At 59.7% G+C, this 115,343-nt stretch carries 99 protein-coding genes and 4 pseudogenes (1 of these 103 running past the window's edge); 40 read left to right on the top strand and 63 right to left on the bottom strand.

Features of this window, described 5'->3' with window-relative positions; genetic code table 11:
• Both IPM54_08770 and IPM54_08765 read right to left on the bottom strand, forming a co-directional pair.
• Window positions 1-77: the beginning of a hypothetical protein gene (locus tag IPM54_08770; GenBank protein ID MBK9259914.1), read on the bottom strand. The gene continues 1,147 nt to the left of window position 1, outside the view; only the first 77 of its 1,224 coding nucleotides appear in the window; the start codon lies at window positions 75-77; the stop codon falls past the left edge of the window.
• Between the two features lie 26 nt (window positions 78-103).
• Window positions 104-1,210, bottom strand: coding sequence for a hypothetical protein (locus IPM54_08765; protein ID MBK9259913.1), 1,107 nt, complete (start codon window positions 1,208-1,210; stop codon window positions 104-106).
• Window positions 1,211-1,977: 767 nt separating this feature from the next.
• On the opposite strand from IPM54_08765, the gene IPM54_08760 reads away from it, so the two are divergent.
• Together IPM54_08760 and IPM54_08755 are read left to right on the top strand one after the other, a co-directional pair.
• Window positions 1,978-4,743 (top strand): hypothetical protein, encoded by a 2,766-nt coding sequence (locus IPM54_08760; GenBank protein ID MBK9259912.1) that lies wholly within the window; start codon window positions 1,978-1,980, stop codon window positions 4,741-4,743.
• 220 nt (window positions 4,744-4,963) lie between these two features.
• Entirely contained in the window at window positions 4,964-6,634 is a 1,671-nt protein-coding gene (locus tag IPM54_08755) for an AAA family ATPase (protein MBK9259911.1), read from the top strand.
• An 8-nt stretch (window positions 6,635-6,642) separates the two neighbouring features.
• Here the strand turns inward: IPM54_08755 and IPM54_08750 are convergent, their stop codons facing one another.
• The 12 genes from IPM54_08750 to IPM54_08695 all read right to left on the bottom strand — a co-directional run bounded on the left by IPM54_08750 (window position 6,643) and on the right by IPM54_08695 (window position 19,019).
• Window positions 6,643-9,084 carry a response regulator gene (locus IPM54_08750; GenBank protein ID MBK9259910.1) on the bottom strand — a complete coding sequence of 814 codons (2,442 nt, stop codon included), beginning with the start codon at window positions 9,082-9,084 and terminating at the stop codon, window positions 6,643-6,645.
• A 179-nt stretch (window positions 9,085-9,263) separates the two neighbouring features.
• The gene (locus IPM54_08745; protein MBK9259909.1) at window positions 9,264-9,824 is read right to left on the bottom strand and encodes an HPF/RaiA family ribosome-associated protein; all 561 of its coding nucleotides are present in this window, start codon (window positions 9,822-9,824) and stop codon (window positions 9,264-9,266) included.
• A gap of 253 nt (window positions 9,825-10,077) precedes the next feature.
• Window positions 10,078-10,770 carry a dienelactone hydrolase family protein gene (locus IPM54_08740; GenBank protein MBK9259908.1) on the bottom strand — a complete coding sequence of 231 codons (693 nt, stop codon included), beginning with the start codon at window positions 10,768-10,770 and terminating at the stop codon, window positions 10,078-10,080.
• 48 nt (window positions 10,771-10,818) lie between these two features.
• Window positions 10,819-11,370, bottom strand: coding sequence for a hypothetical protein (locus IPM54_08735; protein ID MBK9259907.1), 552 nt, complete (start codon window positions 11,368-11,370; stop codon window positions 10,819-10,821).
• The gene (locus IPM54_08730) at window positions 11,367-12,308 is read right to left on the bottom strand and encodes a RimK domain-containing protein ATP-grasp (GenBank protein ID MBK9259906.1); all 942 of its coding nucleotides are present in this window, start codon (window positions 12,306-12,308) and stop codon (window positions 11,367-11,369) included. Before IPM54_08730 ends, IPM54_08735 begins: the two co-directional genes overlap by 4 nt.
• Window positions 12,305-13,012 (bottom strand): hypothetical protein, encoded by a 708-nt coding sequence (locus IPM54_08725; GenBank protein MBK9259905.1) that lies wholly within the window; start codon window positions 13,010-13,012, stop codon window positions 12,305-12,307. The genes IPM54_08730 and IPM54_08725 overlap by 4 nt, the downstream gene beginning before the upstream one ends.
• A 26-nt stretch (window positions 13,013-13,038) precedes the next feature.
• Complete coding sequence (locus IPM54_08720) at window positions 13,039-13,500, bottom strand: hypothetical protein (protein MBK9259904.1); 462 nt, start codon at window positions 13,498-13,500, stop codon at window positions 13,039-13,041.
• A gap of 187 nt (window positions 13,501-13,687) precedes the next feature.
• A complete protein-coding gene (locus IPM54_08715; GenBank protein MBK9259903.1) occupies window positions 13,688-15,418 on the bottom strand; it encodes a hypothetical protein in 1,731 nt (576 codons plus the stop codon).
• A gap of 244 nt (window positions 15,419-15,662) precedes the next feature.
• Window positions 15,663-16,106, bottom strand: a complete 444-nt coding sequence (locus IPM54_08710; GenBank protein MBK9259902.1) for a hypothetical protein — start codon at window positions 16,104-16,106, stop codon at window positions 15,663-15,665.
• Between the two features lie 23 nt (window positions 16,107-16,129).
• A complete protein-coding gene (locus tag IPM54_08705; GenBank protein MBK9259901.1) occupies window positions 16,130-16,855 on the bottom strand; it encodes a hypothetical protein in 726 nt (241 codons plus the stop codon).
• 455 nt (window positions 16,856-17,310) lie between these two features.
• Window positions 17,311-18,210 (bottom strand): transposase, encoded by a 900-nt coding sequence (locus IPM54_08700; GenBank protein MBK9259900.1) that lies wholly within the window; start codon window positions 18,208-18,210, stop codon window positions 17,311-17,313.
• 383 nt (window positions 18,211-18,593) lie between these two features.
• Window positions 18,594-19,019 (bottom strand): hypothetical protein, encoded by a 426-nt coding sequence (locus IPM54_08695; GenBank protein ID MBK9259899.1) that lies wholly within the window; start codon window positions 19,017-19,019, stop codon window positions 18,594-18,596.
• 274 nt (window positions 19,020-19,293) lie between these two features.
• Between IPM54_08695 and IPM54_08690 the strand changes: the two genes are divergently transcribed.
• From IPM54_08690 to IPM54_08680, 3 genes are read left to right on the top strand one after another with little or no spacing between them, the layout of a single operon-like run.
• Window positions 19,294-19,974, top strand: a complete 681-nt coding sequence (locus IPM54_08690) for a metalloregulator ArsR/SmtB family transcription factor (GenBank protein MBK9259898.1) — start codon at window positions 19,294-19,296, stop codon at window positions 19,972-19,974.
• A complete protein-coding gene (locus IPM54_08685) occupies window positions 19,971-20,183 on the top strand; it encodes a hypothetical protein (GenBank protein MBK9259897.1) in 213 nt (70 codons plus the stop codon). The genes IPM54_08690 and IPM54_08685 overlap by 4 nt, the downstream gene beginning before the upstream one ends.
• Complete coding sequence (locus IPM54_08680) at window positions 20,180-20,896, top strand: MFS transporter (GenBank protein MBK9259896.1); 717 nt, start codon at window positions 20,180-20,182, stop codon at window positions 20,894-20,896. Before IPM54_08685 ends, IPM54_08680 begins: the two co-directional genes overlap by 4 nt.
• Before the next feature lie 105 nt (window positions 20,897-21,001).
• On the opposite strand, the gene chrA is transcribed toward IPM54_08680, so the two are convergent.
• From chrA to IPM54_08665, 3 genes are all read right to left on the bottom strand, one after another.
• The gene (gene chrA, locus IPM54_08675; GenBank protein MBK9259895.1) at window positions 21,002-22,195 is read right to left on the bottom strand and encodes a chromate efflux transporter; all 1,194 of its coding nucleotides are present in this window, start codon (window positions 22,193-22,195) and stop codon (window positions 21,002-21,004) included.
• Window positions 22,195-22,818, bottom strand: coding sequence for a hypothetical protein (locus IPM54_08670; protein ID MBK9259894.1), 624 nt, complete (start codon window positions 22,816-22,818; stop codon window positions 22,195-22,197). The genes chrA and IPM54_08670 overlap by 1 nt, the downstream gene beginning before the upstream one ends.
• Before the next feature lie 130 nt (window positions 22,819-22,948).
• On the bottom strand, window positions 22,949-23,149 hold the full coding sequence (locus IPM54_08665) for a hypothetical protein (protein MBK9259893.1): 201 nt from the start codon (window positions 23,147-23,149) through the stop codon (window positions 22,949-22,951).
• A 768-nt stretch (window positions 23,150-23,917) separates the two neighbouring features.
• Here IPM54_08665 and IPM54_08660 point away from each other — a divergent pair.
• Together IPM54_08660 and IPM54_08655 are read left to right on the top strand one after the other, a co-directional pair.
• The gene (locus IPM54_08660) at window positions 23,918-24,160 is read left to right on the top strand and encodes a cytochrome c (GenBank protein MBK9259892.1); all 243 of its coding nucleotides are present in this window, start codon (window positions 23,918-23,920) and stop codon (window positions 24,158-24,160) included.
• A gap of 60 nt (window positions 24,161-24,220) precedes the next feature.
• Window positions 24,221-24,952: a hypothetical protein gene (locus tag IPM54_08655; GenBank protein ID MBK9259891.1), complete on the top strand. Its 732-nt coding sequence runs from the start codon at window positions 24,221-24,223 to the stop codon at window positions 24,950-24,952.
• 16 nt (window positions 24,953-24,968) lie between these two features.
• Here IPM54_08655 and IPM54_08650 read toward each other — a convergent pair whose 3' ends face one another.
• Window positions 24,969-25,595 (bottom strand): DsrE family protein, encoded by a 627-nt coding sequence (locus IPM54_08650; GenBank protein MBK9259890.1) that lies wholly within the window; start codon window positions 25,593-25,595, stop codon window positions 24,969-24,971.
• A 69-nt stretch (window positions 25,596-25,664) separates the two neighbouring features.
• Between IPM54_08650 and IPM54_08645 the strand changes: the two genes are divergently transcribed.
• The gene (locus IPM54_08645) at window positions 25,665-26,729 is read left to right on the top strand and encodes a hypothetical protein (GenBank protein MBK9259889.1); all 1,065 of its coding nucleotides are present in this window, start codon (window positions 25,665-25,667) and stop codon (window positions 26,727-26,729) included.
• 34 nt (window positions 26,730-26,763) lie between these two features.
• Here IPM54_08645 and IPM54_08640 read toward each other — a convergent pair whose 3' ends face one another.
• Complete coding sequence (locus IPM54_08640; protein ID MBK9259888.1) at window positions 26,764-27,444, bottom strand: thioredoxin family protein; 681 nt, start codon at window positions 27,442-27,444, stop codon at window positions 26,764-26,766.
• Window positions 27,445-27,608: 164 nt separating this feature from the next.
• Here IPM54_08640 and IPM54_08635 point away from each other — a divergent pair, with 164 nt between their 5' ends.
• On the top strand, window positions 27,609-27,995 hold the full coding sequence (locus IPM54_08635; GenBank protein MBK9259887.1) for a zf-TFIIB domain-containing protein: 387 nt from the start codon (window positions 27,609-27,611) through the stop codon (window positions 27,993-27,995).
• Between the two features lie 613 nt (window positions 27,996-28,608).
• Here the strand turns inward: IPM54_08635 and dinB are convergent.
• Window positions 28,609-29,718 (bottom strand): DNA polymerase IV, encoded by a 1,110-nt coding sequence (gene dinB, locus IPM54_08630; protein MBK9259886.1) that lies wholly within the window; start codon window positions 29,716-29,718, stop codon window positions 28,609-28,611.
• Window positions 29,719-29,910: 192 nt separating this feature from the next.
• On the opposite strand from dinB, the gene IPM54_08625 reads away from it, so the two are divergent.
• A complete protein-coding gene (locus IPM54_08625; GenBank protein ID MBK9259885.1) occupies window positions 29,911-30,291 on the top strand; it encodes a hypothetical protein in 381 nt (126 codons plus the stop codon).
• Between the two features lie 75 nt (window positions 30,292-30,366).
• Here IPM54_08625 and IPM54_08620 read toward each other — a convergent pair whose 3' ends face one another.
• Window positions 30,367-30,759, bottom strand: coding sequence for a hemerythrin family protein (locus IPM54_08620; GenBank protein MBK9259884.1), 393 nt, complete (start codon window positions 30,757-30,759; stop codon window positions 30,367-30,369).
• A 290-nt stretch (window positions 30,760-31,049) separates the two neighbouring features.
• Between IPM54_08620 and IPM54_08615 the strand changes: the two genes are divergently transcribed.
• Both IPM54_08615 and IPM54_08610 read left to right on the top strand, forming a co-directional pair.
• The gene (locus tag IPM54_08615; GenBank protein MBK9259883.1) at window positions 31,050-31,571 is read left to right on the top strand and encodes a hemerythrin domain-containing protein; all 522 of its coding nucleotides are present in this window, start codon (window positions 31,050-31,052) and stop codon (window positions 31,569-31,571) included.
• 25 nt (window positions 31,572-31,596) lie between these two features.
• Window positions 31,597-32,817 (top strand): hypothetical protein, encoded by a 1,221-nt coding sequence (locus IPM54_08610; protein MBK9259882.1) that lies wholly within the window; start codon window positions 31,597-31,599, stop codon window positions 32,815-32,817.
• A gap of 178 nt (window positions 32,818-32,995) precedes the next feature.
• Here the strand turns inward: IPM54_08610 and IPM54_08605 are convergent, their stop codons facing one another.
• The 6 genes from IPM54_08605 to IPM54_08580 all read right to left on the bottom strand — a co-directional run bounded on the left by IPM54_08605 (window position 32,996) and on the right by IPM54_08580 (window position 40,920).
• On the bottom strand, window positions 32,996-33,379 hold the full coding sequence (locus IPM54_08605; protein MBK9259881.1) for a c-type cytochrome: 384 nt from the start codon (window positions 33,377-33,379) through the stop codon (window positions 32,996-32,998).
• 276 nt (window positions 33,380-33,655) lie between these two features.
• On the bottom strand, window positions 33,656-34,333 hold the full coding sequence (locus IPM54_08600) for a molecular chaperone TorD family protein (protein MBK9259880.1): 678 nt from the start codon (window positions 34,331-34,333) through the stop codon (window positions 33,656-33,658).
• Window positions 34,330-35,202, bottom strand: coding sequence for a hypothetical protein (locus IPM54_08595; protein ID MBK9259879.1), 873 nt, complete (start codon window positions 35,200-35,202; stop codon window positions 34,330-34,332). The genes IPM54_08600 and IPM54_08595 overlap by 4 nt, the downstream gene beginning before the upstream one ends.
• A 12-nt stretch (window positions 35,203-35,214) precedes the next feature.
• Window positions 35,215-36,345 carry a dehydrogenase gene (locus IPM54_08590; protein ID MBK9259878.1) on the bottom strand — a complete coding sequence of 377 codons (1,131 nt, stop codon included), beginning with the start codon at window positions 36,343-36,345 and terminating at the stop codon, window positions 35,215-35,217.
• A 9-nt stretch (window positions 36,346-36,354) separates the two neighbouring features.
• On the bottom strand, window positions 36,355-39,825 hold the full coding sequence (locus IPM54_08585) for a molybdopterin-dependent oxidoreductase (GenBank protein MBK9259877.1): 3,471 nt from the start codon (window positions 39,823-39,825) through the stop codon (window positions 36,355-36,357).
• A 102-nt stretch (window positions 39,826-39,927) separates the two neighbouring features.
• A complete protein-coding gene (locus IPM54_08580) occupies window positions 39,928-40,920 on the bottom strand; it encodes a radical SAM protein (protein MBK9259876.1) in 993 nt (330 codons plus the stop codon).
• Window positions 40,921-41,164: 244 nt separating this feature from the next.
• Here IPM54_08580 and IPM54_08575 point away from each other — a divergent pair, with 244 nt between their 5' ends.
• The gene (locus tag IPM54_08575; GenBank protein MBK9259875.1) at window positions 41,165-42,364 is read left to right on the top strand and encodes a molybdopterin molybdotransferase MoeA; all 1,200 of its coding nucleotides are present in this window, start codon (window positions 41,165-41,167) and stop codon (window positions 42,362-42,364) included.
• Window positions 42,365-42,420: 56 nt separating this feature from the next.
• On the opposite strand, the gene IPM54_08570 is transcribed toward IPM54_08575, so the two are convergent.
• The 10 genes from IPM54_08570 to IPM54_08525 all read right to left on the bottom strand — a co-directional run bounded on the left by IPM54_08570 (window position 42,421) and on the right by IPM54_08525 (window position 57,303).
• Window positions 42,421-43,641: an NnrS family protein gene (locus tag IPM54_08570; GenBank protein MBK9259874.1), complete on the bottom strand. Its 1,221-nt coding sequence runs from the start codon at window positions 43,639-43,641 to the stop codon at window positions 42,421-42,423.
• A gap of 168 nt (window positions 43,642-43,809) precedes the next feature.
• On the bottom strand, window positions 43,810-44,898 hold the full coding sequence (locus tag IPM54_08565; GenBank protein MBK9259873.1) for a TIGR04053 family radical SAM/SPASM domain-containing protein: 1,089 nt from the start codon (window positions 44,896-44,898) through the stop codon (window positions 43,810-43,812).
• A 132-nt stretch (window positions 44,899-45,030) separates the two neighbouring features.
• Window positions 45,031-47,106 (bottom strand): sulfatase, encoded by a 2,076-nt coding sequence (locus IPM54_08560; GenBank protein ID MBK9259872.1) that lies wholly within the window; start codon window positions 47,104-47,106, stop codon window positions 45,031-45,033.
• A gap of 27 nt (window positions 47,107-47,133) precedes the next feature.
• Complete coding sequence (locus tag IPM54_08555) at window positions 47,134-49,263, bottom strand: response regulator (protein MBK9259871.1); 2,130 nt, start codon at window positions 49,261-49,263, stop codon at window positions 47,134-47,136.
• On the bottom strand, window positions 49,260-49,811 hold the full coding sequence (locus IPM54_08550) for a chemotaxis protein CheW (protein ID MBK9259870.1): 552 nt from the start codon (window positions 49,809-49,811) through the stop codon (window positions 49,260-49,262). Before IPM54_08550 ends, IPM54_08555 begins: the two co-directional genes overlap by 4 nt.
• On the bottom strand, window positions 49,808-51,097 hold the full coding sequence (locus IPM54_08545) for a hypothetical protein (GenBank protein MBK9259869.1): 1,290 nt from the start codon (window positions 51,095-51,097) through the stop codon (window positions 49,808-49,810). Before IPM54_08545 ends, IPM54_08550 begins: the two co-directional genes overlap by 4 nt.
• Window positions 51,098-51,652, bottom strand: coding sequence for a chemotaxis protein CheW (locus IPM54_08540; GenBank protein MBK9259868.1), 555 nt, complete (start codon window positions 51,650-51,652; stop codon window positions 51,098-51,100).
• Window position 51,653: 1 nt separating this feature from the next.
• On the bottom strand, window positions 51,654-53,606 hold the full coding sequence (locus IPM54_08535) for a methyl-accepting chemotaxis protein (GenBank protein ID MBK9259867.1): 1,953 nt from the start codon (window positions 53,604-53,606) through the stop codon (window positions 51,654-51,656).
• Window positions 53,607-53,853: 247 nt separating this feature from the next.
• Complete coding sequence (locus IPM54_08530) at window positions 53,854-56,157, bottom strand: nitric-oxide reductase large subunit (GenBank protein ID MBK9259866.1); 2,304 nt, start codon at window positions 56,155-56,157, stop codon at window positions 53,854-53,856.
• 225 nt (window positions 56,158-56,382) lie between these two features.
• Window positions 56,383-57,303, bottom strand: a complete 921-nt coding sequence (locus IPM54_08525) for a DUF4377 domain-containing protein (GenBank protein MBK9259865.1) — start codon at window positions 57,301-57,303, stop codon at window positions 56,383-56,385.
• Between IPM54_08525 and IPM54_08520 the strand changes: the two are divergent.
• The 4 genes and pseudogenes from IPM54_08520 (at window position 57,283) to IPM54_08505 (ending at window position 61,373) form a co-directional block, all read left to right on the top strand.
• Window positions 57,283-58,131, top strand: a pseudogene (locus IPM54_08520) (hypothetical protein). The gene IPM54_08525 and the pseudogene IPM54_08520 sit on opposite strands and share 21 nt — an antisense overlap.
• Window positions 58,132-58,175: 44 nt before the next feature.
• Complete coding sequence (locus tag IPM54_08515; GenBank protein ID MBK9259864.1) at window positions 58,176-58,775, top strand: hypothetical protein; 600 nt, start codon at window positions 58,176-58,178, stop codon at window positions 58,773-58,775.
• Window positions 58,776-59,019: 244 nt separating this feature from the next.
• Window positions 59,020-60,762, top strand: a complete 1,743-nt coding sequence (locus IPM54_08510) for a hypothetical protein (GenBank protein ID MBK9259863.1) — start codon at window positions 59,020-59,022, stop codon at window positions 60,760-60,762.
• Entirely contained in the window at window positions 60,687-61,373 is a 687-nt protein-coding gene (locus IPM54_08505) for a hypothetical protein (GenBank protein ID MBK9259862.1), read from the top strand. Before IPM54_08510 ends, IPM54_08505 begins: the two co-directional genes overlap by 76 nt.
• Window positions 61,374-61,776: 403 nt before the next feature.
• Here the strand turns inward: IPM54_08505 and IPM54_08500 are convergent.
• A pseudogene (locus IPM54_08500) lies at window positions 61,777-62,670 on the bottom strand (transposase).
• A gap of 173 nt (window positions 62,671-62,843) precedes the next feature.
• Between IPM54_08500 and IPM54_08495 the strand changes: the two are divergent.
• Window positions 62,844-62,996: a hypothetical protein gene (locus IPM54_08495; protein MBK9259861.1), complete on the top strand. Its 153-nt coding sequence runs from the start codon at window positions 62,844-62,846 to the stop codon at window positions 62,994-62,996.
• A gap of 218 nt (window positions 62,997-63,214) precedes the next feature.
• On the opposite strand, the gene IPM54_08490 is transcribed toward IPM54_08495, so the two are convergent.
• A complete protein-coding gene (locus IPM54_08490; protein ID MBK9259860.1) occupies window positions 63,215-63,502 on the bottom strand; it encodes a hypothetical protein in 288 nt (95 codons plus the stop codon).
• An 86-nt stretch (window positions 63,503-63,588) separates the two neighbouring features.
• Here IPM54_08490 and IPM54_08485 point away from each other — a divergent pair, with 86 nt between their 5' ends.
• Window positions 63,589-64,647 (top strand): hypothetical protein, encoded by a 1,059-nt coding sequence (locus tag IPM54_08485; protein MBK9259859.1) that lies wholly within the window; start codon window positions 63,589-63,591, stop codon window positions 64,645-64,647.
• 54 nt (window positions 64,648-64,701) lie between these two features.
• On the opposite strand, the gene IPM54_08480 is transcribed toward IPM54_08485, so the two are convergent.
• Window positions 64,702-64,929, bottom strand: coding sequence for a hypothetical protein (locus IPM54_08480; protein MBK9259858.1), 228 nt, complete (start codon window positions 64,927-64,929; stop codon window positions 64,702-64,704).
• 348 nt (window positions 64,930-65,277) lie between these two features.
• On the opposite strand from IPM54_08480, the gene IPM54_08475 reads away from it, so the two are divergent.
• The gene (locus IPM54_08475) at window positions 65,278-66,012 is read left to right on the top strand and encodes a hypothetical protein (GenBank protein MBK9259857.1); all 735 of its coding nucleotides are present in this window, start codon (window positions 65,278-65,280) and stop codon (window positions 66,010-66,012) included.
• Window positions 66,013-66,098: 86 nt separating this feature from the next.
• Here IPM54_08475 and IPM54_08470 read toward each other — a convergent pair.
• Window positions 66,099-67,309: pseudogene (locus tag IPM54_08470) on the bottom strand (MBL fold metallo-hydrolase).
• Window positions 67,310-67,563: 254 nt separating this feature from the next.
• Here IPM54_08470 and IPM54_08465 point away from each other — a divergent pair.
• Window positions 67,564-68,262 (top strand): DUF2238 domain-containing protein, encoded by a 699-nt coding sequence (locus IPM54_08465; GenBank protein MBK9259856.1) that lies wholly within the window; start codon window positions 67,564-67,566, stop codon window positions 68,260-68,262.
• Here the strand turns inward: IPM54_08465 and IPM54_08460 are convergent.
• Together IPM54_08460 and IPM54_08455 are read right to left on the bottom strand one after the other, a co-directional pair.
• Entirely contained in the window at window positions 68,225-69,355 is a 1,131-nt protein-coding gene (locus IPM54_08460; protein ID MBK9259855.1) for a trypsin-like peptidase domain-containing protein, read from the bottom strand. The genes IPM54_08465 and IPM54_08460 overlap by 38 nt on opposite strands.
• Window positions 69,294-69,728 carry a hypothetical protein gene (locus tag IPM54_08455; protein MBK9259854.1) on the bottom strand — a complete coding sequence of 145 codons (435 nt, stop codon included), beginning with the start codon at window positions 69,726-69,728 and terminating at the stop codon, window positions 69,294-69,296. The genes IPM54_08460 and IPM54_08455 overlap by 62 nt, the downstream gene beginning before the upstream one ends.
• 217 nt (window positions 69,729-69,945) lie before the next feature.
• Between IPM54_08455 and IPM54_08450 the strand changes: the two genes are divergently transcribed.
• Window positions 69,946-70,536, top strand: a complete 591-nt coding sequence (locus tag IPM54_08450) for a DUF308 domain-containing protein (GenBank protein MBK9259853.1) — start codon at window positions 69,946-69,948, stop codon at window positions 70,534-70,536.
• Between the two features lie 59 nt (window positions 70,537-70,595).
• Here IPM54_08450 and IPM54_08445 read toward each other — a convergent pair whose 3' ends face one another.
• The 8 genes and pseudogenes from IPM54_08445 to IPM54_08410 form a co-directional block, all read right to left on the bottom strand.
• Window positions 70,596-70,811, bottom strand: coding sequence for an amphi-Trp domain-containing protein (locus tag IPM54_08445; GenBank protein MBK9259852.1), 216 nt, complete (start codon window positions 70,809-70,811; stop codon window positions 70,596-70,598).
• 71 nt (window positions 70,812-70,882) lie between these two features.
• Window positions 70,883-72,124: a thioredoxin family protein gene (locus IPM54_08440; GenBank protein MBK9259851.1), complete on the bottom strand. Its 1,242-nt coding sequence runs from the start codon at window positions 72,122-72,124 to the stop codon at window positions 70,883-70,885.
• Window positions 72,125-72,247: 123 nt separating this feature from the next.
• Window positions 72,248-72,790: a mismatch-specific DNA-glycosylase gene (locus tag IPM54_08435; GenBank protein ID MBK9259850.1), complete on the bottom strand. Its 543-nt coding sequence runs from the start codon at window positions 72,788-72,790 to the stop codon at window positions 72,248-72,250.
• Between the two features lie 92 nt (window positions 72,791-72,882).
• Window positions 72,883-73,653: a hypothetical protein gene (locus IPM54_08430; GenBank protein ID MBK9259849.1), complete on the bottom strand. Its 771-nt coding sequence runs from the start codon at window positions 73,651-73,653 to the stop codon at window positions 72,883-72,885.
• A 292-nt stretch (window positions 73,654-73,945) separates the two neighbouring features.
• Window positions 73,946-74,365: a hypothetical protein gene (locus IPM54_08425; protein MBK9259848.1), complete on the bottom strand. Its 420-nt coding sequence runs from the start codon at window positions 74,363-74,365 to the stop codon at window positions 73,946-73,948.
• A 79-nt stretch (window positions 74,366-74,444) separates the two neighbouring features.
• Window positions 74,445-75,589 (bottom strand): annotated as a pseudogene (locus IPM54_08420) (acyl-CoA dehydrogenase family protein).
• A gap of 72 nt (window positions 75,590-75,661) precedes the next feature.
• The gene (locus IPM54_08415; GenBank protein MBK9259847.1) at window positions 75,662-76,717 is read right to left on the bottom strand and encodes a DUF1016 family protein; all 1,056 of its coding nucleotides are present in this window, start codon (window positions 76,715-76,717) and stop codon (window positions 75,662-75,664) included.
• A gap of 324 nt (window positions 76,718-77,041) precedes the next feature.
• Window positions 77,042-77,401, bottom strand: coding sequence for a glutaredoxin (locus tag IPM54_08410; GenBank protein MBK9259846.1), 360 nt, complete (start codon window positions 77,399-77,401; stop codon window positions 77,042-77,044).
• A 36-nt stretch (window positions 77,402-77,437) separates the two neighbouring features.
• On the opposite strand from IPM54_08410, the gene IPM54_08405 reads away from it, so the two are divergent.
• A complete protein-coding gene (locus IPM54_08405) occupies window positions 77,438-78,754 on the top strand; it encodes a hypothetical protein (protein ID MBK9259845.1) in 1,317 nt (438 codons plus the stop codon).
• 127 nt (window positions 78,755-78,881) lie between these two features.
• Window positions 78,882-79,565, top strand: a complete 684-nt coding sequence (locus IPM54_08400) for a hypothetical protein (protein MBK9259844.1) — start codon at window positions 78,882-78,884, stop codon at window positions 79,563-79,565.
• An 11-nt stretch (window positions 79,566-79,576) separates the two neighbouring features.
• Here the strand turns inward: IPM54_08400 and IPM54_08395 are convergent, their stop codons facing one another.
• Window positions 79,577-81,742, bottom strand: a complete 2,166-nt coding sequence (locus IPM54_08395) for an MASE1 domain-containing protein (protein MBK9259843.1) — start codon at window positions 81,740-81,742, stop codon at window positions 79,577-79,579.
• Window positions 81,743-81,791: 49 nt separating this feature from the next.
• Between IPM54_08395 and IPM54_08390 the strand changes: the two genes are divergently transcribed.
• The gene (locus tag IPM54_08390) at window positions 81,792-82,424 is read left to right on the top strand and encodes a hypothetical protein (GenBank protein ID MBK9259842.1); all 633 of its coding nucleotides are present in this window, start codon (window positions 81,792-81,794) and stop codon (window positions 82,422-82,424) included.
• Between the two features lie 50 nt (window positions 82,425-82,474).
• On the opposite strand, the gene IPM54_08385 is transcribed toward IPM54_08390, so the two are convergent.
• The gene (locus tag IPM54_08385) at window positions 82,475-82,897 is read right to left on the bottom strand and encodes a CBS domain-containing protein (protein ID MBK9259841.1); all 423 of its coding nucleotides are present in this window, start codon (window positions 82,895-82,897) and stop codon (window positions 82,475-82,477) included.
• Between the two features lie 423 nt (window positions 82,898-83,320).
• Between IPM54_08385 and IPM54_08380 the strand changes: the two genes are divergently transcribed.
• The gene (locus tag IPM54_08380) at window positions 83,321-83,692 is read left to right on the top strand and encodes a helix-turn-helix transcriptional regulator (GenBank protein ID MBK9259840.1); all 372 of its coding nucleotides are present in this window, start codon (window positions 83,321-83,323) and stop codon (window positions 83,690-83,692) included.
• 501 nt (window positions 83,693-84,193) lie between these two features.
• Window positions 84,194-84,736, top strand: a complete 543-nt coding sequence (locus tag IPM54_08375) for a chalcone isomerase family protein (GenBank protein ID MBK9259839.1) — start codon at window positions 84,194-84,196, stop codon at window positions 84,734-84,736.
• A gap of 325 nt (window positions 84,737-85,061) precedes the next feature.
• Here the strand turns inward: IPM54_08375 and IPM54_08370 are convergent, their stop codons facing one another.
• Together IPM54_08370 and IPM54_08365 are read right to left on the bottom strand one after the other, a co-directional pair.
• Complete coding sequence (locus IPM54_08370; GenBank protein ID MBK9259838.1) at window positions 85,062-86,237, bottom strand: glutathione-dependent formaldehyde dehydrogenase; 1,176 nt, start codon at window positions 86,235-86,237, stop codon at window positions 85,062-85,064.
• A 21-nt stretch (window positions 86,238-86,258) separates the two neighbouring features.
• Complete coding sequence (locus IPM54_08365) at window positions 86,259-87,044, bottom strand: DUF2892 domain-containing protein (GenBank protein ID MBK9259837.1); 786 nt, start codon at window positions 87,042-87,044, stop codon at window positions 86,259-86,261.
• A 238-nt stretch (window positions 87,045-87,282) separates the two neighbouring features.
• Between IPM54_08365 and IPM54_08360 the strand changes: the two genes are divergently transcribed.
• Window positions 87,283-88,293 carry a hypothetical protein gene (locus IPM54_08360; GenBank protein MBK9259836.1) on the top strand — a complete coding sequence of 337 codons (1,011 nt, stop codon included), beginning with the start codon at window positions 87,283-87,285 and terminating at the stop codon, window positions 88,291-88,293.
• 205 nt (window positions 88,294-88,498) lie between these two features.
• On the opposite strand, the gene IPM54_08355 is transcribed toward IPM54_08360, so the two are convergent.
• Window positions 88,499-89,350, bottom strand: a complete 852-nt coding sequence (locus tag IPM54_08355; GenBank protein MBK9259835.1) for a hypothetical protein — start codon at window positions 89,348-89,350, stop codon at window positions 88,499-88,501.
• A 174-nt stretch (window positions 89,351-89,524) separates the two neighbouring features.
• Here IPM54_08355 and IPM54_08350 point away from each other — a divergent pair, with 174 nt between their 5' ends.
• Complete coding sequence (locus IPM54_08350; protein MBK9259834.1) at window positions 89,525-90,229, top strand: dienelactone hydrolase family protein; 705 nt, start codon at window positions 89,525-89,527, stop codon at window positions 90,227-90,229.
• 40 nt (window positions 90,230-90,269) lie between these two features.
• On the opposite strand, the gene IPM54_08345 is transcribed toward IPM54_08350, so the two are convergent.
• The 4 genes from IPM54_08345 to IPM54_08330 form a co-directional block, all read right to left on the bottom strand.
• Window positions 90,270-91,181: a hypothetical protein gene (locus IPM54_08345; protein ID MBK9259833.1), complete on the bottom strand. Its 912-nt coding sequence runs from the start codon at window positions 91,179-91,181 to the stop codon at window positions 90,270-90,272.
• A complete protein-coding gene (locus tag IPM54_08340) occupies window positions 91,181-93,469 on the bottom strand; it encodes a TonB-dependent receptor (GenBank protein MBK9259832.1) in 2,289 nt (762 codons plus the stop codon). Before IPM54_08340 ends, IPM54_08345 begins: the two co-directional genes overlap by 1 nt.
• A 138-nt stretch (window positions 93,470-93,607) precedes the next feature.
• The gene (locus IPM54_08335; protein ID MBK9259831.1) at window positions 93,608-93,928 is read right to left on the bottom strand and encodes a hypothetical protein; all 321 of its coding nucleotides are present in this window, start codon (window positions 93,926-93,928) and stop codon (window positions 93,608-93,610) included.
• A 66-nt stretch (window positions 93,929-93,994) separates the two neighbouring features.
• On the bottom strand, window positions 93,995-95,770 hold the full coding sequence (locus IPM54_08330) for an AAA family ATPase (protein ID MBK9259830.1): 1,776 nt from the start codon (window positions 95,768-95,770) through the stop codon (window positions 93,995-93,997).
• 415 nt (window positions 95,771-96,185) lie between these two features.
• Between IPM54_08330 and IPM54_08325 the strand changes: the two genes are divergently transcribed.
• Window positions 96,186-97,754 (top strand): protein kinase, encoded by a 1,569-nt coding sequence (locus tag IPM54_08325; GenBank protein ID MBK9259829.1) that lies wholly within the window; start codon window positions 96,186-96,188, stop codon window positions 97,752-97,754.
• Between the two features lie 156 nt (window positions 97,755-97,910).
• Window positions 97,911-99,959: a hypothetical protein gene (locus tag IPM54_08320; protein MBK9259828.1), complete on the top strand. Its 2,049-nt coding sequence runs from the start codon at window positions 97,911-97,913 to the stop codon at window positions 99,957-99,959.
• Between the two features lie 259 nt (window positions 99,960-100,218).
• On the opposite strand, the gene IPM54_08315 is transcribed toward IPM54_08320, so the two are convergent.
• Window positions 100,219-101,049: a hypothetical protein gene (locus IPM54_08315; protein ID MBK9259827.1), complete on the bottom strand. Its 831-nt coding sequence runs from the start codon at window positions 101,047-101,049 to the stop codon at window positions 100,219-100,221.
• Window positions 101,050-101,443: 394 nt separating this feature from the next.
• On the opposite strand from IPM54_08315, the gene IPM54_08310 reads away from it, so the two are divergent.
• The 3 genes from IPM54_08310 to IPM54_08300 all read left to right on the top strand — a co-directional run bounded on the left by IPM54_08310 (window position 101,444) and on the right by IPM54_08300 (window position 107,154).
• Complete coding sequence (locus tag IPM54_08310) at window positions 101,444-105,091, top strand: thrombospondin type 3 repeat-containing protein (GenBank protein ID MBK9259826.1); 3,648 nt, start codon at window positions 101,444-101,446, stop codon at window positions 105,089-105,091.
• 209 nt (window positions 105,092-105,300) lie between these two features.
• A complete protein-coding gene (locus IPM54_08305; GenBank protein ID MBK9259825.1) occupies window positions 105,301-106,503 on the top strand; it encodes a hypothetical protein in 1,203 nt (400 codons plus the stop codon).
• Window positions 106,504-106,512: 9 nt separating this feature from the next.
• On the top strand, window positions 106,513-107,154 hold the full coding sequence (locus IPM54_08300) for a hypothetical protein (GenBank protein MBK9259824.1): 642 nt from the start codon (window positions 106,513-106,515) through the stop codon (window positions 107,152-107,154).
• Window positions 107,155-107,477: 323 nt separating this feature from the next.
• On the opposite strand, the gene IPM54_08295 is transcribed toward IPM54_08300, so the two are convergent.
• Entirely contained in the window at window positions 107,478-108,308 is an 831-nt protein-coding gene (locus IPM54_08295) for a hypothetical protein (protein ID MBK9259823.1), read from the bottom strand.
• A gap of 1,586 nt (window positions 108,309-109,894) precedes the next feature.
• Between IPM54_08295 and IPM54_08290 the strand changes: the two genes are divergently transcribed.
• The 5 genes from IPM54_08290 to IPM54_08270 all read left to right on the top strand — a co-directional run bounded on the left by IPM54_08290 (window position 109,895) and on the right by IPM54_08270 (window position 113,206).
• The gene (locus tag IPM54_08290) at window positions 109,895-110,344 is read left to right on the top strand and encodes an HNH endonuclease (GenBank protein MBK9259822.1); all 450 of its coding nucleotides are present in this window, start codon (window positions 109,895-109,897) and stop codon (window positions 110,342-110,344) included.
• Complete coding sequence (locus IPM54_08285) at window positions 110,341-110,829, top strand: SMI1/KNR4 family protein (GenBank protein MBK9259821.1); 489 nt, start codon at window positions 110,341-110,343, stop codon at window positions 110,827-110,829. The genes IPM54_08290 and IPM54_08285 overlap by 4 nt, the downstream gene beginning before the upstream one ends.
• A 157-nt stretch (window positions 110,830-110,986) precedes the next feature.
• Window positions 110,987-111,595 carry a hypothetical protein gene (locus IPM54_08280; GenBank protein MBK9259820.1) on the top strand — a complete coding sequence of 203 codons (609 nt, stop codon included), beginning with the start codon at window positions 110,987-110,989 and terminating at the stop codon, window positions 111,593-111,595.
• A gap of 727 nt (window positions 111,596-112,322) precedes the next feature.
• Window positions 112,323-112,619: a hypothetical protein gene (locus tag IPM54_08275; GenBank protein ID MBK9259819.1), complete on the top strand. Its 297-nt coding sequence runs from the start codon at window positions 112,323-112,325 to the stop codon at window positions 112,617-112,619.
• Window positions 112,619-113,206: a hypothetical protein gene (locus IPM54_08270; protein ID MBK9259818.1), complete on the top strand. Its 588-nt coding sequence runs from the start codon at window positions 112,619-112,621 to the stop codon at window positions 113,204-113,206. The genes IPM54_08275 and IPM54_08270 overlap by 1 nt, the downstream gene beginning before the upstream one ends.
• A gap of 33 nt (window positions 113,207-113,239) precedes the next feature.
• Here IPM54_08270 and IPM54_08265 read toward each other — a convergent pair whose 3' ends face one another.
• Window positions 113,240-113,518, bottom strand: coding sequence for a hypothetical protein (locus tag IPM54_08265; GenBank protein ID MBK9259817.1), 279 nt, complete (start codon window positions 113,516-113,518; stop codon window positions 113,240-113,242).
• Between the two features lie 386 nt (window positions 113,519-113,904).
• Between IPM54_08265 and IPM54_08260 the strand changes: the two genes are divergently transcribed.
• On the top strand, window positions 113,905-114,990 hold the full coding sequence (locus tag IPM54_08260; GenBank protein MBK9259816.1) for a transposase: 1,086 nt from the start codon (window positions 113,905-113,907) through the stop codon (window positions 114,988-114,990).
• Window positions 114,991-115,343: the final 353 nt, after the last annotated feature.

Here is a 115,343-nt window from a genome sequence, read left to right as displayed (position 1 = left end):
ACGACGCTGAGACCGAAGAGCCCCAGGGACAATTTGCGTTGGTTCATCATTGGAAGCTCCTCGAGATCCGTGCGCATGATAGGTTTCACCTTTCTCGCAAAGCTCAATACAAGGTTTCGCGGCGTCGCTTCGTCGTTGGGTGAACGCTACGATCGGTCGCCGATTTCTTGGTGGCCGGCGCGATGTCCTCCTGCTTTGGAGGAGCCGTTTCGGCGGGTGGCGCATCCGTCGGTGCCGCAGCGGCGGTTGCGGGATCCGCCACCACCGTGGGCGGCGACGGCGACGGCGGCGGAGTCGACGTCGTGGTGACGTCTTCCGCTGTCGTCGTGGGCTCCGCTTCCGTGCGATCAAGTTGAGAATAAAGAATGCCTCCAGCGATGATCGCGATGATGGCAATCGCGAACAGACGTTGCACGGCGCGCATTCGCGAACGTTTCTGCCCCTGCGTATCCGTGGGGACATTGCTCATTTGCAGAGGCTCCGGCAATGGCGCCGCCAAAGTCAAAGGCCGCTCGGGTGGCGGCGTGGGCGGCGGCAAAGGCCCGAAAGCCGGCAAACCAGGCGAAGAAGCGCGAGCAGCCATGGTTGATTCGACCGTCGGCGGCGGGGGCGGCAAAGGCACCACGCGTCGCATGGCCTGCGGTGCCAGATCAGCAGACGAAGCGTCGCGAGGTGGCACGGGTGGAGGCAATGGCAACGGAACGGATGGACGCCGGATCGTTGCGTCGGGGACCGACATCAATGTAAGGCGTGAAAGCTCGGCAAGTCCCAAGACGTCGGCGTCGGCCGGCGAGCCATTGTCGTTCGTAAGCTTGGAAGCAGCACGGACGTGCGATTGCGACGGCTCGATCGATGAAGCCTCGTGGAGAGAATGGTCGCGTATCTGCGTCACCGCATTCTCGTCCTCTTCGTCGTCATCGAGCTCCATGCATACGAAAAAGCTTTTCGTCGCCAGGTCGAGACCCGCATTGGACAAATAAGCGACGTTGTCCGCTTCCCCGCCAGGAGTATCACCTTTGAACAAGATCCGATGACGATCGCCCGCAATGGCGTCGGGCCGAATCAGCCTGAGGACCAGTCGACTGTCCGTCAGCGTGTCGGTCGCCTCGTATGTCGTGCTGGTCCGATCATCCTCGACATGGCGAAGAATGCGATAGCGACCATGAAACAGATCCCCTTCGCGCATTCCGGCGAAACCATCTTGGAGCATACACTTTACCCCCGCGTTGACGACGACGTGGATTCGTCCCCATCGGCATTCCGAACACCGTCTGGATGAAAACCCGTTCTGGCCCGCTAAACGCCCATCAGCGCGAATACCCTCGCCATCGCCTATTCCACGAATTCACGAATCGTGCTCGGTTCGCAAGCGTTGTGCCATGGCCCACAGTCGAGGCGCCGTCCGCCATTTACGAAAAGATGCGTGCGTGGCGCGCCTGCTCGTGCGGCTTGCGCGCATGTGGTGCCGTGAATGAGCAGGGAGCGCGCACATCCGTTCGATGTTCGTCGTCGGCGAAACCAGCGCCGGCACGAGCATCAGCATTCGCGTGCCGATGCCCTGATGCAAAGCGTCGCGGTCGCGTGGGCCGCACCAAAGCCGCGAATCGAATTGCGCAGTCCTTAAAACAAATCTTTCCGCTGTCATTCGAACAGTCGTGAATTGTTGCATGGTGCAATGCGACATACGCGGTAAAACTCACAACCAGACCGTTTGAACCCCAATGATTTGGCGGTGCGCTCACATATAAAACAAATACTCCTGAATCTTGACAAACTCGTCGGAATCCTGCGATGTTAAGGCTGAGGAGTTGTGCCATATGAAACATATCGGTCGCGGTGAACTGTCCTGGTTTGCCAGTGCATCGTTGATCACCATCGTGGTGACGACGACGGGTTGTGGATCGGTGGCTTCCGAAGGAGCGAATGGGGGCGGGGGGGGGATCCGGGGGGTTTGGGGGCAGTCGTGCAGTCGATGTCATGGATGACGCTTTCGATCGACCGAGCGGTGAATCGGTCAATGAGGCGCTCGCGTTGCCTCCTGTGTCGAATGCGCAGGCATGCACGTTACATTCGCAATGTGCGAGTGGCTTCTGCATCGATGGGTTTTGTTGCGATAGTGCATGCGACAACAAGTGCATGGCGTGCAGCGCGGCGAAAAAGGGCGGCGGATTGGATGGCGTGTGCGGATCGGTCAAGTACGACACCGATCCGGAGAATGAATGTTACGCGGGAGCGTGCGACGGCAAAAATGTCTGCAAATACTACAACAGCATGCCGTGCACTTCGGCGGCGCAGTGTTTGTCGAATTATTGCGTCGACGGCTTTTGCTGCAACAACATTTGTATGGGCTCCTGCCAAGCGTGTTCGGCGGCGAAAAAGGGCAGTGGCAGCGATGGCGTCTGCGGGCCGATAGCCGCGGGGAGCGATCCCGATAACGAATGCAACCCCGGTGAATGCACGAGCTCGGGGACCTGTAATCAGGGGCAAACGCTGCAAGCGAATGGCACCGCGTGCACGTCTGCGGCGCAGTGTCAATCGGGATATTGCGCCGACGGGGTATGTTGTGACAGTTGGTGCTTGAGCTCGTGCATGGCGTGTACCGCGGCCAAAAAAGGCAGTGGCACGAATGGCACGTGCGGGCCGATTGCGAATGACAAGGATCCGGACGAGGAATGCTGGGGCGGGTCTTGCGATGGGCAGGGCATGTGCAAGCAGTACAACGGCGTTCCTTGCACGACATCGGCGCAGTGTTTGTCCGGGTATTGCGTGGACGGCTTTTGCTGCGGCAATCATTGCGGCGGCGTGTGTTACGCGTGTTCGTCGGCCAAAAAAGGCAGCGGGTACGATGGAGTGTGCGGTTTCATCGGTGCCGGCAAGGACCCCGACAGCGAATGCCCGACAGGCGAATGCAATGGCGCAGGCGTATGCACGGCGGCGCCGCTTCTGAGCAACGGCAGCGCGTGCTCGGTGAATGCCGCATGTGCGTCGGGTCATTGCGTGGACGGCGTCTGTTGTGACAATGCGTGCACCGGCTCATGCAAAGCTTGTACTGCGGCGAAAAAGGGCCAGGGAGCCGATGGCACGTGCGGCGCAATCAAGTACGACACGGATCCGGACGACGAGTGTTATGCCGGAGCGTGCGACGGAGCGAACGCTTGTCGCTACTACAACGGCTTTTCGTGTTCGGCGTCGACGCAGTGTTTGTCGAACTATTGCGTCGATGGCGTTTGCTGCGGCAACATCTGCAATGCCTCGTGTTACGCTTGTTCTGCTGCGAAAAAAGGCAGCGGGTACGATGGCTCCTGTGGTCCCATTGGCAACAACATGGACCCCGACAACGACTGCGGTCTCGGCGTATGCAATGGAGGTGGTGGTTGCAAATACCCCACGTGCAGCACGAACGCCGATTGCCCTTCGGGCGCTTCGTGCGTCGCGAGCGTTTGTTTGTGCAATCTGGGGTATGCGGGTGATGGTCTCGTGTGCACGCCTGGCATTCAAGTTGAAACTGGCGAAGGAAGCTCGTGCGCGCGGCTCGTGGATGGCACCGTCAAGTGTTGGGGCAGCAATGCATTCGGCGAGCTTGGGCTGGGCAATACGATCCATCGCGGCGATACGCCCGACGAAATGGGCGGCAACTTGCCCACGGTGAACCTGGGCATCGGGAAAACGGCGACGCAGATTGCCGTGAAAGGTCGCTTTGCGTGCGCGCTCTTGAATGACGGAACGGTCAAGTGTTGGGGCAGCAATAGCGCCGGGCAGCTCGGCCAAGGTCATACGATCAACCGTGGCGACAATCAGGGCGAAATGGGTGATGCGCTCCCGCCGATCAACCTTGGTGCGGGAAAAACGGCGGTTGCCATTGCGGCCGGGGCCGAGCACGCGTGTGCCATTCTGAACAACGGCACCGTCAAATGCTGGGGCGCCAATGCCAGCGGTCAGCTCGGTTATGGTGACGCGATTCGTCGTGGTGACAACGCAGGCGAAATGGGAGATGCTCTGCCGGTGGTCAATTTGGGCAGCGGCAAGACGGCGGTTGCCATCAAAGCGGGCTTGTATCACACGTGTGCACGGCTCAACGACGGCACGTTGAAGTGTTGGGGCAACAACAGCCAAGGGCAGCTTGGTCTGGGCGATGCGCTCGGGCATGGCGACGAACCCAATGAAATGGGCGACGCGTTGCCTCCTGTCGATTTGGGCGCCGGCAAAACCGTCGTCTCGATGGCGCTCGGCAGTTATCACACCTGCGCCATTTTGAACGACGGCACCACGAAATGCTGGGGCAATAACTTCTATGGGCAGCTCGGGCTCGGCGATACCTTGGCTCGAGGTGACGAGCCTGGCGAAATGGGTGGCGCCGCCCTTGCGGCCGTCAATGTGGGCACGGGCAAAACGGCGGTTGCCATTTCCGTTGGAGGCAACCACACGTGCGCCATTCTCAATGACCGCAGCGTCAAGTGTTGGGGCAATGGCGTCGATGGGCGCCTCGGTTCGGGCGATACGCTTGCTCGAGGCGGCACCGCGGGCGAAATGGGCGACAGCCTGCCGATCTTGAACCTCGGTACGGGCAAGACGGCCACGGCGATCAGTGCAAGCTGGCATTCGTGCGCGGTGCTGAACGCCGGCACATTGAAATGCTGGGGCTACAATTCGACCGGCCAGCTCGGCCTGGGTGATATGGTTACTCGAGGCGACAATCCGGGCGAAATGGGCAACAATTTGCTTCCGGTGAGCTTGTCTTGGTGAGCGCGCCGTTCGCTTCGTGAATTGCTGGGCCGCAAGTGTCCGATTTTGGGACGTCAATCCCAGAATCGGGCACGGCCTCGAGCGCACCCCGCGGCGTTTCGTCGTGTGCGGGTACTCCACGCCGCAATGGATTGTCCAAACGGACAGGACGAGCTTTCCGCTTGCTTGACTTCCTGCCGCACCTGGTCAACAGTACTTGGCGTTCGCTGGAGGTGTCCCCGTGAAGTTCAATCCTGCCCTCGGAGAATCCGACTTTCGTAAGGTGCGTGAAAGCGGAGCTGGTTACCTCGACAAGACCAGCTTCATCAGCGAGGTGCTGGGCGACATGAGCTCGGTAACGCTCTTCCCACGGCCTCGGCGGTTTGGCAAGACGCTCAACCTGTCTGCCCTGGCGTATTTCCTGAGGCAGAGCTCCGAGGACGTGTCGCACCTGTTCGAGGGCCTTGCGGTCACACGCGATGCGCGGGCTATGGCGCACTTCCAGAAGTATCCGACGCTCTACGTGACGTTCAAGGACGTGAAAGCGACGACGTTCGAGCAGATGCTCAATGGCGTTCGGACGCAAATCGGGGCGCTCTTCGTGGAGCATGCTTATCTGCTCGATGACCCGAAAACCGATCCGATCACAGCGAATACATTTCGTCGTTTCTTTGATGGCACAGCGTCCAGGCAAGACGTTGAGAGCTCTTTGTGGATCCTGTCACGAGCCTTGTTCGCTCATCACCGGAAGCATGTCGTCATTCTCGTCGACGAATACGACACGCCCATTCAGGCGGGATATACGCACGGCTACTTCGACGAGGTCGTTTTGCTTTTTCGGAACCTTTTTTCGGCGGCGCTCAAAGACAACGTCGCGCTTTTCAAAGGGGTGCTCACGGGCATCTTGCGCGTGTCGAAAGAAAACATGTTTTCGGGGCTCAATAATATTCAAGTATATTCGATTCTCGATCGCGACTACGCAACGTGTTTCGGCTTCACCGAAGACGAAGTTGCGTCCATCGTCGATCCCACGCGTTTGGAAGAGGTACGCACCTGGTACAATGGATATATTTTCGGCGGCCAAGTCATCTACAACCCCTGGTCGATCCTCAATTACATCAAGCGAGGCATGCTTCAGCCTTATTGGGTAAATACAGGCTCGAGCGACCTCATCGAGCAACTTGCGGCGAGGCAAGGGATGGCGCTTTCGGAAAAATCGTCCGCGCTGCTCAACGGGGAGACCATTGAAATTCCCATCGATGACAACATCGTGCTTCGGGACATCGAAAGGCAGCCGGATGCGCTCTGGAATTTCTTGTTGTTTTCGGGGTATTTGAAAATCGCAAAACTAGATTTTCACATGGGTCGCTATACCGGTCATTTGTGCATTCCGAACAACGAAATTCGGCAAGTGTACGAAGACATGTTCCGCAACTGGCTCAAGAAAGCCGACCCCGACTGGTCTCTGACGAAAGATTTCGTCAAAGCGTTGCTCGGCGGAGACGCAGCAAGAGTGCAAGAGTTGTTGGGACGCATTCTCCTCACCGCCATGTCCTATCAAGATCCCACCGGACGCGCGCCGGAAAAGTTGTACCATGGGTTCGTCTTGGGGCTCTTGGTGCATTTGGAATCGCAATACGATGTCCGATCGAATCGAGAATCGGGCTATGGCCGTGCCGACGTGCTCATGCGGCCGAAAACGGCAGGACAACCGGGTGTGGTGATGGAATTCAAGGTGCCCTTCGGGAAAGAAACGCCCGAACAAGCGCTGCTCGAGGCAGCCAAACAAATTCGCGAGCGTCAATATGCAGCGGAAGTGGCGAGCGCCGGCGCCGCACCCGTGCACGAATACGCCATGGTTTTCGACGGGAAACAAGCGTGGGTGAAACGCGTCGACGAATTGATTGGGTAGCGTAGCATTCAGCCGGTCAAAAGGCGATTTTGGTTCAACGACGTGCGCCCGCGATATTCGCGGTAAAGACGCGCCACGGTCGTTACGAGCCTCCCCGGATCGATCGGCTTGGTCAGGTGTTCGGCATATCCGGCATCGAGCGCTCGATCCCGATCCTCGATGCGCGCAAATGCCGTGAGCGCAATGGCGGGCAGTGGCGGGTGACCATTTGCAGAACAACTCCGCGCTCGAATGGCTCTGAGCAGCGCGTACCCGTCCATCCCCGGCATGCCGATGTCACTGACGAGCACATCCGGTCGCGCGGAGTCGAGCACCCTGAGCGCTTCGGCGGCGGACGCTGCGCTCACGACTTCCGCTGCAGATTCCTCCAGCACCCGTTGCACGAGCTCCCGCGTATCCGGCTCGTCTTCGACCACGAGGACACGTATGCCATCCAGCGTCGATCCGCCCGTCGAGCCCATGGTTCTCGTTCCTGACGTGAGCGCATATTGGTCCGAGGATCGAGCGAGCGGGAGCTCGACGGTGAACGTCGCACCTCGGCCGACGCCTGCGCTCTCCGCGCTCACCCGCCCTCCGTGCAGCTCCGACAGGTGTTTTACGATGGCGAGACCCAAGCCCAAGCCGCCGTATTTGCGCGACGACGACGAATCTTCCTGCCGAAATCGCTGGAAAAGCTGCGGCAAAAATTCCGGAGCAATGCCTTGTCCCGTATCGCTCACGGTAATGCCGGCCCATTCGTCGCGCGCCTCGACACGCACGTCGACAACGCCGTCGCGAGGTGTGAACTTGATGGCATTCGACAAGAGATTCCACACGATTTGTTCGATGCGCGCAGGGTCTCCGAGGAGCGGTTCTTCGATGGGATCGATGTCTGCACGAACCGTGACGCCTTTTGCTTTCGCGATGGGACGAATGGTTTCGATGGCTCCGCGTGTCAAGGTTCCGAGATCGACGGGCGAAGCATCGAGGTGCATTTTGCCGCTCACGATGCGCCCGACGTCCAAGAGATCCGATACGATTTGTGCCAGCACGCGTGCATTGCGTTCAATCACGTCGAGGCCTCGGTCGAGTTTTTCCTGGTCGCGCTTCGGCCGTTTGAGGATGTCGGTCCATCCGAGGATCGCGGTGAGCGGCGTTCGAAGCTCGTGGGATATCGTCGCAAGAAACTCGTCTTTAAGCCGGCTCAAGCGTTCGGCTTCGGCGCGCGCGGCGCGTTCGCTTTCCTCCGTGTGTTTGCGGTCGGTGATGTCGAGGTTGATGCCGATGAGTCGCGTAGGACGGCCTTGGTCGTCGCGGAGGACGCGGCCCAGTCCAAGCAGCCAGCGCACGCCCTTTTGGGGGTGCTCAATCCGAAATTCGGCGCGGTACGTATCCTCCTCGCTGGGGTCGCGCGCCAAAGTTCGCGCGGCGGCTGCTTCCTCCGCTGCTCGCTCGTCGGGAAGCAACGAATCTAGCCAGCTACGAAGGTTTGTGACAGGGTTCGTTTTAGGATCTCGCCCGTAAAGCGCGTAGTTCGTGTCCGACCACGTGAGCTCGTCGTGGACGATGTCCCAGTCCCACGTGCCAGCGGAAGCTGCATCGAGTGCCAAGCGCAGGCGCAGGTCGCTTTCACGCCAAGCTCGTTCGGCCCGCTTCTGATCCGTGATGTCGAGTGTGACGCCACCAACAGCGACGATGCCGTGCGAATCGCGGACAGGGAACATCGTCAAAAACAGATTGCGCTCTTCGCCTGGATGTGTGGGCAGCCCGCTCGTGCATGCCAACGATTGCAGGGTTTCTCCCGTATCAAAGACGTGTTGAAGATTGCCTTCGACTTGGGCGACCTGATGGGGTGGTGTGAGGTCCGCAACAGAGCGTCCGGCAAGCTCTTCGGGAGCAAGCCCAGTCATTTTCGCGAGGGCTTCGTTTGCCCGAATGTAGCGTTTGTCTCGGTCGATAAGGGCAAACCCTACGGGTGCATGCGAAATGAACGATTCGAGCTCGGCGGTGCGCCGTTCGAGCTCGGCGTTGACATTGCGCAGCGCGGCTTCTCGAGCGGCCACCTGCTGCTCGACATTGATCAAGCGTTCGATTTGCTTGTGCAAGCGGCCGCTTATGGTGCTGATGATGAGCCCGATGGCAGAGAACGACCCGAGGCGCAGGACATTTTGAAAGGTCATCGGAATATCGAACTGCCCGGTGGGCTGCATGAAGTAATAGATGCCCAACGCGGCGCTCGTGGCGGTGGCCAAAACGCCGACCCAAAAGCCGCCGAGCGCCGCGCAAATGGCGACCGGGATGACGAACACGACGAGCGGCAAGGTGCCCTCCAAAAGCGGATTGAGGCTCTGGCGAAGCAGCAACGCCATTCCGACGGTGGCGACGACCAAGAGCGCGCCGCCACGGGTGAGCGCCCACGGGTTTTTGGTCCCGACCCGTGCTCGAGGCCGCGTGCCAGCAATACCGGTCATCAATGCGCACATAGCGCCAGTCTGCCAATGCGAAAGCCAAGATTCGCGCATTGCAGACGAGCACATGCGTGTTCAGCTTTGCCCATTCAAAAATATTTCTTTGCGTCTTTACGCCTCCGCGCCTTCACGTGCGTTCTTCGTGCTCGAAGGCGTTCATGCGAGCGCCCTGTGGCGCTCCTTCATCTCTTTTTTGGCAAAAACACCGCTCGCGCCTGAGGTCCCTTGTCGCCGTGTTCCTCGACGAACGTGACGTCGCTGCCGACTGCGAGACTCTCGAACTTGCCGTTGTGCACGCTGTTGCGATGAAAGTACACCGCGACTTCGTCGGGTCCCTCGATGAATCCGTATCCCCGATCCGGATAAATCGACGTAACTTTGCCCCGCGGGTGTTCCTCGTGCGCTTTCACGTCGCCCCGCTCCCGTCGCGCAAAGTCCTCGAGCTCGCGGCCGACCGCGTCGAACGCATCTCGCAGCGCGACATAGACGTCCTCGTGAAATCGCTGCGGCGGAGGTGTCTTGTCACCGACGAGCTCGCACCCTGGCACCCTGACGTCGACGCGAACATGGTACGCGAGCCCGCGCGCTCGATCCTGCCGAGCGCCCTGCTCTTCCACGACGACGCGGCACGAAATCATGCGCGGGAACAACCTCTCGAGCTTCGCTACGCGCTCGCGCACCGCTGTCTCGATGGCGTCCGAGTGAGCCATGTTACGAAACGTCAATTCCAGCGGGATCATCATGCACGACACCTCCTCCTTCCTCCGTAATGCCCGCAGGCTCACGAAGAAAGCGCCATTTGATAACGGGTCAGGATCTGTACGCTCGCTTCGCGCGCGTGGGACGCGCGCTTCGCGAGGCTAGTTACGATGGGGGGGCGCGCGCCTCACCCCCTAACCCCCTCTACCCTCGCGCCTACGGCGCGGCGGAGAGGGGGAACGACTGCTCTGCCCCCCATCCCCCTGGATTTGGCCCTTCCCCGCTTTCGACCCGCTCTCACCCCGTCGCTTTGAGCGTCCGCGGCATGAGGTACGTCGTGAACCACGCGCTGGCCAGCCGAGCGACTTGCTCCAATGCGCCAGGCTCCTCGAAGAGGTGCGTCGCATGCGGCACGAGCGCGAGGTCACGCGGGCCGCCAAGCAGCTCGAAGGCCTCCTGATTGAGCGCGAGCACCTCGTGGTCGGCACTTCCCACGATGAGCAGCGTCGGCGCGACGACTTGCTCGAGGTACGAGCCGGCGAGGTCGGGCCGCCCGCCGCGCGAAACGACCGCGGAAACTGCGCTTGGTCGCTTTGCGGCAGCAATGAGCGCCGCGGCTGCGCCGGTGCTCGCCCCGAAATATCCAATCCGTAGCGACGTCGTCTCGGGCTGCGTGTGCACCCACGATGTCGCATCGAGCAGCCGCGTGGCGAGAAACATGACGTCGAATCGGAGCAGCCCCGTCTCCTCGTCTTCAGCGCCCTCTTCTTCGGTGAGAAGGTCGAAGAGCAGCGTGGCGAGGCCCGCGCGCTGGAGCTCGCTCGCGACGAACCGATTGCGAGGGCTATGGCGGCCGCTGCCGCTGCCATGCGCGAAAAGAACGAGGCCGCTGGCACCGGTAGGAATCGTCAGATCGCCTTGAAGCCGTACGCTACCGGCTTCGATGTCCACGCTGAGCTCGCTCATTTGCGGGCGGTATCGAAACGACATGAGCGCGTCATGGTGTCTCGCCCATGGAATCGCCATGGGAATGCTGTCTCAAGAGTACAGAATCGATAGTAGCAGCGAGAGGAAGAGCGCGAGAAGCGCGCCCAGAAAGAGCAATATCGAGATTTTCAAGTAATATAATTTTTGCTTTGCGACCCACGTTGCGAACATGGCTTGCTCGAGCTGGTCCCTTCGGTAGGTCTCGTCGGTGACGTAGGCTGCGTGGACTTCGAAATTATCAGCGTCGAGGTCGGCGAGCTCCCAAAATACACTGGGTGATTTCAGCAGCGGCTGGACGCTTTTTTCTCGAAGTACCCGTTTTCTTTCGATTCGAGGCCATAGGCAACAAACCGAAGAAATGCAGCTCATGACGCCAAAGCAACAAAAAAGCGCAAAAAAGATGCCCGAGAAAAAGGGCAGCGTCGAGGACGTTTGCTGGGTCGTCTGAAACGCCGCGAACGCGAGAATGGCCCCGCCCGCTCCGAGCAGGGCCATCGCCTTACCATCCGTCGCGCTGATCCATGTCTCGGCGGATTGCCGCAACGTGACCAGCTTATCGGTCGAATTGGTAAACGTTGCCTTCTCCGTCGCGCGCCGCTTCATGGTGCATTCCCTGCCGAGCCTTTCGACACGAGCAGCTCCGCAATCGCATCGTCGATGGCGTATCCCGATGCTTCCTGGAAAAACGTAAACCCAGGCGACGGGTTGACCTCGAAACAATACCATTCCCCATCCGGTGTGCGTCGCAAGTCGACGCCGGCCACCCAAAGCTGCATGGAATGAGCCATCCGAATGCATTTCTCCGCGATATCGTCGGGCAACGTGGCCGCCTTCATTTTCGTCGAGCCTTTGAGCCTCGATGCGTAGCGGTAATCGTCCACGGTCGTGACGATACGAGACGCGAATACGGCATCGCCGACCACGTGAACGCGGTAATCTTTTCCAGGAATCCGCCTCTGGAATTGCGTCGGGCACGCGGGCAGCTTCGCGAGCTTTTCGCGCTGTTTTTTCGCGGAAAACCGCGAAACGATGCTGCGCACGCCGCTCGTCGATTTGTAAATGATCGCCCCATGCTCCGCTTCGAAACCGCACACGTCTTCGGCCGATGTCGTGATCATCGTCTCCGGCACGAGAAACCCGGCAGCCTCGATCATCATTGCCTGGTAAGGCTTCGACCCATTCGGCGCCATGTCCACGGGGCGATTGACGACGAATGCATCGGTCATTTCGCACCACGACGTGAGAATGTCGTCGATTTGTTGCGCACGTGCATATAGCTCGCTTTGTTCTCCAGCGCCCGCCACGGCAGGCACGCGAATGGATTCGTAGGGCCGCAAATAGGCCGCCGTGACGCTGGCGAGGTCCAGTTTTTTCTCGCCAATGGTCAACGTGCCGGCGATGTTTGCGGACACCTCCATTTCGACTTCAGCCGAAACGACGTCGTGCTGATTGAAAAAGAAATGGGGCGCATTTCGTTTTTCGAGCGCGCGGAGCACGGTGGCGACAGGTTCGTCGCCGGGCAAACCCCAAACGAAAATCATGGGACCATCTCCTTTTCACGAGCTTGCTGGCCGCACAGAATCGAAAGCACGGCGCCCTCGATGTCGGGGTCGTCGAGGTCCACCCACGTATCTGCATGAACGAACACTGGATTGTCGAGCGGCCCTTCGAAGTAGGTCGTGACGAGTCGTGCATTGGCAGCGCGAGCCACCGCGAGGGCTCGGTCGGCGAGCGCCTCCGACCGAGCCCCGATGCATTCGTTTTCCACGACCGTGACCACTTCGGTCACGATGGGCTTTTCTTGATTCGATTGCCGCGACGATCGGCGTACCGGACGAACCGGCACGCCGGCTTTGCCTGCCACATGAAGCCATTGTTCGGGCCGAAGCATGGGGCCCGCGAGGGACGTCGACGTGGGTCGCCCGAGCACAGGACAGGAGAGAGCCGAGAGCCACGCGAGGAGAAATGCAGTCATTTCCGTGGCTACATAACTGCGGTCACTCGCGCGAACATACGTGACATCCGACGGCAATGCCGCGTGCATTCGTACGAGCACTCCGCGTATGCATGATTCATCCACGTCGCAATCGACCATGGCTCTCGCGCTCTCTTTCCCGCCAGCGCGGTAGCTGAAGCCCCATGCCGAAAGCATTTCGGGCAGGACAATCCTAGCGCCCACGTATTGCCAACGATCGACGAGCGCCGCGGCCCCTTCGTCCGCGCGATTCGCAAGCACCAGGATCATGACATCACCTCACGCATTCATTTCGGTTATTCGGTGTCCTCGTCCTCGGGATCGAAAGCGGACAAACCTACCTCGGGCCGTTCGTCTTCGTCGATGAACGGCGTCCACTCGTCGATCTCCGATTCTTCGTAATGCATGTCGTCGACGGGCAAGTCGCCGACCGGATCGTTGATTCGGAACCCGATGTGATCGCGGTCCTTACGATCCTTGCCGTCCTTGTCTTTGCGGTCCTTTTCCTTGCGGTCTTTGCCGTCCTTGTCTTTACGGTCCTTGCCGTCTTTGTCTTTGCGGTCTTTGCCGTCCTTGTCTTTGCGGTCTTTGCCGTCCTTGTCCTTGCGGTCCTTATCCTTGTCTTTGCGGTCCTTTTCCTTGCGGTCTTTGCCGTCTTTGTCTTTGCGGTCTTTGCCGTCCTTGTCTTTGCGGTCCTTGCCGTCCTTGTCTTTGCGGTCCTTATCCTTGTCCTTATGGTCTTTGCGATGAATGCCCATGGATCATCCCGCCTTTCGACGAGGCTCGACGCCATGCGCGACGCTGCGCATCGGCTTGCCCCCTTGCCGTGTAAATGCGTTCGACCTGGCCGGACCGGTAGCCGTGCAGAGCTCGGTTGCGTTCAAATGAAAAGCGGCAGGCTTTCCAGGCCTGCCGCCAAAAGTAAGCTACGACTTTGCAGGGTAATCAGAGAGAAGTCCGGAGCACCGTGCCTCGCTCGCCTGCAATGATCGCCTCATTTGCGCCGACGAACGATATTGCTCCGAAATATCGATCCACGCCGGTGGGCACATTCACCCAGGTCGCCCCGCCGTCTTTGGTGACGAACGCGGTCCCCGACTGGCCCACCGCGACCCCGGTGGCTGCATCTCGGAACGAAACCGCATACAGATCCACCTTTGTCGGCGTGATTTGGCGATTCCACGTCTTGCCATCGTCGGCCGAATGCAAGATTTCCCCAGCCTCGCCGACGACCCAAAAGTTGCCTCCATCGGCTGCCGCGACCCCGTTGAACCATTGCGACTTTCCGGGGTGCCAAATCGCCTCGAATTCCCCGTCCCCCTCGCTCCGACCGATGTACCCGTAATATCCTACGGACACGACCGTTTCCGCGTGCCTCGCGAGCCCCGAGACCTGCGCGAGGTATCCGTCGTTGTTCATCTCGGCGCCGAGCCACGTTTTGCCGCCATCGGCGCTCGTGACGCCCGTCCAATACCCACCGCCGTAAATGCGTCCATTTTCGGCGCACGTGACGGCGTTGAGGTACGAGCTGCCGAAGGCATCGCGCTGGAATTCGGGAATGTCTTTTCCTCGCGTCCACGTCGCGCCCCCATCGTCGGTACGCGCGACGAGCATTCCGCCCACGGCAATGCCCACGCCCGAAGGCAAAAAGCAGAGCGACGTGCTATACGACGAGCGATCGTCGGTCACCTGTCCGACTTTGGTCCACACGCCCGATGCAGCATCGCGCTTGAAGAAGGACCCGCCGCTGCCCGTTGCAATCACGTCACCCGCGGGGTTCTTTGCCAGGGCGAGCAAGCTTTCGGTGGTCGGTAGCGCTTCGACGGCCCACGGCTCGGCCACGTCGCCAGGCTTTGGCGCGGCGCCACGGTCCATCCATTGCCACATTTCTTCGTAATGCCAACCATAAAGGTCGTGGCCGGTATGTACTTCGCGATTCATTCGCTGGTCGGCCGGGAAGTTTGCCTCGGCCAGCGCTTCGTCGAATTCGCGAAGGTATTCGATCATGTAATCGCGATATCCGGTGAGCGTGTAAATCCACGGGGCTTCGGTCGTGTAGGTCGATAGCTCGGGGTCATCCCACGACCCGCCGCCGATCAATCCGAAACCACTGAACGTAAACGGTGTGCCCGTAAGGAGTTGCGCGGCCATGTTCGTGCCGCTCGAAAATCCCGAAATGTACATCCTCTTGGGATCGATGCGATATTGCGATACGATCTCCTGCACGAGCGCCTCGGCGAACACCACGTTGCGCTCGACGTCGCCTTCGTTTTGGTCCCACCGGTACACTTGGGCCCCCTTTTCTTCGCTGGAAAGGGACCGCGGCCGTACGAGAATGAACCCATTGGCTTCGGAGAGCGCCTCCAGCTCGTCTTGCGCGTAACTTTCTTCGGGCCGCGAGCCTGTCGACGTGCCGTGGAAATCGACGAAGAGCGGCGCGGGGTTTGCGCATGAATACTTTTTCGGCACGTGGAGGAAGTAATATCGCTCCTTGCCGTCCACTTCGAGTTTTTGATCGTGAAATGTCCCCGTCGCGGTATTTGCGCAAGCTGCCTCGACGGGTTCGTCGCGGTTAGGCGATTGCGCGACGTCACAGGAAGGATCACTGCAACCAAGCCCGAAACCCGCCGCAACGGCCAACAAGGCCGCGCTTTGGATCGTACGTAGAACGATCATTGAAGGTCTCCACAAAGGTCATTGAAGCGACGCCGACTCGAGAATCCCAAGTTGCGAGCGCGTACGGAACGATCGAGGCGGGTAACCTCGACAGTTCGCGTCTTTGACATCGACGCACGCGTTTGTCGAAGCGGAATTCAATCGCGCGGCGCGTTTGCCGTCGCAATCATCTCATGCATTACCGAAGCGGTGCGTTTCTCGCAATTCGCGAGCGTGAAGAGACAGGCGAATTGTTTGCTAAGTGTTATGGGCAACCGTTGGTGCTCACGGGAATTTCCGGTGGAAAACACCCCATGTACCCTCCCCATCCGGGGTCTTTTGCCGGGATACCTCCGACAGAACAACACTCGGCTTCGCTGACGCCTGTGTAGCTGACGTTGATGTGGCCGTAATCGGGGCAAACATCCGAGCAAAAATACCCCACGGTGAGCGATTTCCCGTTTCGCGCGTCGGTACCCACGACGGTTGGCAAGCAGCGACTATCATCGCTGAGGGCGTTCGGCTCGTTGTGATCGAAACATTGCTTGAATCCCACGTCGACGAGTCGTTCTATGTCGGCACTCGTCATGTTCGGATTGCCGAACGATTGAATGCATTCGCAAGGTTCCTCGTTCACGCAACCGACGACACTGGCCAAAGCGAGACCCACTGCAATGCAGAGCCCGCTGAACAACGTCTTTTTTTTCATGAGCACATGACCTCCTTGGACATTTACCGGCTTCCGGGCACCTTGGCCGCTTCGTACGCGTTGCGAAAAGCCTCGAGCGCCGCATCGAAACGACCGCGATCGGCCTCGTCGACCTCGGAGCTGCCCATGTCCGATACTTCGCAATGACTCCCTGGCCAGCGCATGACGAGCCCTCGGCCGCCGCGATGAGGCGACACGGCATGGAGTTCTTTGCTCCGAATTGCATGCAGTTGCAGCTTGTGCATTTCGGCGTAAAGCTTGTCGAGCGCGGCCGTGTTCGTCACGCGACACGCGGCTTGCGGGGGGTCGAGCCATATGAGTGCCCACGCAAATCGGCAGGAAGCGGCATCGGTCAATCCGAAATAGGTCATGTCGCCGGGTTCGTATCCGCGCTGAAGGTAATAGATGGACAAGCCCTTGGGTCGTTCGGCGGGCAATGGTTTGCATTCGGTCGTGCCGCCGTACGTTTCGAAGAGCACCGTGCCACCATTTCGCTGGATGGCCCATTCGCCACGATGATATCGTGCCAATGCCGAGACATCCGCGTCGCTTGGCGCGTCGGTCATTGCGTCGCGAGCGTCCGCAGGGGGCAAACCGGCATCGGGCAAGGCAACGCTTGCACTTGTCGCGGCGGACGGGCTGCCGTGGCCGGCGGGGCGGTCGCTGGTGGCGGTGCACGCGGCGGACAGCAAAAGCGCGAGCATGCACATCGATGATGGGACTGCGCCACGGCTTGCTTTGCGCGTCATGGTGGATCCAGGATACACGTGACAGGCGGAGGGTACAATGAGCGAGAGAAGAGAAGCTCCCACCCACCTTGGCGGCCGCCAGGCAAGAGAGAGAAGCTCCCACCCACCTTGGCGGCCGCCAGGCAAGCATCCCCACTCATCTCGCAAGTCCCCCGGTAAAAGCAGCCACTTTCACTCGGCACGCAACGTGCTGCCGGTCCCCGCACCACTTTCGACGTGGTGCACGCCACGCGTCCGGTGCTCACGCGTCCGGTGCCGACTCCGCTCTGGCACACCAAAATCGAATGCGAAATCACACAATGCGTCGCATCAGCACGCCCGCATCACGCATGCCGCGCTCGTGATGTACAATTGTTTACGTTTTCTTGAAATATTCCCGCCGCGGGACACACGTCTGCATTGGCAGAATGCCGATTCATTCAGCCCGTCACGCAATGACATTCTATGCTGGCCGATCAAATGCTGCCGCCGATGTTTACCGCGTGGAACACGCGCATCCACCACGTTCCTGCAGGAAACGCCACATCACGGTTGCCCATACTCCACTGCTCGAGCGCCTCACGATACGCCGCCCGAAACGCGGTCACCGCACGCCGAGCGGCAGCCGCAATGGCACCGCAACCTCGACCCGCTGCGAATGTCGGATTCAGCTTGCGCGTCGGTTCCGGCGTCTTCGACCGTGTTTCCGTCGAAATCGTTGCCGCTCGTTTTGCCCCCAGAACGTTTTCCGGCGCAATGGTTTTCCGAGCCTCCGCCACTTCGTGCGCCAATGCCGTCGCAACATCATCACGAAATGCTCGAGCCTCCGCTTCTGCAATCGTAGGCGGCAACGTGATTGGCAAATCCACCACATCTCGCCATTTTGTCGCATCGAAATACACCTTCGGACGCGTCGTTTTCAGCACCGTCTGACCAATATCAATAGCCCGCGTTTTCGCGCCTGGCCATTCCTCCGGCTCGAGTACCGCCCCCGCCGCAACAGGGTTTGCCAGCACATACGCGATTTTCTCGACAATCGATTTTCGCGTCAACAATTCCACGACACTCGGTTGCTCCGAATCCCACATCGAACCCTCCCAGCGGCGGAGGGTCTTCGTTCCCATTGCGACGAATCGATGGAAGTAGGCCAGGAAAAGCGGAAGCACTCCGTGCGGATCCGTCACCACGAGGTGAATGTGCGTCGACATTGCGCAAAATGCATGCACCTTCACACCGTAAACACGCGCTGCCACCGCCAATGAATACTCAACGAGCTCCTTCATTTCATCATCAGGACGAAGTAAAAAATATCGACATATGGTACGTCGTGTCACCAAATAGGTCTTACCGGGAAGAATCTTTCGAGCGTATGACATGTGTCGCTCCAGTTTGGTCTGGTTTGCACGTAGCGAGTTCCGTGCCATGACTGGAACTCAATGATTCCAATATGTTATGACCATCCGACGTTGGCGGAATCGCCCCGCCGCCACCCCCCGCCATGGCGGCCGCCAGGTGATGTGTTGGTCCTTACATCAACCAATTCAGTCGCCGGCATGCGCCTGCACGTTTCCACCGAATGGTCTACCATTGCTTGCAGGGCCGATGCTCGACCCGCCCGCGGCACGACGGCTCGTCGTACGAATCGCGAAAACCAAGGCGATTGTCTCGGCGATCGTTAGGTGCGCAACATCACCAGTCCAAGAGTCACAAATGTGAACGCTTCATAACGCGGAAATTCATTGCATCTGGCTCGTTGCGTTCATTGTTTCTGTGTACGCAGACGCTCGTGCAACTGGACGCGCGCATCGTCGAGCCATACAGCCGCTTCCTGCATTGCGCCGAAAAAGCGCGTATTCGGGCGATGGCCGCTCACCTTGGCTATGCCGCGCAGCACGAGGTCGATGAACAGCGCCTTATTCGCGCTGATGCCCACGATGGCCGTTGCGCCAACGGCCGTGTGGGTGCGGTGAAACTGCGCCAGCGCCCGTCGTGCTTCCAATGGAAACGACCAGTCGCCGGAAATGTTGATGCAAAATAACGCATAGCCGCGGGCATTCTGAATGTGGACGCCCTCTTCGAAAATGGTCGTGAGCTCGCGGGCCGATATGTTGCCACAAACTTCCCAGTGGACGACGTCATCCTCGACGAGGAACTTCTGCTGTCCCACTGCCTGCCAGCTTCGCATCGTGTCTTCGGGCGAGCGTAGCACGACGCTTGTGCGCAACTCGCGTCCGCATCGACTGCAAGCGCAACTTTTCGACGCACGGTCGCGTTTGCAGTGGGTGCAGCGGCGCGCTGCACCTGCTCCCGCCAGCATGGGACCTACCGGGGACAATCGCATCGCATCGTGGGGCAGCGGATACCCACCGATCGCTCAATGACCGCGATGGTGCCCAGCTCGTTTGCGTCATGCACGTCGACCCTTGACCATTCAATCAATCAGTTGAATGCTTGAGCGCATGACCACGCCCCATCGGCGCTTCAAGGACACCATCTACGAGCAGTTCGCGCGGGTCGGAAAAGCCGTCTCTGCACCGAAGCGGCTCGAGCTTCTGGACCTGCTCTGCCAGGGCCCACGCACCGTCGAAGCGCTTGCCGAGCAAGCCGCCATCTCTGTCGCGAACGCCTCGCAGCATCTGCAGGTGCTCCGGGCTGCTCGGCTCGTCGATGCCGACAAAAAAGGACTCTACGTCGAGTACCGTGTCGCAGACGAGGATGTCTGCCGATTCTTCCTTGCACTGCGCGGGCTCGCCGAGGCGCGCCTTGCCGAAGTCGATCGAGTCACCCAGGAGTACTTCGAGCAGCGCGGCGCGATGGAGGCGGTCGGCGGTGAAGAATTGCTCCGGCGCGTGAGGGCCGGAGAGGTCACCGTGCTCGACGTGCGCCCGCCCGAGGAGTACCGCGCCGGACACATTCCAGGCGCACTTTCCATCCCCGTCGGCGAGATCGAAGCCCGACTCCACGAACTGCCGAAGGACGGCGAGATCGTCGCGTACTGCCGCGGCCCGTACTGCGTGATGGCGGTCGAAGCCGTCGATTTGCTTCGCAAGAAAGGCTTTGTCGCTCACCGGATGGAGCACGGCGTCGTCGACTGGCGCGCTCGAGGCTGGCGCGTCGAGAGCGAAGGAGCACGCCAATGATTTTCAAGCCCTACGATGACTTCGAAACTGGCTGCCCCGCGTACCTCGTTGGCTACTCGAGCACGATTGCCTCCGAGAGGCGGTGGAATCCGCTCCTTTCGATGTCACGTGAGGAGTTCATCGAGGCTGTCTCCGACGTTCCGCCCAAGCCCGCGGCCATGGAGCAAATCCTCCGCATCAATCAGGGACGCAAGGAAACTCGTCAATGAATCACGTTCGCCTGGGCTTGCGCGAAAACCTCGGGCAATTCTCGTTGCTCGTCGTCGTAAACGCGTTTGTCGGAGCAATGGTGGGCCTCGAGCGTACGATTCTGCCATCGATCGCCGAGCAGGAGTTCCACCTCGCGGCGAAGTCGGCCGTGCTCTCGTTCATCGTCGTGTTTGGCGTAACCAAAGCATTGACGAATTATCTTGCTGGGCGCCTGTCGGATCGTTTTGGACGCAAACACATCCTGGTCGGGGGCTGGCTCGTGGCGACCCCCGTGCCGTTCCTCCTGATGTGGGCGCCGAGTTGGACCTGGGTGCTCTTCGCAAATGCGCTCCTGGGCATCAGCCAGGGGCTCACGTGGTCGACGACGGTCATCATGAAGATCGACCTCGCGGGGCCCCAGAAACGCGGGCTCGCGATGGGGCTGAACGAGTTCGCCGGCTATTTCGCCGTTGCTGCAAGTGCACTCGCGACGGGCTTCGTGGCGGCGCATTACGGATTGCGCCCCGAACCGTTTTATCTCGGCGTCGGTTACGTCGCGCTCGGTCTATTGCTCTCGGTGCTCGTCGTACGCGAGACGAAACATCACGTTGCTGCCGAATCGAACCTGCATGGCGAGCTTGATCCGGAAGGTATGCCGACGCAGCGTGAAATTTTGGGCGTACTTCCCTCTTCGACAAGAATCTTTCGAGCATCAGCCAGGCGGGGCTGGTGAACAACCTGAACGACGGCATGGCGTACCTCGGCTCGGTCCCCATGCGGCGGCCCACGAGTCTGGATGAATTGAGCCACTCAAGGAGCGAGGGGTCCACGCCGCAGCTCACTGGCCGCCCCAAATGCCTACGATCCCGACCGCGTGCGCAATCCACCCCAAAGCAGCCCCACCCAGCACCAACCATGTCGAATTGGGCTTCCAGCGCACGAGCACGACGGCGCTTGTGAGCCCGAGTACGACGGTCACCACATCCACCATGGCGGCTCGGCCGAGCTGCGCCGTCACGACCGCCATGAGCGCGAGAGACGCGACGTTCACGCCATCGAGAAAAGCTGCCGCAGTCGCTGATTTGCGCAGGCGTGGCACGAGCGGGCCACTCAATGCAACGAATACGAATGCGGGCAGGAAAATGGCCGATGTCGCGACAGACGCTCCGACAGGCCCCGCGAGCACATAACCAATGAACGTCGCCGTCGTGAATACAGGGCCAGGCGTTACTTGACCGACTGCAATGGCGTCCACGAGCTGCGCCTCGGTGAGCCAACCGAATCGCTCGACGATATCCGCGCGAAGGAACGCAAGCAGCACGTAGCCGCTTCCGAATAACAACGCCCCTGCTTTGAAAAATACCCAAAATAAGGAGTTTAGCGAAAACGACGTCGCGGCCGTCGTAGTCGCAATGGGCGCCAAAGACAAAACGAGCGCGCTGGACGTCGACGTACCGTTCTTCGAATCGCGCCGGAAGAAGTGGCCGAGTATCGTGACGGCTCCCGCGCCGAAAAGCACCGCCAGCTCATGGATGCCCATCCACGCCGCGATGATCGAGAGCACAGCAAGAATTCGCAAGCTCGTCGTCCGCGCAGCCTTGGGAGCAAGCCCCCAGATTGCCTGCACGACCACTGCGAGAATGACCGGCTTTACGCCATAAAGGAGCCACGCGACATCCGGCAAGGCTCCGAATCGTACATACGCCCAGCCAAAGAGGGCCGTGATCAAGGTTGCTGGAACGATGAAGCTCGCACCTGCAACCAGAAGGCCCCGCCATCCCGCTCGTTCGTATCCGATATGAATGGCCATTTCGGTCGAATTGGGGCCTGGAATGAGGTTCGTTGCGCCGAGCATGTCGAGGAACCGCTCGTCCGAAAGCCATTTTCGCCGCCGCACCACTTCATCCTGCATCATGGCGATGTGGGCAGCCGGGCCCCCGAATGCCGTCGCGCCGAGCCGGAAAAACAGCGCCGCAAGCTCACGCAGCGAAGTCGGCGTGCTCTGCTGTGACTCGGCGCCTGTGCGCTCGATCACGGTGCACCTGCGTCCGCCGGTAGAGGGCCCACTGGGGACAATCGCATCGTGGGGCGCCTGATGTGCACGAACGCAACTTGCTCAGCGTGGTGGCATGCATTGCACGTGGTCGTGAGCGCATCGAAGCGCTCCGCAAAGAGCGCGGGATCCTTTGCGGTGATGGCCTCTTCGATGCCCCGCATCGCTCCATCGAGCATCTGTGCCGATTGCGCTCGTTTGGGACGCCGCTCGACCCCGTTACGCACGGTGGTCCGGATCTTTTCCGCTTGGTACTTCGCGTAATCCCAGTTCTCATCCTGCCCCGCCCAATAGAGCTCGCCGTAGCGGTACCCCGTTTCCGCCATGGCGACGTCGAAACCGCGAAGATGCTTCGCGACGCGTGCGAAGCGTTCGTCGGTCGTTCCCGTGCCGAGCCACGCCGCTCCTCCTTGTGCCGCGCTGCTCGTTGCGGGCGCAGAGGGCGATCCCGCGTTCGTCGCAGCCGTTGACGACTCGCGCGAACACGCGCCAAGGCTCAGCACAGCAAAGAGCACGACCAAACGAATCCCTGCGGCCGGAAGGAGTGTCCGAAGCGGCCTTTTTTCGCGGCCTGTCGATGCAGTCTCGTGGTTTGTCAACATGGAACACGACCTTCGATATCGAAAACCGATACAACAGACGTCGTGCCCCAGCAACACATGTTTTCACCGCGTCTGGATTCGAGCTAGGCGCAATCGGCATCAGCCTGGTCTTCATTGGAAATTATCTCGATTACATGGCGCGCAGTTCGTCGTCGATTCGCTCGTCGTAAGCGTCACGCGTCGTCGTGCTGGGCAGCTGTGGCGCGTGAGTTTGCCCTGCGCGCCGCCAGCGACGTACCACGAAGAACAAGCCTCCTGCCGCGAAGAGTGAAAGCACGGCGAGCGCAAGCGACACACCCGCGATGGGATTGCCCTGCGGCACTGCATTCACGCGCGGCCCATACCGCACTGCAAAGTCCGCCTCTACGCCCGCCGCCCCCCCCCCCTCGAGCGTTTGCGCCAGCAGCACGGCAACGAGCCGTCCAGAGCGCCCGCCTCCCGGAGCTCGCTTTTCCGCTTCGCGAAGCCCGCGCAGCCACGGGACGCGAATGCAAAACGAAGAGCGATGAGGCAGAACAATGACGCACGACAGGGGAGGTTCAGGCCAGAAGCACGAGGTCCAGAAACAAGCCGGGCAGCCAGCCCCCGCCCACACCGCCCAGCCAGCCACAGCGGCCGGGTCCGGAGCCCAAAGGACAGGCGCGCGTGGCGGCTGCGATTGACCGAACCGGGGCTCCGCCTTGCCCGGAGCATCGAGGCGGCGAGTCGAGCGCAGTTCGATCGGCTGCTGTCCGCACTTCCTGCAGACAAGCAAAGATTGGTGATCGATTCGATGGCGGCCCTGAACGAAGCCGTGCGAACGACAAGGAACGATAGATGAAACATAGTGTCCGCGCGCCGGCCCGCGGGCGGCCGCCGCCGGCGGGCGGCGCGCCGGCGGGCCCGCTCGCCCGCGGGGCCCGCAGCCAAGCCAGCCCGCGACGGCCCGCGCACGAACAGCGCACGCCACCCTGTGCCCAGAGGCCAACCATCAAAAGCAAAACATGCGGGATCATCTGGTTGCCGTGCAGGAGATCATCGTCGCCATGGCGGCGAACGATTACGGGAGCATCGAGCGCGCGGCGTCGCGAATCGGTTATTCGGAACAGATGGGCAAGATGTGTTCGCACATGGGGGCCGGCGCCCCGGGATCACCGACCAGGCGCTCCATTTTCACCGCACGGCGGACACCATTGCGGAAGCGGCACGAAAAGGGGACAAGGACGCCGTGCTCTCGGCGCTTGGGAAAACGCTGGCCACCTGTACGGGTTGCCACGCCGCGTTCAAGCAAAAGGTCGTGGACGACGAGGCCTGGACTGCGGCCACGAAAACGCCGCACGCGCCTTCGAACGCAGCTCACTAGGTCGTATCGCGCGGCGCCAAGACAACACAGCCGCACGCCGAATCGTGTTATGACGCGAGCATGCCGAATGGTCACGTCCACTATGATGCTTGCGACATCCTGCACTGGCGCTTCACCGAACAGGGCTATCCGCCGCTCGTGGTCGATAGGTTCGATTACAGCCGAGGCCTGCGGCTGCTGCAACTGCGCGGCATCCGAGGTTACGCCCCGATGCCGAAAATGGATACCTGGAAGTATTGGCCGCCGCCTCCGCGCAAAGCCGAACGCGCGGACTACGAGCAATTCGCGTCGATGTGCATCGATGCGACGCGCGCGCTCTTGGTGTCGAACCCGAACGATGCACTCGACCCCAAACTGCGACATGCCCAGCTCGCGTGGCTGACGTTCGATCTCGGTTGGGCCATCGTGGTCGGCTTCAACCTTTATGTGCGCGAAGGGACCGAACCATTACGCTTGGTCAACGAGTTTGCCGTGGAATATCCCGACGACTTGCCGGAAGAACACCGCGCGATGCTGGCCAAAGTGCTCGTTAATCAACTGAGCGCTATCTGCACGGATGGCTTGACCCATCCATTCGCGTCGCTTGCGAAATGTGTGGTCGATTTTCGCAATTGCTCGGAGATATTGCTCACGTCGATTCCGCTGCACGGCACGGCTGTGTGGTCCGAGGTTGCGGGGCTACCCGTCTTCGATGCGCGTGCCGCCGGATTGCTCGTCGGTGCGCTCCGAGAACACGGATTGGGATGCGAAATGGATCAGCTCGCCGTGCGCTGGAGCAAGCCCTCGACGTAGGGCGCTCGCTCGCCCTTCAATAATCCAATATCTGGGTCGCTTCCCGAATGGCCCTTCCGAATTCCTGGCCGCTACTCAATCGCGCACCTGACTTCAGGGACCCCTTGTCGATGCCCGCCACCGATGCGCAATGCGCACACACGAGCACCTGACCGCCCCCTTTCACGACTTCATCGTAGATCTGATGCACGCTCGCAATGTGCGGATGCCCCGCCACGTCGCTCGGAATTCGCTTGTCCGCCAATCGCACACCCTCGAGGTCGAGCAGAAGCGTGACATTCCCCCCAGCCTGTTGCACCGAGCGCGCAGATTCGAGCGCCATCAGTACGGCGTGAAAATCGCTCCCGTATTTCGACAAATGCACCATCGTGGTCGTTTGCGCCTGCGCCTGCGCTGGTGCGCGCGTCTGCGCGACCGTCGTATTGGGCTGTAAGAGCAGCGTTCCGCCAATGCCGCCGGCAAGTCCCAGCGCGAGCGCGAGCGGAATCAACCTTTGTGAATGGATTGTGCGTGCGGTTTTCTGCATGAGCGAACCGCAATGCAATGGGGACGCCACGGCGAGCCCTCGATAAGCTCGCGCAGCCGCTCGCTCCGGCACGACCATTGCCTGTCCAGGGTTTCGCGTCCGGGCCGAACTATTCAAGCGCAGCGCATTCGTCGAGATCGCGTGTTTGCTGTGTACAAGCGTCTTCTTTTCGATGTATCATGACGCATGAGCCAGCGCATTCTTTCGACATCGAGTTTTCATCGACATGGGCGCGTCTCACGCTGCTTGTGCGGCATGATGTTCGCGCTTTTCGTGCCAGCATGCGGGGGCGAGGCGAACGCTCCGGCCGCGGCGCTTCCCGCCTTCAGCAAAGGCGACAAACCTCTCGCCGAGCCGCCCATGTACGCCGTCGGCGGCTTTCACATCGATCTGCCCAAAGAAACCCTTGCACCCGGCGAAGAGCGGGAAGTCTGCTACCTGCTACCGCTCGATATCACGGGTCCATCGCGCATCGTCGGCGGCGGATATGTCACGGTCGGCCAAGGGATGCACCATGGCAACATCACGTCGCGGCCAAAAACGGGCGAAGGCATTCGTATGTGTCCCGAGGAAGAACCTGGGACGCTCGGGGGTCCAGCCGGCGATATCATCGACGGGGGCGCAGTGCTTTTCGGTTCGTCGACGCAGGTCATCGGGACCGAATGGCAAAGCTTTCCGGCCGGAATGGGGTTTCCCGTGCGTGAAAATCAAGAAATCGTGGCGCGCATGCATTACTTGAACACGAGCTCCGAGCCGCTCGAGGTGGCGCCGAAGTACGAATGGTACACCATCGACGAAAGCCGCGTCGAACACTTGATGGGGCCATTCATTTGGGTGCTTTCGGGTTTCAAGATTCCCCCCAAGAGCGAATACACGGGCATCGGCGGCTGCAGAATTCCTCCGGGCATGAACGTCGTGAATGTATTGCCTCACGTCCATCAGCTCGGAACACGATTCACGGGCGAATTCATGGGCGGGCCGCTCGATGGGCAATTGTTTTTGGATTCGCCCGGCTACAGCACCGAGGGCGTCATCGTGCAATACCGTCCCGCGATCGACCTGTCGCAAGGTGAAGGGGCACGTTTTTCCTGCACGTGGCAAAACACGTTCGACAAGACCATCGAGGAGGGAATTGGCGACAACGAAATGTGCATGCTCTTCGGATATGGCTATCCGTACGAGCAAACCTATTCGGCGTTCGCTACGGGTCCGGAGAACTGCATTGCGCTTGCACTGCCGTCGCTCGATTGACGAGCCTTTGCGCAACTGCGCCTTGGCGCGCGCTTCATGAGCCGTATTTCACGCTGCATCCATACGCTTTCGTGTCGGTCACCTGCACCGCGCGTCCCGCCAAGAGGTCCTCGACCGCAGATTCGACGTGATTGCGCAATTTGCCATCCGTCGGCGATTCCCCTTCGCCGTCCGGTGAATTGTCGATGGCGCCTCGGTACACGAGTGTCCCCTTCGCGTCGATGACGTACATGTGCGGCGTGTTCGTCGCGCCGTACATCTTGCCGACGTTGCCCGTTTCATCGGCCACGATCACGTTGTCGATGCCAAATGCTTTTTTCCCCTCCGCGACCCTTTCCGGACCGTTTCCTTGTTTGCCTTTCGCATTCGAATTGATGCCGATCCAAACGACACCCTTTTCCGCCAGTCGCTTCGACAAACCCTTGAGCGACCCTTTGGTATACGAATTCTTCACGAAGGGGCAGTCGGGGTTGAACCATTCGAGCACGACGATCTTGCCGCGGTGATCGGCCAAATGGTGCGACTTTCCTTCGTAGTCCGTGAGCGTGAAATCAGGAGCGGGTTTGCCGATTTCAGCCGCAGGCGCGGGCGCAGGCGCCGATGCAAGCGCCGCCGAGGGCACGGATGGCGCCTTGGCCTCGGGCGTGGGCGCGGGTTTTTCGCTATTGCAGGCGGCGACGAGTGCTAGAAGGAAAACGAGAAGGCGGATGTTCATGGTGCGATTGTTCCACAAAAGCGTTCGGGGGCAAAGTTCGTGACGCTCGCCGTGATCGACGCCATCGAGCCGCCCGTGTGACGAACTTTACGAAACACTGACGTCGAGCGCCATCATTTGCTTGACAGCGGCCGACATTCGCGCTCTACAGTAGCCCCATGTCAATGAACTGCCCCCGTTGCCATACGCCTCTCGTACGCGGTCGCCTCGCCGACCACTCGATCCTCGAAAAGGTGCACAGCTGCGCAACCTGCAGAGGCACGTTCATCGCGCCTGAAGACCTCGAGGATGTCGAGCTTCAGCACGAGGACGTGTTCATCGAATTCCGCCACATCCCGAGCGCTGCGGATCAGCAGGCGCCGCTGAATTGCCCCGCGTGCAACGTCGCCATGAACAAGGTGAAGAGCGACCGCGACGAGCACGTGACGATGGACACGTGCCCCTCGTGCCGCCGCACATGGCTCGATGGCGGCGAGCTCGAGGCCATCAAGACGGAGAGCCTCGTCGCGAATCTGGTGAACCTGTTCCGTGGTTCCCAGAAGAGCGCGTAGCACGGCTGAAGCGACAAAAATTCACTTCCCCCTGGCGCCTCGCTCGACCGTATCACATTTCTTGAAGTCGTAGGCGCGATTCTCATCGCAGAGGATGAGCTGTTCGAAGCAGCACGAGCCGCAAAGCTCACCTTCTTCGCGCTTGAAACAGCCGTTGTAGCAGTGCATGGATCCTTCGTGGCACCATGCAGGTATTTTATGGTTTTCCTGGGGTTTTTCTTTCTCTGGCTTGTAGGGACCACATCCCGGTCGTAAGGCAACTAGGATGCTCAACCCAACGAGTGCTGGCCATCCCATCGCGCCTAGTCCTTGTCGGGGCAAGAGTAGAAGGAAAAGCTGCCACCCGTTTTGCACCCCCGGGCACCGTCGTCACAACATGCATGGCACGCCGCACCCTGGCTAGCCTTGTAGCAACTGTTGTGGCACGCAAATGCCCTTCGGTTACAGCGCGCCTCCAACGAGTTGTCGTCGTCGGGTACGCATCCGAGAACCGCACTTGCTGCCAGAGTCGCAAGGAACAGCAGGACGTTGAATGTTTTCATGGTCGGCATACCTTCCACAGTAAAGCACACACTGCTTTGCGACACAACATTCAGAGTGCAAGCGGATGATTCTACCACCGCTGCGGATCGCTCGACCAATGAAACTCGAGCTGTCCTGATATCGGTTCAGGCGTCGTTCCTTCGAGGTTGTGCACGCCGAGCCCCAGAAGGCGGGCGCCCATGCGCAAGGGCCATTGCGCGCGGAGTAGGTCCCGCGACGCCGAGCACAAGATGGCCTCCGAACGAATGGGTATCATGAGCGATTTCGACCGCGTGATCAGTTGAAAATCGGCGAACTTGATCTTCAGCGTCAACGTTCGTCCATACGATTGCGCATTTTGCATGCGTTGCCATAACGCCTTGGCAATGTGGTCGACGGCTTCGATCAGCTCGGGCAATTCGCTTTTGTCCGTGAGGAATGTGTCTTCGACGCTGATCGATTTGCGTTCTTGATGGGGTTCGACCGGTCGATCATCGCGCCCTCGTGATGCCCAATAGTAATAATGTGCCGATTTTCCAAAATGTTTTTGTAAAAATATCAAATCTTTGTCGCGCAAGTCTTTCCCCGTCACGATCCCGAGCGATTCCATTTTGCTCGCCGTGACCGGACCTATGCCGTGAAAGTATCGAACGGGTAGCGTTGCGACGAAATCCGGACCTTGCTCGGGGCGGATGACGCACAGGCCGTCCGGTTTGTTGCGATCGGATGCGAGTTTCGCAATGAATTTGTTGTACGAAACGCCGGCCGACGCGGTGAGCCCCGTTTGCTCGCGAATCAAGCGTCGAATTTCTCGGGCAATCTGCGTGGCCGACGCGAGCCCTGCATGATTCTGCGTGACGTCCAAATACGCTTCGTCGAGCGACAGCGGCTCGACGATGTCCGTGAATGTTCTGAATATGGTATGAATCTGTCGAGATACTTCGCGGTAGGCATCGAATCGCGGCGGCACGAAAATGAGGTCCGAGCACATGCGCGCTGCGCGTACCGACGGCATGGCCGAGCGCACACCAAAAGCCCGCGCCTCGTAGCTTGCAGCAGCCACCACACCGCGCGGCCCCAAGTGACCCACCGCAACGGGTTTGCCCTTGAGCGACGGATCATCACGCTGCTCGACCGATGCGTAGAAAGCATCCATGTCGATATGGATGATTTTTCGCTTTGGCTCGCCGCCGTCGGGCATGAAGGCGGACTTTGTCACAAACGCGATGCGTCGCCAAGACCAAACGACCCACGCGCGAATCAAACGACAAATTCTAAATATTCACCCACATGCGGAAAATGACCCACTTGAAGACGTCCGACGCGTACTGTCGAGGCCTTGCGTTCGGTTCCGTGAGGCCCACGATTCCGTTTGGAACGGGAGGGGAAACTCATGGATGCTGCGATTCATATTGCCAAGATGATGGGGCCGCTGCTCGTCGTGAATGCCATCGGGATGTTCTTGTTCACCAAGAGCTACCGGGCGATGGCCGAGGAATTTCTGAATAGCCGTGCCCTCATTTATCTCGCCGGGTTCATGACGATGCTCATCGGGCTCGGCATCGTCAACGCGTGGACGCCAAGCTTTCCGATTGCAGTGACGATCGTCGGCTGGATGTTCACGATTGGTGGAGCGATACGCATGCTTGCTCCGGAGCGGTCCATGAAAATCGGATTGGACATGCTCAACGAAAAGCCCTGGCTCCTATCGGTGTCGGCGGCTATCCAGCTCATGCTCGGCCTGGCGCTGCTGCACGTCGGGTATATGCGCTGAGAAGCATCATTGCGTGAGCAGAGCTCGCGACGGCTGCCGCAATGCGGTTTCCCGCGCGATGCTCTGCTCGTGACTTTAGGGATGCTCCTGAATCCATTTCACGAGCTGCCGATCGACCTTGTCGATATGGTTGATGAGCCAGCTCGTGAGGAATACCCGAACCGTTTTCAGCACTTCTCCTGTTTCCCCAAGATCGCCCATCATTTGCCCGACTCGCGACCGAAACAGATCGTGCGCGGCTTTGTGCGCTTCGGCGGCGGGATATTCGTACGCCTTCATCAATTCTTCTTCGACCAAAAAATGCTTGTTGGCATAATCTGCCAGCTCGTCGAGGACCCAGCGAGCATCCGCGCGTGGATCTTCGAGGCGTCGCAGCAGCGCAAAAATACGACCGTGCTCGTAATCGATGACGCGCAGGTTGAGTCGGTAAGCTTGGGGGACCCACACGCTGGGTGGAGGTGAATTCATACGCCAAACCTCGTTTCGAAAATCGTGTGATTCGTTGACCTTTGCAAAGGCGTCACCGACTCGAGGCATCGAAGCAACGGGCATGCCGGTTCGTCCCGGTGACCACGTGGCGGAATTCGCCGAAACCACCTGCGCATCGCATCCTCTGCGCAGGGCTCGGTGCACACTTTGCGCCCGTAGACGCAGATCTTGCGGGGGAGGTCGATGGACGCCGCGCGCTGCAAGGCCATGCAAGAGCGCCAACAACGCGGATCATCGACATGGATTGGTTTTTGCTGTCCAGGGGGATTATGAACACAACTGAATGGCTCAAACGAGATCACGAACTCATTCTCGACGCGCTCGATGTGCTTGCTATCACGGCGAAATGGGCCCAGGCGGGGGGCGTCGTACCCGAGCAGCACATGCGAAAGCTCATCGCATTTTTCCGCGAATTCGCGGACGATTATCATCACCAAAAAGAAGAGCAAGTGCTTTTTCCGGCGCTCTTGGCCGCGGGTATGCCACGCCAAGGTCCTGTGGCGGTGATGCTTCGCGAACATGACATGGGGCGCGATCTCCTCAGGCGGATCGAAGTGTCGCTCCCGGAATTGGACGTGGAAGCGGCGCTCGATTACGTGGACCTCTTGTCGCTGCACATCCGCAAGGAAAACGAAATCCTCTTTTATATGGCGGACCGGCTGCTCGAGGGCTGCGACCAACAGCTCCTTGCGCAGATGCTCACCAAAACCGAAAACGCCGTTCCTCAGATCTTCGGTCAGGATGACTATCGGCGCAATTTCGCCGAAATTCAGCAAGCGTGCAGTGAGTGAGGGTGTTCATCGAGTGACGAAACCCATGCGGCAAGACGCTCTCGTCAAACGCTGCATCATCACGCTGATGGCAATCGCCATCGCATTCGTCCTGCCGCTCCTCGTAAAGCTTCCGCACCTCGACGTTCGGCAGGCGTACGTTTTTCCACAAAGTACGTGGCAATGGGCCACGGGCAGCGTGTTTTCCTTGGGAATCACGTCGTTCTTGGTCTCTGCGGTCGTGGTCGATGTGTGTCGTCGCGCTGTGCCTGCATTCGTTCGCTCGAGCAATGCGGGTCGGCAGCGCTGGACGAAAGCGGTGCTGCTCCTCGCAATGCTGTTCTCCGCGCTCTTGGCGTATCACGTCATTCGATCCGTCGACGCAATGGTTCCGTTGTCACGCGAGACGAAAGCATCGTGGTTCGTGGCACTCATTGCGGGTCAAGGTGTACTCGCGACACTTGCATGGTGGGTTTCGCGCCGAGGAATCGGTCATGGTTTTGCTGTGTTCGCCGCGCTTGGTATTGCGAGCGAGCTGCAAGACGTCGTCATGACGATGCGTGGGAAACCAGCACCTTCACTTGCTGACGGCGTGCAGATGGTCGGGGTGCCTCTCGCCATTGCAATCATCACCGTATGGGTACTCGGTCGGCATACTTCAGCGCCGCGATCATGGACTGCGCGTGTACCGGCAAGCGGCATTGGTCCGGTCGTTCTGGCGTTTGTCCTGCCAATGTTAGTAACGGCGCTTGCGCTTTTCGGTGTCGTCGATGCGCGCGCGGCAGCGGCCATGACGCCGGGAAGCGTCACGTTCACCGTCATCGCGAGCCTCTTTACGATTGTTCTGAGCGTTGCATTGGGCTACGCAAATCATTCGGTCGTCATGGGTGCGGAACCACCATTGCGAACGGCATTCTGGCGGTCGATGCCGGCGACGTTGCTTTTTTTGCTCGTATTCGTGTGGCGCCCAGCGCTCGTGGGCCAAGCGGTCGTCGATCCGCTGAGCGTGGTGATTGCCACGGCCGTGTGCATGGACTTGGTCGCCGAAATTCGGGCACGTGCGGCGTTTGGTGACTTGGTCGTCATAACGAGCGCAGTCGACGTTGCCGCTGCGGACCTCGATGCATTGCGATTGCGACGCGCAGAGCTCGTCGTGTTTCAGCGTGGCGTGTTTTTCGCGACGATGACCCGTTTCTTTGGGTTGCTCGTGCCGATCGAAATGATGGTGCCGGCTGACCAAGCACTCCCCTCGCTCGCGGAGGCCTGATTGAAAGGGGAACCGAGCGCTTTTGCTGAGAAAATTCTCCCCCTCTCCGCGGAGCCGCCTAGCGGCGACGGGGAGAGGGGGTTGGGGGGTGAGGTGCGAGAATGGCGTGATGCCGTTTATCGTAACGCCCAGGAGGTTGGAGGATGATGGGGTATGAGCGGGTTGCCCCGCCGCGCGATTACCGCTTGAGGGCCCGAACTTTGGCACGCAATGCCTTCACGACGGGCTCGTTGCTGGCGAGATCGGGATTCGGAGGCATCGCCGCGCTCTTGCCAACGCCGGGGCCCCCGAGCTTGATGATTTTCTCGATGTACGCATCATCGACACTCGACTGCCAAGCTGCCTCCTGCAGATTACGAGGTTTCGGGTTCAAAGCGGCTGCTCCAGGACCGTCACCGGCACCATTGGGACCGTGACACGTCGAGCAGCGTTGCATGTAGATTTTCGCCGCCTCTGCTTGCGTGGCGGGGTCGATCGAGTCGCCACCACCGCCGCCGTCTTTGCCGCAGCCAACGGCCCAAACGAGCGACGTTGCGACGAGGATGAGTGCGAGAGTTTTCATGATTGAAGAGAATAGCAAGATCCTGGCCACTCGGTTTTGCGCCGAATTTTGGAGTGCGTCGTCGACAGAGGTGCATATTTTGCGTTTGTCGTGCGAACGGTGCGCCTCCGCGGCGGATCGCGATGTGGGTTGGGGCGCAGGGCGCCGAAGGCGACCCGAAGCCCCAAATATTTGAACTTGGACACGCTTCAGAATGGTTTTACGTGCAGGGATTGGTGCGTCGAACGACGCAAGCGGGTAAGAGCAATTCGTGGAGGGGGGAGCGGCGCGCTCGAATCATGCTTCGGCGGCCATCGGACACACGGGCCTGTCGAATTCTTCGGCGTCCATCATGGGCAATTGCGCCGCCCATTTTTCAGGCTGCCAGCCGTTTCGCTCGAGGTCCCATGTGATGAAGCGGGCCAGAGATTCCGCAATGGCCTGGTAATACGGCACATCGGTGGACGTCACGAGTCGCTGTACGAAGCGCGGCACGAACGCCCCGAGATGCTCGCAAAGGAGAACCTCTTGCGCGCGATGCGCAATGTTTGCGTTTTCCTCGTCGCCATTCTCGAGGGCCAGCGCCTCTTTGAGACAAAGCAGCGATGCAAATTCGAGCTCGACACAAATATGGTCGGGGGCTTCCGATTCCGCACCGCCCAATTTCGCACCGAAAAGGCCGTACAGCGCCGAGAGCTGTCCGAGCTGGCTGCCCTTGTCCCTGCGGCTATACGATGTTTCACACGGACAAACGGCCACGCCTTGCGCAAACATGCGCGTATGCTCGTAGACGATATCCTCCTCGATGGTCTCTCCGACGTGCGCGAAGAATTCGCCAAGCGGGCCGGAGGCTGCGGCAGAAGCCTCCTCCGAAAGCGTCTCCGTGTCCGTCTCGCCAAACAGCACGGCCAAGACTCGATAACCTTCGGCTCGTACGATGGCCATTTGTCGCTTCATTTCGCTCGTCGTATTCATGGCATCACGATGGTGGTGAAGGGAGCCCAATGTTTGCGGCCGCCCACGTTTTTCGCTTTACCTTCCCAGACGGCAAGCGCAACGCTCGTCGAGCTCTTCGCGGCAAAGTGCGGATTCGCCGGATCCGAAGTTTCGCGCGGCAAAAGCAATACCACGCGCCACTTTCCCTTGGTCCATACGCCTTTGCCTCGAGCATCCTGGAATCGGTGATCAGCAAGTGACCCGAATCCTTCTGCATGCAATTCTTCGACCGGCCATTGCCGCGAGATTTTGCTCATCGGGTTGCCCGCAGCCACACCCGGCAAGTAACGCCTCGAATTGGCGCTTTCGAAGCTTTCTTGCACGGGATAAGGGTGACCACCCGCCACGAACGGGTAAGGATCCGACCAATATGCAGGATGCAAATCTTGCACGTCGGCGCGACCCTTGTCGACATCGCGTTGCCAAGCAGCTTTCCAATGCACGAGGTACACCGGGTTTTGCGGATCACCCATCATTGGATTGGTCTTGGTCAAGTCTCCAAGCGGGAATTCCACGGCCACGCCGTCGGTGAATTTGTCCGTTTCGAGCATGTCGTCGACGGTCGGGTCTTCCCATTCGAGGCGCAAACCAAGCCAATCCTTGTCTGCCAGTGCGCGCACGTTGAGCTTCTTGACCGAGCCCTCTTTCAACGTCGGAAACGCGATCTGTTGCGGCAACACGTCGATGCTGACGTCGACCATTCGCCCCCAGGCCGCGTGATCCGGGTCGATCGGGACGGTCTCGACCATTGCCACTTTGATGTCGTTCGACGTCGTGGTGGTCTTGTTCCCGCAGCTCGCCGCGAGCATCCCGGCGAGCATTACAACGAGGCAATTCGTCGTTTTCATGGTATGCCTCCCTCACGTCACGTTCAAGCGGAAGACTTTTCGCGTCTTGTCGAAGAAATCGCGCTTGAAAAACGGTTCGTCATGCGGTACTCGAACCGCTTCTTTCCCATCCGCCTCGTAACCCACCGCGAAATCACCATCATTCTTGAACGAATGGATGATGCGCGGCGTATTGCCGAACATGAGCAGCGCCGATAGCAGGGTCTTGTCCGTCGGCGCGCTGCGGTACGTGTTCATGGCCGCTTGCACACCCGGCCCGAACATCTGCTGCGTGAAATCGATCGGCACGTGCACTGGCGGAATGTAATACACGTTCGGTTCGGTCCCGTATTGCGCGTACAGCGGGAGCGCGACTTTCTTGATCCGCACGAGGTAATCGATGGGATTGTCCGCGCGCTCTTCGCCCGGCTTGCTGATGAAGCCTTGGAGCCGAATTTTACCGATGCACGTCTTGACGCATTGCGGCTGTTCGCCTTTCTCGATGAGCGGATAGCAACCAATGCACTTTTCCGACACACGCGTGACCGAATTGTAGAAAATCTTCTTGTACGGACACGCTTTCACGCATTCGCGATACCCGCGACAACGCGATTGATCCACGAGCACGATGCCGTCTTCCGGGCGCTTGTAGATGGCTTTGCGCGGGCAGGCCGACAAACATCCCGGATAGGTGCAATGGTTGCAGATGCGCGCCAAGTAAAACATCCACACGTTGTGAATGTTCTGGAAAAACGCGCCCTGCTCGAGCGATCCAGCGCAAACGTCCTCACCGAGGTTCGGCGACGCGTAATCCTCCTCGTCCGGCGCATAACCGAGCGCACGTTCGCCGATTTCCTTCCCAGCCTCGAAGATGGTCTTGCCATTGTAGACGTTGCCATCCCATTCGCCGGGGCCGAGCTTATCGAGCAGGTTCACGTCCCAGCCATGCGGGTAAAACCCATAAGGCTTGGTTTCCACGTTGTTGTAGAAGATGTGCTCCTGCCCTTTGCCGCTCGTCCACGTCGTTTTACAAGCCACGGTGCACGTTTGACACTCGATGCACTTGTTCGTATCGAAGATGTACGCGATCTGGCGCTGGGGTCGCGCATCGTCGTACGGGTATTCCATTTCCCGACCGATTTGCCAGTTTTGTACTTTGCTCATGGCTATCCCTCAGCCTTTCACCGACACGTACTTGCCTGCGAGGAAGCGTTTCATCGCTTCCGTCTCGTGGGTCGGCGTCAGCCCTTTTTCAGCCGGACGCCACAACCCCTTTCCGCCGATACCCCCAGCTTCGGCGCGTGTCACCTTCACGAACGATTCGCGCGGTGCACCCGTCGGACAATGCACGTCGGGCTCGAAACCTTGACCCATCATCTGCGTCAACGAATTCTTGCGCACGAGCGTATCCGTCATGTGCGTCGGTTTGATGAATCCGCGCGTGCAGCTTTGATGCGAACCTGCTCGGAAAAGCGCTTGGTAGCCCGTATCGGGATTTCGCGCCAAACCGTACGGATGCGTCGCCGCTCCACGCATGGTTCCATGCGTCGCGCCGTACATGTTGTGCCACATGCGAATGACGCCGCGGGGCGTGCCCGGGTAAAACCTGATGCGGCAAAGCAGCCGCGCGACCTTGTATTCTTCGGCCCGATCCTTGTCCTTCCAACCTTTGAACGGCCGATCGTGCGGATCCGCATCCACGTACACGTAATCGCCGTCTTCGCATCCGAGATCCTTGCAATCGAGCGGATGCATTTCCAAATACGACTCCGTGACGAATGGCGTACGCGTATCGTGCCGGAGCATATCGCCGAAAGGCCCGAACCAAACCGCCACGATATCCGTATCGACGGGCGTCGTATGCGCGCCGTGCCGATATTTCGGCGTGTGAAAGATGAACTTGTAGCTCGCGTCGTGTGCATTCAGCGGATGTTTCGTCTCCTTGACTTCACTCCACGGTTTGAGCACGTGGCGCGCTTGTCGCACGTCACCCTCCAAGTCGTCTCTCTTGATGCCGTACGCTTCCGGCCCTTTCGGACGAAGCGCGGGATGCGGCTTGCCCACGATGACGTTTGGTTCGTAAAACGTCGAGTCGATCGGTTCGCGGTGCACGGGCAGGTTCTCGCCGCTCTCCAAAAACTCCTTTTCGTCGCGGTAGAACTCGAGCCGCCCGGTGCGAGTGTACCAAGGTTTGTCCTCGTAGGCTTGTTCCCATCCGACCGATTTCGGGTACGTGCGCGATTGAATGATCGTCGGCACGCCGCGCTTGGCGTCGTCTTCGGCCTTCAAGAAGTCGATGCCGCGAGCCATGCTCGACGCGTCGAAGATGCGTTGCAGGTATACATCGACCCGTCCATCGTCCACGAATTTCCACGCTTTGGCAAAACGATCGTCGCCCGTGAGCTTTGCCAGAGCTTTCGCGACGCCGGCGCTGCATTCGATGTCCGACTTCGTCTTGTAGATGCGCTCGAAAGGCGTGCGCGGAAACACCGAAATGAACGGGTTCGTCACGCTTGCCGTCGCGTCCGGATGCTTGAATTCCGCCCACGCATCGACCGGGAAGACGATGTCCGCATATTCGCACGACGCCGTCCACCACCATTCGTTCACGATGAGCATGTCGACGCGCTTCATCGTATTGAACACGGTCTCGTAATGCCCTTTGGCATTGCCGATGAGCGAGTTCGAATTGGATACCCACACGGCCTTCGTCGGCGTTGGGATGTGACTCTTGCCCGTGAGCAATTCTTTGCCCATGCGAAGCGGCGCATCGCCGTGGTTCCAGTAATGCACCGATTCGAACCGCACGCGTGATTTCACCCGCGACGGTTTTTCCGGGTCGAGCTCGAGGTCGAACATGTCCTCGAAGATGTATTGCGGCAGCCCATTGAAGTAGCCTGCGCGGTAATTGCCCGAATACGAGCCAACGTTGCCTCCGACGAACCCGATGTTGCGCGACAAGGACGCAACCAAAAGAACGGCTCGGTCCTTCAGGTCGTTGTTGAAGAACTGATTCGGCCCCATGCCGCAGGCGAAGAGTGTTTTTTCGGGGTTCTTGGCGATTTCCCGTGCGATCGTCTGAATCCCCTCGACCGGCGCCCACGTCATTTCACTGACGGACGCCGGATCAAAGTTGTCGAGCACGTATTGCTTGATCAAGTCGAAGCTCGGCTTGCACTTGACCTTGCTTCCATCCTTGAGCGTAACCTCGACTTCGCCCTCGAGCGCAGCGTCGATTTTGCGCTCCTTCCACTTCGCGCCAATTTCATCGCGGCTCACGGCCACCGGTTTGTTGTCTTTCGCGTCCCATACGACGAACGGAGCGAACTTGTCGACGATTGCCTCATTGACGACGCCGCGATCCTGATCCACCGCCGCCGGCGATGACTCGCCTTTTTTGACCACGAACAAACCGGTTCCGCCCTTCGATTCGAGGTCCAAGACGTCATCCGCACGCAATCGTTCAAACGTGTCGAGCCGAATGAGCGAAGGCAGATCCGTATTGGCCTTGATGAACTCGACATCGTACAGCTTTTCGCTGAGGATGACGTGGGCAAACCCCAAGGCGAGCGCCGGTGTCGTGCCCGGACGCACGACCAAGCCCAAGTCGGACTTGTTCATCGTCGCGGAATATTCGGCCGCAATCACGACGACTTTCGTTCCCTTGAGCCGCGCTTCGGTCAGCCAATGCGCATCGGGCATTTTGGTGGTGATCCAATTCATGCCCCAGACCACCAAGAGATTCGCCTTCTCAGCCAACACCAAGTCCCAGTCCACGGCCTGCTGTCCCGTGACCATCGGATGTCCCGGAGGCAAATCGGTATGCCAGGTGAAGTTGTCCCAACCGCGAGCGCCCAAAGCTTTGTCCGGTTCGACGTTGCGGACTTTGGCGTCGAGCAGCGACAAGGTATTCGCGAATCGGTATTGGCCGAAAATGCGCGTCAGCCCTAGCAGCGGCATGCCGCCACGCATCTTGATGACCTGCGTCCCCACACCCTCGGTAGCCTCGATCATCGCCGGATCGAAACCTTGCGCCGTGAGCCACTTCTTGCCCTGCTCGCCGCTGTAGTCCTTCGCAATGGATTGGAAACCCTTCGCCGCAAGCTCGAACGTCTGCTCCCAACTCACGCGGACGAACGGATCGAGTCCCCGGCGCAGGTATTTCGGATCGACCGCGCCCGTATTCGGGTCGCGCGGAAAACCCGCCTCGGCCCATTCGAGCCATCCCTTGCGCACGAGCGGGTACTTGCAGCGCCGATCGCCGTAAAACCTTCGCACGAGCGCCAAACCTTTTTGGCACACGCGCGGATCCCAGCGATGAGACGCTTGGCCAAACCCAGACGCATCCATCGCTTCACCATAACCAAACGTCGGCCCGATACGAACGAGCGTACCGTTTCGAACGTATCCCTTGAGGATGCAATTGTGCGTATCGTTGGGCGCACACGTGAATGTAAACGTCGCATCGTACGCATACAAATCACGATATACGTCTTCCCACGACCGGCTTGGATACGCCGCCAGCGGGTTTTCCACGACCAGCGGCTCCAAGAAATTGAACCCCCAAGCGTTCGTCGCTGCTGCACCGGCAACGCCCGTGCCCAGCAGAGACAGCAATGAGCGCCTCGTTATTTTACCCGACATGGCTTACCTCCAACCGCGGACGCATCGTCCGTCGAGTGCTCCGATTTCGCCAGATTGAAACATTCCCAGCCAAATATGTCGTTCCATTATGTAAAACCGAATTCAGCCTCCGAGCACGCGCATGCTGACGCGACGTGCCGAAGTCTCCGTGGAACCTTTCCAGCTCCTCGTATCAGGCTTCTGCGTCCATGCTGTGTGCAGACTCTGTACCAAGTCGGCGAAATCACCAGCACGCGCAGCATCCGACACATCCACACAATCCATCCGCGCCAAACAACTGCGCACCTGACCATCCGCCGTAATGCGAATTCGATCACATCCTTCACAGAAAGGACGCGTTGTTCCCGTAATGAATCCCACGCGCGAAGCTCGATTTTGGGATGCCGATACGTAACGTGCAGGCCCGCGATTGTCGTCCACTTTGCCAATTTCGTCATTGGTTCCAAGGAGACAAACCAGCGCATCGCGCATTTGCCGGTAAGAAACGAGCCGACCTGGAAACTGCGCGGCCACGCCGATGGGCATGAGCTCGATGAATCGCGGCGTAATTCCCAGGGACCAAGCCCAAGTGACGATGTCCGAAAGCTCGTCGTCGTTCCGGTCGTCGCCTCGTTCTCCCGGACCGAGGACCACGGTATTCGTCTTGATCTCGTCGAACCCGGCGGCGCAAGCGGCGCGCACGCCACGCAAAACTTGCACGAGCTCGCCGCCTCGTGTGATGACGCGGAATCTATCTTCTCGCAGCGAGTCCACCGAGATGTTGATCCGTGACAAACCTGCATCGCGCAGCGGCTGGGCCAGTGATTCCAATCGAGTCGCATTCGTCGTGAGCGACACATCCGTAATGCCGGGTGTGTTTGCAGCGGTGCGTACGAGCTCCACGACGTGCGGGTGCAAAAGCGGCTCGCCTCCGGTCAATTTGAGCCGGCGCACGCCTTGCGCGGCCAATGCCTTGAAGAGCTCGGCCCACGCGGACACATCGAGTCTACGTTCCCGCGGCAAACACGCATCGCCATTCGCGGGGCGGCAATAAACGCATGCGAGATCGCAGCGATCCGTAATCGAAACGCGAGCTGCTGCGGGGGGGCGGTTCATGTCCTCATCCGATGCACGAAACGCGCCCGTACGGAAAATTCCGCAAATCTCGATGGCCATCTGCAATGAGCGTGCGAATCATGCGTGCTCGACGCAATCCTTGCGTCGGGCGACGTTCATCCGGGCATGGGCATTGCTACTGACTACTGGTTGCGACCGACTGCTAATGACCGAAGACGCACGAGCGTATCGATTTCATTCGTATCCGTACCCGAAGACATGCTACGCCACGGAGTCAGTTCCTATGTTCACCTACGAAGAAGCGCTCGAGCGATTGCTCGACGATGCACCTCGACTCGAGCCCGAGCCTGTCTCGCCGCTCGAATGTGTGGGCCGCGTGCTTGCCGAGGATGTGGCGGCTCGCGCGCCGATACCCGCATTCGATTACAGCGCGATGGATGGGTATGCGTTTGCCCTTTCGGACTTGCCTTCGGGTGAAAAGCCGCGGTTGCTCGTCGTGGGAGAATCTCGGCCGGGTGGCGCGCCTCTGGAAATCGTCGCACAAGGGACGGCTTGTCGCATCTTCACGGGGGCTCCGGTGCCCAAAAGGGCCGATACGGTCGTGGCGCAGGAAGACGTGCAGCGAGAAGGCGACGCCATTTTATTGACGCATGCAATCCGGCGCGGGCAGCACGTGCGAAAGCAGGGCGAGGACTTGCAGGTTGGTGCAACGGCGCTCACTCGAGGAATGCGTCTTGGAACGCGGCACGTGGGGCTCGTGGCGGCATTGGATCGGGCGAAGGTGCTCGTGGCGCAAAAACCGCGCGTCGTGGTGCTCACGACGGGCGACGAATTGCGAGCTGCCGGGACGGCGGCTGCTGCGGGCAGCGTTGTCGACAGCAATGGACCGATGATCAGCGCGATTGCGGCGCAATGCGGGGCGACGGTCGAGCACCGGCATGCTCGTGATGACATCGACGCCATTCGCCTCGAAGTGCGCCGGGCGCTCGATTGTGCCGATCTGCTTTTGACGATTGGCGGCGTGAGCGTCGGATCGCACGACCATGTGCGCGAGGCGTTCGTGATGGAAAACGTGGCGCTCGATTTTTGGAAAGTGGCCATCAAGCCTGGAAAACCCATGGCGTTTGGGCGCTTCGGTCAGGGTCGAGTGATTGGATTGCCGGGAAATCCCGCAGCGGCATTCGTGACGGCGGTCCTTTTTGCGCAGCCGCTTCTTCGGGCGATGCAGGGTGACGTGGCTGCGCGACCGAAGTGGATATCGGCTCGAGCAGCGCATGAAATGGTATTGCCGACGGGCAGGATTCAATTTGCCCGCGCGACGCTCGAGGTAGACGACGACGGGCGGCTCGTGGCTTCGCTCTTGCCGCAGCAAGCTTCGGGCTCGACGGTCGGTGTGGCGCGAGCCGATGCGCTTGCGTGGCTGCCTGGACGAGGTGGGAAGCTTTATGCGGGGGAGATGTTGCGGGTGTTGGCTTTGGCGTAGCGAGCAAGGCTGCGGGCGGTCATTGCGAACGCCCGCAGCGCAGCGGGAGCTAGCCCTCAACCAGGCTTGCCATCCACGCGCGGGGCGACGAGCATGGGGCCGAAGACGAACGCGAAGCTCGCAAACGCCAGAATCCAAAGCACCTGCGCGACGCTCATCCAAACGACGTAATCACCGATTCCGCTGGCCGGCCCGATCACTCGTGCCACGAGCGCGCAAGCGAGCAATCCGAAAAGCACGCCAGAAGCGCGCGGCGGCGATGCAATCACGCGACCCGTATGGCCAAGGGTCACGCGCGCCATCATGCCGAGCGTCATGACGCCAATGGCCCCGACACTCAAGGCGTGAAGTGCCAATGAAGGAGCCAGCCCCAGGGGCATCGCGAGCGCTCGAAGCAAAAACCCGAGCGGGAAACCAGCATAAGCCACGAAGAGCACCCAAAGCAGCGGACGCGAAAGAACGCCGCGCCGGTACCAGTAGCCCATGCGCACCGTCGTCAAAATCGCGAGCAAGGCGGAAACGGCGCCGAGACCATATTGCATGCTCACGCCAGCAACGTCGAGCGCCGCGTACGCTACGAAAAGCAGCGGCACGGAGACGAAGAGCCATCGCGGTTCTTCGGGTTTGGCGGTGCCTGGAATGCCCTTTTCGACGAAGAACGGGACGACGCGCGCCGCAATGAGGAGGACCATCAAGAGGATCGCGTACAGACCCGCGTATAGCCCGCCGCGAAGGAGATTCGTATTGTGCGACCACGCGCCGAGGTAAAACGCAGCGTGGCTCGCGCCCAGAACGAAGAGCACGCCCAAAATGGGGATTTGCCGCGTCTGCTTCGAGCGCAGAATGGGGCTCGCAATGCTCACGAAGACCCCGCCGAGGAATGCCATATCGGCCAGGGCCATGATGGCAATGGCGTTCGTGCCGAATGCAAGCGGTATCAATCGTGCAGCGAGCCAGGCGAGAACGATGGCCACGAGCGCACCGCCGGAAGCCGTCGGAAGGGACGTCCAATTGCGCGCAGCCGTGAGCAGAAACCCGCCAACGATGGCGCCACCGAAACCAAACACCATTTCGTGCGCATGCCAAAGCTGCGGATCGAGGCCTGCAAGAGGCAGGCGCACCGCGCCTCGATAGACCAGGTACCAAATGGCCATGGCCACGGCAGAAAACGCCGATCCTAGTAGAAAAAATGGGCGAAAACCCATTTCGAGGAGCGCACCCGCAGGCGAGCGCTTGTCGCGCTTGCGGAGCATCGTATTGACAGTGACAACTTCCATGTTCGCCTCCCGTGCGCGAAGCAACGAAGACGGTCCGATTGCCGCGCTGCAAGCACCGTACCGCGCGAATGAGACGGGGATTGTCGGGGGCATGGTTGCCCTGAGGAACGGGGAGCGCGCAGGGCTTGCGTGCGGCGCAAAATATGCCGAAAGCGTGCGCTCGATGTCTCAGCAAATCGCGTCGGTCGCCTCGGATCGTCGCTGGCGCGGCTGATATGCGCACGCAGGATCCGACGCGAGATGGTCGCCTTCCATGGCATAGGCCCGGGCGCGAGAACCACCGCATACCTTCCGAAATTCGCAATCTCCGCATTTGCCAGAAAGCGCGTCCGGCTCGCGAAGCGAGCGAAATACGGGATGATCGCGATATATGTCGCGAATGCGCTGCGTGCGAACATTGCCGCACGGAATCGGCAAAAAACCGCTCGGCATGACGTCTCCGAGATGCGACACGAAAGCAATGCCTTGGCCGTCGTTCACGCCGCGTGGAGCGCGACCGATTCCATCTGCAATGCCAGCGATTTCCGAACGCTTCACCTTGCGCTGCAACAGAACTCGCCGAAAATGCGGAGCCGCCGTCGTTTTGATGTCGAACGGCGCCGTTTCGGTAAGCACGGCAAGCCGTTCGAGCACGCCTTCCACCTCGTCCGGATCGAGCACGTCCGCTTCCGTTGCTCGTCCCGTGGGCACGACCAAGAAAATGCTCCACAGCTCGATGCCGAGCGGCGTTATCTGTTTGGCCATGCGTTCCAGGTCCGCGACATTGAAGCGCGTCACCGTGGTGTTGATTTGCGTCGTAATTCCCAGAGCTTTCGCCGTCTCCAGAATCTCGAACGTGCGCCGGTAGGACCCGAGCACACGGCGAAAGTCATCATGCGCGGCGTTTGACACGCCATCGAGGCTCACGGCGAGGCGCGCAAGTCCTGCGTCCTTGAGCGCCGAGAGCAGGTCCGGTGTGACGAGCGGCGTGGCGCTCGGCGTAAGCGCCATGCGGAGCCCCAATTGCGTACCATGACGCACCAAGTGCACGAGATCTTTGCGTTTTGCAGGATCGCCGCCCGTGAGCACGAAGAGCATCGTGCCCATTTCGCGAACGTCGCGAAGAAGCTGCTCCGCTTCGTCCGTACGAAGCTCGAGCGGATTCTGATCGGGGACGGCGCACGCGCGGCAATGCCTACATGCGAGATCACAGGCCTGGGTCATTTCCCAGAACACCATGAATGGGGCCTCATCGAACATATTTTTTGCGAGGCGCATACGCACGACGCGTGGCAATCGTCGTGCCACACGAGCATTGACGATTTCCTTGCGTTCGAGCTATGTACAAGGGTGAAGAAAACGGCACGTTTTGCGTGAGGCGCAAGATATGCAGTTGGTTGCTGGCGCTCGTCATGGCCTGTAGGGAATGACGTAACCGGGCCGGCGAATTCTGTGCGTGTCGAAGAAAAGCCGCAACAATTCAACGCGTTGAGCATCGGGAGATCCGGGACCATCGTATAAATTGTTTAGCTCGCGCGGATCTGTCTTCAAGTTGTATACTTCGGTCGTGTGCGAGACGTCGTCGACGATGATTTTGAAGCCGTCATTCGTGACGAGCGACTTTTTGAGGCGCGTTTCGGCCACGATGGGTCGATTCAATACGGGCGATTGTCCACGCAAAAACGGGACGAGGCTTTGACCCATGTTGGAACCGGGCGTGGGTGCGCCCATGAGATCGAGTATCGTTGGACCGAGGTCGATCAATGTGACGGGCGTATCGACTTTGCGCGGCGGGACATTCGGCAGTCGGACAAATAGAGGAATGCGAAGTAATTCTTCATAAAGGCTGACGCCATGCGTCCTCGAGCCATGTTCACCGAATGCCTCGCCATGATCGGACGTCACGATCAACGCGCAGCGCGAAGCGAGGCCCGTTTTGTCGAGTGTCGTCAGCAGTCGAGCGATTTCTCGGTCGAGATAGGCGACCTCGGCGAGGTACCTATCGAATTCCGAACCTCGCGTACCGGCGCGATCGTAGGGCGCGTGCGCATCGAGCAAATGAGAATAGAGAAATAAGCCTTCCGAGCCCTGTTTTTCGAGGCGCTTGATGATATCGTTCATCATGAGCACGCCGCGTGCATAAGGATCGCGGCCGGTGATGTTCTTGTCCTCCGTCTGGATTTCCTCGGAGAAACCTCCAAGAAGACCATAGGCGTGGTTGAACAAATACGACGTCGTGACACTGACCGTGGTGATGCCTCTGTCCGCAAGGAATTGCGGAAATCGCGTCGCCGGCTCTTCGTGCGGAAATGTAGCGGGAACCTTGGGATGAATCGCCCAATATTGCTGGGAAAAGTACGTTCCCGTGAAGAGCGTCGTGAGAGAATAGACCGTTTGTGTACCATTGGCGCGGGCCATGGTAAAATCGATGGATTGGTCCCGCAATTTGGCGAACGTGGGGAAACGCGCGTCGTATTTCTTGGACTGGATGATGTCTGCTCGGAGCGCATCGATTGAAATGAGTACGACGACGGGTTTGTCCCCGAGCAGCGGCGGTGCAGTCGGCGGAATCGGAGGCAGCGTCGATCGATCCGAATACCAAGCTCGCGCAGCGACGGGAACGCTGGCGCTGCCGCGGCGGGCAGAATACATCCTGGCCACCCAAGGAGCAACGACGGCGCCGTCGACCTTGAGCATTTCAATGAGCAATACATTGCCTGGCCAAACGACGACGGTAAACCCCGCAATGATCGTCACCAAAATCCACGGCATTGCGCGAACGGCACGCGCCCACCACGATGGCAATCGCAGGGACGCGACGGCAGCAGCCATCAAACTCGCGCCGGAAAGCGCTACAAAAAAGTGAACACCGGGGTAATCACGACGTAAGAGCCGATGGTTGAGGATGAAGATAATGGTGCCAATGCCGATTCCGAGCCATGCGAGGTGGCGAGAGGTTTGTCCGAGCCGCCGTCCCGCTTCCGCAGCAATGACGACACCCAATGCACCGAGCGTGGTGAGCAATGCGAGCAGCGCACCGGCCCATCGAAGGGACGCAGTTCGATGGGCAAACGCATGCAGATCGGGGCGCAAAATGGGAATCGCAAGGCCCATCGACACGACGACCAATGCAACATGGTTCCACATCGATCGGCGCGGCCCGAATTTTTGCCACAAGGCAACGGTTGCCGCTGCCAAGAGGCCCGCGGCGAGGTGTTGGCCCACATCGTAAAGGTGATGCAGCGCTCGCAGACGAATGCCTTGCACCGGCAAGGGTAGCGTCAACGCAATGGTCGCCGTATTGACGACAATGAATACGAAGGTGGCAAACATGACGGCACGCACGCCACCCATCGTCGATGCCTGCGCTTCTGCATTGGCTTGCACGCGTACGGAGGCGCTCGACGCAGATGCTGAAGCCTTGGCAACGTCCTGCTCGGGCGCGTCATGCGCAAACCCTGCATTCTGCGCGTCGATTTTCAGCATGTCCATCGCCTCCGTGGGAATGCGCGTTCAAACCAATCGCGCTACGGCCTCCAGCAGCTTGGTTTGATCGAGCTGCGATTTGACGATGTATTCGTTTGCCCCGGCAGCAGCACCGGCAACGAGATCCTCCTTGCGATCGAGACTCGTGACGAGAACGACCGGGAGATGCGCCAAACGTGCGTCCGCTCGAACACGTCGCGTGAGCTCCAGGCCGTCGACGCGAGGCATATGGACGTCGGAAACGAGCAATTCGGCTTCACGCGATGTCAACGTCTCCCAAGCTTCATGTCCGTCGGCGCAAAGGAATACTTGATATCCTGCACCTTCGAGGGCATTACGCATCATCGTTCGAATGGACATCGAATCATCGGCGACGACGATACGCGATGGCGCGCCCATTTTGCGGGGTATGGCCATGGGCTCGACGATGGCGTCGTTTGCATCGAAAAGCCGCGGGACATCGAGGACCGTCGATACGGTGCCGTCTGGGAGAATGACGACGCCGCTGACGCCGGGAACATGCTTCAGGTTCCACGGGAGCGAACGCGCAATGAATTGTTGTTCGCCAATGATTTCGTCGACGACGAGGCCGACGCGCATGTCGCCGTGCGAGGCTACGACGATCGTCATGGTTTCGGCGCCATGCCCTTTTTCACGCCCATTCGACGTTCCCAATCCATGCAACCGCAGCGGTTCGTGATCCGTGTCGAGAATGCGCATCGTGCCGACGTGTCGAACGGCATCGACACGCGCGCGTCGTACGTGCACGACGTGTTCAATGGGCAATACCACGCGCTGGTTGTCGATACGAACGAGGAGCCCTCGCAGCAGTGCAATGGTCACGGGCACGCGAATACGAAAGGTCGTGCCTCCGAGCAGGGGCGCAATGACATCGACGCTGCCGCCAAGATCACGAGCGGTTTGTCGCACGGCATCGAGCCCGACGCCGCGTCCGCTGATGGTGCTGACGGATTGCGCGGTCGAGAGCCCGGGGCGGAAAATCAACGCCGCAGCTTGCTCGAGTGAAAACGTGGCGGCTTGTTCGGGCGTGATGAACCCGGCCCGCAAAGCATGTTCACGAATGGCAACCGTATCGAGTCCTGCGCCGTCGTCGCTGATTTCTATGTCGATCATGGTTCCCGCGACACGCGCCGATATCAAAATCCGCCCGTGTTCGGGTTTGCTCCAGGCTCGTCTCACCATCGCCGGCTCGATTCCGTGATCCACGGCGTTGCGAAGAATGTGAAACAAGGGGTCGCGAAGAACATCGAAAACACGCTTGTCGAGCTCGATGTCGCCGACGTCGACGTCCAGGTCGACGCGTTTGCCGAGCGCACGCGCAGCTTCGTACACCAATCGATTCCAATGCGATGCTTGGGTCGCGAGCGGGAGCATGCGCACTCGTTTCGTCGTATCCACGATGTCGTCGGCGGATCGAGCAAATCTGCGCGCATCGGCAGCATACCGGCGCAAGAGCATTCCGGCGCGGCGCTGAAGCTCGGCGGCGTCGAACGACGATTCATTTGATTCGGCGCCGAGCGATTGAAACAGCCTCTCGAATTCGTCGATGTAGCTCAAAAAGCGCACCTGCAATGGCAACAGGTCGCCCACTCGTGCAAGCAATCGATCGAGGCGTTGAACATCCACACGGACGAACGCATCCATGACGGGCGGCTCGACAATGCCCGTATCCTTCGTGAGGGACGGTCGCGCCACGGTGTCAGGCGGCCTTTCGTGCGCATTTTCGCGCGAGTCGACGTCGTCGCGCGTTTCATTGCGATACGCAGCATCGAAGCGTGCAACATATGGCGCACTCGCGCTGTCGTCGAGCGTTCCCGCGGCAAGCCCCTCGATGATGGGTAACGTTTCGGCAAGTAGCGCGATGTCGTCGCTCGAAGGAACAATGCCGCAATCGCGAAAACGACCGAGCGCATTTTCGATGGCATGGGCCAGCGTCGCAATGGAGCCGACTCCAGCGACGCCCGCGGCGCCTTTCATGGTGTGCATGATGCGAAACGCCGCATGAACCTCACGTTTACGCGCTTCGACATCCGCCGTTTCCATGCGCTCCAGGATGCCCGCGAGCGCATCGAGCATTTCACTGACTTCGTACCGAAAAATCTCGATGATGTCATCGTTGTGTGGAGTGTCCGTCATGACAAACCCTCCGGCGTTCGAGGTGCGGGGGCGCCGACGATGAGTCGCGGATCGGCAAGCAATTCCGGCACGTCCAAAATCGCAACCAGGTCGCGCGTCATTGCACGCACGTGGCGGAGTCGCACCTTTGACGCTGCTGCAAAGTCCCGCACGACATCTTCCTCGTAGACGTCGCGAAAACCTGCACAATGGTCGGCCACGAGGCCCAGCGGACCACGCGGGCCTTCGATTACGGCCAAACATGCGCCCGTGCCGCGCTCTTCGGTCCCAATCCAACGCGAAAGATCCACGACGCAAATCACCTCGCCGCGCACGTGCGCGACGCCCAGCATACCTTCGGGCAAACCTGGTAATGGCGTAATCGGTGCCGCTGTTTGCACTTCGCGCAATGCGTTCACCGCAATGCCGACGAGGGTTTTTCCCACCACGAGAATGGCCGCGGGATACAGCAGCGTCCGGCGTTTTTCCTCCGCCGGAATGCGCGCTAGTCGGAGAGCGCGCTCGTCGAGGACCCTGGAAAGGTGCTCCTGTGCATGTGCGTCGCTCATTGCAGTGTCCTTTGCAAAGTGTCGACGGCCGTCATCAATTCTGCAACGCGCGTCGTGCCATCTTCGAGCAGCTCGGTGGGGTCTGCATGGCCGAGTCTTCGATTCAGCTCGGCGAGCTCGAGAATGGCTTTGCGAGGCATATCGATGGCGACGAGCGCCGTGGCGAGCCAAAATCGGGCAAGGCGGTGCCGCGGGCTCAAAAAGAGAGCCTGGCGCAATTCGACGACCGCGTCGCCCGATCTGCGTGCCGCCATGAGCAGCTTGCCGCGAACGAAATGAGCGTCCGCATTTTCGGGCGAAGAAACGAGCACTCGCTCAACGCAATCGAAGGCTCGATCGAGGTAACCTCTGTCGCCGTAGGCGATGGCCGCATGCAAGAGATTCGCCGGCGTCGTCGCTTCACGCGGGCCCGGAAGCAAAGGCGTCTCGCTTTTCGAAATGGCAGGCGCTTCGCGCGCAAGGGCATTCGACGGGCGCTGCGATGGCTTTTTGGGCGGCGGTAGCGTCTTGTCGACGGGCGAAAACAGCCCGAGGACGGGGCCATCCACGGCGTCGAATAGCTCGGAAGGTGGCCTCGCGTCGGAGACGCTTTCGACGAGCAGCCCATCGCCCTTCAGAACACGATGAAATCCGTCGAAGATACGCTTCAATGCGTCCGACTGGGCATAGATGGAAACGTTGCGAAACAGAATGACGTCGACGCTCGCCGAAGCCGTGCGCGCCAGCGCTGCTTGTATGGTCTCTTCGCAAAATTCGACGCGACTCCGAATCCGAGGCGCGAGCAGCCATTGATTCTTTCCGACGGGCACGAAAAAATCGGGGCGCAACCAAGGAGGCTCCAATCGGAACGACCAAGCGCCATAAAGACCTCGACGCGCTCGCTCGAGCGATTCGCCATTCATGTCGCTCGCGCGAATGTGGACGTGCGGGACGAGCTGCGGAGCGTAACGAGCAAGCAAAATGGCGAGCGAATATGGCTCTTCGCCGCTCGAACAGCCAGCAGACCACACGTTCAACGATGGCCTATCGGAATGCGTGACGAGGTGGCTCAAGGCCGCATGGAATTGCCGTGCATCGCGGAGAAAATACGTCTCGCCGACGGTCATGGCGGCCGTGAGCTCCCGCAAGATGGCCGGGTCGGTCTCCGCACGCGTGGCTACGTCTTCGAATGTCGTATTCCGCTCGCTCGAAAGCCGCTGCAACGTTTGGCTGAGCTCACGCTCCCACGACGGCAGTGGTTGCAGGCCAAAACGCGCTCCGAGACGTGTAGCAAGGTTGCCAAGCACTCAGGCCTCCGTTGGTGAATCGACCACATCGAGCAATCCATCATTACGAAGCAAATACGTCGCGTGACCATTGACGACCGCCACACCGAGCAAATACGGGGCGCCCATCAATTCGGGCACGTTTCGATCGAGCGTGGCGGTTTGGACTTCCATGACACCGAGCACCGAAGCCACCCAAAGTCCGACGCGTGCCCGATGCGTCGTGCAAATCACGACGAGATCACCAAGCTCGACGACGCGTGCCGGTTTACCGATTCGCATACCGACGTCGACCACGGGAATCATCACGCCGCGTATGTCGAGCAGCCCGCGAAGCCACGGTTGCGCGTCGTTCGACGGGCACAGTCGCGCAATACCCACGACGCGCTCGATGTTTGCAAGTGGCACGCCGATGTGCGCATCTCCCGAGACGCATTGCAGAATTTCAATGGTTTCGGGCAATGGCGCGTCTTGTTCGAATTCGCGGCGCAACCAGCGCAATCGACGCTCGAGGCTTTCGATTTCACGCCGAATGGCGCCCACGCTTTCCGGCAAACTGGCTCGTGCGGCGTCCACGTCACACCTCCGTGAATGCCGTGTCGGCAATGCCATACCGCGAGGTCACTTCTTTCAATCCAACACCGAGGCCCCGGAGTTTGCTCGCCGATTGCTCGAGCTGGTGCGCCATGGATGCGGAATCGTGCGCAGCTTGCGTGAGGCTGCTCATTGCCTGGGCAATTTGATTGACGCCTGCAGCCTGCTGGCGCGATGTCGCGGCGATTTGTCGCGAACGATCCGAGCTTTCTTCGAGCGCACCGGAGATTTGATCGAATACGCCACGCACGGCTTGCATGGCGCGCGTTCCATCTTCGACGCGAGCCTTGCTGTCGGTCGTCGTCGCGACGGCATCTTCGGCCGATCGTTGAATTTCGAGCAGCGTTCGCCGAATCTGTTGTGTCGCTCGTTTGCTTTGCTCGGCCAAACTGCGCACTTCGGCCGCGACCACGGAAAATCCCCGGCCTTGCTCGCCCGCCTTGGCCGCCTCGATGCTCGCATTGACCGCGAGCAAATTCGATTGTTCGGCAAGCTCCTGCACCGCATCGATGACCTCGACGAGCTGCCCGCTCTGCTCGCTCAGACGGCGATTCTTTTGCGCAACATCCTGGACACGTTGATTGATGGTTCCAATCGCTTCGACGGCACCGACGACGGCATGGACACCTCGTTTGCCCGTTTCCATGGCGCCTTCGGCATCATTGACGACCTGCTGCGCACGACTCGTCGCCGCTTGGCTCGTTTGTCGCAGCTCTTCGGCCGTGCTGCCGACCTGCGAAACAATCGCAGCTTGCTCACTCGCCGATGCCGCAGCTTGCTTCGCCGATGCCGCAATTTCCATGGCGCTCGACGTGACCAATTTGATGCCGGATTGCAGATCTCCCAGCATTTTGCGCAAATTCGCCGTCATCGCCCGAAACGCTTCTCGAAGGACGCCCACTTCGTCACGCGAACCGTCGTCCACCAGCACGGCTGAAAGATCGCCGTCCCCAATGCGTTTTGCAGCCGCCGCCAATTCGGCGATGGGTCGCACGAGCGTCGACGAAATACGCATTCCCGCGATGATGGCAAAAAGGAGACACGCGAGGGCAATGCCCGCAAGCTTGTATCGTAACGCGAGCGCCCCTTCGAGCGCCTCGTCGAAATCGACCTCCGTGACGAGCGTCCACGGCACGCCCATGCGACGCATGTCCTGCGATGCAAGCGCTCCGATGACCTCGCGCTCCCGATAGTCGTGCCAACGACGAGCCGTTTCCATGCCGCGTTTTACGTCTTCCGCCAGCTCGCCTCCAATACGCACGGAAAACTCAGCATCGGAAACGAACCTCGACGGCGTGAGCATGAGGCCCGTGTCGTCGACGAGATAACTTTCGCCCGTCATGCCCAATCCGCTACGCTCGAGAAGCTGCGCACGAATCATTTCGGCGGGCGCTTCGCCCAGAATGATGCCAACCACGCGACTCGACTTCGGTTCGCGCACGGGCACCGTGACACGATAACCCGTTTCGCCATCGCCGAGACGCTTGAAATCGCCTGCCGTGGGCTCCACGAGCGATGCATCGAAATAGGATTGCGTCCCGACGTCTGCACCAACGAGCGATGGATTCGACGAAGCGACAATCGTACCCGATGTGGTGACGGCGGAGAGCGAATGCCAATGTCCGAGACGCGTCGTCGATACGAGCTCTTCATTGACGAATGATTCCGTGCCGGCATCTGGATTTTTGAGCAATTCAATGAGAGACGACTTCGTGGCCACCTGCGATGCCTGCCAAAATCGCATGCGGATCACCGTGGCAATATGAGATTCACGCGATCCCGCAATCGCTTTGACGCGGGCAAATGCCGCGTCGGTCAGCGCATTCTCGGCCGCATGGAAAGCAAGCAGGCCAATCGCCGCACTGGATACCATCACGAGCAGCGCCATGACGAGTGAAATGCGACTGCGGAGGGATTTGCGAAATAAATCGAACATAGCACCTCCACTTGGCACGCTGAACTTACAAGGAATGACTCCCGAGGAATCGCGGCGAAGCAAAATTCGCTCCACGGCGTTTTACCCAGCCGAAAACCGCTCTAGGAAAGCGTCATCGTTCGCGTGACGGCCACACGCATGGCTGGGCGATCCGCAAGATTTGCATTGGTGCGCGCAGTTCGTGCGTCGAGGCGTCGAGCGGCCTCATGCGACCCGCGGGGTATTTCATCAATGCCCGCGCGCGCCGCTATTCCTGAGGCCTGGTTTCCCGAACCGTTGGATAATGCTCCGCCGTCACATCCTCGGTTTTCCCGACCGAAAACCCAAGCTTCAGCCCTGCGATGAATACGGCGAGCGCGACGACGCCCAATGCGAAAATCGTGTCGCCGATCACCCGGAGCCAGCGCAATGTCTGCATGGTATCCGTCTGCAGGAATTCAGCCGAACGGGCGTACCACATGCCATGCTCGACGCTCGCCAGAGTCTGCAAGACGCCCACGGGCAGCACGCTGATGATGGTCATCGCGGCCAATCCGATATTGATGGCCCAGAAGGCGAAGGAAATCAGACCTTGCTTCCAGACGTGACGCGCCGCCAAACCCTTGAGGCAGAAGAGCATGAGGCCGATACCGAGATTCCCATAAACGCCAAACAGCGCGGTATGGCCGTGCACGGGCGTCGTATTGAGGCCCTGCATGTAATAGAGCGCAATCGGCGGGTTGATCAAGAAACCAAAAATCCCTGCGCCGACGAAGTTCCAAAACGCCACGGCGATGAAGAAGTAAATCGGCCATCTGTAGGCTTTGACCCATTCCGCCGCGCGGCTGAGCGTGAGGTTGTGGTAGGCTTCGAAGCCCATGAGAATGAGCGGCACGACCTCGAGCGCGCTGAAGCTCGCTCCAATGGCCAAAATCGCCGTGGGCGTGCCCGTGAAATAGAGATGATGGAACGTTCCCAAGATCCCGCCGCTCAGGAAAACGATCGTGGAAAACAAGACCGCTACCGTCGCAATATGCGCCCGGATCAAGCCCATGCGCGTAAAGAGGAACGCGACGGCCACCGTGGCAAAAACCTCGAAGAAGCCTTCGACCCAGAGGTGCACGACCCACCACCGCCAATACTCGGCAACGGCGAGGTTCGTGCGCTGCCCCCACATGATCCCCGCAGCATAAAAGATCGCGATCGCGGCAGAAGCAATCGTGAAGACGATGAGCAAATGGCGGCTCTCGCGTTGGGACTTGAATGCCGGCAGGATGGCTCGAACCATGAGCCCGAGCCAAAGAAACAAGCCAACGAGCAAAAAGAGCTGCCAGAATCGACCGAGCTCGACGTATTCATAGCCCTGGTGCCCGAACCAGAAGTTCTCGGTCAAACCCAAGCGCTGCATGACGCCAAACCATTGACCAGCAAGCGAACCCACGACGATGACGAGCAGCGCGACGAACAAAAAGTTCACGCCTGCTCGCTGATACCGAGGCTCGTAGCCCGACACCGCCGGTGCGATGAATAGCCCGGTCGCGAGCCACGATGTTGCAATCCAGAAAATGGCGAGCTGCAAATGCCACGTTCGAGTGACCGCATAAGGCAGGTATTTCGCCAAAGGGAAACCATAAAAACCCGTGCCCTCGACACCATAATGCGCCGTAACGACGCCAAGGAGCACCTGGACGAGCACGAGCGCCGCGACGACCCAAAAATACTTCAACGTCGCCTGCATCGAAGGCGTGGGATCGAGCGCGAGAAGGGGATCTTTCTTTGGTAGCGCCTCGGTGTCGACTGCCTCGTCCTTGCGGGAGGCATAATAAAACGCGAGCAGCCCAATGCCCGCGATGAGAAGAATGACGCTGAACCCGGTCCAAATCAGCAATGACCCCGCGGGGCGATTGCCTACCAATTCCTCCGGCGGCCAGTTGTTCGTGTACGTGATGCTCTGGCCCGGGCGGTTCGTAACCGTCGCCCACGAGGCCCAGAAGAAAAACTTGTTGAGCTTCTCCACTCGCTCCGGCGTACCAGCCGCATTGGCCGGCATCGCGTAGGCCGCGCGCAGCTTGTCGAATTCGGGATCATCCGTGAAGAGCGACGCATAATGCTTGCTTACATGCTGAATGGCTTCAGCCCGCAGCGGCGAAATGGTCAACGTTGCAGAGGCCGAATCGTAGGTGTTCGTACGAATTTCGCGTGCCAAGCGAGTTTTCAGGACGGCTTGCTGCTCGTCCGAAAGCCCATCGAAGGGGGCGCCGAACTCGGTCTTTCCCCACTTGTCGAGGATGTAGACGGCTTCACGATGCAGCCAATCCGCCGACCAGTCGGGTGCGACGTAAGATCCATGACCCCAAATGGAGCCGATGTTGTGTCCGCCGACCGACTGCCAGATGTTCTGGCCGTCCAAGATGTCTTCGCCGGTAAAAAGTACTTGACCGCTCGAATCGACCACCTGCTTGGGAATGGGCGGGGCTTGCCGATAAATTTCGACGCCGTAATATCCCAGGCCCGCGAACGACACGATCAGCACGACTGCAAAAGCGAACCAAAGTTTGACGTACTGCCGCATATGGCCTCCGAGCGACGTGAAGCTCCGCGATATAGCAGCGAATGTGCCAGGTTTGGCTACTGCTGATCACAAAAACCGTCGCTGTTGGAATTTGACAATGTGAGTGTACGGGCGGGCTCGTTCACGCGATCGAGCGATATAGGGTCGAGTGATGGCGTTGAGAAGGTGCCCGAGGGATCTTCGAAGGACAGGTCAATGGATTGGCGGTTGGCCGACGACTGCGATTCAACGGTTATGGTCGCAGCGCTTTTTCGTGACGCGATCCCCAGTGATCGCATAACGGTTTCCGTCGAACGTGATTTGCACGTGATGTGTCTCCTCGCAACATTCCGGGCACCCGCTCGTGGCCTCGAGCTCGCGCAGGCCCTTCGAAAACCGAGGCGTCGGTTCGGGCACCCCGTTGAACGACAGCGTGCCGACGTGATAACCGCATTCGCCACGACGCACATAGAACGCGTAGGTTGAAATCATGCCGGCGGCGCCCAGGAAGAGCACGTCGTCGGCTGTCCCGTCGCCATCGAGGTCGATTGGGGGAAGCGATACGCGCTGCGCCAGCGTCTCGAGGACCTCGGTATCCAATTCGCTCTCGATCGCGGCATGGCGGAGCGTTTTCCAGCAAGGTCCAGCGACCGTTCCGCCGCGCGGCAGTTTCAGATCCGACTTCGCGAGCGTCGCCTCGGCGAGGAGCTGCGCCTTCTGCTCCGGGGACCGGGTGGGATTCGGCGGCTTCTCCTTCGACACGACCTCGACCAGTCGTAGCCTTTGCGAGGGCGCATCCGCGGGCGGCGACTTCGCACCGTCCACCTTCACGCGCAGTTCGTACGCGTAGCCCTCTTCGTAGGAAAACCCCTCGATTTTCCCATAAAAAAGCGACCACTCCTCGCTCTCCGCCTCCCTTACCTGCATACACAGCCGAGGGCCTTCCCCTTCGCAATCGACGCGCTTGTCCCGCACGAAGATCGTCTTGTCCCAGGCTTTCGCGGGCGATTCCGCCTTTTCTTTGGGCTTGGCCGACGGCGTTTCAGGCGCCCCTTGCGTCGCGCTCGCACCGTTTGGGACAGTAGCGCCGCTTTGCGTGGCGCTCGGTTCGCAGGCAATGCAAAAAACGAGGGTCATCCAGACGGCATGACGCGACGATCCAATCATGACGCCGCAGCGTACTTCATGCTTCTGTCGTCCGGTCAAATAAATATGCTGGAAAATCGACCAAACACCTGGGATAGTCAAGCCATGGACGAAAGGCTCGTTTCCCTGTCCGGTGTGTTCGCCGTGCTTCTATGCGTGGCGGGATGCAACCAGTCCTCTTCGTCTGCGCCGCCGCGGATGGCCGGTCCGCCTCCGGGTACGTGGATCGGCTCGCCCCAAGCAGCCCCTCAGCATGCCGAAACGTACCGCCCCGCTGCACCGCGGCATTTCGCGAGTGCGTTCATTTACCTTGCCAACAACGCGGCAAGGCAGCTCGTCCATTTCGAGGTCGTCGACGGCATTGCGGTCATGGAGGGTGACATTCGCCTCGGCCCCGCGACGCTCGTGCCTTTCCGATATGGGCTTCCGCAGCGTCCCGCGGGCGCAGTCCAGGGCGCGGTGGCCATTCGTGATCTGACGGACCTTTGGCCACGGGGAGAAATCCCCTATGCGATTGATCCTTCGGTTTCCGCCGCGAAAATCGAATGGATTCATTGGACCGCATCGCATCTCGGCACCACGTCGCTGAGACTTCGCCCCCGCGCTGGGGATCGCGATTACGTGCTTTTTCGCGATGGTGGAGACGGCAATGGATGCCATTCTTATGTCGGGCGCGTCGGAGGTGCGCAGGAGATCGAGCTCGCTGATTGCGCGCGAGGCAGTGTCGTTCACGAAGTCCTCCATGCGGCGGGGTTTTTCCACGAGCAGTCGCGCGATGATCGCGATGAGTACGTCACCATCATGTGGGACGAAATCGTGCCAGAATTCAGGTGGAATTTCGAGAAAACAGGCGGCAAGGGCGAGATCCTGGGCCCTACGATTACCAGAGCATCATGCATTATTCGACGCGCGCATTCAGCCGGACGGGCAAGCCGACGATCGTCCCTCGAGTGCCGAACGCCAGCATTGGACAGCGCGAGGGTCTTTCCGACCGCGACAGGGCTGCAATTCAAGCGCTTTATGGCGGCGGAACACCCGAATTGCCCATTCCGCAGCCAACGCCGCCCACCATTCCCGGAACGAGTTTTCCATTTCCGATCACCGGATTGCCTTTGCCGAGCCTCCCACTCCCGGTGCCGAGCTTTCCATTCCCCGGTATGCCTGCGCCTCCAGCGGCCCCAGCTCCGCAACCCGCCGGCCCGATTGCCATTGCGGGAAACTATGCGAGCACGCGAGGACCGATGCAATGCTCGGAGAATGCATCGATGGTTGCTTGCAGCTTTCAGGATGGAGGTTCCCAGGGGCGCCTCGATTGCATGAAGGACGCAGGAAGTGTGGGGCTTTCGTGCACGTGGATGACGTTTTTGCCGCGCCCGAGCTCGGGCCGCGCGTCGCTCAAGCGAAGCTCCACGGCCGATCCGAACCTCGCCGGGACCTGGGGCAACTTTCACAGCGACACCGACGGCGGAAGGTGGGACGCGACGAGGCAATGAGGGTGGGCCGAGACAGAGGCGCTCGCTTCATGCCGGCGACCCTGGGCAGGCTCATGCACCGTCCTCGTTGCGCAACCCTGTGATGGCAGAAGAGCGAGACTGCGGGTCTTCACGCCCGGTAACAGAAGGTTACCGAGCACGATGGAGCTTGCCGCGAGCAAGGCTCGACGCGTCGACAAGGCCGCCGCGCAATGGTCGAAAATGGCGGTTTGTATGGACTCGGTAACCGAAGTATGAGAGATTCTTGGCGATGACGCCTTGGAAGGTCTCGCTTGGCGCGCTTACGATAGCACTGACAGCGTCGCTCATTGGCAGCCAGGGGTGCGTCTCCGGCCCCGACGTCCCTGGGGGCGTCGGCGGCCCGAGCGGCCCCATTGGTGCAGAACCGAGCGTCTTTGCGATATACGCGGTGCCCGCGTCGCTCGATGCCCTCGCCGAAGAGACCTTCTTCGACCACCCGTGGCCGAGCGATCTGCGCATCGAAAACGGATCGCCGCGCTTCAAGGGCTTCTACAATCCGAAGCCGATCCCGATCCTGGGGTACTACATCGACGCGATGGACGGCCTCGTCGACGGCTTTTCGCCTGCGGGCGCGGGTTATCTTCGCTTCACGGGCGCGATCGACACGGACACGCTCCCCGCCACGCCCAAGGACGCACAGGACCCCGACGCCAGCGTGCAGCTCATCGACGTCGACCCCAATTCCCCCGAATACGGCACGAGGAAGCTCGTTTCCATCTCCTTCCACGCGGAGCGGGGCCTCTACTACCTCCCCGATACGCTCGCGTTCATCCCGACGCCTGGTTTCCCGCTTCGGCCCCACACGCGTTATGCGCTCGTCGTCACGGACGCGCTGCACGCGGAAGACGGCACGCCGATCGGCCAGAGCGAGACGGTCGCCATGCTCGTCGGCGCGAAGGCGCCCAATGCGGCCACGCAAGCCGCGAGCGCCGCTCTCGCGGATGCCGTGGGCGAGATCCAAAAGGCCGGCATTGCGCGCGAGCATATCGTGCATCTCGCCGTATTCACGACCGCGGACCCGACAAAAGAGCTCATTGCCGTGCGCGACGGCGTGGCGAAGACATCCGATCCCCCAACGGCCGACGCGGACATGTGGAAGGTCGGCAGCTCGAACGCGACCTACACCGAATACCAGGGGAGCTACGGGCCTTCGCCGAATTATCAGGCGGGCACGCTCCCATTCATTTCATTCGGCTCCGGCGGACAGTTCGTATTCGAGAATGGTTTGCCCGTCGTGCAGAGCGTCTCCGATCTGCGCTTTTCACTGACTGTGCCGTCGTCGAATGCGTGCCCGATGCCCCCTCGGGTTACCCGATCGTGCTCTACGCGCACGGTACCGGCGGCAACTGGCGGAGCTACATCGCCGACGGTACTGCCCGGTCGCTGGCCGCCCGATGCATCGCGACCATGGGCGTCGATCAAATCTTCCAAGGCACACGCCCAGGCTCGTTTCCGGGCGCCAGCGAAAGCCAAATTGGGCTCACGTTCTACAACTTCCAGAACCCAATCGCCGCTCGCACCAACGGCCGCCAGGCTGCCATCGACGAGGTGCAGCGCTCGCGCCTCTTCACGGAGAGCCACCTCGTGGTGCCCGCTTCGGTGTCGACGACCGGCGCGGACATCCTTTTCGATGCGACAAAACTCATGGTCTTCGGCCATTCGCAGGGAGGGCTCAACGGGCCGCTCTTCACCGCCATCGATCCCACGGCGCGCGGTGGGGTCTTTTCCGGCGCGGGCGCCATCATCACGCTGGGCCTGCTCGAAAAAACCCAGCCTCAGCCGAGCGTGTCGCTCCTCCTGCGCAAATTGCTCGGTTTCAGCACGTCGAACGCGGACGAGCTCGACATTTTCCACCCCTGCATGTCGCTCGTCCAGTCGCTCACCGACGTCGTGGACCCCATCAACTACGCGCGCCTGCAGGCCATCGAGCCGCGCGCCGGGTTCGCGCCCAAGAGCGTTTACATGACCGAGGGCATCAACCCCGACGGTGGGGGCGACACCTACGCGCCGCCTGCGAGCATCGAGGCGCACGCCATTTCCATGGGCCTGCCGCTCCAGCTCCCCGCCACGTATGACATCCCGCAGCTCGCTTGGGGCGGGCCGACTCCCACGGAGGTGCCGGCGGGCGGCCTCGTGGGCAACCTCGCAGACGGAGCCGCGTCGGGCATTCTCGCGCAGTGGTCGCCGCCTGCCGGGAGCGACGGCCATTTCGTTGTTTTTTCCGTGCCTGCCGCGCGTGCGCAGGCGGCGAAGTTTTTGCAAAACCTCGCGGCGAAACCGAGCGGCCTCGTTCCTCCGCCCCATGTCAAGCTATCCGATGTCAACGCCGGCGCGTGCGAGCCGTTCGCGGGGACCTACACGCCGGCCTGCCTCGAATGCCTCGCGGCGAGCTGCTGCGACGTAGCGCTTTCGTGTTATGCGGAGCCCGACTGCTTTCAATATGCGAGCTGCCGGCAGAACTGCGGCACTCAATCGTGCATCGACACCTGCGCGCAGCTCTACCCCATGATGGAACCCGCCTTTGGGGACATGACGGCGTGCCTGCACGCGAGTTGCCCGGACACGTGTCCATTCTGACGAGCGAAAAATCAAATCCCCACCGGCAGGCAGCAGGCAAATCCCCACCCACGTTGGCGGCCGCCAGGGTCTCATCCTAAATTTCTCGAAAATCACGGCCAATTCAATCGGCATGAACTGCGGCAATCGCTCCGCACCCATCCTCGACGTAGTACGTCACACTCGCCGCGCGGTCTGCTCCCAGCACCGCTCAAGCTGTGGTTCACCGAGATCGAATGCGAAGTCCCACAACGCGCCGCATAACAACGCCAGCATTACACTCGCCGCGCCATTGATGTACACTTGTATACGTTTTCTTAAAAATACCACCGTAACAAGACACACGTCCGCATTGGCTAATGCCGTTTCGTGCAGCTCATCACGCAATGGTCTTCAATTGCAACCCATCAAATGCTGCCGGCGTTCAAATGCGGATGTTCACCGAATGGAGCACGCGCATCCACCACGTTCCTGCAGGAAACGCCACATCACGGTTGCCCATACTCCACTGCTCGAGCGCCTCACGATACGCCGCCCGAAACGCGGTCACCGCACGCCGAGCGGCAGCCGCAATGGCACCGCAACCTCGACCCGCTGCGAATGTCGGATTCAGCTTGCGCGTCGGTTCCGGCGTCTTCGACCGTGTTTCCGTCGAAATCGTTGCCGCTCGTTTTGCCCCCAGAACATTTTCCGGCGCAATGGTTTTCCGAGCCTCCGCCACTTCGTGCGCCAATGCCGTCGCAACATCGTCACGAAATGCTCGAGCCTCCGCTTCTGCAATCGTCGGCGGCAACGTGATTGGCAAATCCACCACATCTCGCCATTTTGTCGCATCGAAATACACCTTCGGACGCGTCGTTTTCAGCACCGTCTGACCAATATCAATAGCCCGCGTTTTCGCGCCTGGCCATTCCTCCGGCTCGAGTACCGCCCCCGCCGCAACAGGGTTTGCCAGCACATACGCGATTTTCTCGACAATCGATTTTCGCGTCAACAATTCCACGACACTCGGTTGCTCCGAATCCCACATCGAACCCTCCCAGCGGCGGAGGGTCTTCGTTCCCATTGCGACGAATCGATGGAAGTAGGCCAGGAAAGCGGAAGCACTCCGTGCGGATCCGTCACCACGAGGTGAATGTGCGTCGACATTGCGCAAAATGCATGCACCTTCACACCGTAAACACGCGCTGCCACCGCCAATGAATACTCAACGAGCTCCTTCATTCTCATCATCAGGACGAAGTAAAAAATATCGACATATGGTACGTCGTGTCACCAAATAGGTCTTACCGGGAAGAATCTTTCGAGCGTATGACATGTGTCGCTCCAGTTTGGTCTGGTTTGCACGTAGCGAGTTCCGTGCCATGACTGGAACTCAATGATTCCAATATGTTATGACCATCCGACGTTGGCGGAATCGCCCCGCCGCCACCCCCCGCCATGGCGGCCGCCAGGTGATGTGTTGACTCTTACATCAACCATTGCGTTGTCGTGACGGAGGCAAAAGATCCGCTCGCCAATACGGTCGAGATTGAAAAGGACTCTCGGGTGCTCGGGCCTGTGCTGGTGACGCATCCGAATCGCAATCGCAGTGCCGTGAAGGTCGACGATTTGGTGTTGGTCATTGCGACGGCCGTGATGTGAAAACTCCCGCCGCCGACGCACGTAACGACATTACTTTCGTCCGTCGGTAGCGCACACTCTGATGGTGGGGCGAAAATGACGACCTCCGCGGGGCCGACGTGCCTTGGGCATTTGTTCTTATGCCGTTGGTTCAGTTCACGATTTGCGCGCCAAATCCTGTGATGGGGCGGTTGCCCGTCATCGTCGAGAGGCCACTTGACCATCGCGGATCGATTGTATCAATAATGTCTTTCGCGTCCAAGAAGGTACACACTAGCTCGGTTCCAAGGTATTTGATCGCGTTCTACCACATGTTGAATATTCTCGAATTCCTCACGTGCAGCCCGGATCGCTTGCGGGCCGCCGTCATGCGCCGATGCACCGACGACGTGGACGTCTCCCTTGATAGCGTCGATCATCCGCTCGATGTGCGAGACATCTTCGGCATCGAAGCGCCCCCATTCCGGCTTGGTGCCGCACATCCGAACGATCGGACGCATTTGTTTCGGCTTTGAAAACCAGCCCATCGCTTCTGCGCCGTACTACAGCATTGTGTCAAAGACAAAATACACCCTACTATTTTGGTCTAGATACTGCTATGGATGAGAAATCCATGATCACCATGAGCCGCTCGATCTGCTTTGCCCCGCTGCTCTTCACCCTCGGATGCGCATCTTCGCCGCCTCCCGCGGCGCCATCGCCATCGCCCGCAGCGAAATCGGCTGGACCGGGTATGGTGGCTGTCTTGGGCGTTCTTCCCGCTGATGATCCGGCGCCGGAAGTAGCTGCTGCCCCGCCCGCTCCACCTCCACCACCACCTCCGCCGGTTGTCGCGTATTCGCTCGCGGTGCGGGATCTGATTGATCCTCCCGCGAGTCCGCTGCTCGACGCCGTATCTGCCGATGTGCGACGAGGAGATTGGGCGAAAGCCTCGGTTTCGCTCGCCAAACTTTTGCCCGGCATTGACGAGAAGGGCCAAATTCACGAAAAGATCGCGGCACACGCGCTTGCAGGTCGCATTGCTGCGCGGATGAAAAACGCAAAAAAGGCGGACACCGAATACGAAAAAGCGCTCGAATTGTCAAAAGAACCGAGCGCCGAGCCGGAGGGCAATGACGCAGAAAATCGGCATCGACATCAGACGCTAGCGTTTGCCGTGGGTGAGGCTCAATTTTACTTCGCGGAAAAGAAGGGCAAAGAAGCCGACGACGTGGCAATGCCGAAATACCACGGTTCGGGCTCGCGCGAGGACGTGCTTGCATTCATCAATCAGAAAATCGTGACGTGGATCAAGACCAAGCGGCCCAAGACGGAGGAGGCGGAAAAACAATACGCGAAGATCCTCGCACATCAGCCATCGCCGCATCCGCACTGGGCCATTGCCGCGTCCGCCCGAGTGGGCCAACTCTGGGCGCGTTTCGTGGACGATTTTCGCAACGCACCGATGCCCAAGGAATGGATGAGCGACGGCGTGATCCCGGGAACGGAGCTCACATATGCCGAATTGCGCACGGAATATCGGAGCAAGCTCGAGGAAGCGAGCGAAGCGCAGTTCGAATCGGCACGTAGAGCATTCGGGTCATGTGTCGATTACGCGACGAAGTTCAACATCGCGAACGAGGACAGCAAGCGTTGCCAGGCGTGGCTCGCGGCGCACCCGAGTGCGAAGTGAACGATCACCTTGTCTCTACCCGATCACCGCGAATTGTCCGGTCAACGTCCTAACTCATTGCTTCAGCCACACCTCGCTGCCGTCGCAGTTGTTGCATGTGAGGAAACCGCTCTCGCTCGTGGGCGTGAGCTCGGTAGGACCCGAGATCCGAAACTCGACGTGCACCATGTTCGGATCCCCAAGCTTGCCTTCGGGCGCGAGCTTCAGCATATCGTCTTCCACAGCGTAGCTCCACGTCTCGACCCCGTATCCCTCGCAAAAATTGCGATTGATCTCGGACACCGTCCGGTTTGAAGTCAATCGTGACGAGAGGATCACACGCAGCGGCGTAAATCCCGTCGTGATCTGCGGTCTCGTCGCCCGCGCAGGCAGGAAGAAAAAAAACCGCCAGCGTGGCGATCATTGCATGAGCCAAGTGGTTGCGTGACAAGGTCGTTCGTTTCACGTGCATACTCTAACACAGACCGCGCCCGGCGCGACACGATCCTTACGAACATTCGCTTTCACGGATCCAGCTCCGGTCATTTTTTTGTATCCGAAAGTCATCTTGGTCAGGTACACTCGGCTGCAATGAAGCCAGGCACAGGAATCGAAACGACGGGTCGTCGCCAAATCTGGGTTCGTTACAGAATGAGCGTCCAGGGCTTGCTCTTGTGCGGATTGCTGGGGCAGCTCGGGTGTGAATCGGCGGATGCCAAGGCTTGTCGTGACAACTACACGAAGGCGCACGCACTGATAAACGGCATGGACGCAGGCGCCATCGAGAGCGTCGACCCGGCACTCGAAGCGGTGGAGAATGCCATCCCGCCATGCAAGAAGGCAAATTTGAACAAGGAGTTGGCTGAGCTCGACAAAGCGCACAGGACGCTGCAATCGAACGCGAACCGGTTACGTAGTCAAGGGTCGCGCAAGGAGCTCAGTCCAGAGGAATTGGACAAGCTGCTCGAGGAAGGCGATCCGGATTGCCCGAAAGGACAGTCGTACAACTACAGGAAAACCGGCAAGCAGGTGCGCTGTACGGGGCCGCAGCTCGTGGCGTTTTCACGTGGACAAGCCGAAGAATATTTCAAGAATCGAGGCTTCAGGCTGAAAGTGGATGGTACGCGTCTGGTGGCAGAGTTTGGCCCGGAATCGTACCATTACGAGTTTACCGGTCCCGAGAACACCGCCAAAACACGGTGTCTCGAGGTATTCGCGAGTCCGGGCATGTCGTGGGAAGAGTCCGTGGCAAGGGTGACTGGAGCCCATCCGGCGCAACTGAAAAAGGGAGCGCCCGTGCGTGCCCAGGACGGGTCGAAGTGGCCGCTGACCCATACCGACAATGAAAAGCAGGCAGTTTATACGCTCGGCAAATGTAGTGAATAAGTGCGGCCGGGTGCATTGCAGCTCGACGCTGGTCCCGTGCCCGCGCGCCCGAGCTCGAAGGCTGAGCGCTGCGAGTTTGCCGGTGGTCACGCAGCCTCTCGGACCTCCAAAGGCTGCGCTTCTTCGGGACCCGTCACCGTTGGCAATCCGAGCTTTTGCCAAGCCGTCATGCCGCCTAGCAAATTGTAAACATGCGCGAAATCGTATCGGCGCAAGATGCTCGTCGCCAGGCTCGCCCGATTGCCCACACTGCACGTCACGATCATCATGCGGCTCTTGCCGAATTCGGAATCGAGCGCGCCGATCTGTTCTTCGAGGTGCCCGACATAGATGTGTTTCGCGCCTGGAATGTGCCCCTCGTCCTCGAATTCCGCGTCCTCGCGCACGTCGAGCAGCACGGGGCGCTCGGGGACGCGAATGCCCCCAGCAAGCTCGCGCGGCGAAATGGTCCCCGCGTCCCTGATGGGCATTCCAGCGTTGCGCCAAGCCTCGAAGCCGCCCGCAAGCATGCCTTCGATGCGATCGATACCGACGCGGGCGAGCGAGCGCACGGCAACCGACGGATCCACCTGTTCGGGCAATACGAGAAACACCGGCGTTTCGGCATTGGCGACCCAACCGGCGAAAACCGAAAGCCCTTGGAGCCAAATGCTGTAGGAGCCGGGGACATGGCCGCCGGCAAATGCCTCGGGTGCGCGCGTATCGATGACGATGCCTTGCGTGCTCGCCTGCTCGAAAGCACGAGGCGACCGAGCCGTGCGCAGGCAGAAGCAATGCCTGATCGCCGAGCGGTGAGAGTTTCTGGTTGATCATATCGTAGAGCAGACCGGCATTTTCGCCGGTGCGATCGGGATCGGGCAAATCCGTACGACCAGCCTCGCCAATGAATAAGGAATCTCCGGTGAAAACGCCCCAAGCGCGACCGGGTGCGTCCGGGAGATACACGGCGTAACAAGTGCTTTCGGGCGTATGGCCAGGCGTATGCAGCGCGAAAAACGACATCGCCCATGTACATCGTGTCGCCGTCCCTCAATCGTTGGTCCGAAGGGCCGAATAGCTCGTGGTCGCCGGTGACGATTCGAGCGCCGAGCAATCGCGCAAGCTCGGCCGAACCAAGGACGAAGTCCTCCTGCCGATGCGTGACGAAGACGTATCGAATGTCGAGGCCGTTCATGCGGGCAATCTCGATGTATTCGTCGACATCGCGGCGCGGATCGATGACGGCCGCTTCGCCGCGGCTGCCAATGACGTAGCTGACATGGGCCAGGCCGGGCGTCTTGACCCGACGGAAAAACAGATTGCTCACGGTTCGTCTCCTCGATGCTGGTCATGGCTGGCCGCCAATTTGCGCCACCTCCGCGATTGGAATGGTTGCAATCGGCATACCGCAAAAGCAAACCGCACGAAATGGGAGCCCATTGAGGTGCGCTTGCCGTTCGAGTCTCCGTCGGTGTCACGGAAACGTCGCGGACGCTAGCGACCGGACGGGCTTGACGTTCTGGAATTCGCCTCGAAATGATGGCCGTCGAAGCACGTTCGGAGGTCATTGCCATGAACAGCACGCAGTCGAAACCGAAGGATCGGCGTTCACCGGCAATTTCCACAATCGGTCACATTCCAGCCGCGTGCCTCGTCGGATTTCTCATCCTATGGGCACTCGTCGCGATGGACCCCAAGCACCGCCTGGTTTGGGCCATTGAAAATGTCCTGGTCGTTCCCTTCGTTCTTTTGCTCGTCGCGACGTACCATCGATTCCAATTCACTGGCCGGGCGTATTTACAGATGACCACGTTTCTCGTGCTGCATACGGTGGCGACCCATTCCAGTTATGCCGAAGCGCCTCTTGGCATGTTCATTCGGGACGCGCTTCAATCGGATCGCAATCCGTACGATCGCCTTGCGCACTTCTCGTTCGGCTTTTTCATGTTGTGTCCCCTACGCGAGCTGGTCATGCGGTATGCTCGGGACGTGGGCGCCTTTTTCCAGTTGACCGTCGCGTACCTTGCGCTCGGTTTTGCCGCAATGTCGTACGAGCTCATTGAATGGGGCGTCGCGGTGCTCGCCGTCACGAGCGCGGGTGCTCACGTGAGGGAAGCATTGCCGACCACCGTTGCGTTTCTTGCCATCCAAAACGACGCGTGGGACGTGCAAAAGGACATGGCGCTCGCATGCTTGGGCGGGCTTTTGGCGATGCTCCTGGAATTGCGTGGTTTCACCCGTCCTTCTTGCGCGGATTCGGGAGCACGATGAACAATGCAGCGTCACCTCGTTGCACGCGAATCAAGTGTCCTCCCGCGCGCTCCTGCGTCAGCCTTTTGGCCGCTTCGTCCGCGGTCACGACCGCGCTGCCGTCGATGTCCAGCAGCACATCGCCTTCGCGAAGCCCCACCTCCGCAGCCGCGCTGCCCGGGCGGACCGCCGTAATGACGACGCCCTTCAGCTCTGGATCGATATCGAGTCGTTCTGCGAGCTTCGGCGTCAATGTTTGCAATCCGAGCCCGAGCGCGTCCTCGGGAAGCGTGCCACGCTTGTCGTTGGTCTCCTTTGCGGCAGGCATTTCCGCCGTACGCATTTCGATGATCAATTCGCGCCCGTCGCGCCACACCGTGACGTCAATCTTTTCGCCGACTTTTCGAGCGAGCACGGCTTGCTGCACTTCGCGCGAATCCGCCGTCTTCGTGCCGTCGACGCGAACGATGATGTCGCCCACGCGAATACCCGCCTTCTCCGCCGGTGAGCCTTCTTGGACTTGTGAAACGAGCGCTCCCTTGTCGGGAGCATTCTCTCCAAGCGCCGCTTCGAGGTCCGGCGTGAGCGATTGCATCACGATGCCAATGAAGGGCCGCTTCACCTTGCCTTGCTCGATGAGCTGACGCGCAATGGGGCGTGCAATGGATTCGGAAACGGCAAAACCGACGCCGGTCCCAAGGCCCGCAATCATCGTGTTGATACCCACGACCTCGCCGCGCAGGTTGACCAGTGGTCCGCCTGAATTGCCCGGATTGATGGACGCGTCCGTTTGCAAAAAATCTTCGAGCTGCCCCGGGGCAAACCCATATCGACCCTTGGCCGAAAGCACACCCACCGTCACGCTGTGATTGAGACCGAATGGGTTGCCGATTGCAATGACCCACTCGCCCACGCGCATCTTCTCCGCACTGCCGAATTCGGCTGGCTTCACCGTCGCGCCATCGACCTTCAGTACGGCAAGGTCCGTCATGGAATCGGTACCCACGATCTTTGCTTTCATCTTTTTGCCGTCGATGAAGGTCACTTCCACCTCATCGGCGCCATCCACCACGTGATGGTTCGTCAGAATGTGGCCCTGATCGTCGATGACCACCCGAGCCCATTCCAATGCGCGGTCCGGGTGGTTCGGGAATCATGCTATGAAAATCCTCGAAGAAACGTTCGAATGGCGTTCCCTCGAATGGATTCCTCCCAGGTCCGGGCGTCGCGGGCCGCTGTTGTCGCGTCGTAATGCGAACGACCGATGGCGCCACGCGCTGGGCCACGTCGGCAAACGCCTGACCGACCTCTCGAGCTTCGGGAACCGTCGCTATGGCCTTGGCCGGCCGATCGTTTTTCCCCTGCTCGGTCGACGACCCTTCACCGCGTCCGTTTGCACAGGTCCCGGCAGGCGAGCCGACCGCGAGCGCACACGCCACGAAAAACCCGCTCAGCATGGCGGGCTTGGGCTTCGATCGCCGCATCATCGAACCTCCTCGCGATCGAGGCCGTCATTCTCACGAAAAATACGAATTCTCATAGCAGCCGAGCTCTGAGACCACGGTGTCGCGGAAAGTGCCATGTTTGCCGCTCCTGCAAGTGGTAAGCCGTACGGGACGAACCACGGACGGTCGAGCTGCAATGGGTCATTCTCATCCGCTGCCGAGCATTGGCGGGCTGTTCCATTGATGACCTGGCCTTTTTTTGCAATCGATCCGTGCTCGTGACCCTGCCGAAGCCAACCAAGCCATTCGAGCCATCATTTCTGTCGGTCGAACAAATCCGGGGGCGCATGGCATTCGTAGGCATCGCGCTTCTCGCGCTCGGCGTCATCGCCATTTGGCGCCGCTTGCTTCCACGTACATCGCGACGATCCTCATTGGTGTTTTTCTCGTCGCAGGCGGCATTCTGCGCGTCGTTCATGGCTTCGAGCATCGGTATCGGCCGGGAATCGGCTGGCTCGTCCTGAGCGCGGTTTTCTATATCGGAGCCGGAGCCGCCATCCTCTGGGCACCCTTGATTGGTGCATTGTCCTTGACGGTCGTGGTTGGCGCATTTTTCATTCTGAGCGCCGTGTCGAAGGCGATTCGCGCGTATCAAGTGCGTGAATCGAGGGCCACGGGTTGGCTCTTGTTCGACGCCATCGTCAGCGCATTCCTCGGCATTTTGCTCCTTGCAGGCTTCCCGAGCACGGCCTTCTGGGCGCTGGGAATCATCGTGGGGATGGACTTGATCATCGGCGGTATCACCATGATCGGACTCATGGGTCGAGCCAAAGGCACGTCTTCCATTTGAGGCTCGACCTCGCTCCTCGGGCCACGATGGTGGTGAGCCCCCTCCAGCAGCAGGTTGGTTCACTCGTTCTTCCACTTGAGCTCGAACGACAGTTCCTCGCTGCCGTCTTCGACCTCGTGCTCGACCACCAACTCGGCCCCTTGCGGCACGACGAAGCGCTTGTTTTGCACCTGAATGCGAAACGGCTCGCCGTGCTCGAGCGAGTCGGCGAGACGGCGCAATAGCGTAACGAAGTATTCCTTGGGAACGTTTTTCTCGATGTCGCGGTCGCTCATGCCACGAGCGTTATCGCATCGGCGGCAGCTTGTCGAGCCCTTCCTGCTTTTCCTGGCAGGCAGCGCATGCTCTAGCCACCCGCGAGCAGCTCGGGTGCCAGCAAAAACAGCGTACCAAACGTGACGAGAAGCATACCGCTCATCGCCTTGAGCACACGCGCCGCGCGCTCGGTCATCACGAAGCGGCGTTTCAATCCAATGAATGCCGCGACGACGGCGAGCAGCGGCACCACGTAAATCACGTTGTACAGCGCCAAATAGCCGAAACGTGACGCCGCAGAGATGCCTCGGAGCGACAGAATCCGCGTATAGACGGCAGGAAGACCCACGGTGCATCCAAGCTCCACGAGGTTCACGACGAAGGCGAGCATCGTAATGCCCGCAAGCGCCGCCGGCGTGGTCGCGGCATTGGCAATCGCCCGCATTCGCCGAAAGAGCCCCGGCTTCACCTTGTCCGGAATCACCAGCGACGGTCCTTTTTTGAACCAGACGACATCCTTGAGGTTGATGAGGCCCATGGCCAAAAGCACGACCCCGAGAATCGTCGTCACCATCGCGGACAAACCGGCCAATGAAAACAGCACGGACCACGCGGTCATGAAAATGAAATAGACGACCCCCGACATCACCACGAACGTGCCGGCATAAAGGAGCATTCGCCGCGTATCGTCGACGTGCATCAAGATGCCGAGCAGCACGACGAGCACCCACATGGCGCAGGGATTGACCCCATCGGCCAATCCCATGACGACCGTGAGCCACGGAAGCGAAACGGCGCGAGAATCCACTTCCCCTATCCACGGCACCTTGAATACTTCGCGCCTCGATGCCGGATTTCCCGCAGCCGAGCCGCCCTTTGCAGACGAAACGAGCGCTCGCAATTGCTCGTCCGTTTCGCCTTTCGTATACCCCACGATATACGAATTGCCCACCACGAACGTCGGTATTCCCACGGCTTCCGCACCGAGGCGCTCCATGGTGTCGATGTAACGCTGTCGTCCGACGGCATTTTGCCGAATTTCAATGGATTCGATGCGCAAATCCGGTCGCTCTTTCGCCAGCGCTTCGACCGCAGGCTTCGCTTCCTCGCAATGAGGGCAGCCAATGCCCCAAAAAAAGAACAACGTATTCAACTCGAGCGCTTCTGCTCGGCCCGAGGACGCGCCCGCTTCCGGGGCACCCTCGATGCCACACGCGGCAGCCGTTCCACACACCGCCGGCGGATCCGGCGCAGGCGCTTGCGCCCACGCACGCGCGCTCGCCAGGGTCATCACCAGCGCCAACATCCACGCAATACAATGCACCACTCGCATCCTGCCTCGCCGGCACGCAATCCAAGCACGAGCCATGCCGACATGGAAAGACGCTCGAACAATCCTATCCACAATGGACGACGCGCAAACGATGCACGCAAATGCAAAGCTTGCCGAAGATCCTCAGCCGCGACCCATTGCGCTCGCTACGAACCGAAACGCCTCGAGCATTTTCGCATAGGAGAAATGCGCGTTGCGTCCGCTCGGGTTCGGCACGACGTATACGCGAGCCCCGTGGATGCACTCGCCAAACTCTCCGCATCGAATCGGTTCCGATGTCTTCTTGTCGAAAAAGTTACGACAAACCGTGATTCCGACGAATACGACCCGGCGCGGTGCATACGCCTGAATCTTGGCCGCGAGCAGCTTGCGGCCCTTCGCATAATCGCTAGGTCCAAGGTCCATCACGCCACGCGTCGGGCGGGCGACGAGGTTCGTCAGTCCAAGCCCGTACCGGAGCAGCTCCATTTCCTCCTCGGGCAAAAGCTTCCTCGGAACCATCCCGCTTTCATGCATGAGGCGCCAGAATGCATTTCCCGGATTTGCAAAGTTGTGCCCTTGTTGCGCTGAGAGCAGCCCCGGGTTGGCGCCTACGAAGAGCGCTTCGAGCCCCGGAGCCAAAATGTCCGGGGTACCCCCATTCACGACGACGTGCGGAGCATGCATGGTCATGGTTTGGCCCAAGAAACGCGACAAGGCCAGTCGAAAGCGCAGCGTTGCATTGTGTCGACCTGCGCTTACGTGAACATTCTTACAAGTCACCCCGGCGTGCGGCAACAAAGCTTCCGCGCGCCGACGCCTTCCACCCACCCGGAAGGCTGGCCCTGTAAACACACGCCGGGCACCGGCGTACCTCGGACGCCTTTGATCGATCCCGTGCCAGAATCGAGATATGCGCCCACACCCGTGCAACCAAGGTCTGCCGTGACGAACTTTTTCATGCCGCCGCAAGACTCCAAGTCGAATACGTCGTGTCCACCGCCCGTGCACGTCACGGTGTTCGGATCGCATTGGCAATCCGTACACGACCGGCCATCGCTGCCCGATTCGAACACTTGTTTTTCCACCTCGAACCCCGGTGGACATGCCTCCACGTTCGCTCGATGGATGCAAATGGTCGATGCATAATCACCTTCGACCTGCGCCACGCATTGTCCACCGGTTGCACATTCCGCAACGGATTGCGCGGGACAGAGATGAATTTCCTGCGCAAACGGGGGATTTTTCACGGCGCCGGACGACGCGGTGCACGTTCCTTTTCCGGTGGCATTCGATTGCCCGACGATGACGCAATGGGACGAGGCACCCGCTGCGGCGGGCAAATTCGGATCGCACGTCGTGTCATCGGGATTCGTGGCATAATCGGCATTGCCCCCGCAATTCGTGTTGCTCCAATAACACTGCATCTTCGGCACGGTACAAACGGCGCCCGTGTACGAGCACGTGCAATCATCGCAGACGGCATTCTGGGCGGGTTCGGAATAATAAACCGTCGGAGCGGATCCATCCGGACACGGTGGCACGGGCACCGCTCCATAGTCCGCGATATGCGCACGAACAAACCTTCCCAACCCTCGGCCAAGGGCCCCGTGCAAAAGAACCCTTCGTCACATGCCGGACCTGCATCAACGCTCGATCCCGCACTGCCTCCCGCCCCACCATCGCCCGAATCTACCTGGAGTCCCGACAAACAACCGCTCGCCCACGTCAAGGCAAGGCTGCACAAAAGTACGAATGCACGCTTCATACGCGGCATCCTACCATGCACGCGGCGGTCGTGAAGTGCTCCGTGTGGACGAGCCATCGACATCCGCACGCGGCTTACAATCGCCCGCGCATTTGCCCGAGCCATTCCCGGCCTTGCGTGGGGTCGTCGAAAAAGGCGAGCATGATGAGTTTGCCCGTGAAGAACCGCATGGCTTTCGTGATGAGCTCGGCCAATACCCGCGTGCGATAACGCGCGCCGACGATGGCCGTCGCTTGTGGACGAGGATCACGCGTGCGCGACAAGCTGCGGCGCACGTCCGCCGATATTTCTTGCATGTCGTGCAAGAGCAAGAGCGTCAAGAGGCGCGATTGCCCCTCGAGAAGCATGCTCCGCAGCCGCAGATATTCGGTCAAGTGGTCGACGACGATCGACCCACGAAGCTCGACGACCATCAGGTCCGGAGGCTCGAACGAGCACGCATGGGGCCCAATGACGAATCGTTGTGCTTCAGCCTCGAGGCGCGTCGACATCACGTCACGTTCATCGCTACGGTTTCACCGACCCATGGTCTAGGCGAAAGTGTACCGATCCCTGGGACGCGAAGTCCACTCTTCAAAGATCCATCTGCTTGGCAATGATGACCTTCATGATTTCGTTCGTCCCGGCAAAGACGCGCTGAACACGCGCATCCATGTACGCTCGCGTCACGGGGTATTCGAGCATGTACCGTAGCCGCCGAAGAATTGCAAACATTCATCGACGACCTCGCCAAGCATCTCGGTTTGCCACAGTTTGGCCATCGAACATTCCTTGACGAGGTACTTGCCGGCAACGTGATCGGAGAGCAATCGATCGAGAAATGCTCGGCCCACTTCGACCTTCGTCGCACATTCGGCCAACTTGAACTGCGTGTTTTGAAACTTGGAAATGGGCTTGCCAAAAGCCTTTCGGTCCTTGCAATACGCAACCGTATCCTTCAGCACTTGCTCGGCCGCCGCTTGCGCACCCACGGCCACGACGAGCCGCTCCTGCTGAAGGTTTCGCATGAGCATCAAAAACCCCGCGCCCTCGTCCCCGAGACGATTCGCCACCGGAACGCGGCAATCCTCGAACGATAGCTCCGCCGTGTCTTGCGAAGCCATCCCCATCTTGCGCAGCTTTTTCCCTTTCACGAATCCTGGCGTCGATGCCTCGACGACGAACAAACTGATGCCTTGATGGGCATTGGCCGGATTCATATCGGTTTTCGCCGCCACGATGCACAAATCGCAAAGAATGCCATTCGAAATGAACGTCTTGGCGCCATTCAGCACGTAATGGTCACCGTCACGCACGGCCGTCGTTGCAATCGCTGCAAGGTCACTGCCTGTGCCCGGTTCGGTCATTGCAATGGCCGTCACGATGTCCCCCGATACGCAGTCGGGAAGCCACCGCTTTTTCTGATCCTCGGTGCCGAACGCGACGATGTAGGGCACGACGATGTCCGAATGCAGCGGCATGGCCAATCCCGAATCATGCGCGTACGCCAGCTCTTCGATCACCACGACCGAGTGCAAAAAATCGCCCCCGGCTCCGCCGTAGTCGGGAGCGAGCCACGGGCACAAGAAGCCGGCTTGCCCGGCTTTGCGCCATACGTCGCGATCGACGCTTCCCTGCTCCATCCATCGATCCTGGTGCGGCTTCACCTCGCGATCGATGAATTTGCGAAACGATTGGCGAAAGAGGTCGTGTTCTTCACGAAAAATATTTCGGTCCATGGCAGTCTGGCCGTTCTATCGCAACGCTTTGGCGGTGTCCATGGCGATTGCAAATCACCGGGCCGCTTTTGGCTACGTTTCATCCGCGGGCGCATACCCACCCGCAAGACGCGCGCGCGCATGCTCGATGGCGTGCAAGAGCTTCCGTTCGAGCAATTCGCGTGGCGGCAGCTCCGTCAAGTACCGCGCGACCCGAATGGCACCGTCCGTGAGCTGCAACAGCTCGATCTGTTCTTCGTTTTTGTCCGCGCACAGAATGAGGCCCAATGGAGGGTTTTCGTGCGGCTCACGTTCGTGCTTGTCGAGCCACCGCAAATACAGCTCCATTTGCCCTTTGTCGCTCGCTTCGAAACGGCCAAGCTTCAGCTCGACGGCAACCAATGCGCGCAAAGGACGGTGAAAAAACAACAAATCGAGATAAAAATCATCGGGACCAATGGACATGCGCTTTTGCCGCGCCACAAAAGTAAACCCTTGCCCAAGCTCGAGCAGAAAAGATTCCAGCTCGCGTAAAATGGCCGCTTCCAAGTCGCTTTCGCTGAAATCCGACGGCAACCGGAGAAAGTCCAAAACGTACGGATCGCGAAAAACGAGGTCCGGTGTCATCCGTCCTTCGTTGCCAAGCGTCGTGAGCGATTGCTCGACGACCGCATCGGGATGCTTGGCGATGGCCGTTCGCTCGTAAAGCATGCCGGCGATTTTTGTTTGGAGCATACGTGTGCTCCATCGCTCGGTGCGGCAGAGTTCGAGGTAGAACCGGCGTTTGAGTGGGTCATCGAGCGCGATGATCTCGCGCAGATGGGTCCAGCTCAATTGTCGCCGCAGTGCGGCGACAATCTCTGGATCGGGGAATACTTCGGCAAACTGCATCATCCGGTAGAGACCGCTCTTCTTGAACCCGCGGCCGTACTCGGCCGAGAGAGCCTTGGCAACCGTCGTGATTACCTGTTCGCCGTAGGCGCCGCGTTCGTGGCCCACGACGTCTTGCCGGAGCCGATTTCCGATCTGCCAGTAAAGCCAGATCAGTTCACTGTTGACGGTTTGCGCAACGTGTCCGCGGCTCGCTTCGATGAGCGCACGCAGCTCGCTGACGAGTGTTGTCGGAAGCACAGTCGAGAGGTTGCTCATACGACGTCGTGAGGTCGATACCGCGTCCCGGACAAACGTGCTAGCGAAATCGACGGGGCGAGCTCGGCTGCTTTAGTCTTGCAGAAGGAGGTCGTTCGGTTCGGCATGGCCGCATCGACCGGCCCCTACTGAGATTGTCGCCGCACTGCGGCTACAATTGTGTAGGCATAATCACGACAATTGTGACCGCACTGCGGCTTGTGGCCGCACTGCGGCTACAATTGTGTAGGCATGATCGCATTGATTGTGCACGCACTGCGTGCACAATCTTCGACAGCTTCACGGCCCGCGTCGTGGCGTGTGGCCGAGCGTCACGATCGGCCGCTATTTCTTCAACTTGCCCGCAGCCTTCAACTTCACGAGCTCGCTGTTGCCGCCCACGAGCACTCCGTCGAAAAACACCATCGGAAACGTCGGAAACCCGGCCCAAAGCTTGATGGCAAGGCGCTCCTTCCACTTGGAAAAGTAGCTTCCGTATTCCAGATACGTATACGCGATGCCTTCTTGGTCGAGCAGCCTACGAGCGGCCTTCACGACGGGGTTTTGCGCCATACCAACGACCACGACTGGGTCGCGTGCGACGGTGGCGGCAACTTCGTCGACGATGCCGCGGTGAAAGGACGCAATAATGGCGTGGACTTCGGGGGATACTTTGTCAGCAGCAAGAAGTGGGCGAGTCGTCATGACCGCCGGATATAGTCCACGTGGAACTCGAATGCCATGACGATCCCGAGCCGTAAAGTGGTTGGCACCTTTTGTCTCGCCTTCGTGTACGCTGTACGTATGGCGACCGCGACGCGCGTTTTTCTTGCAGGTGTCTTCAGCCTGGTTTTCGCAGCATGCGGCTCGCCTAGCGGCCACTCGACCGTACCGGACCAACCCCCGTTCGATCGCGACGCCGATGGGACGCCCGTCATCGTTTTGGGCGCCCCAACCCCCACAATGAAGCCGCCCGGTGGAGCCGTCATGGTCGCGGGCGATGATCCGCCTGTCGCCGTCCTGCAAATGGCCCCACCAAACGCCGACGGTGACCTCGCTGCACTCGTACGAGATCCGCGTCAATCGCGCTGGGCGCCTCGGCCGAATGCATCGCTGGTGGTCGAAATCCAAAGCCTCGAGAGGTTACTTGCCGTCACGAAACCGGATGCGAAAGACAGACCGCTCATCCTACGCCGTTTGGCCGAGGACTACGTCGAGCTGAAAAACGCGGCAATTCGTGGCATCGAGCTTGCGCAAGACCCATCACGAGCCCAAGGCGAGATCGCCAAGCTCGAGAAAGTCGCCATCGCTGCGCGTCACAACGCATTCAAATATTACCAAGAGCTGATCCATCAGCATCCGAAACACTGCCAAACAGTCCATCCGACCGATCCCGCCCAGAGTCGAGGATGCCTCGACGACGTGCTCTATTATTATGGCCTCGAGCTCGAGCAGGCCGGCAAACCCGACGAAACGCGGAAGCACTACTTGCACCTCATCCAGTCGTTTCCACAATCCCCATGGGCGCCCTACGCGTATCTCGGCTTCGGTGAATTTTTCTTTTCCGAAGCACAAGCACAAGGGAATCCTAACAAATGGGACTTTGCGCAGAAGACCTACGAAAAAGTAATACAATTCCCGGCTCCGCAAAACGAGGCACTCGGGTTTGCTCATTATCGGCTCGCGCAAATTCACGACCACAAACAAGATTATCCAGAAGCTCTTTCACACCTCCATCATGCGATCGAGTTTTCGATGAAACACGCAGGTCTTCGAAGCTCGGCGCGGCTTGGAGACGCTGCGCGGCGTGGTATCATCCCTGTCTACGCCGCTGCCGGTACGCCGCGCAAGGCTGAGCCAGTTTTCAAGCGCTTGGCGCTCGATCCCCCGGGGACGCACGATCAGCTCGCTTCCATGCTCGATGCCCTGGTGCGAACATACATGCAAGAAAACAAGCCCGCCGAAGCCGCCGAGGTCTGCCAGCATTTTTCTGGCGGTGCGAGCGTGCTGCCATCGTGCAGGTACGTGGCGCCATCGGCGATTCGAGCAGCACCATGAGGGCCACCGAATGCCTATCGCGCAAATTTCTTGCGCAGCGCTCCATTCCCGGATGCAAAAACCCATGACATCGTCTTACTGACCCGATACCATCCCAACTCTCTTCATCTTGGGGCAAGGAGACATCATGCGTTCAATGTGGTTCGTAACGGGGTTGTTGCTCTGCAGCGCAACGGCGATTGCTTCCTGCGCAGCAAGCTCTCAGACCGGTGGCGGCGGCGCTGGCGGTGGTGACGATTGGTGGGGAAATGGCGGCAGCGGGCAGTCATCATCGGGCTCGGGAGGCACCGGAGCCGGAAAAGCGTGCGAAGCCGCCTGCGCCAAGGTGCTCGAATGCGGCGCGATGGAGTGCCCGCCCGAATACCTCGATTGCTCGATGCCGAGCCCGCAAAACGAATGCATTGGGCAATGCGTCCTCAATGCAAACTGCGCGCAAATCTTCTCCATCGACTCGCAGAACCCCGATCCCGAGCTCGTTCAATGCGCCGAGGCATGCCAAAACGGCGGCTCCAGTAGCTCGAGCAGCTCCAGCAGTTCCAGCAGCGCGAGCAGTTCGAGCAGCTCCAGCAGTTCGAGCTCGGGCGGGTCGTGCAGTACATGCTCGCAACTGCTTCTCGCGACGTCGATGGACCCGCCGTGCGCTGCGTCCCAGCCAATCGTCGACGACCTCTTCACGTGCGCGTGCAACAATTTTTGCACGTCGGAATGCGAGGCCATTTGCGTATCGCAGCAAACGCCCCCGCCGGCGTGCTTCAATTGTGCACAAATGTATTGCAACCCCGAACTGACGGCTTGCACGAACGATACGTAATCGCGGCAGCGTCATTCGACCCATTTCGCTCGCTCGGGCGCTCGCGGCAGCGTCACGACGAACGTCGACCCCTCGCCCGGCACGCTCTCCACGGCAATGGCGCCCCCATGCGCCTCGACGATTCGACGCGCAATCCACAGGCCGAGACCAAATCCGCCGAATTGGCTCACCGATACCGCCCGCTCGAATTGACCGAAGATCCGCGATTGATCTTCGGAGGAAATGCCAATGCCACGGTCCCGCACCGAAAACAGGGCTTTCTCATCCATGGTCGCACGAACCTCCACGTCGATGGGCCGTCCTGCACCGTATTTGATTGCATTCGACAAAAGGTTCTCCGCGACCTGTTCGAGCCGCGCACGATCCCACCGGCCCGCCACCGCACCACGTGCATGAAGCCGGATTTCACAACCAGCTCGCACCGCCATCTGCTGCATTCGCTCGACGACGTCACGTACGGTTGCCGTCAAGTCGACGTCCTCGAACGTGAGCACGAGTCGGCCCTGCGTAATTCGAGATACGTCGAGCAAATCATCGATCAGGGCACCGAGACGGCCAGTTTGCCTGATGGCTACTTCGAGCGTTGGTGCAATTTTATTGCTCAATACGGAATCCTTTTGCGCTTTGCGTACCAGGCCTTGAAGCTGGAGCGTGAGCGACGTGAGCGGCGTCTTCAGCTCATGCGACGCAATCGAAAGAAATTCGTCACGCGCGCGAATCGATTCCTCTGCCTCGCGGTAAAGTTGCGCCCGCTGCTCCTCGACTTGCTTTCGTCGCGTAATGTCGCGGAGCACGACGAGGAGCGCCCGGCCACTGTCCCACGGCACGAGCGCGCTCGTCACCTCGACGAAAACGACGGTACCATCGAGCCGAAAGAGCTTGTCTTCGAAGCGGTCGATCCGCCCATGTTCAATTGCATCGAGGACGCGCGCGTGGAAGGCTTCTCGCCGCTGCTCGGGCACCAACTCGACGGTATGCATGCCGAGCAGCGCCTCTGGTTCGGCGCCGACGAGCATCGTCGCGGCGGGATTCGCAAAAAGAATTCGCCGGTCTTCCTGTTTTTCGTTGACGGACAAGACAAACACCGCATCGGGGTTGACCTCCACCAAAATGCGATACCGCTCTTCGGAATCGCGTAGCTTCCGCTCCTTTTCGCGCCGCCGGTCAATTTCGGCCTCGAGAAGCCGGTTGGTCTCCGCAAGCTCCGCCGTGCGCTCCTGCACGTGCCTTTCGAGCTCGCTGCGCGATTCCGCAAGCGCGGCCTCCGCGCGTGTCCGCTCGTGAATCACGGCCCCGAGAACGAGCGTCGTCAGCGTAACGTTGCCAATGAACGCTTGCACGAGGAGCAGGGACGTATTCAGCGAATCGTGTACGAATGGTCCCAAACCATTCATCGTCGCCCACGTGGAAAGACCTGTTACGTTGAGGATGGCCAGCGTGGCTCCTTGTGGTCCGAGGCGCACGCCGGCCCAGACCAAAAAGGGCGTCACGAGGTGGCCGAGCGGATAGCGCTCGGTGGCCAGGGGCAGCGCTCCTCCAATGAAGAGCACTTGGAACGCGATCAGGGTGAGCTGCTGCACGCCGATTTCCAACCAGCGCACGTTTCGCGACTTTTTCGAAAAGGCGAGCACGACCGGCGTCCACACGAGAATGCCCACCGTGTCCCCGATCCACCAAGTAAACCATACTTCAGAGTACCCTTTCGCGGCGAGGAGTGATCCTGCCAACAAGCTCGTGGTGCCGACGGTGGCGCCGAGAGCGCTGGTCAACATGCCGACGAGGGCGAAAGAAACGACGCCGCGTACGTGGCCGAGCGTGTCGCGCGGCGGTGAGGATGCGTAGCGGATCAATCGCGCTGCAAGGAGAGCTTCGAGCAGGCAACCGACGCTGATGGACGCGCCTACGGCGAGGGTCACGGTGGCCTGCAGGTGGCTCGTTGTGTCGAAGAACGTGCGGGTGGTCTCGACGAACGCTCCGAGCAAGATTCCTGGCCAGAGGCGCGTTCCTCGAATCAGCAGCGCTGCGAGGGCGATGCCCGCGGGTGGCCAGAAGGGCGTCACGTTGCCGGGCGTGAGGGTGGCCCATTGATGCCCAATCGCTCCCGCAACCACGTAGATGGCCGCAAGGACCAACACCTCGCCCGGTCGAGCTCGGTCCCGCTGCAACGGCTCCCCCATGCTTGCTCCCCCCACCAGGCGCGCCCGCCTTTTGCATGATGCACCATTCGTGAAACCGCAAAAGTCAACGAAACCGCCCGCACGGACACAATCGAGCGGCCCTCGATCGAGCTCGAGGCCAAAGCTCGGCCCCGGAGCAGGCGAATCCCCCATTTTGCGCGTGGACGACCTCGACGAGGCGTCCGCGCCGCCAATCGCCGGCAAGGTGCACCCACGGGAAGCCATGGACGAGGTCGTCCCGACGCTCGACGACAGCGATCGCATCTTTCGCCATCATCCCAACGATTCTGTGGGCGAACGTTTTTCCTTCGATCCGGAGAGCGCCGACGCTGCCGCGGATCTCGCCGGCGAGCTTGGATCCGATTTCGTCGAAGGCGCGACGCGCGGGCGCGACATGAGCGACGTGATGCTCTCGGAAGAAGAAGAGCTCAGCATGAGCGAGACGCCGTATCTCATTGAAACCATTGGCGAAGAGGGCGAAGAAATGAATTTGCCCGAAGACGAATACGACGAGCTCGAAGCGTCTTCCGAAGGCGAAGAGCTCGATGATGCCGAGGCTTCTTCTTCAGCCGACGCCGAGTACTTCGACCCATCTCCGGATGATTTCGAGGACGTCGAAACGCGTTCCGAAGAGCCCCGCGAAACGCCACCTCGCAGAAGGCGCGCCGGAGCGGCCAGGTAAAACCTCGAGTCGCTCCGGCGTTCGCCTCGCGCGTCTCCGGTTGGCCCTCTTCAGGCGGCTTCTCGCTCGGTCACGCCGCGCATTGTCTTGGCTGCACGTTCGTCCGGCGTGACTTGCGCGATGTCCGAAAGGCTGATGACCCCTTCGAGCCGTCCGCTGTCGTCCACGCACATGATGCGCGATTTGTGCTCGCTTGCCATTCGTTGCTCGGCCATTTGGACATCGTCGCCCGTACGACAGCAGATGGCCTCCTTCGTCATGACGTTGCCGACCGATTCGTTCGACGAGCGGTTTTCGGCGACGAGCCGAATGGCGAGGTCGCGGTCGGTCAGGGTACCGAGGACCCGTTTTTGGTCGTCGCAGACGGGCAGAAAGCCGATGTTTTCATCGCGCATGATGCGAGCGGCTTCTTGGGCCGTCGAGCTTGTCGAAACGAACCGGACGTCCCGTTTCATGATTTCTTCGCAACGCATGTTTCCCCTCCTTGCGATAATGACCGTCCCGAACGCAAACCCAATGCCCCAAGGCTGTGCGCGTCCTGCACGGACGGGCAGCGAGGTAACGCCGAGGCTGCAATGAACAGGCGAGCAGGCTCGACGTGAGCGAACCGTCCAGGTTGCTCGGAGACGCACAAAAGTTTGTCCAACTCGTATGAACATCGAGGTTTATCCGGGAACAAGGCTGTACCGAGCAAACACTTTGTGCTCAAACGATGTCGCTCCGACGCCGGGCCTACCACGTCCAGCGGATCCGTGTCCATACGAAGTGTCGCGTTTTTGAAGCGATTTTGGTATGTTTTCCCACGGACTCGGCGACGAACGCGGGTTGGACTCCGTCCGTACGGGCAAACAGCAAAGCTCGTTTGTCGGTCCAACAAATGATGCTAGGACAACCCCATGCCTAGAAGAACTGAGCCTGATCCGTATGCTTCAAAAATTGGCGCACGACTCCGCGAGCTGCGCCTCGAACGAAACATGTCCTTGGCAGAGCTCGCTGATGCGGCCGAACTGTCGAAGGGGCACCTTTCCAGCGTCGAGCATGGTCTCGCCGCCATTACCATCCAAACCATCTCCCGCTTGGCCAAGGGGCTTGGTCTGCCGCCCCTTTACCTGCTCGCGTCCCCGACGGACGACGAGCGGGACCATGTTGCCGAGCTCGTACGCAAGCTCCCCTCGAACGAGGTCGTGAAGCTGCGGCGCGAGCTGACCAAGGCTGCCAAAGAAGCTGCCAAGGCTGCCAAGTCGCAGCCGGCCCGTGCCAGCAGGTAGTGACGAACCACCGAGGACTACCTCGGTACCTTCTGCTCCCTTCCTTCCACACCTTCCAAGCAGAGTAGCATCCCGATCCTTGCTCCCAGCAAGCGACGTCCCCCATTCTTGCAGCTCGCGCTTCCACCGCCGCGGCGCGATCGTCACGCCCAACGCGTTTTTCGTGCCAAACGACTGGTTCACCATCGTCTTTCGACGGCGTCGGGCAATCCCGAGCGACCTGCATGACCATTTCGATCACTTGCTGCCCGTGCTCTACGCAGCGTCACTGCATCGAGGGTGTTCATTGCTTCAAAATTCCACGCGTTGCTTGCTCCAATTACGTTCATCGCATGCGTCGCCGTTGACAACCGAACGAAAATCGAGATAATAACCGTTCGCGCGATTCGCTCCGTGCCTGGATCAAGCCGTGCATTCGCAGGCCCTCCGCGCATGCAAGCGAATCGATCACGCTCGTCTTGCTTTTAGAACATCCGGCTTCGCCGGTGGAGGTCCACGCCCATGAACATGTCGCGTTCCAAGTTCATTTCGTTGTTTCTGGCCCTGACGACGCTGCTCCTCAGCGCGGCTTCGTTCGGCGGCGACTTCACTCACACGGGTTCCGGCATACGCGTCAAGACGGTTCTCATCGTCGACGTCAACGTGTATTCGATCAGCCACTTCATGCAGCAGCTCCCGTCCTCGAAATCGAAGCGGGCGGTCATCGACATGGAGACGAACAAGAAGTTCGAGTGCAAGATGCTTCGCGACCTCGAAGGCGAAAAGCTCAAGGCGGCGCTCCGCGATGCGTACGCCATGAACGGATATTCGGATCAAGCGAAGATTGGCAAGATCTTGAACGCGTTCAAGGGTGACCTCAAGGAAGGCCAACGCTTCTCCATCAAGTACGACAACGACAAGAAGGCAACGACGTTCGTCGTCGATGGCCAAGGCTCGGTCACCGTGGAAGGCGTCGACTTCATGAAAGCGACGTGGAGCATTTGGTTCGGCAAAATCGATCAGCCGAAGCTCGGCGACCAGCTCATCAGCAAGATTCCTGGCTGACACGAACCCTTGCAGGAGAAAAGACCATGAAAGTACGCACCAAGGTAAAGGCTGGCAGCAATCCCTTGTACTCAGGAGCGGCAGCGTAGCTCGATGAAAGTACGCACCAAAGTAAAAGCTGGGCCGGTGGTAGCCAGTAACCCCTTGTACCAAGGGGCTTAGAGCCTCTCATCCAACTCGTACCAGGTAAGCTTGGGGAGTTGCTTGATTTCTCGGCGCTCGCGGGGGGTCCCACTGTCCGAGCCCGCGGAGCGGGCGAGTTTGGGGGGCACCGCGCGTGCCGAGAAATCGAGCACTTCCCAAGCACAGCCAACGCAGATGGTAACTACGCCTGCGGCGTGAAAACGACGCGCACGCATCCGTCCTGTTTGTCCCGGAATGCTTCGTACGCGCCTTGCCCATCTTCCAAACGAGCAACTTGCGTGATCAAGTGACTCGGATCGAGCCTTCCGCTCTTGATGTCCTGGAGAATGCGCGGGATGTACTTTTGCCCGTGCTGCTGCCCCATGCGCAAGGTCAAACCTTTGTTCATGGCTGCGCCCATGGGGAACTTGTCGATGAATCCACCGTACACGCCCATGATGGACACCGTGCCACCTTTGCGGCACGCGCGGATTGCTTGACGTAATGCGGTCGGCCGATCCGTTTCGAGCCGCACGGCTTGTTTGACGCGGTCGTACGCGTAATCGATGCCCACGCCATGCGCCTCCATGCCGACCGCATCGATGCATGCATCCGGCCCGCGGCCGCCCGTCATGTCTCGCAAAGCTTCGTAAACGTCGACTTCTTCGTAATCGAGCACCTCGGCGCCGCAATACTTGTTGGCCATCTCGAGCCTGTCGGGAAAGCGGTCGATGCCGATGACGCGCGATGCGCCCAAAAGGTACGCGCATCGAATGGCCATCTGTCCGACGCCGCCACATCCCCACACGGCCACGACGTCACCCGCGCGGATATCGCACAGATCGGCGCCCATGTACCCCGTGGGTATGGCGTCCGATGCGAACACGACCTTTTCATCCGGCAACCCTTCGGGCACTTCGAACGCGTTTTCATCGGCAAATGGCACTCGGATGTATTCCGCATGACTGCCCGCATATCCACCAAAGGCATGCGAATACCCATAAATGCCGGCCGTTGCGAACCCGTACACCTTGTCTTCGATTTCTGGATGCGGGTTCGAATTGTCGCAAAGCGACCACAGCTCGCTCTGGCAAAAATAGCAGTGACCGCAGCCAATGATCGACGCGACGACGACGCGCATTCCGGGACGGAGCTTTTTCACGTCGCTCGCGACCTCCACGACTTCGCCCACGAATTCGTGACCGATGATGTCACCTTGTTTCATCGTGGGCACATAGCCATTGAAGAGGTGCAAATCCGACCCACACACGCTCGACATGGTCACGCGCACGATGGCGTCGTGCGGGCCGAGAAATTGCGGATCGGGCACGTTTTCCACGCCAACTTTACCGACTCCCTGATAACAGAGCGCTTTCATGAATCCCCCTAAAATCTCGAATCAGTCGAGCGCGGCGCTGACCGCTCGGCCATGGCCCATGGGTTGCCCTTCGACCGTCACGACTTCGCCCGCTTCGAGCAGCATTTTGAGACGCCTCATGACGGCGCGGAGCTGCGTATCGGGGTCGTCGCCCGCAATGGCCATGAGGAGCCGGTGCAGAGCTTTGCGTTCACGCTTGACGTCGAATGCCACTTTGAGCTCGGTGCCCCGTCCCCCAGGCGCCTCGTCGAGAAGAATGGTCAGCCGCTGCCGCGAATCCATCGCGTGATGCAGGAGGATGGCGCGACTTTGTTCGTCGTAATCGATGAACATTTCCCAAGGTTTGACCGCTTCGTCGCGCGCCGTCGCGCGAAATTGACCCCCGCCCAGGTCTTCGATGGCGGCGATATGCGTCGCGAATCGGGGGATGTTTTGCGGATTTCGCAGAAATTGGTAAACTTCCGTCGGCGGCCGCGCGATGGTCACCGCACTTTCGACGCGCATCAAATCATCCATTCCGTGTCTCGATGGCGGCAGCCGAGGCTCCCGGCCAAGCGCGGGTCGCGAGCTGACATCCAATGCAGCATACGCCGGACAATAGCCACGCGCTCCACGCATGGCGAAAAAGCTTCCCGTCGCTCCAGCGAGGAGACCTAGCCACCCTCGGCGTTTCAGCGCTGTGGCCAAGAGCGCCGCACCGAATACGGCCGAAGCCCACCTTTCCTTGACGCCTACATTGAGCATTCTTTTGCGGCGAGCGCGCTCGGGAATTGCATGCAATTCATCGTTGTTCCGTGCATGATGCATCGGCTTGGCCCCCTTCCGTGATGAGTCGGAGCGCGTAATGCAAAGATAGGGCCCATCGTGCCGAGCGGTCTGTGCGAATAGGACGGGGGGGCAAATCAATGCATTGCTGTGACCGCCCACGAGGGATCACGTTTTGCTACGAGCGTCGGCGTCCCCGACGTTTGCCGGACGAGCGTCGTCGAAGCGTTTCGTCGCTGCCTGCACGCTCGGACGCGGGGACGATTGGGAGGAAATTCGAATGAATCACAGCGGCATCAAAGCGATGAAGCGGACGTGGCGACCGATTCGAAACGGAGCATTCATTTTCGGACTGGCGATGGCCGTCGGCGCTTGTCAACGCGGCGAAGTGGAGGAGGGCGTTCCTGCCGCACCGACGACGCCCGACACAATGGATGAAGGAGCCACCACCCCGATCCGTGACGTCGATTCGATCATCGATGCGCCGAATCGAAGTGCGAACCTCAATCGTCAAGCCGAGCTGACGAATACCTCGGTTCAACGAGTAGCGAACGACCGGGTATTTTGGGTCGGTACCGCCACCGATCGCGCCATACCCGTCTACCTCGAAGACGAAGCTCGCCGCTCGTTGCCCGAGGACCAGCCGAAACTCGCCATGGGCGATCGCGTCACGCTCATCGGCGAAATCCGGCGGATGCCGAGCAAAGAGGACCTCCAGAGCAAGTGGAACCTGACGGCAGAGGACGCCGAGCAAGTCAGCGGCGCACAGGTTTACGTCCACGCCACGCGCATCACGCGCGTCGCGGAGCCAACGCCTGGCGAGCCTGCTGGACAGCCGGAACAACCCGAGGGACAACCGGCGCAACCGGAAGGACAGCCGGGACAACCGCCTGGGCAAAATCAACCGGGACAACCTGGCGAATTCCGGCCGGGTCAACCGGGCCAGCGCCAACCGGCGCCTTCGGGAGAATTGCAGCCCGATACGCCTCGATCCTGGTTCCTCGGACGAATCCTCATCCCGGTGCCCGGACAACCCGATGCCGAGGAAGACAGCCAGGCCCCCGGACAAGCTCATTTCGAGTCACCCGGACAATCACAGGTTTCTGGGCAAGCGCATTTCGAGTCACCCGAACAAGCCCCAGCACCTGGACAAGCTTCTTTCGAGGCGCCCGAACAAGCCCCAGCACCTGGACAAGCTTCTTTCGAGGCGCCCGAACAAGCCCCGGCACCTGGACAGGCTTCTTTCGAGGCGCCCGAACAAGAACCTGAACAAGTCCACCAAGGTGACTGATTCGGCTCCTGCCCCGTGATGGTTCGTCGTGCACGATGCGGCAAAGCATCGAACATGATGCGGCCATGCCAAACTGTCCCCCATCCCCCCGTCTCATTCTCACCACGCGTATGCACGTCGAAGGCGCCAAGCGCCTGCTCGTTGGAGGCTCGTTTTGTTCAACCGATCGATGCCGCGCCCGTTTTTCTTGGGCACCCGACGCAGCTCAAAACTGTAACTTCATTCCCACGGACCCAGGTCCCACGAAAAATTCGGGACTCGGCGCAGCCGCTACGTCTTGACGCACCAATACACTTTTCTTGGCAAACATCCCGCCAAGAAACATCGCCGCGCCGCCAGCTTGGATGAGCCCATCGAGGACGAAAAGCGCGCTGCCAACGCCGCTCGAATTTCCTGAACGGGGATTGGTATCGAAATTCCCCGCGCCCGCGACGATGAATGGTCCAATCACGGGAACGAGCAGCGCCCCGTACGGAGCGTTGTCCGCGTCGATATTCATGACGCCCGCATAAGCCGACCCCAGGTAAAACACGCCAAAAATAACGGCTCCTGCAATCACGAGCCCCTTACGGACATGCTTGTCGGGCTTGTACCCCGGAGGAACGGGATCGCCCTCCTTGTACGAAAGCACATCCGGCTGTTTCTGCGGCGGCGACCCATACGCCCCCGGAGGGTACCCATACGGTGGCGGATACGGCTGCCCCGGCTGCGCGTACGGATACGGATACGGGTACGGGTACGCGGGCTGACCCGCCGGCGGTGGTGGCTGCTGATACCCAGGCGGCGGCTGCTGATACCCGGGCGGCGGCTGTGGATACCCGGGCGGTGGCTGTGGATACCCGGGCGGTGGCGGCTGTGGATACCCTGGCGGCGGAGGCTGAGCTCCCGGCGGCGGAGGCGGCGGTGCAGCCGGCTGGGCCGATGCTACGAGCGGCGTGCCAAACGAAAGTACGCTCAGCGAAAGGGCCACCACGTGTCCTGCCGTTCTCCTCCGCGGCTTCGTGAAATCCGAACGCATCGTCCCTCCACCCTTGAAATCGAGCACAAGACCGCTCATCCCGTCATTCTATCCCATCTTCGGACGCTTTGGAAATACTTTACCCGACGTAATGCAGCTGATGCAATGCATCATTTCGACAACCCGTTGGCGCGCCTTCGAGCTCCCCTCTACCAAAAACTTTGCCTTCCCTCTTCTTTCGCCTACAAACGACGCCCCGAGGAGCCAAAGCACATGAACATTCGCACCGAACGCGTTGAAATCCCCGTGGCCGATGGCACGACGATGAGCGGATACCTCGTACTTCCCGAAGGCAACGAGCGTCGTCCCGGTATTTTGATTCTACAAGAAATCTTTGGCGTCAATGATCACATCAAAAGTGTTGCCGAACGGTACGCGCGCGAAGGGTACGTGACGTTTGCGCCGGACCTGTTTCATCGCCAAGTGCCCGATTACATCGGGTCGTACGACGACATCATGGCCAGCATTCAACTCGCCATGAAGTACGGCGCGGCCCAAAGCGAGGCAGATGTTCGTGCGGCAGCGGACTACCTGCGCAACCATCCAGCCGTCAACGGACGCCTCGGATGCCTTGGATTCTGCATGGGTGGACGCTTGTCATTCGTGACGAACGGCGTAGTCAAGCTCGATGCGGCCATTTCGTTTTACGGCAACATCGCACCGGACAAACTATCGTATGCGGAAACGCTCTCCGGCCCGATGATGCTGATCTGGGCGGGCAAAGATGCGCACATTCCGCGCGCATCGCAAGTCGAAACCGTCGAAACGCTGCGCAAGCTGGGCAAGCCCTACATCAATGTCGAGTTTTCCGAACAGAACCACGGGTTTTTCTGCGACGCTCGGAGCGATTACGACGCAGGTGCCGCTCGCCAAGCCTGGGCGCTCACGACGGCATTTCTCGCGGAAAATTTGAAATAGCCAACGAAGATCCCATTGCGGGCAAATCCTCGCTCCAACTTCACCGCCACCTGCGCGATCGCGCTTGTTTGCAAGGTCGCCCGTCGAGGTACACGATTCGAGCCATTGCAATTTGGCTGAGATACCCCGCCATCATGCCATGACCAAATGCTTCCTCGTCGTCCAAATCCAGCTCCGGCATCTCGCCCTCCATTTCGATGACCGGCGCCTTCGCCTTCAATAGCTCCGTCATCGTAATCGTCCCGTCCCCATCCACATCCGTCGCCGCAAGCTGATCGAAACGCAACGGCGCCCCGTCCTCCGGAAGCTCCCGAAACAACTCCTCGACATGGATCGCAATCACCCACTTGAAATCATCCCCCTCCCGAATGGTAACATCGCTCACGTACGATGTATCCGTCGCGAATCCACAATCCGTCAAATTCAATTGGCTCGGAAACTTCCATTCGAACTGCTTCGTTTCGCCTGCCCGAATCGCTTGACCGCGTAAGAAAACGGTCGTGCCAAAACCGCCCAATGCCAGCACCTCCGCAGGCAGCGGAATGTTCAAATCGGATTTCAACATGAATTCCAGGTCGCTCGCCGTCACGCCTTTCTGCAAAAGGGCGTCTTCCCACGGCGAGCGCAGGCGAATCTCGAGATTGCAATCACCCAGCCCGTAAAGCTCGCAAACTTTCTGTCTTTCTGGAACCAAAAAATCGAAGAGCCGGCTATACCGCGCATTTGCATAATCGGTGCACGCGTCCCCCTCGAGCTCTGCGCCGCCCATCGTAACGAGAAACCTGTAAAGCTCGATGGTCCAACCATCCGCGGTCGATATGCTGCTGAGCGTCTCGGCAGCCGGTTCTGCCGAAAGATGAAGCCGTCCAGGCGGCGGACGCGTATCTCCAGGCAAGCAATTGCAAAGGAACAATGCCGTCGAAATTGCAGAAATGATGGCTCGTTTTCGCATTAGAAACCTCCCTCCACGCCGATGCTCGGGATCGAAACAGGCCCAATTTCTCGACCGCTGATGACTTCCTTGTTGAGCGTGCTATTGACCATTTCAGCCACGACCGTCAACCACCGCGAATTCTTGAGCTCGAAACGTCTCTCCAAACGCAGGTCGATGCGAACGAATGACGGGTTTCGCGGCGGATTCAACGGATCCTCCGGGGCGACCGCATTCGGCCCCGCAAGATCGGGCGCTCCCGTGTAAAACGTCACGCGAGAACCAAACCGTATTTTCCGAACGATATCGTACGCCAGCGCAGCGCTGAGCACGTGCCGCCTGTCGAAAGCACTCGGAAATGTAGAACTGCCCAAGCTGCGCATCGACTTCGAATACGTATACGTCAAAAACCCGCCCAAATTCGTCGTCAACCGACGCTTCACATACACTTCGAGCCCCCGGCTGTACCCGAGGCTCCGTGGCTCCTTCGAAAAAATGTCGCGTATGCGCTGCACACCGAGCGTGTCGCTCATGTTGAGAAAAACATTGTCGAAAACCGATACGGACGACGTGATCCCAAGCGGCAATTCAACCTCGACCCCCGCACTCGCTTGCACCGACGTTTGCAAACCCCCCTGCAAATTGCCTATGGAAAGCCCCGGCAAAGGCACGATGAACGCCGGCGGCTGCTGCGCCACACCGAATGCATGAAGCAGCCGCACGCGCGGATGCACGCGCGCTTCCATCGAAAGGCGCGGCGACACCGCGCCCGCCGAAGTCCCCGCCGACGTGAATCCATCCAATCGCAGCCCCGGCGTGACCTTCACACGAGGACTCATGTTCCATTCGAGATCCGCCCATGCGGCATACGCACCATCGAGACGTTGCGGAAAAAGCGCATCGTACGTAATCGTCACGGGATCTTCCGGATCGGCCCAGCGTCGTTCATCGGCTTCGTAATGGTCGAATTGCGCATCGAGCCCCGCTCGTAGCGTGAGCTGCTCACCAATCGGTTGGTTCAAAATCACACGCGTCGCAAAGAGTTTGTCCCGCGCATTCCGCTGCTCTCCAATGCGCGTTTGATCGTAACCGAACGTCGTGCCGAGCAGCAACGAGCCCGAATTCGGGAGCTTGCGCTCGTAACGCAAATCCAGCCGATAAAACTCGGAGCCGAATACGATGGTCTCGATATCGTTTTCCGTGTCCGACAAAAGATCGTACGCGCCAAACGCAAAAACACCAATGCGATCCTTGGGCGTGAGGTCGTACGTCACACGAAATTGAAAATCTCGATAATCGAGGCCCACTTCGGGCGAAAACAAAGACATCAGCGCCGCCGTGTACGAATATCGCCCCCCGATGAGCACGGTTCCTCGGCCATCGGCAAACCCTCGTTCGACCATGGCGCCCGCATCGAAGAGCCGAACACTGCCTTCGCCATGAAAATCGTCGCGTGGTGCTGTGCTATCGGCCGTCACGATGGCGCCGGCAAACCGGCCAAACTGCGCAGGATATCCGCCCGCATGAAGATTGACACGCTCGACCATCGCAGGATTGACGATTGACGGGCCAACGCCGACGTGAAACAAATAAGGAATGCGAACTCCATCGAAAAAGTATCCAATGTTGCCTGGCGGCGCGCCGCGCACATAAAAATACGGAAGCCCCGACGCCACGGGCGTCACACCAGGAAGCATCTCGAGCGCTCGAAACGGATCACCAAACGTCCCCGGAATCTGTCGCACCTCGGTACGCGACAGGGTCTGAACGGCCGGCGGCGGCTTGGCTCCAAGCACGTCGACTTCGATGGCCGCAGGGCGTGCAGGTCGCTTCGGTGCAGCCACAGGCGCCTTGGCCTCGTCCGTCGGCGGAGAACCAAGCGTCGCGGCCCCTTCCGCCGGACTTTCGGTCGTCGCGGGCTCCTCCGGAGCGGGCTCATTGACCACAGGCGGGCGAAACGTAAACGCAAAACGAATTTTTGCGGCAACTGGCTGACCATTTCGCGTCGCCGGATCGAATCGAAATTGAAGCGCTGCCTCCTTTGCAGCCGATGCAAAAGGCTCCGCCCCTTTGACGACTTCGACCGATCGCACGGAACCATCCTTTTGGACCGTTATCGTAAGAAGAACCTCGCCATCGCCTTGCGCACCTTCCGGATACGGGATTTCGGGAGGCGCCTGGATACGCGGAGGCACCAAAATCGGCGCTTCCGCCGGCGCTTGGGCATGAGTCACGCCTGGAAGGGCGCACGCAATGAGCCAAGCTGCAATGGAAGCTCGAACCGTCCGAAGCGGTGTTTGGCGCCGCATGAAGCGGTGCTTGTAGCATTCCGCAATGCGTGCAGCAAGCCGAGATCCGCGGAATCACGCAACACTGTTGGTTGGTACGCAAAGCGTTTCAAACGTTCGATCAGCAACCAACGTCACCTGTCGGCTTCTCCCGACACCTCAACGGTTTGGCGGAGCCGCCTGCGGCAATCCGAACGAATGCGCAAGAGCGGCCAGCTCGCGAAAAACCCTGCGCCGCGGATAACTCGTCGGCAAATCCCCCCAATGCAGGTCTTCGAGCACCAGCACCACGGCGCCTTTTGCCGATTCCGCAAAAAGCCACGCGCACCACGCCTCGACGATTGCATCCGCCAACAGCAACGGATTGTCACGCAATTCCCGCACGAACGCGCTCGTCTCGCGATCACCCAAAAGACCGCAACTCTCCGCAATCAATTCAGCAACGCGATCCGCATCACCCGCCCCACCATTCGCACGCATCCGCCCCTCGAGCCACTGCCGAGCAAGTGCATCTTCGTGCTCATGAAATGTGGTGACTTGCCAAACCTACGTAGCGAATGGATGCCACGTGACGTCTTTGCCGCCCACGAAGACCAGTGTTCCGGCACGCAATTCCTTGCCTTGCGTCAATGTCGTGACCAGACGATCATCCGCCATGTATTTTCGCAATTGCGTCTCCGCTTGCGCCACGACCGACCCCACCTTGCGCCGTTCTTTCGTCGTGAGGTATTTCAATTCGATCATCCATGCATATTTCGCCTTGGGTATCGACGGCAGCGGTGTCAAGAACAAATCATTGAAACCCTGCGCGAATTCCTGTTCGCTGAATACGTAAAAGAAGTTTGCCGTGACGATCGTCCCGATGAGCAGCATCTTCATCGCTTTTTCGTCGTGCTTTTTCAGGTCTTTGTTGCTCAGCACGGCCAGCACGTTCTTGCGCAACTCTTCCAGAAATGGCTCGATGTTGCCCTGGGAGGTCATTTCGAGGAGGGACATGCTCATGGCGTGGGAATGCAGGGTGACCCGGTCGAGGTCCTCCAAGAGGTGGGTGAAGTGTTGCCAGTTCAATTCGCGAATCACGCGGTTCGGCACTTCGAATCGAATCAGCGGACCCATCGGTTCTTCCTGCGCGAGCGTCAGCATGCCGGTGTAATACATGAGCGACACGAATTCGCTGCGCGTGAACGAGTGTCGCGAACCGAATTGTTCGACGAGCTCGCTCCAAATGGCGCCTTCGTTCAATACGGTTTCAATGGCTTCGCGACGTTCTTGGGCCGCTGGTCCCACGCTGGCCCAAAGTGAATGCAGTTTTTTGTAGTCCGTCCGTGCGTTTGGATCGAGGAGCCGACGCGGATAACGTCCGCGGACGGACAGTTCGCGCAGAAAGTAGAGTACCAAGTTCGAGTTGAAAATGGATTCTTCTGCGTCCTCACAGAATCGATAACCGTCATAATGCTCGTCGAGGACGGCCATCAACGTAGACCTGTCTTCAATGCCGTCGATCGTCGTCAATGCCGGTCGAGACGCGAGAAGTTCATCAAGGGCTCGTTCGACGTCAGCCCGTGTGAAACCTGCAAGAGCATTGAAATTTGGATGGGTCGATATGTTCGTCGCCACGTTGAACCCCGTCATGAGGTCATCGAGCAAGATGGGCGTACCGCCCGTAATGAACACGCGCGCCACCGCACCCGTTTCCGTGCCCGCCTTGAGCGCATGGTAAAACGTACGGACAAACCCGGACTTGTCGATGACGTTGGAATAGACACTTCGATCGCTCGATAAAAGCGCCGTGGCAAACGTGTCGTATTCGTCGATCATGACGTACATCGGGTTCCCAGTGCCCGCCATGATACCGAAGACATTGCTGATGAGTGCCCCGGGATCGTTGTACGTATGCACCTCGTTCTCAAAAAACCGATCGAGCATCGGAATCCGCCCACGATACCGGGCGTACATCGACACCAACGCACTCTTGACGGCCCGCAAAAAGTGCTCCCTCACCACGTTCTCGTCAGGAGAGCTCGCCACGAGCGAAAAGTTCAAATGCAGCACGAAGTACTTGCTCTTCTCCGGCGTCGGATGCTCATGCACCCAGAGGCCCCGAAAGAGCTCGTCGAAGTGCGCGCCAAGCGCAACGTCGTAATAATGCTCCATCATGCTGACGAGCGACGACTTGCCAAACCGGCGCGGGCGCAAAAAGACGAGCTTCGAATAGCCCAGGTCCGCACGTTCGAGCTCATGCAGAAAAGGCGTCTTGTCCACGTAAAAAAAGCCGCCTCGCCGAATCTTCGCAAAGTCTGCCTCGCCGTATGCGATCCTCATGTCCGTGCCTTCCTTGCTGCGCAGCGCGACACTAGCACAGTCGTGACGAACACGAGCGAAGAAAAGCGTACGAGAAGGCCGAACTCCCTACGGCCGACGCATGGCTCGGGTTTTCCTTTGCAAACCACGCCCACGGTTGACGGATGGCACTCGCCTGGTTCAGCAGCCCTCCCCCAACCGTCAACCCCGGTTTTTCACGAACGCGCACACGCTCTGCGCATCGCGTTGATTTCGCACCCAGCCGCCAGCTTGGGCAACCACATTCGCATGCCGTAGCGAACACCACTTCGCCAAATCTGTTCGTGTTGTGATATGTATCGCGCAAAAACGCGCGAAAACTCCTTTCGACCCGCCGTGATCCTGTGGTACAATTGTTGCAGCGCCGCAACGCTCATCCGAAGAGGGGATCTTGCACATGATCAACGCAGGCGACATCGTCGATGGCAAGTACCGCGTGACCCGAGTGCTCGGTCAAGGCGGCATGGGCGTGGTTGTGGAAGCCCATCACGAAAACCTCGATACGCTCGTCGCCATCAAGTTCATGCGTCCCAACTTCGTGCTAGCCAGTGGCGGAGCTGAAAGGTTTCTTCGTGAAGCCAAGGTTCTCGTGAAATTGAAGAGCCAGCATGCCGTCAAGGTCCACGACCTGGGTGTCCATAAACACATGCCATTCATCGTCATGGAGCATCTCGAAGGCATGGACATGCAAACCATGCTCGACAAACACGGCCCCATGAACGCTGGAGACGCAGCAAGACACCTCCGGCAGGCTTGTGAAGCCATTGCCGAGGCTCATTCGCTGGGCATTTATCATCGTGACTTGAAACCCGCAAATCTATTTTTGGCAAATGGTCCGTCTGGACGTATCATCGTCAAAGTGCTCGATTTTGGCATTGCAAAAATTTTGCGAACCTCGGCAGACAAAGCTTCGCAGTATGCGAGTTTGACCGGGGCGAACATTCTCATGGGAACCGTGCCCTACATGTCGCCCGAACAGCTCATGTCGGCAAAAGACATCGACGGACGCGCGGACATTTGGTCCATGGGCATCTTGCTGCACGAGCTCGTAACGGGCGAATTACCCTTCTCTGGCGAAGACATGTATCAGCTTCAACAGGCCATTCAATATCGTCCACCCGAGATGAAATCCGTACCCTCGATCCTGGAACCGATCATTCGTCAGTGCCTCCAAAAACGGCCGGAAGCTCGATATCAGTCGGTTGTGGATCTTGCCATTGCGCTAAGGCCGGTCGTCACGGAATCGTTCTCACCCTTTGGTACAGTGAACGCACGGCTGGCAGCTCGACCATCGCAAGAGGGCGCGACGCACAGCGCCACGGCGTCACCCATACCGGGAAGTCGACCCATCGCGACTTTGGCAGCAGCAGAAGGGCTCGGTGCGCCGACCGATCCGGCGTCGCCGACCGTTCTTGCAATCAAGGCAAGAGCTTTGGACACCATGGACCAAATGGCGCCAACGGAAGCTGCACCGACATTCGATGCCAAAACCACCATTCGTATGCCAGCGCCAAGGAAATCCGCGCACACCGGTACGCTCATCATGGCACCCGAATCCAACAATCCGGAGTCGAGTGAGGGGCCGACCGTTTGGAAATTACCTGCGGAGCTGTATGTCGCGGCGCCCCAAGCTCCGATCACAGGGAAGCCGTCTGCGGAGCGTCCTCCCGTGGGCGCGGCGTCGACATTACGATCGCAACCGGTTCCTCGTGAATTGTTGAATGTCAAGCAAGCGACACCACCGCAGGTCGTGATCATGCCCGCAGTACGTCCGGAAGCGGCATCGGTTGGTCGTGATATGCCCGTCGTCCATCAACCCGTGAAATGGGCCAAGCGTCGTGTCCCCTCGAGACGAGCGCTCATCCTTGTTGGAGCATGTGCCGTGGTGGCGGTGTTGGCGTTCATCGTGAGTTATTCATTTGGCGAAACCGTTCATGCCGCGAGTCCGCCAAGCAGTCAGCAATAAGTAGGGTTTGGCCGCGAACAGGGGTGTGGCGTAGGGACTGTTTTGCCTCCTCGTTAACTTGACGGTATTTTTTGGTGCCGTCTCGTTCAAAACTTGCCCTCCATCCTTTTCACGCCGTAGCGTGGTTGCTGCGATGTTCACGCGGGAGGGCTTGCGATGACGGGATGGCTTCGCCTTCTCTGGGTCGCTTGGGCGTTGGTGGTGCGGCGATGGGTTTGTGCCTGTGCGCTCTTGCTCGTGATGCTGGCCACGAACGCGTCAGCCGCACCGGCGCCCATCGAAGTGTGCTGGCGGCCTGACAAATTGGCGGCGGATGACGACACGTTCGTCATCGTCAAGGATACGAAGGGGTGGAGGGAGGTCGGTGCATGGAGGGGGACGAAGACCGATCATCATATTGTTTACAAGCACAACCCAAACCTCGGCACCGATAGCCTCAATAGGTTTCCCGAGGATATCCGCAAGATTGCGTGGACCTGCAAGCGAGCACCCGCGGTTCAGCCGCCGCCAGCGGCGGATCCGCCACCGCCGCCACCTCCGCCCCCAAAGCCGCCCCTGCCGAAGAACGTTACGCCGAAGCCGCAAGTGGCTCCGCGCAAGGCGGATGGTCCGAAACCGTTGCCCAAGCCGATAGCGCGTTCAGCGCAGAAGCCTGCTGCGACGCCGGAGCAGCCGCGGAAAGCGCCGTCGGCACTGCCTGGAAGCGAGCGGTTGCTGCCGAAGGACGAGCAAGCGCGCGTGCTGCCGGATGCCAAGGACGCGTCGCCATTGCCACGGCCATCGCTTTCGCATTTTGCGGTGAATTGCGCGGACGAAAAGGCGCGGTGCAAGCGTGACGTGGAGCTCGCCATGCCTGCCGAACTGCGAGCAACGCTCGAGGCGATCTTGGCACAGTCGTGTCGAGACAATGCGCGCCCGGATCCTCGACATGTGGGGCAAACGTATCGGGATCCACTTCAGGAAATTGAAACGAAATTGCTCATTGCTGCGCTGAGGTGGGCGGGTGAGCAATTGGCGGAGCCGCAGGTGATTCCGCCGCAGCCGCGCGAGATCTTGCCATTGCCGAAGCTCGAGGTGCAAAAGCCGGTCGCTGACGAAGCATTGTCATTGGAAGATCCTCGCGTGCAATTTGGCGGCGGGTTGGTTTCTGGTGGCGCGATTGGTGCCGTGCCACTCGGTTCGCCCGGTGCCGAAGTAGCGATTCAATTGCGCCTGCTTCCGAAGGGCACGTATTGGGCGCGTGTGGGCAGAGGCATTGGTCGAGGCTGGGATGGCGCGCGACATGGCCAAGGCCACCGTGGCCAAGGCCATTCAGGCGCTCAAAGATGCCGGGGTCGCGGGGCCAATGACAACACCGTGGGGCAAATGATCATGTCCAGAGAAGCGATTGAAGAGTTTGGCGAACGAATCGTGTCTTGCGTCCGTGACGATGCAATACCTGAATGTAACTCGCTAATACGGCCGCATGGCAGGGGGGTAGGCATCGAGCGATTGCGGACGGCCGCTGCGGCCGCGGGAGGTTTCGTGCCCGCGAGCATAGTGATCCCCGAATGTGTAGACGCTACGGCCTTTAAGCTACTGCACGCGATGGATGATGCGGATCGCCTTCATCTCTCGTTCACCACGAACCGCGGAGAAACCGTGGATTGGTCGGTGGTCGGTGGGGGTGAGCCCATCGGATGGTACATCGGGACGGGAGAGTGGCGTCCGATGTATTCGAAGGAGCGTTTCATCGACGACTTCGCAGACATCCCTTCCGAATGGGGCGTCGCTACGCCGGAGCTTGCCCCCATCCTGGAAGAGCTCCCCATGCCCCGCAGAGCCATCGAAGAGCTCGGTCAACTGCTCGTGCGCCATGTTCGCGATGTGGCCATTCAAAGCTGCGACCTGCAACTGTTGCCGCATTCGGAGACGCCCCTGGCCAAGCGGTGGAGGCACGCCGCAGTTCCTTTCGACGGCAAGGTACCGCCACAGGTGCTCATCCCCGATTGCGTGGACGAGACGATATTCGCTTTTCTCCGCGCCATCGACCAAGGGCTGCTTCGCCTTTCCTTCACTGCGGAAAGCGGTGAAACCGTGGATCTGGTGAAGGAGGGGCGCGGCGAGCTCGGCGCGCGGTATATGGCGAGCGGCGGGTGGCGCGCAAAATACTCAAAGGAGGGTTTCATTGATGACTTCGCAGAACGTTCATCGAGATGTAAATGATGTGCCGCTCCACCTTGACCCATATCGGCCACCTCAAAGCAGCCCGTCCGCCCTCGCCCAACCTCCGCCGCTCCGCCCCGGGGCAGCTCGCCTGCCCCCGCGACACCTCGCCCGGCTTCCCCCAAGCAGCTCGCCTGCCGCTGCGACACCTCGCCCGGCCTCCCCCGAGCAGCCCGGCTGCCCCCAAGCGACCGTCTGCGGTCGCTCCACCCCAGCCAAGCTACCCCGCTTCATCCGCTTTCGGCCCGCCGCGAGCAGCTCAGCTAGGCTGCGACGACCCCGCTTCCACGGGCGCGCCTTCCTGAGCTGCCTCGGGCAGAGCTTCCTCGGCTTTTGCACCCCGTCCGCCGCGTCCTTTGTACAGCGACGGCGCCAAGTCGTCCGCATCGCCTTCATGCCAGCGCAAGTATTGCACGGCACGCCGCGTTTCATCGTACGCGCGCATAAAAAGCGTGAATGCACGCACGCGACGTTCGGCCGAAGGCAATGCAACCGTGCCAACCTGTTCACGCGCGCCGAGTGCCGACAAGAGCAGCGCACCGAGCTCTCCGGCACGCGCTACTTCTTTTTCCGTTGCAGCGGTTTTGCCTTGCAGGGTTTTCCAATTATCGGAGAACAGCGCCGACAGAGCGACCAAATCATTGGCGATATCGACATTGCCTTGGCCCGATCGAATTTCTTCGACGGTTTTTGACGGCACGAGGCCCCTACCTGCAGCCGCTTCCGCATCTCGCAATAGGTTTGCCCGTAGCGGCGCTGCTTCTTCGGCCAGTTCCTTCACGGTATTCTTCGGCGCCGTCTCGTTCAAGAAGAGCAAATGCGAATACCACGCCGCCAGCGCATAGGTCCCGAGCTTATCGAACGTGGCAATGGAATGTTTTGGCAGTTGTTCGACGATGGCTGCGCGGAGCGGTGCGAGCCCTTCGAGCGCTCCGAGGGCCAGCGATACGGCTTGCGGAATGTCGACATTGATGGTCACGAAATCGGCTTCCGCGACCGATGCGAATTCGTTTTCGATTTGTAGATAAGCAGCTCGAGCATCGGGCGGCAATCCGGGCTTTTTGGGAGCGGCTTTCTTCGATTCGGGCATGATGTACCTCGTCGTAAACGGTGCGGCCGAGACGTTATCCGATTCGAGCGCTTGATGGAAGGGGGCAGTGCCATCGAACTTGCCAAACGGATGCAATCGACTTCAACGAGGCACACCTGAATGCCGTATGTCGACGCACCATACGTCTTGACAAGCGCCATGGAATGTGCAGTCCACGCTACTTGACTGCCGATCATGGTTGTTTGCGGCTCAAGGGATGCCGCAGCGCCGACCATGATTCTTGCTGACAAAGCTGGGCCCCTGGTTCCAGCATACGAGTATGTGTTCGTAGCGATGCATCCGCACGGTTCATGCGTAACTTGGCGCCGACGGGGAGCCCCAGAACGTTTTGATGCATGCTGTTCCGACGTCCGCGAGGCAGCTCTTTCCGCAGATGTCAAGTACGAAATTCGGCCTCCGACGTATACAAGAAGGTGAAACTTTTGGCTGGTGGTCATGCTCGTTCGTAAGCACGACAAATTATTTTGTTGACGTACGCCGGATGTGGTGTTCCGCTGCTGTGATACCCTTGCGGAGGCAGCATCCCGTGACAACAAACCTCTCCTCTCCTCTCCTCTCCTCTAGGCGCTCGCTCGTCGCGCGCGTGGCATTGATGGCAGTCATGGGCACGCTGGTGTCGTGCCAGAGCGGTACGCTCCAGAGCTCGAACATCGCGAACGAGACATGCAACGGGCAACCGTGTGCAGTGCCAGTTTCTGACGCGACCGCTATTGCTAATGGGAAATTCTTTCTTGATGATACAAAGCTTGCTGGCATTCGCGCTGCTTTGGCCGATTTCAACCCCGAGATCCGAATACATGTAAACCGCAACGGTCCGGAGGAAGCTTGCCTGCCAAATGCACACGAAGGATGTCTCACTGCTCATTTTCTCGGCGGCGTCAGTATAGATCCGGCGCTTGTGCAATTGCCGGTAGCTGACCAATCCGCAGTCTTGCCACCGGCAATCAACATATTTCCATTTCCGCTCGTGCAAGGTCAAAACCCAGTAACCGTAGCAGGAACGCCATTCGAAATCCTTGGGCAACTGAGCGGGCTGGATAGATATGAGGTTGATCTTGTCCTCAACACTGGCCCGACCGCAGCATCTGTTCAGTCCGTTTTCAACAACGATCCAAATGGCCTGTATTTCCGAGGTGAAGGCCAATTTCCTCAGGGTAACCACGTTGGCGGCTTCCTTTGCGACTGCGTCAATCCATCTCCGATCGATACCGGCGGCATCACCGCGCTTGCAGATGCTTGCGCGTCTGTATGCAGCACCGTAATAGCGCACCCAGCGTTCCCCGATAGCTCATGCCAGGGTGTGTCAGTGCAAACCAAACTGAACAGATTCAAATTCCAGATGGGATTCGCACCCCAATTGCCTTCGACCCATAAGGGCAACTGGACAAAAGAATTGGCTGGTAAGAATTTTCACCTGCCGGAGATGTTCGACGCAGACTTGCGTTTCCGGGTGTTTCTCAAAGTAGCCGTAGCAGACTTCGATGACGTGCACTCGGATACGATGAGCGACTTGGTCTTCGGTGTAAGATTCTTCGGCTGCACAGGCTTTACTTGTGGGACTGGCACCTGCGATGCGGTAGTCACAGATGTGCTCAGTATCACTCTCGAGCACTTTATTGACCAGCCGCTGAGCCTGGACCTTGCGCAACAATTCGAAAAGTTGTTCGACTATGATGAGATTTCTCTGCCACCGAAGTGTTCTGTAAATCCAAATCCGTTACTGCCAACGTGCACCGAAGCCATGTTGACCGATTGGACGGCGGCATCGTTTACCTACCAGAAGTGGAGCTGGTTGGCTGGAGCGTTCGGGCCTTACCCCAATGGTGGCTGGCTGCCGATCAAGAACATCGAACACGTCGATCTTCCACTACAGGTACCAGGGCTCGAGTTCACTTTCGACAACGACATCGATGGCGATGGAATATTGACGCCCGACGATTGGTGTCCAACGACCAAAGACGACAGCAGCCTTTTCGATCTAGATGGCGATGGCATGGGCGATCTTTGCGATCCGTGTCCGTTCGATGCGACGAACGACGCGGACGGCGACGGCGTATGCGAAAACGCCGATACATGCCCCGGGGTTTTTGATAATTTCCAGACAAACTGCAATGCACTGTCCGAGCACGCCCATGGCGCAACGTTACTAGGAGATGCGTGCGATCCTGTTCCGTGTCCGTCGCAATCAGTCGATCCAACGTTCGTCATCACGAGCAAGGTCAAATGCCCCAACCCGTGCCAGTTTGGGAATTGTCCAGCAGGATGCCCCATCGGTTCGTATGAGGGCACTGTAACGCTGAATTGTGGTAGTGAGCGGCGCAATCAAATCGACGTGCATCCACTTGCATCGCACCCGCTTCCAACCATTGTTGGTGGCTCGCCGATACCCGTTCCAGACGTTCTGACGCCTGCGCGGTTTTGCCACATGCAGCCCGGGATCTTCTGTGACGACTTACAGGTCGATATCCAGGACGATCAACTTGCGGTGAGCGATTGTGCACCGCCCGCGCCCGTGGGATGCGTCAACGTCGAAATGGCGGAGGATCATTTTCATCGCGTCACATTTGCGGCCGGCCAGTTGAATGGCACGAATCCGAATGGAATGGGACCAGGAATTCTGTATGACGTGGCAGCGAAGAACCTGCTGTCACAACCCGCTACCCTCATGTTGACTTGGAACTACCAATCCGACTACCTGCGATGGTCCACGGACAAACTCTTCCAGGTGGATCCTGGCGCCCCGAATGGCTTGAGAGGCAATTTCTGGCTGCATGCGGACACGCCGGTCGGAGACATCATCGACATTGGCACCGGTTTGCATGGTGTCGAGGGACAAAACCCCACACTAGACGACGAGCTCGCCAATAGTCATAACTTGGGTATCGATGGAAAGGGGCTCGTTCCTGAAGGACCAACGGTTTGCATCAGTTCCACGATCACCAAGTTGCCAATCCTAGCGCCGATTGGCAATCCACCCCCTCCAGGTGGCGGCAACGGGAAGAACAATGCTGCGAACGCAGATTATGCCGATGAATTCTCCACGTACATCATCTGGCGCCCCACACTTCAACCACCTACCAATGCATTTCGGCGCTTCGACGCAGAGCTGAACGAGGCCGATTATGTCTTGCCCGTCAATGATGGGCTTTTTGGTGCGCTGACTGGTGCGCCAAATGAGGATGCGCAAGTCATCAATGACCGTCTTGGCGCTGTCTTGAAGACGCGACTGGTTGACCCGGATCTCGTCTGGGTGAACGCAGCCGAACCGTTCAGCTACCAGGGCACGCCGCAATCGTTTCCCGCTGCCGTGGCACTTTCGCGCGTCGGCGGTGAAGAGCTGATCGACACCGTCCATACGGATGGGCGTTTCCTCTTGGCGAATCAGGATCGTGCGGTTGATCCACCCGATCCACGTGACGGCTCGCCACATGCCATTGACTATGCGGCGGTGCTCACGCGCATGCATCGCGGCATTTTTGTCCTTGGAGGTCGCGATGTGCAAACGGATGTCGAAACCCACGAGATTTGGTTCAATCCGCTCGATTCAACCCACTGGAACGTCGTGCCATCGGATATCAAGGTCGAGAAGGTCCTTGCGGCGACGTATGACTTCCACTCCGACGAGCTCGTTGTCTTGGATGAAACGCCAGCGGGCTTGGCACGACTCTGGGCGTTGAAACTCCGCAGCTACGATTCTCGCATCCTTGGAACCTGGCCACGCCATCAAGCCTGGAATCGCCATTGGCTCGTGGTGGACCGAGATGGCGACATCTTGCTTGCATCGAGCAACGTAACCGCAAAACGCCATGCAATCTCGCGTCTCGACATTGGCAATACAGAGATGCAAGTCGACGGCATTACTGAGGGAAATCGTGCATTCGTGTTGCCGCCGCTCGTGGACGCGCGTGGATATACTCTTTTGCTGCGGCAATCGCAGGGTAACGGGAAAGTCAACCGCGAGCGTTACGTAAACCTCCCCTTGAGCTCGGCGTCGGTGTCCGACGTGGGAGATCAACTGTGAGCCGCGCTGGCGGCACTTGTTCACTGAGCGCATCCCTTGTCATTTCGATCGCCATGGGATGCGCGCCCAGTGACCACGCAGCACAGACCAGCGGGGGAGGCTTCGCGTCCCGTCCGGCGGAAACGAGCACCTCGTCCAGTAGCAGCACTGTCGCCACCACGGGCGGCTTTGGCGGCCACATCGAGCCTCCTCCCGTGGAGGACGCTTGCGTGCCCAAACCAATCCCCTCGGTTGTGCCCGAGGGTTGGCAGGAATCACTCAATTGGTCATGCAAGTGTCGGTACTACGTACCGCAATCGGCAGCGATGCTTCCGCCGCCGATAACCTGGGAGCCTTGCCCCGAGGCAAACGATGGTCTCGTGTGCCAATCGATGGTGATGAATTGGGCCGGAAAAGAATCAAAAATCGCCGCGAATCCGTCAATGGACCGCAATCCGGATGGTTCAGCGGTACTCCAGCTAGCCCGCTACGTCAACAAAGCATATTCCATCCATATGGTCGCCGATGCAGACGGCCCCGTCCGAACGGCAATGTATTTCGTTTGGGGTGGTAAGGCTTGGACCGAGCTCGAATGCCGAACGTACGACGAGGGCGTCAATGAGGGTAAGTTCATCATTCTCTTCCGAGGGAACGACATTGAAGAATGGGAAGACTACCAGGGTGCGATAGGCAGCGACCTTGACAACCTGCATCCTCCGCCCCTCATGAAATACAAGAGTCCAGTGGGCGCGTACACCCAGGGTATGGCTGGCGGCGCCACGGGTTTTCTCGTGCTCGACAACAACCTGGCGCTCCACCTCCACCCCTGGGACACGAGCGAAAAGATCTTCATTACGTCGGCAGCCGTTGACCCTGAGGGACTAAAGGCTGGCTACCTCCGAATCCGAGATGGCGCTGCCTTCTGGGGTACGTCAACGTTGTACCGCACAGGAATCAACGTCTGGGACCCGATAGGCGGCGCTCGTCCCTTCATTCGCTGGGTCGGCGACTGGACCCGGGGAGCAGGGAACTTCGGCACTGATGGAATCGATATGGTTTGGTGCCAGGGTGAAGGGAAAGCACCGAATGAGACCAAGTTCCCAATACGGTCGATCATGACGGCGCCGTTCACTACGGACCCGGCAAAACTCCAACCACGGCGACTGCGGGCCTTGCCGACGAACAGAATCTCTGGAGCACCTGCCCAAGTTGGGTGCGGATATGCGGCATTGGAAGGCCCCGCAAATGACCTCATCGTTACTCGTCTCAGTGACGGCTGGTCTTGGTTCGTCCCGAACACCGTCGAGCGGCGACTCTCTACGGCCCTGGGCCTAACGTGCACCGAGCTATTCGCAACAGGCGAGATCAACGGTCGCTATACGATTGCTCGCGTGCGCCTGGATTCGTTGGGTACGGGTCTACCGCCGGATTGAAGAGGCATCATGAAAAGCAAATCTCCTCGCACGTTTGCTCGTGCGCGCAACGTTCCGCGTGACGCCATCGGTTGCGTGGTAGTCCTGGTCATCGCCTTCGGGCCACGAAATGCTCTTGCAGCGGATGTCGGCCCGCAGCCGGCAAAGGCTAAACCTGTTCACTCGCCACCTGCAAAGGTGCCCAATGCCGCAACTGTTCGACCCATCGCCGTGCGCATCGAGGCGACGGTAGAACTATTCGCCCCACTCACCTTCGGAATTACTGCGGGTTATGCCTTTCGCCCTTGGTTTGTCCTCGAAGGAACTGCCGCGTATCAATTCGGTTTCAAGCATGGTGCAATGGGCAGGTTTCGCATACCCATTACGCCGTCGTCGTCGATTTCCACCGGTGTTGGCGTAACGATTCAGTGGATACCGTGGAACGATCATCGTGGCCCTCCCGGTCTCGATCTATGGTTGCCCGCTGAAGTTGGGTACGAATACCGCGAGAAGGAGGGTTTTACGTTCCTCGTCGGACTCGGCGCGTCATACTGGCTCTACGCCTATCGTGACTATTCTGGCTTCTCGGACAGCACCTTTCATCAGCTCTTCCTCGAAAATTTGCCGCAATTGCGTCCAACGGCACGCGCCGGCCTCGGCTGGGCATTCTGAATTGCGCATCGAGCGGCCAAATCGCAGCAACCCCTACCCCCTCAGTGCCAACATCGCGTGAGACAGCGTTCGCTCAACCGGTCGTCGCGATCGGCGGTCTTGCCAAATACCGACACATCCGGTCGAGGCGCTTGCGCGACCCACTCTGCGCTCGCCCGCCCTCCCCCAACCTCCACAGGTCCGCCCTAGGCAGCTCGGCTGCCCCTGCGACACCTCGCACGGCCTCCCCCGAGCAGCTCGGCTGCCCCCGAGCGACCGTCTCCATTCGCTCCATCCCAGCCAAGCTGCCCTGTTGCATGCGCTTCCGGCCCGCCGCAAGCAGCTCAGCTAGGCTGCGACGACCCTGCTTCCACGGGCGCGCCTTGCTGAACTGCCTCGGGCGCAGCTTCCTCGGCTTTTGCAGCCCGTCCCCCTCGCCCTTTGTACAGCGACGGCGCCAAGTCGTCCGCGTCACCTTCATGCCAGCGCAGGTATTGCACGGCGCGCCGTGTTTCATCATACGCGCGCATGAACAGCGTAAAGGCACGCACGCGACGTTCAGCCGAGGGCAATGCAACCGTGCCAACCTGTTCACGCGCGCCGAGTGCCGACAAGAGCAGCGCTCCAAGCTCTCCGGCGCGAGCTACTTCTTTTTCCGTTGCAGCGGTTTTGCCTTGCAAGGTTTTCCAATTATCGGAGAACAGCGCCGACAGAGCGACCAAGTCATTGGCAATATCAAGATTGCCCTGGCCCGATCGGATTTCTTCGACGGTTTTTGACGGCACGAGACCCCTACCTGCAGCGGCTTCCGCGTCACGCAATAGGTTTGCCCGAAGCGGCGCAGCTTCTTCGGTCAATTCCTTGACGGTATTCTTCGGCGCCGTCTCGTTCAAAAACAGCAAATGCGAATACCACGCGGCCAGCGCATAGGTCCCGAGCTTATCGAACGTGGCAATGGAATGTTTTGGCAGTTGTTCGACGATGGCTGCGCGTAGCGGTGCGAGCCCTTCGAGCGCTCCGAGGGCCAGCGATACGGCTTGCGGAATGTCGACATTGATGGTCACGAAATCGGCTTCCGCAACGGATGCGAATTCGTTTTCGACTTGTAAATGGGCGGCTCGTGCATCGGGCGGCAATCCGGGCTTTTTGGGCGCGGCTTTTTTGGATTCGGGCATGATGTACCTCGTCGTAAGCGGTGCGGCCGAGACGTTATCCGAATCGAGCGCTTGATGGAAGGGGGACGTTACAAACTTTGCTTGCCCTTCATGTTTTCCTCCCTGTAGCCTACCTGCTGCGTCGATACGTGCCAGGTGCTGCGGTGGACGGCTCGGGATGGCGACATGGCTTCGGTTTCTCTGGGCGGCGAGCGTGCTCGTGTTGAAGTCGTGGCGCTGCCTTCTTGGGGCGGTCTGTGGTTCGGTGCTCGTGGTCGCGCTCTTCACGACGAACGCATGGGCCGACGTAGCGCCCGTCGAGGTGTGCTGGAGGCCGGACAATCTTTCGCCGGACAACGACACGTTCGCGATCGTCAAGCGCATCACTGGATGGAGCGTCGCAAGCTCAACGGCAACCTGGGACCCGAGAACCGACCCTCATATCTGTTTACAAGCACAATCCCAAACTCGGCGCCGATAGCCTCGACAGGTTTCCCGAGGATATTCGCAAGGACGCGCGGCGCTGTGTACCTGCACCCGCGGTTCAGCCGCCGCCGGAAGCGGATCCGCCACCTCCACCGCCACCGCCACCTCCGCCACCGCCGCCCCCGCCGAAGAAGGCCAAGCCAAAGCCGCAAAAGAAGAGCGTGAGCAATGGTCCAAAACCATTGCCCAAGCCGATAACGCGTTCAGCGCAAAAGCCTGCTGCAAGGCCGGAGCAGCCGCGGAGAGCGCCGTCGGTATTGCCTGGGAGTGAGCGGTTGCTGCCGAAGGACGAGCAGGCGCGCGTGCTGCCGGATGCAAAGGACGCGTCGCCATTGCCACGGCCGTCGCTTTCGCATTTCGCGGTGAATTGCGCGGATGAAAAGGCGCCGTGCAAGCGTGACACCGAATCGACGACATTCGCCATTTCGGACGAGCTTCATGCGCAATTCGTCCGCGTCGTCGAGCAAACTTGCAAGGCTGCGGCCGACGAAAAGCCGAATACGTCATTCATCGGCCAACAGGCGGGTGTTCGGCCCTTACGCATCATGCCGCCCACGGGCATTGCCATTGAGCAATTCAAGCGCATGGTTGCCGATGCGCTGCGCTTGGGAAAGCCGGTGCCAGCTCCCACGACCCCGGATCCTGGCCCTCGTGCCGTGGATCATCCGGCCGCGCAATTCGTTGGAGGCGCGGGCGCCGGCGTACCGCTCAGCTTCCTGCCTTTGGGCAGCCTTGTCGCGGATGTTGGCATTGAATCGGGCGTTTTGCCTCGCGGCACCCCATGGGCGCGCTTGGGCAAATCCGTTGGGGAAGGCGTCGGGGGCATTGCTCAAATCGGCGTTGGATGCGCCGGTATCGCTGGCGGTGGGGGACTCACGGCGACCGGCGGAGGTGCACCCGCGGGCGTCGTGATCGTCGTGGGCTCCGCGGGCCTCGTGGCCAATGGCCTGCTCTCGTGCGTCGTGAGCGTGCAGCACGGGGCCGACGCGCTGTCGGACATCCTATCGCGCGCGGATGATGCGCAGCCGGCTACGGCTACGGCATCCAGCCCGCCACCTTCGCCAGCGCCCGCCGCGCGCCCGCCGCAAGCGCCGCCGCCAGCCAAGGCACCGCCGGCTCCCGTGGCGAAACCGGTGCAAGCGCCACCGCCGCCGGCCAAGACGACGACCACGACGCGCCCGAGGGGAGCGTCCGAGCCAACGACGACGACCACGACGAGCCCATCAGGCACGAGGACGACGACGCGGCCGAAGGGGGCGCCAGGCGGACAACCCGTCATTCGCAATGCACATCTTGCTGGGAAAGTCCATCCTAAAACGAAGGTGCCGTTCGACAAAGATGGGTACCCGGATTTTCGAGCAGCGGGTGTGGTAAAAAAAGAGGTGAAGATCAAGTTTACCGGCGACAGGAAAAGGGACTTCAAGCTGGCAAATGAAAAGGCGGGATGGAAAGAACACCCCAAGGACCATACGTGGCACCATCATCAGGATGGCGAGACAATGCAACTGGTACCCAAGGGGATCCACGAGCAGACGGGGCACACCGGCGGTTTTGCGAGGACGAGCCAATGACCATGCTGGAAATTGTTGAATCTGGCCGAAAGCTTTCTGTAGATGACCTCGCGCGTGTCGAGCAGTCGATTGGTCGGCCACTGCCGGAACAGTACGGCGCCTTCTTGCTTGCACATAACGGTGGACGTCCGCGGCCAAACCTAATCGACATCCATGGCGCTGACTTCAAAGGAACCGATATCAGCGTGTTTCATGGTATCGACGACTCGACTGAGTCATGCGATCTTCTGTGGAACCTCGAAGTTCTCGAAGGTTGCAAGGACAACAAGTTGCTTCCGATTGCCTGTGACTCGGGCGGCAACATCTTCATGCTGGATTTGTCGAAGGAGCACCATGGGGAGGTCTTGTACTTCGATTCCGCCGAAGTACCGCCGCGCCCATACTTCTTGGCCAAAGACTTCAACGGTTTTCTCGCACAAATTCGCGACTGGACACCTGAGGAGCTTGCGGACATCCAAGCTTCATTGGAAGCGACCGCTGATTGAAACGTCAACTTCACGCGGAAGGCTCCGACGAGCAGGGTGTGGCGAATTGACAAACGATCGTGCAGACCCCCCCGATCATGCGCACCCCCGTTCGGTCAGAAAAACGTTTGTCTGAAAATACTGGCATCCGCGGGAGCTCTCCGGTAGGAAAGCGCGCATGACTCCGCGCAAGCTCAAGATGCTGTCGATTGTTACCATCGCCCTTGGCGCACTCGATCTTTTGGCGGCGCTCACCGGAGCGGCAAGCCTTCGGGCGGGGCCCGAGAAAATGATGGGCGATACGCCTGCACAAACAGCGGCGCTCGCCGAAGTCCAGCAGGAGATGAAAAAAGCGCTGGTGGCCTTGACCGAGAACTGGGCGACGTACAACCGCTTTCTGGTGACCATCTCGCTCATGGTCTCGGCGGCGCTGCTCGTGGGGGGTATCATGAGCCTCAAGCTTCGCAAGCAAGGCCGCGATATCCTGGCGACCACGTTCATCGCGGCGATTCCATTGAAGGTGCTCAATGCGATCGCCTCGGTGTCGATCGGAATGGCTACGATACAAATCTTGCGCGAATTCAGCCCCAAGATCGTGCGTGCAGCATTGCCCGCTGGACGTACTATGCCACCAGGCGTGGAGGGCTTGTCGACTGGCCTCGCAGAGACGAGCATGCTCTTCGGGCTCGCCGTGGGCGTGGGCTGGCTCCTCTTGCAAATCGGATTCTATATCGCGGGCGCGATCTATCTTCGCAAGCCCGAGGTGCGCGCGGCATTCAGGTCTTGATCACCTTGACATCCTGAAACACGTGCCGACGTCTGGCTCGTCCGCTCAGCCCTCCGCCGCATACGCGCATATCTCGCAAGTACAGCCGCTCCACCTTGACCCATATCGGTCTACCCAAAGCAGCTCGACTGCCCTCCCCCAACCTCCACCGGTCCGCCCTAGGCAGCTCGGCTGCCCCCGCGACACCTCGCACGGCCTCCCCCGAGCAGCTCGGCTGCCCCCGAGCGACCCTCTCCGGTCGCTCCACCGATGGTGCGGTCATTTGAGGAATAGTGCCGTCATTTGACCTGATCGCGCTTGCGGCGACCTACAATGCGCTTGCCTGAAAAGGCGCCGCCCACGGAGCTTGTCCAACTCCGCGGGCGACTTGGCGCAACCCCGTCGTAGCGAGGTCGTACCCGATGCTTCGTCTAGTTCACCCTGCCCCGCAGGGCCAAGAAAAGCGCGCGTCCAAGGGACGTCGCAGCCCTTCATTCACGCCCACGCCCGAAGAACGAGCCCGGATCCGGATCGCCGTGCAGAACGTTGCACGCGCTTACGGCGGATACGAGGTGCTCTCGTCGGTCATAGGCGTGCCTGTAAGCACGCTTCACCATGTCAAAAACAAGGGGACGTATGCCATGGCGGTGCTCGTGGCTCGCGCCGCGAACATCCCCATCGAGCAAGTCCTGTCTGGTCGTCCTCATGAAGCAGGGGCTTGCGCTCTCTGCGGTCGAAAGGGGGCGCGATGATGACGTCCCCCTACCGCAGCCGCCCATTGAAGGGTCGTGATCTGAACGAGATGCAGCGGGCAAACCTGCGCGCGCTCGTTCGGCAGCTTCGCCGCGAATACTCATGGATCACGATCGCTCGCTTGCTCGGCTTCCGTCGCGCGTACATCCGCGACTTTTTCGATGGGAATGAGCCGGGCAGCATGGCCCTCGCACGCGGCATCTCTGCGGCTTCCGAGCTGGATCTGGACGTGGCCTTGGACGGTCGCTTCACCATTACGAGCAAGGGCGTTCGGCCACTGCGGGGGAAGTGATGCGATTCGTCATCAATCACGCGGGGAATCGCATCGTCGATGCCACCCCGGAAGAGACGCACGCCTTGCGCCCGTGCATTTGCGCGGCGCTGCGCCGTCACGGCTGTCCAGAACGCGAGATCGACGATATCGCGCAGCACGTCGAGATCGTCACGTGGCAAGGCATCCAAGACGGACGAATCCAGGGCTACGAGCTTGACGAGCCCGACGTCGCCTTGCTTCGGTTCATGTTCTTGGTCGCAAAAAACGCGTTCATGAACTACAAGCGCAAGGCATCGACGCGGTACGAGGCTTTCCAGGATGAGCCCGCGGAATGGCCGTCATGCTCTCCCGTGGCGCGTTTGGAAGCGCGGGATCTGCTCCGACGCATCGAAGAACGTCCCCTTGTCGCTCGCTTCCTTCTGAACGTTGCGGCGGAAGTGCCGTACGTCGAGCGCTACCACGACGCGCAGATGGGGGACGGGACGTACAACGCGCGGCTTGCGCGCAGTCGCAAGTGGTTGCGAAGCGTGGTCACATCTGGACGATGGCGCGAACCGCCGCAACCAACCCCGCCTACGCCGTGGCATCGGAAGAAACGGCGGTAGCTCCTGACCTACCCCATTGCGACGATCGACTCGTCAGAATTTGGTCCGTGCCGGACCACCAACAACTGGCGTTAGCGAAGGGTCGTGGTTCAAGTGAAGCTTTACCGACTTCACCTTGCATTGCGCCGCGAGGTCGTCCAGTTCTTCCTGAGTCACCTGTCGGCCCAACAATGCTTTGCGCTGTTCCCATAGATTTTGGAAGCGCTCGATCCGGCCAATATCGTCCAATTCATCGATGTTGTTCATCTGCGTTATGCTCCACATGAGCGAGCGCGCGAAGAACAGAACATCTCCTTGACGAATGGCCAGCATTCCCATAGTCTCGGCTCCACGACCCTGGCAGGACGTGGAGCGAGTTTGATGAGGCGCCACCTCGCGAACTCGCTTCTTTCTTTTGTTCTGTTGCCATCGTCCGTCTGGACGTAGGACCATGGAAAGCATGTGCTTCGCGGTACGTCAAGGCGAGATCCTGAACACCCGCACCGATGACGATATTCGTCCGACCATAAAACAATTCGCTTGACCTTGTTTCAACGCGGTTCTTGCACGTTGTTTCACCCCGCCAAACTGACATACATTGTCCTAGCACTAGGGCAAACCCTAGCAAACGCTTGGGTTTGCGATATATTTGTCCCATCACTTGACGCGTTCCGATGACTTCGACGTGAGTCGATGCCGGTACGCATCGCGAGGGGACCATGGCGAACGTCCTGTCCGACGAGAAGCGTCTTGCCGTGCTTGCGGCTTTGGTCGAAGGCAACTCGGAACGCGCGATCGAGCGCATGACCGGTGTCCAGCAAAAGACCATTGGTCGCCTTGCTCTTACGCTCGGTCAAGGTGCCGCGAACCTGCACGACCGCCTCTCTCGCGAGCTGCATTGCTCGCTTGTGACCGTCGATGAAATTTGGTCCTACGTGGCCAAGAAGCAGGCTCGCGTTACGCCGAAAGATGGTCCCGATGTCGGGGAGGCGTACACGTTCGTGGCTCTCGATTCGTCGTCCCGGTTCGTCATTTCGTGGCACGTTGGCAAGCGCAACGAGGAAAGCGCCAAGGCGTTTATGAACGATTTGCGCTCGCGTCTCGTGGTGATGCCTGCGATGACCAGCGACGGCTTTGCGCCGTACGTCAACGCCGTTGGTGCCGCGTTCGGCCCTGGTATCGATTACGCCATGACGGTGAAGAACTACGGCAGCAAAGGACGTCGTGATGACTACCGCTACGAGCCCCCTCGCGATCCGTTCATCACGAAGAAAGTCGTGTTCGGGGCCCCGAACCTGGACAAGGCGAGCACGGCCTACATCGAGCGAAACAATGGCACGATGCGCCATCACATCGGCCGCATGCGCCGACTCTGCTACGCGTTCAGCAAAAAGTCCGAGAACCACTGCGCCGCCGTTGCGCTGAACTATGCCTGGTACAACCTCGGAACGGTCGTGAAGACGTTGCGCGTCACGCCCGCGATGCAGCTCGGGATCACGGACCATGTTTGGACGATCGACGAGTTCCTTGCCGCGCTGTTGACGTCTGGACCGTGTGAACCCCCGGTCAAGCAACCGCTCGCACCGCGCACGCCCGAAGTGACGCACCGCGAGCTGCCGAACGGTCGGGGCTTCCTGCGCGTCATCGACGGTGGCAAGATGAAGCCGATCGAAGCTCCCAAGCCCGTCCCGATGACACCAGCACCGATCGCCGTTGCAGCTCCCATCGCCGACGAGAACGGACAGCTCGATCTGTTGTCGTGGCGACCGAAGGAAAAACAGCTGTCGCTTTTCACGGACAGCTAGACACGCGCCGCATACGTATGCGAGCATGTTTGCATGAGTGAAGCCACCCGATGCACGTGCGATTGCGCGCAGTGCGCCAATTTGAGAGCGCTTGCTGAAGACCCCGTGTACCTAGCGGCATGGCAAAGGCTTGTCGAGTTGCACCAAGCCATGGTGGATGATGGCTTCTTTAGTCCTTCGCAATCGGTATTCCAGGATTCACCGGAACACCAAACGGTTTCTCAGTCAGCTTAATGGTGAAGCTTGGCAGGTACTTCGCAGCATAGCCGCTTAACTCGCCAATGATGTTGAAGCCTGTTGTGTCAACGCCGGATGGCGTTTTGACCACAAATGAATCTAGTTTCACCTTGCTA

It is taken from the genome of Polyangiaceae bacterium (assembly GCA_016715885.1).
Classification (GTDB): domain Bacteria; phylum Myxococcota_A; class Polyangia; order Polyangiales; family Polyangiaceae; genus Polyangium.
This window is presented reverse-complemented; position numbering and strand designations above follow the sequence as displayed.

Coding starts and splice junctions, on each gene's coding strand:
- IPM54_08765 (MBK9259913.1), bottom strand. CDS start 1,210: ATGCTCCAAGATGGTTTCGCCGGAATGCGCGAAGGGGATCTGTTTCAT.
- IPM54_08760 (MBK9259912.1), top strand. CDS start 1,978: ATGGATGACGCTTTCGATCGACCGAGCGGTGAATCGGTCAATGAGGCG.
- IPM54_08750 (MBK9259910.1), bottom strand. CDS start 9,084: ATGACCGGTATTGCTGGCACGCGGCCTCGAGCACGGGTCGGGACCAAA.
- IPM54_08745 (MBK9259909.1), bottom strand. CDS start 9,824: ATGATGATCCCGCTGGAATTGACGTTTCGTAACATGGCTCACTCGGAC.
- IPM54_08740 (MBK9259908.1), bottom strand. CDS start 10,770: ATGTCGTTTCGATACCGCCCGCAAATGAGCGAGCTCAGCGTGGACATC.
- IPM54_08735 (MBK9259907.1), bottom strand. CDS start 11,370: ATGAAGCGGCGCGCGACGGAGAAGGCAACGTTTACCAATTCGACCGAT.
- IPM54_08730 (MBK9259906.1), bottom strand. CDS start 12,308: ATGATTTTCGTTTGGGGTTTGCCCGGCGACGAACCTGTCGCCACCGTG.
- IPM54_08725 (MBK9259905.1), bottom strand. CDS start 13,012: ATGATCCTGGTGCTTGCGAATCGCGCGGACGAAGGGGCCGCGGCGCTC.
- IPM54_08720 (MBK9259904.1), bottom strand. CDS start 13,500: ATGGGCATTCATCGCAAAGACCATAAGGACAAGGATAAGGACCGCAAA.
- IPM54_08715 (MBK9259903.1), bottom strand. CDS start 15,418: ATGATCGTTCTACGTACGATCCAAAGCGCGGCCTTGTTGGCCGTTGCG.
- IPM54_08710 (MBK9259902.1), bottom strand. CDS start 16,106: ATGAAAAAAAAGACGTTGTTCAGCGGGCTCTGCATTGCAGTGGGTCTC.
- IPM54_08705 (MBK9259901.1), bottom strand. CDS start 16,855: ATGACGCGCAAAGCAAGCCGTGGCGCAGTCCCATCATCGATGTGCATG.
- IPM54_08700 (MBK9259900.1), bottom strand. CDS start 18,210: ATGTCATACGCTCGAAAGATTCTTCCCGGTAAGACCTATTTGGTGACA.
- IPM54_08695 (MBK9259899.1), bottom strand. CDS start 19,019: ATGCGAAGCTGGCAGGCAGTGGGACAGCAGAAGTTCCTCGTCGAGGAT.
- IPM54_08690 (MBK9259898.1), top strand. CDS start 19,294: ATGACCACGCCCCATCGGCGCTTCAAGGACACCATCTACGAGCAGTTC.
- IPM54_08685 (MBK9259897.1), top strand. CDS start 19,971: ATGATTTTCAAGCCCTACGATGACTTCGAAACTGGCTGCCCCGCGTAC.
- IPM54_08680 (MBK9259896.1), top strand. CDS start 20,180: ATGAATCACGTTCGCCTGGGCTTGCGCGAAAACCTCGGGCAATTCTCG.
- IPM54_08670 (MBK9259894.1), bottom strand. CDS start 22,818: ATGTTGACAAACCACGAGACTGCATCGACAGGCCGCGAAAAAAGGCCG.
- IPM54_08655 (MBK9259891.1), top strand. CDS start 24,221: ATGCCGAATGGTCACGTCCACTATGATGCTTGCGACATCCTGCACTGG.
- IPM54_08645 (MBK9259889.1), top strand. CDS start 25,665: ATGAGCCAGCGCATTCTTTCGACATCGAGTTTTCATCGACATGGGCGC.
- IPM54_08640 (MBK9259888.1), bottom strand. CDS start 27,444: ATGAACATCCGCCTTCTCGTTTTCCTTCTAGCACTCGTCGCCGCCTGC.
- IPM54_08635 (MBK9259887.1), top strand. CDS start 27,609: ATGAACTGCCCCCGTTGCCATACGCCTCTCGTACGCGGTCGCCTCGCC.
- dinB (MBK9259886.1), bottom strand. CDS start 29,718: ATGCCCGACGGCGGCGAGCCAAAGCGAAAAATCATCCATATCGACATG.
- IPM54_08625 (MBK9259885.1), top strand. CDS start 29,911: ATGGATGCTGCGATTCATATTGCCAAGATGATGGGGCCGCTGCTCGTC.
- IPM54_08620 (MBK9259884.1), bottom strand. CDS start 30,759: ATGAATTCACCTCCACCCAGCGTGTGGGTCCCCCAAGCTTACCGACTC.
- IPM54_08615 (MBK9259883.1), top strand. CDS start 31,050: ATGAACACAACTGAATGGCTCAAACGAGATCACGAACTCATTCTCGAC.
- IPM54_08610 (MBK9259882.1), top strand. CDS start 31,597: ATGCGGCAAGACGCTCTCGTCAAACGCTGCATCATCACGCTGATGGCA.
- IPM54_08605 (MBK9259881.1), bottom strand. CDS start 33,379: ATGAAAACTCTCGCACTCATCCTCGTCGCAACGTCGCTCGTTTGGGCC.
- IPM54_08600 (MBK9259880.1), bottom strand. CDS start 34,333: ATGAATACGACGAGCGAAATGAAGCGACAAATGGCCATCGTACGAGCC.
- IPM54_08595 (MBK9259879.1), bottom strand. CDS start 35,202: ATGAAAACGACGAATTGCCTCGTTGTAATGCTCGCCGGGATGCTCGCG.
- IPM54_08590 (MBK9259878.1), bottom strand. CDS start 36,345: ATGAGCAAAGTACAAAACTGGCAAATCGGTCGGGAAATGGAATACCCG.
- IPM54_08585 (MBK9259877.1), bottom strand. CDS start 39,825: ATGTCGGGTAAAATAACGAGGCGCTCATTGCTGTCTCTGCTGGGCACG.
- IPM54_08580 (MBK9259876.1), bottom strand. CDS start 40,920: ATGAACCGCCCCCCCGCAGCAGCTCGCGTTTCGATTACGGATCGCTGC.
- IPM54_08575 (MBK9259875.1), top strand. CDS start 41,165: ATGTTCACCTACGAAGAAGCGCTCGAGCGATTGCTCGACGATGCACCT.
- IPM54_08570 (MBK9259874.1), bottom strand. CDS start 43,641: ATGGAAGTTGTCACTGTCAATACGATGCTCCGCAAGCGCGACAAGCGC.
- IPM54_08565 (MBK9259873.1), bottom strand. CDS start 44,898: ATGCGCCTCGCAAAAAATATGTTCGATGAGGCCCCATTCATGGTGTTC.
- IPM54_08560 (MBK9259872.1), bottom strand. CDS start 47,106: ATGCTGAAAATCGACGCGCAGAATGCAGGGTTTGCGCATGACGCGCCC.
- IPM54_08555 (MBK9259871.1), bottom strand. CDS start 49,263: ATGACGGACACTCCACACAACGATGACATCATCGAGATTTTTCGGTAC.
- IPM54_08550 (MBK9259870.1), bottom strand. CDS start 49,811: ATGAGCGACGCACATGCACAGGAGCACCTTTCCAGGGTCCTCGACGAG.
- IPM54_08535 (MBK9259867.1), bottom strand. CDS start 53,606: ATGTTCGATTTATTTCGCAAATCCCTCCGCAGTCGCATTTCACTCGTC.
- IPM54_08530 (MBK9259866.1), bottom strand. CDS start 56,157: ATGCGGCAGTACGTCAAACTTTGGTTCGCTTTTGCAGTCGTGCTGATC.
- IPM54_08525 (MBK9259865.1), bottom strand. CDS start 57,303: ATGATTGGATCGTCGCGTCATGCCGTCTGGATGACCCTCGTTTTTTGC.
- IPM54_08515 (MBK9259864.1), top strand. CDS start 58,176: ATGCATTATTCGACGCGCGCATTCAGCCGGACGGGCAAGCCGACGATC.
- IPM54_08490 (MBK9259860.1), bottom strand. CDS start 63,502: ATGGGCTGGTTTTCAAAGCCGAAACAAATGCGTCCGATCGTTCGGATG.
- IPM54_08485 (MBK9259859.1), top strand. CDS start 63,589: ATGATCACCATGAGCCGCTCGATCTGCTTTGCCCCGCTGCTCTTCACC.
- IPM54_08475 (MBK9259857.1), top strand. CDS start 65,278: ATGAGCGTCCAGGGCTTGCTCTTGTGCGGATTGCTGGGGCAGCTCGGG.
- IPM54_08465 (MBK9259856.1), top strand. CDS start 67,564: ATGAACAGCACGCAGTCGAAACCGAAGGATCGGCGTTCACCGGCAATT.
- IPM54_08455 (MBK9259854.1), bottom strand. CDS start 69,728: ATGATGCGGCGATCGAAGCCCAAGCCCGCCATGCTGAGCGGGTTTTTC.
- IPM54_08445 (MBK9259852.1), bottom strand. CDS start 70,811: ATGAGCGACCGCGACATCGAGAAAAACGTTCCCAAGGAATACTTCGTT.
- IPM54_08440 (MBK9259851.1), bottom strand. CDS start 72,124: ATGCGAGTGGTGCATTGTATTGCGTGGATGTTGGCGCTGGTGATGACC.
- IPM54_08435 (MBK9259850.1), bottom strand. CDS start 72,790: ATGCATGCTCCGCACGTCGTCGTGAATGGGGGTACCCCGGACATTTTG.
- IPM54_08415 (MBK9259847.1), bottom strand. CDS start 76,717: ATGAGCAACCTCTCGACTGTGCTTCCGACAACACTCGTCAGCGAGCTG.
- IPM54_08410 (MBK9259846.1), bottom strand. CDS start 77,401: ATGACGACTCGCCCACTTCTTGCTGCTGACAAAGTATCCCCCGAAGTC.
- IPM54_08405 (MBK9259845.1), top strand. CDS start 77,438: ATGACGATCCCGAGCCGTAAAGTGGTTGGCACCTTTTGTCTCGCCTTC.
- IPM54_08400 (MBK9259844.1), top strand. CDS start 78,882: ATGCGTTCAATGTGGTTCGTAACGGGGTTGTTGCTCTGCAGCGCAACG.
- IPM54_08395 (MBK9259843.1), bottom strand. CDS start 81,742: ATGGGGGAGCCGTTGCAGCGGGACCGAGCTCGACCGGGCGAGGTGTTG.
- IPM54_08385 (MBK9259841.1), bottom strand. CDS start 82,897: ATGCGTTGCGAAGAAATCATGAAACGGGACGTCCGGTTCGTTTCGACA.
- IPM54_08380 (MBK9259840.1), top strand. CDS start 83,321: ATGCCTAGAAGAACTGAGCCTGATCCGTATGCTTCAAAAATTGGCGCA.
- IPM54_08375 (MBK9259839.1), top strand. CDS start 84,194: ATGAACATGTCGCGTTCCAAGTTCATTTCGTTGTTTCTGGCCCTGACG.
- IPM54_08370 (MBK9259838.1), bottom strand. CDS start 86,237: ATGAAAGCGCTCTGTTATCAGGGAGTCGGTAAAGTTGGCGTGGAAAAC.
- IPM54_08365 (MBK9259837.1), bottom strand. CDS start 87,044: ATGCATCATGCACGGAACAACGATGAATTGCATGCAATTCCCGAGCGC.
- IPM54_08360 (MBK9259836.1), top strand. CDS start 87,283: ATGAATCACAGCGGCATCAAAGCGATGAAGCGGACGTGGCGACCGATT.
- IPM54_08355 (MBK9259835.1), bottom strand. CDS start 89,350: ATGAGCGGTCTTGTGCTCGATTTCAAGGGTGGAGGGACGATGCGTTCG.
- IPM54_08350 (MBK9259834.1), top strand. CDS start 89,525: ATGAACATTCGCACCGAACGCGTTGAAATCCCCGTGGCCGATGGCACG.
- IPM54_08345 (MBK9259833.1), bottom strand. CDS start 91,181: ATGCGAAAACGAGCCATCATTTCTGCAATTTCGACGGCATTGTTCCTT.
- IPM54_08340 (MBK9259832.1), bottom strand. CDS start 93,469: ATGCGGCGCCAAACACCGCTTCGGACGGTTCGAGCTTCCATTGCAGCT.
- IPM54_08335 (MBK9259831.1), bottom strand. CDS start 93,928: ATGCGTGCGAATGGTGGGGCGGGTGATGCGGATCGCGTTGCTGAATTG.
- IPM54_08330 (MBK9259830.1), bottom strand. CDS start 95,770: ATGAGGATCGCATACGGCGAGGCAGACTTTGCGAAGATTCGGCGAGGC.
- IPM54_08325 (MBK9259829.1), top strand. CDS start 96,186: ATGATCAACGCAGGCGACATCGTCGATGGCAAGTACCGCGTGACCCGA.
- IPM54_08320 (MBK9259828.1), top strand. CDS start 97,911: ATGACGGGATGGCTTCGCCTTCTCTGGGTCGCTTGGGCGTTGGTGGTG.
- IPM54_08315 (MBK9259827.1), bottom strand. CDS start 101,049: ATGCCCGAATCGAAGAAAGCCGCTCCCAAAAAGCCCGGATTGCCGCCC.
- IPM54_08310 (MBK9259826.1), top strand. CDS start 101,444: ATGTCAAGTACGAAATTCGGCCTCCGACGTATACAAGAAGGTGAAACT.
- IPM54_08300 (MBK9259824.1), top strand. CDS start 106,513: ATGAAAAGCAAATCTCCTCGCACGTTTGCTCGTGCGCGCAACGTTCCG.
- IPM54_08295 (MBK9259823.1), bottom strand. CDS start 108,308: ATGCCCGAATCCAAAAAAGCCGCGCCCAAAAAGCCCGGATTGCCGCCC.
- IPM54_08285 (MBK9259821.1), top strand. CDS start 110,341: ATGACCATGCTGGAAATTGTTGAATCTGGCCGAAAGCTTTCTGTAGAT.
- IPM54_08280 (MBK9259820.1), top strand. CDS start 110,987: ATGACTCCGCGCAAGCTCAAGATGCTGTCGATTGTTACCATCGCCCTT.
- IPM54_08275 (MBK9259819.1), top strand. CDS start 112,323: ATGATGACGTCCCCCTACCGCAGCCGCCCATTGAAGGGTCGTGATCTG.
- IPM54_08270 (MBK9259818.1), top strand. CDS start 112,619: ATGCGATTCGTCATCAATCACGCGGGGAATCGCATCGTCGATGCCACC.
- IPM54_08265 (MBK9259817.1), bottom strand. CDS start 113,518: ATGCTGGCCATTCGTCAAGGAGATGTTCTGTTCTTCGCGCGCTCGCTC.
- IPM54_08260 (MBK9259816.1), top strand. CDS start 113,905: ATGGCGAACGTCCTGTCCGACGAGAAGCGTCTTGCCGTGCTTGCGGCT.